This is a genomic window from Ideonella flava (genome assembly GCF_051857595.1).
Taxonomy (GTDB): domain Bacteria; phylum Pseudomonadota; class Gammaproteobacteria; order Burkholderiales; family Burkholderiaceae_C; genus Ideonella.
Genome location: NZ_JBPZHD010000016.1, coordinates 1 through 113,720 on the forward strand (window position 1 = coordinate 1; position 113,720 = coordinate 113,720).

At 69.9% G+C, this 113,720-nt stretch carries 90 protein-coding genes, 1 pseudogene and 2 riboswitches (1 of these 93 running past the window's edge); of the genes and pseudogenes, 37 read left to right on the forward strand and 54 right to left on the reverse strand.

The window, feature by feature from the left end; all coding sequences use genetic code 11:
- Window positions 1–143: 143 nt before the first annotated feature.
- On the reverse strand, window positions 144–539 hold the full coding sequence (locus ACS5PM_RS28820) for a hypothetical protein (RefSeq protein WP_439391398.1): 396 nt from the start codon (window positions 537–539) through the stop codon (window positions 144–146).
- Window positions 540–656: 117 nt separating this feature from the next.
- Here ACS5PM_RS28820 and ACS5PM_RS28825 point away from each other — a divergent pair, with 117 nt between their 5' ends.
- The 5 genes from ACS5PM_RS28825 (at window position 657) to ACS5PM_RS28845 (ending at window position 8,209) form a co-directional block, all read left to right on the forward strand.
- Window positions 657–1,292: a putative 2OG-Fe(II) oxygenase gene (locus tag ACS5PM_RS28825; protein ID WP_439391399.1), complete on the forward strand. Its 636-nt coding sequence runs from the start codon at window positions 657–659 to the stop codon at window positions 1,290–1,292.
- The gene (locus ACS5PM_RS28830) at window positions 1,285–3,885 is read left to right on the forward strand and encodes a fused MFS/spermidine synthase (RefSeq protein ID WP_439391400.1); all 2,601 of its coding nucleotides are present in this window, start codon (window positions 1,285–1,287) and stop codon (window positions 3,883–3,885) included. The genes ACS5PM_RS28825 and ACS5PM_RS28830 overlap by 8 nt, the downstream gene beginning before the upstream one ends.
- Window positions 3,886–4,022: 137 nt before the next feature.
- Window positions 4,023–6,299, forward strand: coding sequence for a hypothetical protein (locus ACS5PM_RS28835; RefSeq protein WP_439391402.1), 2,277 nt, complete (start codon window positions 4,023–4,025; stop codon window positions 6,297–6,299).
- Between the two features lie 84 nt (window positions 6,300–6,383).
- Window positions 6,384–7,247, forward strand: a complete 864-nt coding sequence (locus tag ACS5PM_RS28840; RefSeq protein ID WP_439391403.1) for a peptidylprolyl isomerase — start codon at window positions 6,384–6,386, stop codon at window positions 7,245–7,247.
- A complete protein-coding gene (locus ACS5PM_RS28845; protein WP_439391405.1) occupies window positions 7,244–8,209 on the forward strand; it encodes a HupE/UreJ family protein in 966 nt (321 codons plus the stop codon). The genes ACS5PM_RS28840 and ACS5PM_RS28845 overlap by 4 nt, the downstream gene beginning before the upstream one ends.
- Window positions 8,210–8,217: 8 nt before the next feature.
- Here ACS5PM_RS28845 and ACS5PM_RS28850 read toward each other — a convergent pair whose 3' ends face one another.
- The 4 genes from ACS5PM_RS28850 to ACS5PM_RS28865 all read right to left on the reverse strand — a co-directional run bounded on the left by ACS5PM_RS28850 (window position 8,218) and on the right by ACS5PM_RS28865 (window position 11,947).
- On the reverse strand, window positions 8,218–8,685 hold the full coding sequence (locus ACS5PM_RS28850) for a cupin domain-containing protein (RefSeq protein ID WP_439391406.1): 468 nt from the start codon (window positions 8,683–8,685) through the stop codon (window positions 8,218–8,220).
- Window positions 8,686–8,737: 52 nt separating this feature from the next.
- The gene (locus ACS5PM_RS28855; protein ID WP_439391407.1) at window positions 8,738–9,472 is read right to left on the reverse strand and encodes an urease accessory protein; all 735 of its coding nucleotides are present in this window, start codon (window positions 9,470–9,472) and stop codon (window positions 8,738–8,740) included.
- Between the two features lie 46 nt (window positions 9,473–9,518).
- A complete protein-coding gene (locus ACS5PM_RS28860) occupies window positions 9,519–10,889 on the reverse strand; it encodes a M28 family metallopeptidase (protein ID WP_439391408.1) in 1,371 nt (456 codons plus the stop codon).
- Window positions 10,890–10,984: 95 nt separating this feature from the next.
- Window positions 10,985–11,947 (reverse strand): Bug family tripartite tricarboxylate transporter substrate binding protein, encoded by a 963-nt coding sequence (locus ACS5PM_RS28865; protein WP_439391410.1) that lies wholly within the window; start codon window positions 11,945–11,947, stop codon window positions 10,985–10,987.
- Window positions 11,948–12,217: 270 nt separating this feature from the next.
- Between ACS5PM_RS28865 and ACS5PM_RS28870 the strand changes: the two genes are divergently transcribed.
- The 4 genes from ACS5PM_RS28870 to ACS5PM_RS28885 all read left to right on the forward strand — a co-directional run bounded on the left by ACS5PM_RS28870 (window position 12,218) and on the right by ACS5PM_RS28885 (window position 24,469).
- Entirely contained in the window at window positions 12,218–12,811 is a 594-nt protein-coding gene (locus tag ACS5PM_RS28870; protein ID WP_439391411.1) for an alpha-ketoglutarate-dependent dioxygenase AlkB, read from the forward strand.
- 102 nt (window positions 12,812–12,913) lie between these two features.
- A complete protein-coding gene (locus ACS5PM_RS28875; protein ID WP_439391412.1) occupies window positions 12,914–18,943 on the forward strand; it encodes an alpha-2-macroglobulin family protein in 6,030 nt (2,009 codons plus the stop codon).
- A gap of 73 nt (window positions 18,944–19,016) precedes the next feature.
- Window positions 19,017–21,467, forward strand: coding sequence for a penicillin-binding protein 1C (gene pbpC / locus ACS5PM_RS28880; protein ID WP_439391413.1), 2,451 nt, complete (start codon window positions 19,017–19,019; stop codon window positions 21,465–21,467).
- A 173-nt stretch (window positions 21,468–21,640) separates the two neighbouring features.
- Window positions 21,641–24,469, forward strand: coding sequence for a hypothetical protein (locus ACS5PM_RS28885; RefSeq protein ID WP_439391414.1), 2,829 nt, complete (start codon window positions 21,641–21,643; stop codon window positions 24,467–24,469).
- Window positions 24,470–24,604: 135 nt separating this feature from the next.
- On the opposite strand, the gene ACS5PM_RS28890 is transcribed toward ACS5PM_RS28885, so the two are convergent.
- The 5 genes from ACS5PM_RS28890 to ACS5PM_RS28910 form a co-directional block, all read right to left on the reverse strand.
- Window positions 24,605–25,738: an acyl-CoA dehydrogenase family protein gene (locus tag ACS5PM_RS28890; protein WP_439391415.1), complete on the reverse strand. Its 1,134-nt coding sequence runs from the start codon at window positions 25,736–25,738 to the stop codon at window positions 24,605–24,607.
- 101 nt (window positions 25,739–25,839) lie between these two features.
- Entirely contained in the window at window positions 25,840–27,042 is a 1,203-nt protein-coding gene (locus tag ACS5PM_RS28895; RefSeq protein ID WP_439391416.1) for an acyl-CoA dehydrogenase family protein, read from the reverse strand.
- 81 nt (window positions 27,043–27,123) lie between these two features.
- The gene (locus ACS5PM_RS28900; RefSeq protein ID WP_439391417.1) at window positions 27,124–27,606 is read right to left on the reverse strand and encodes a hypothetical protein; all 483 of its coding nucleotides are present in this window, start codon (window positions 27,604–27,606) and stop codon (window positions 27,124–27,126) included.
- A 14-nt stretch (window positions 27,607–27,620) separates the two neighbouring features.
- Entirely contained in the window at window positions 27,621–28,289 is a 669-nt protein-coding gene (locus ACS5PM_RS28905; protein ID WP_439391418.1) for a retropepsin-like aspartic protease family protein, read from the reverse strand.
- 13 nt (window positions 28,290–28,302) lie between these two features.
- Window positions 28,303–28,803, reverse strand: a complete 501-nt coding sequence (locus tag ACS5PM_RS28910; RefSeq protein ID WP_439391419.1) for a YajQ family cyclic di-GMP-binding protein — start codon at window positions 28,801–28,803, stop codon at window positions 28,303–28,305.
- 68 nt (window positions 28,804–28,871) lie between these two features.
- Here ACS5PM_RS28910 and murB point away from each other — a divergent pair, with 68 nt between their 5' ends.
- On the forward strand, window positions 28,872–29,888 hold the full coding sequence (murB, locus tag ACS5PM_RS28915) for a UDP-N-acetylmuramate dehydrogenase (protein ID WP_439391601.1): 1,017 nt from the start codon (window positions 28,872–28,874) through the stop codon (window positions 29,886–29,888).
- Window positions 29,889–30,016: 128 nt separating this feature from the next.
- On the opposite strand, the gene ACS5PM_RS28920 is transcribed toward murB, so the two are convergent.
- Both ACS5PM_RS28920 and ACS5PM_RS28925 read right to left on the reverse strand, forming a co-directional pair.
- Complete coding sequence (locus ACS5PM_RS28920) at window positions 30,017–32,347, reverse strand: ATP-binding protein (RefSeq protein ID WP_439391420.1); 2,331 nt, start codon at window positions 32,345–32,347, stop codon at window positions 30,017–30,019.
- Entirely contained in the window at window positions 32,344–32,877 is a 534-nt protein-coding gene (locus tag ACS5PM_RS28925) for a putative pterin-binding protein (protein ID WP_439391421.1), read from the reverse strand. Before ACS5PM_RS28925 ends, ACS5PM_RS28920 begins: the two co-directional genes overlap by 4 nt.
- A 155-nt stretch (window positions 32,878–33,032) precedes the next feature.
- Here ACS5PM_RS28925 and ACS5PM_RS28930 point away from each other — a divergent pair, with 155 nt between their 5' ends.
- Both ACS5PM_RS28930 and ACS5PM_RS28935 read left to right on the forward strand, forming a co-directional pair.
- Window positions 33,033–34,727, forward strand: a complete 1,695-nt coding sequence (locus tag ACS5PM_RS28930) for a long-chain fatty acid--CoA ligase (protein WP_439391422.1) — start codon at window positions 33,033–33,035, stop codon at window positions 34,725–34,727.
- Between the two features lie 81 nt (window positions 34,728–34,808).
- On the forward strand, window positions 34,809–36,170 hold the full coding sequence (locus tag ACS5PM_RS28935; protein WP_439391424.1) for a hypothetical protein: 1,362 nt from the start codon (window positions 34,809–34,811) through the stop codon (window positions 36,168–36,170).
- Here the strand turns inward: ACS5PM_RS28935 and ACS5PM_RS28940 are convergent.
- From ACS5PM_RS28940 to ACS5PM_RS28965, 6 genes are all read right to left on the reverse strand, one after another.
- Complete coding sequence (locus ACS5PM_RS28940; protein ID WP_439391602.1) at window positions 36,167–37,081, reverse strand: glutaminase; 915 nt, start codon at window positions 37,079–37,081, stop codon at window positions 36,167–36,169. The genes ACS5PM_RS28935 and ACS5PM_RS28940 overlap by 4 nt on opposite strands.
- Window positions 37,082–37,095: 14 nt before the next feature.
- Window positions 37,096–39,186, reverse strand: coding sequence for a prolyl oligopeptidase family serine peptidase (locus tag ACS5PM_RS28945; protein ID WP_439391604.1), 2,091 nt, complete (start codon window positions 39,184–39,186; stop codon window positions 37,096–37,098).
- Window positions 39,187–39,366: 180 nt separating this feature from the next.
- The gene (locus ACS5PM_RS28950; protein ID WP_439391426.1) at window positions 39,367–39,933 is read right to left on the reverse strand and encodes a YaeQ family protein; all 567 of its coding nucleotides are present in this window, start codon (window positions 39,931–39,933) and stop codon (window positions 39,367–39,369) included.
- Window positions 39,934–39,984: 51 nt separating this feature from the next.
- The gene (locus ACS5PM_RS28955; RefSeq protein WP_439391427.1) at window positions 39,985–40,578 is read right to left on the reverse strand and encodes a GNAT family N-acetyltransferase; all 594 of its coding nucleotides are present in this window, start codon (window positions 40,576–40,578) and stop codon (window positions 39,985–39,987) included.
- Complete coding sequence (locus tag ACS5PM_RS28960) at window positions 40,575–41,105, reverse strand: SRPBCC family protein (RefSeq protein ID WP_439391428.1); 531 nt, start codon at window positions 41,103–41,105, stop codon at window positions 40,575–40,577. The genes ACS5PM_RS28955 and ACS5PM_RS28960 overlap by 4 nt, the downstream gene beginning before the upstream one ends.
- Before the next feature lie 31 nt (window positions 41,106–41,136).
- Window positions 41,137–42,480, reverse strand: a complete 1,344-nt coding sequence (locus ACS5PM_RS28965) for an MFS transporter (RefSeq protein ID WP_439391429.1) — start codon at window positions 42,478–42,480, stop codon at window positions 41,137–41,139.
- A gap of 117 nt (window positions 42,481–42,597) precedes the next feature.
- Here ACS5PM_RS28965 and cyoA point away from each other — a divergent pair, with 117 nt between their 5' ends.
- The 8 genes from cyoA (at window position 42,598) to ACS5PM_RS29005 (ending at window position 51,591) form a co-directional block, all read left to right on the forward strand.
- Window positions 42,598–43,644: a ubiquinol oxidase subunit II gene (cyoA, locus tag ACS5PM_RS28970; protein WP_439391430.1), complete on the forward strand. Its 1,047-nt coding sequence runs from the start codon at window positions 42,598–42,600 to the stop codon at window positions 43,642–43,644.
- A gap of 16 nt (window positions 43,645–43,660) precedes the next feature.
- The gene (cyoB, locus tag ACS5PM_RS28975) at window positions 43,661–45,655 is read left to right on the forward strand and encodes a cytochrome o ubiquinol oxidase subunit I (RefSeq protein ID WP_439391431.1); all 1,995 of its coding nucleotides are present in this window, start codon (window positions 43,661–43,663) and stop codon (window positions 45,653–45,655) included.
- Window positions 45,656–45,679: 24 nt separating this feature from the next.
- Complete coding sequence (gene cyoC / locus ACS5PM_RS28980; RefSeq protein ID WP_439391432.1) at window positions 45,680–46,306, forward strand: cytochrome o ubiquinol oxidase subunit III; 627 nt, start codon at window positions 45,680–45,682, stop codon at window positions 46,304–46,306.
- Complete coding sequence (gene cyoD / locus ACS5PM_RS28985) at window positions 46,303–46,689, forward strand: cytochrome o ubiquinol oxidase subunit IV (protein WP_439391434.1); 387 nt, start codon at window positions 46,303–46,305, stop codon at window positions 46,687–46,689. The genes cyoC and cyoD overlap by 4 nt, the downstream gene beginning before the upstream one ends.
- 20 nt (window positions 46,690–46,709) lie before the next feature.
- Window positions 46,710–47,537 (forward strand): SURF1 family protein, encoded by an 828-nt coding sequence (locus ACS5PM_RS28990; RefSeq protein WP_439391435.1) that lies wholly within the window; start codon window positions 46,710–46,712, stop codon window positions 47,535–47,537.
- A 13-nt stretch (window positions 47,538–47,550) separates the two neighbouring features.
- Window positions 47,551–48,855 (forward strand): ATP-binding protein, encoded by a 1,305-nt coding sequence (locus ACS5PM_RS28995; protein ID WP_439391606.1) that lies wholly within the window; start codon window positions 47,551–47,553, stop codon window positions 48,853–48,855.
- Window positions 48,852–49,412 (forward strand): response regulator transcription factor, encoded by a 561-nt coding sequence (locus ACS5PM_RS29000; RefSeq protein ID WP_439391437.1) that lies wholly within the window; start codon window positions 48,852–48,854, stop codon window positions 49,410–49,412. Before ACS5PM_RS28995 ends, ACS5PM_RS29000 begins: the two co-directional genes overlap by 4 nt.
- A gap of 109 nt (window positions 49,413–49,521) precedes the next feature.
- Window positions 49,522–51,591: a M3 family metallopeptidase gene (locus tag ACS5PM_RS29005; protein ID WP_439391438.1), complete on the forward strand. Its 2,070-nt coding sequence runs from the start codon at window positions 49,522–49,524 to the stop codon at window positions 51,589–51,591.
- Here the strand turns inward: ACS5PM_RS29005 and ACS5PM_RS29010 are convergent.
- The gene (locus ACS5PM_RS29010) at window positions 51,507–53,090 is read right to left on the reverse strand and encodes a DEAD/DEAH box helicase (RefSeq protein ID WP_439391439.1); all 1,584 of its coding nucleotides are present in this window, start codon (window positions 53,088–53,090) and stop codon (window positions 51,507–51,509) included. The genes ACS5PM_RS29005 and ACS5PM_RS29010 overlap by 85 nt on opposite strands.
- A gap of 436 nt (window positions 53,091–53,526) precedes the next feature.
- Between ACS5PM_RS29010 and ACS5PM_RS29015 the strand changes: the two genes are divergently transcribed.
- Window positions 53,527–55,749: a TonB-dependent receptor plug domain-containing protein gene (locus ACS5PM_RS29015; protein WP_439391440.1), complete on the forward strand. Its 2,223-nt coding sequence runs from the start codon at window positions 53,527–53,529 to the stop codon at window positions 55,747–55,749.
- Here ACS5PM_RS29015 and ACS5PM_RS29020 read toward each other — a convergent pair.
- Window positions 55,715–55,948 (reverse strand): RNA-binding S4 domain-containing protein, encoded by a 234-nt coding sequence (locus ACS5PM_RS29020; protein ID WP_439391442.1) that lies wholly within the window; start codon window positions 55,946–55,948, stop codon window positions 55,715–55,717. The two genes, ACS5PM_RS29015 and ACS5PM_RS29020, sit on opposite strands and share 35 nt — an antisense overlap.
- A gap of 342 nt (window positions 55,949–56,290) precedes the next feature.
- On the opposite strand from ACS5PM_RS29020, the gene rsgA reads away from it, so the two are divergent.
- Window positions 56,291–57,367: a ribosome small subunit-dependent GTPase A gene (gene rsgA / locus ACS5PM_RS29025; RefSeq protein ID WP_439391443.1), complete on the forward strand. Its 1,077-nt coding sequence runs from the start codon at window positions 56,291–56,293 to the stop codon at window positions 57,365–57,367.
- Between the two features lie 6 nt (window positions 57,368–57,373).
- Here the strand turns inward: rsgA and ACS5PM_RS29030 are convergent, their stop codons facing one another.
- The 5 genes from ACS5PM_RS29030 to ACS5PM_RS29050 all read right to left on the reverse strand — a co-directional run bounded on the left by ACS5PM_RS29030 (window position 57,374) and on the right by ACS5PM_RS29050 (window position 62,751).
- Entirely contained in the window at window positions 57,374–57,922 is a 549-nt protein-coding gene (locus ACS5PM_RS29030) for a peroxiredoxin (RefSeq protein WP_439391445.1), read from the reverse strand.
- A gap of 31 nt (window positions 57,923–57,953) precedes the next feature.
- Window positions 57,954–58,418 carry a YybH family protein gene (locus tag ACS5PM_RS29035; RefSeq protein ID WP_439391447.1) on the reverse strand — a complete coding sequence of 155 codons (465 nt, stop codon included), beginning with the start codon at window positions 58,416–58,418 and terminating at the stop codon, window positions 57,954–57,956.
- Window positions 58,419–58,485: 67 nt separating this feature from the next.
- Complete coding sequence (locus ACS5PM_RS29040; protein ID WP_439391448.1) at window positions 58,486–59,679, reverse strand: hypothetical protein; 1,194 nt, start codon at window positions 59,677–59,679, stop codon at window positions 58,486–58,488.
- Window positions 59,676–60,572, reverse strand: a complete 897-nt coding sequence (locus tag ACS5PM_RS29045; RefSeq protein ID WP_439391450.1) for a hypothetical protein — start codon at window positions 60,570–60,572, stop codon at window positions 59,676–59,678. Before ACS5PM_RS29045 ends, ACS5PM_RS29040 begins: the two co-directional genes overlap by 4 nt.
- 118 nt (window positions 60,573–60,690) lie before the next feature.
- Window positions 60,691–62,751, reverse strand: coding sequence for a S9 family peptidase (locus ACS5PM_RS29050; protein ID WP_439391451.1), 2,061 nt, complete (start codon window positions 62,749–62,751; stop codon window positions 60,691–60,693).
- A 124-nt stretch (window positions 62,752–62,875) separates the two neighbouring features.
- Here ACS5PM_RS29050 and ACS5PM_RS29055 point away from each other — a divergent pair, with 124 nt between their 5' ends.
- The 4 genes from ACS5PM_RS29055 (at window position 62,876) to ACS5PM_RS29070 (ending at window position 67,679) form a co-directional block, all read left to right on the forward strand.
- A complete protein-coding gene (locus ACS5PM_RS29055) occupies window positions 62,876–63,781 on the forward strand; it encodes a DUF808 domain-containing protein (protein WP_439391452.1) in 906 nt (301 codons plus the stop codon).
- Between the two features lie 127 nt (window positions 63,782–63,908).
- A complete protein-coding gene (locus tag ACS5PM_RS29060) occupies window positions 63,909–64,142 on the forward strand; it encodes a hypothetical protein (protein WP_439391453.1) in 234 nt (77 codons plus the stop codon).
- 126 nt (window positions 64,143–64,268) lie between these two features.
- A complete protein-coding gene (locus ACS5PM_RS29065; RefSeq protein ID WP_439391454.1) occupies window positions 64,269–65,222 on the forward strand; it encodes a tRNA-dihydrouridine synthase in 954 nt (317 codons plus the stop codon).
- A gap of 183 nt (window positions 65,223–65,405) precedes the next feature.
- A complete protein-coding gene (locus tag ACS5PM_RS29070) occupies window positions 65,406–67,679 on the forward strand; it encodes a putative bifunctional diguanylate cyclase/phosphodiesterase (RefSeq protein ID WP_439391456.1) in 2,274 nt (757 codons plus the stop codon).
- Window positions 67,680–67,727: 48 nt separating this feature from the next.
- On the opposite strand, the gene ACS5PM_RS29075 is transcribed toward ACS5PM_RS29070, so the two are convergent.
- The 12 genes and pseudogenes from ACS5PM_RS29075 to ACS5PM_RS29130 all read right to left on the reverse strand — a co-directional run bounded on the left by ACS5PM_RS29075 (window position 67,728) and on the right by ACS5PM_RS29130 (window position 81,269).
- Entirely contained in the window at window positions 67,728–68,144 is a 417-nt protein-coding gene (locus ACS5PM_RS29075; protein WP_439391458.1) for a GlcG/HbpS family heme-binding protein, read from the reverse strand.
- Window positions 68,145–68,255: 111 nt separating this feature from the next.
- Window positions 68,256–69,104, reverse strand: a complete 849-nt coding sequence (locus ACS5PM_RS29080) for an alpha/beta fold hydrolase (RefSeq protein ID WP_439391460.1) — start codon at window positions 69,102–69,104, stop codon at window positions 68,256–68,258.
- Window positions 69,105–69,167: 63 nt separating this feature from the next.
- Entirely contained in the window at window positions 69,168–69,962 is a 795-nt protein-coding gene (locus ACS5PM_RS29085) for a ParA family protein (RefSeq protein ID WP_439391462.1), read from the reverse strand.
- A gap of 110 nt (window positions 69,963–70,072) precedes the next feature.
- Window positions 70,073–70,522, reverse strand: coding sequence for a universal stress protein (locus tag ACS5PM_RS29090; RefSeq protein WP_439391464.1), 450 nt, complete (start codon window positions 70,520–70,522; stop codon window positions 70,073–70,075).
- A gap of 121 nt (window positions 70,523–70,643) precedes the next feature.
- Window positions 70,644–72,611, reverse strand: a complete 1,968-nt coding sequence (locus tag ACS5PM_RS29095; protein WP_439391466.1) for a serine hydrolase — start codon at window positions 72,609–72,611, stop codon at window positions 70,644–70,646.
- A 268-nt stretch (window positions 72,612–72,879) separates the two neighbouring features.
- Window positions 72,880–75,765 carry a serine/threonine-protein kinase gene (locus ACS5PM_RS29100; RefSeq protein ID WP_439391467.1) on the reverse strand — a complete coding sequence of 962 codons (2,886 nt, stop codon included), beginning with the start codon at window positions 75,763–75,765 and terminating at the stop codon, window positions 72,880–72,882.
- 8 nt (window positions 75,766–75,773) lie between these two features.
- Window positions 75,774–76,301 (reverse strand): ECF-type sigma factor, encoded by a 528-nt coding sequence (locus ACS5PM_RS29105; RefSeq protein WP_439391469.1) that lies wholly within the window; start codon window positions 76,299–76,301, stop codon window positions 75,774–75,776.
- Window positions 76,302–76,344: 43 nt separating this feature from the next.
- Entirely contained in the window at window positions 76,345–77,487 is a 1,143-nt protein-coding gene (locus tag ACS5PM_RS29110; RefSeq protein ID WP_439391470.1) for an ABC transporter permease, read from the reverse strand.
- A gap of 70 nt (window positions 77,488–77,557) precedes the next feature.
- A pseudogene (locus ACS5PM_RS29115) lies at window positions 77,558–78,229 on the reverse strand (ABC transporter ATP-binding protein); the annotation flags it as partial.
- 1 nt (window position 78,230) lies between these two features.
- Window positions 78,231–79,205, reverse strand: coding sequence for an HlyD family secretion protein (locus tag ACS5PM_RS29120; RefSeq protein WP_439391471.1), 975 nt, complete (start codon window positions 79,203–79,205; stop codon window positions 78,231–78,233).
- A complete protein-coding gene (locus ACS5PM_RS29125; protein ID WP_439391472.1) occupies window positions 79,202–79,864 on the reverse strand; it encodes a TetR/AcrR family transcriptional regulator in 663 nt (220 codons plus the stop codon). Before ACS5PM_RS29125 ends, ACS5PM_RS29120 begins: the two co-directional genes overlap by 4 nt.
- Before the next feature lie 373 nt (window positions 79,865–80,237).
- Window positions 80,238–81,269, reverse strand: a complete 1,032-nt coding sequence (locus ACS5PM_RS29130; RefSeq protein ID WP_439391474.1) for an AI-2E family transporter — start codon at window positions 81,267–81,269, stop codon at window positions 80,238–80,240.
- A 186-nt stretch (window positions 81,270–81,455) separates the two neighbouring features.
- A riboswitch (SAM riboswitch) is annotated at window positions 81,456–81,531 on the forward strand.
- Window positions 81,532–81,583: 52 nt separating this feature from the next.
- Here ACS5PM_RS29130 and metX point away from each other — a divergent pair.
- Complete coding sequence (gene metX, locus ACS5PM_RS29135; RefSeq protein WP_439391475.1) at window positions 81,584–82,714, forward strand: homoserine O-succinyltransferase MetX; 1,131 nt, start codon at window positions 81,584–81,586, stop codon at window positions 82,712–82,714.
- Between the two features lie 204 nt (window positions 82,715–82,918).
- Window positions 82,919–83,503 (forward strand): methionine biosynthesis protein MetW, encoded by a 585-nt coding sequence (metW, locus tag ACS5PM_RS29140; RefSeq protein WP_439391476.1) that lies wholly within the window; start codon window positions 82,919–82,921, stop codon window positions 83,501–83,503.
- A 23-nt stretch (window positions 83,504–83,526) separates the two neighbouring features.
- On the opposite strand, the gene ACS5PM_RS29145 is transcribed toward metW, so the two are convergent.
- The gene (locus tag ACS5PM_RS29145; RefSeq protein WP_439391477.1) at window positions 83,527–84,360 is read right to left on the reverse strand and encodes an enoyl-CoA hydratase-related protein; all 834 of its coding nucleotides are present in this window, start codon (window positions 84,358–84,360) and stop codon (window positions 83,527–83,529) included.
- Window positions 84,361–84,505: 145 nt separating this feature from the next.
- Between ACS5PM_RS29145 and ACS5PM_RS29150 the strand changes: the two genes are divergently transcribed.
- Window positions 84,506–85,357 carry an alpha/beta hydrolase gene (locus ACS5PM_RS29150; protein ID WP_439391479.1) on the forward strand — a complete coding sequence of 284 codons (852 nt, stop codon included), beginning with the start codon at window positions 84,506–84,508 and terminating at the stop codon, window positions 85,355–85,357.
- A 96-nt stretch (window positions 85,358–85,453) separates the two neighbouring features.
- On the opposite strand, the gene ACS5PM_RS29155 is transcribed toward ACS5PM_RS29150, so the two are convergent.
- The gene (locus ACS5PM_RS29155) at window positions 85,454–86,974 is read right to left on the reverse strand and encodes a CoA-acylating methylmalonate-semialdehyde dehydrogenase (protein ID WP_439391480.1); all 1,521 of its coding nucleotides are present in this window, start codon (window positions 86,972–86,974) and stop codon (window positions 85,454–85,456) included.
- 107 nt (window positions 86,975–87,081) lie between these two features.
- On the opposite strand from ACS5PM_RS29155, the gene ACS5PM_RS29160 reads away from it, so the two are divergent.
- From ACS5PM_RS29160 to ACS5PM_RS29170, 3 genes are all read left to right on the forward strand, one after another.
- Window positions 87,082–88,026, forward strand: a complete 945-nt coding sequence (locus ACS5PM_RS29160; protein WP_439391481.1) for a LysR family transcriptional regulator — start codon at window positions 87,082–87,084, stop codon at window positions 88,024–88,026.
- A gap of 80 nt (window positions 88,027–88,106) precedes the next feature.
- Window positions 88,107–89,699: a methyl-accepting chemotaxis protein gene (locus tag ACS5PM_RS29165; RefSeq protein WP_439391482.1), complete on the forward strand. Its 1,593-nt coding sequence runs from the start codon at window positions 88,107–88,109 to the stop codon at window positions 89,697–89,699.
- 335 nt (window positions 89,700–90,034) lie between these two features.
- Entirely contained in the window at window positions 90,035–90,709 is a 675-nt protein-coding gene (locus ACS5PM_RS29170; RefSeq protein WP_439391484.1) for a YecA/YgfB family protein, read from the forward strand.
- A gap of 5 nt (window positions 90,710–90,714) precedes the next feature.
- Here ACS5PM_RS29170 and ACS5PM_RS29175 read toward each other — a convergent pair whose 3' ends face one another.
- Entirely contained in the window at window positions 90,715–91,452 is a 738-nt protein-coding gene (locus tag ACS5PM_RS29175) for a transporter substrate-binding domain-containing protein (protein WP_439391486.1), read from the reverse strand.
- A 168-nt stretch (window positions 91,453–91,620) separates the two neighbouring features.
- Here ACS5PM_RS29175 and ACS5PM_RS29180 point away from each other — a divergent pair, with 168 nt between their 5' ends.
- Window positions 91,621–93,510, forward strand: coding sequence for an ATP-binding protein (locus ACS5PM_RS29180; RefSeq protein WP_439391488.1), 1,890 nt, complete (start codon window positions 91,621–91,623; stop codon window positions 93,508–93,510).
- Between the two features lie 3 nt (window positions 93,511–93,513).
- On the opposite strand, the gene ACS5PM_RS29185 is transcribed toward ACS5PM_RS29180, so the two are convergent.
- Both ACS5PM_RS29185 and ACS5PM_RS29190 read right to left on the reverse strand, forming a co-directional pair.
- Complete coding sequence (locus ACS5PM_RS29185; RefSeq protein WP_439391489.1) at window positions 93,514–94,800, reverse strand: Hsp70 family protein; 1,287 nt, start codon at window positions 94,798–94,800, stop codon at window positions 93,514–93,516.
- Between the two features lie 167 nt (window positions 94,801–94,967).
- Complete coding sequence (locus ACS5PM_RS29190) at window positions 94,968–96,293, reverse strand: D-amino acid dehydrogenase (RefSeq protein ID WP_439391491.1); 1,326 nt, start codon at window positions 96,291–96,293, stop codon at window positions 94,968–94,970.
- 207 nt (window positions 96,294–96,500) lie between these two features.
- Here ACS5PM_RS29190 and ACS5PM_RS29195 point away from each other — a divergent pair, with 207 nt between their 5' ends.
- Window positions 96,501–96,713, forward strand: coding sequence for a hypothetical protein (locus tag ACS5PM_RS29195; RefSeq protein ID WP_439391493.1), 213 nt, complete (start codon window positions 96,501–96,503; stop codon window positions 96,711–96,713).
- A gap of 50 nt (window positions 96,714–96,763) precedes the next feature.
- On the opposite strand, the gene ACS5PM_RS29200 is transcribed toward ACS5PM_RS29195, so the two are convergent.
- The 5 genes from ACS5PM_RS29200 to ACS5PM_RS29220 form a co-directional block, all read right to left on the reverse strand.
- On the reverse strand, window positions 96,764–97,186 hold the full coding sequence (locus ACS5PM_RS29200) for a universal stress protein (RefSeq protein ID WP_439391494.1): 423 nt from the start codon (window positions 97,184–97,186) through the stop codon (window positions 96,764–96,766).
- A 70-nt stretch (window positions 97,187–97,256) separates the two neighbouring features.
- The gene (locus tag ACS5PM_RS29205) at window positions 97,257–98,090 is read right to left on the reverse strand and encodes a metallophosphoesterase (RefSeq protein WP_439391496.1); all 834 of its coding nucleotides are present in this window, start codon (window positions 98,088–98,090) and stop codon (window positions 97,257–97,259) included.
- Window positions 98,050–101,166, reverse strand: a complete 3,117-nt coding sequence (locus ACS5PM_RS29210; protein WP_439391497.1) for an efflux RND transporter permease subunit — start codon at window positions 101,164–101,166, stop codon at window positions 98,050–98,052. The genes ACS5PM_RS29205 and ACS5PM_RS29210 overlap by 41 nt, the downstream gene beginning before the upstream one ends.
- Window positions 101,163–102,266 carry an efflux RND transporter periplasmic adaptor subunit gene (locus ACS5PM_RS29215; RefSeq protein ID WP_439391498.1) on the reverse strand — a complete coding sequence of 368 codons (1,104 nt, stop codon included), beginning with the start codon at window positions 102,264–102,266 and terminating at the stop codon, window positions 101,163–101,165. Before ACS5PM_RS29215 ends, ACS5PM_RS29210 begins: the two co-directional genes overlap by 4 nt.
- A gap of 11 nt (window positions 102,267–102,277) precedes the next feature.
- Window positions 102,278–103,729, reverse strand: coding sequence for an efflux transporter outer membrane subunit (locus ACS5PM_RS29220; protein WP_439391499.1), 1,452 nt, complete (start codon window positions 103,727–103,729; stop codon window positions 102,278–102,280).
- Window positions 103,730–103,858: 129 nt separating this feature from the next.
- Here ACS5PM_RS29220 and ACS5PM_RS29225 point away from each other — a divergent pair, with 129 nt between their 5' ends.
- Together ACS5PM_RS29225 and ACS5PM_RS29230 are read left to right on the forward strand one after the other, a co-directional pair.
- Window positions 103,859–104,557 (forward strand): response regulator, encoded by a 699-nt coding sequence (locus ACS5PM_RS29225; protein WP_439391500.1) that lies wholly within the window; start codon window positions 103,859–103,861, stop codon window positions 104,555–104,557.
- Between the two features lies 1 nt (window position 104,558).
- On the forward strand, window positions 104,559–105,617 hold the full coding sequence (locus tag ACS5PM_RS29230; RefSeq protein WP_439391501.1) for a HAMP domain-containing sensor histidine kinase: 1,059 nt from the start codon (window positions 104,559–104,561) through the stop codon (window positions 105,615–105,617).
- Window positions 105,618–105,642: 25 nt separating this feature from the next.
- Here ACS5PM_RS29230 and ACS5PM_RS29235 read toward each other — a convergent pair whose 3' ends face one another.
- Window positions 105,643–106,554 (reverse strand): alpha/beta fold hydrolase, encoded by a 912-nt coding sequence (locus tag ACS5PM_RS29235; RefSeq protein WP_439391502.1) that lies wholly within the window; start codon window positions 106,552–106,554, stop codon window positions 105,643–105,645.
- Window positions 106,555–106,638: 84 nt separating this feature from the next.
- Window positions 106,639–106,795, forward strand: a riboswitch (FMN riboswitch).
- Between the two features lie 83 nt (window positions 106,796–106,878).
- Between ACS5PM_RS29235 and ACS5PM_RS29240 the strand changes: the two genes are divergently transcribed.
- Window positions 106,879–107,388: a 6,7-dimethyl-8-ribityllumazine synthase gene (locus ACS5PM_RS29240; RefSeq protein WP_439391503.1), complete on the forward strand. Its 510-nt coding sequence runs from the start codon at window positions 106,879–106,881 to the stop codon at window positions 107,386–107,388.
- A gap of 63 nt (window positions 107,389–107,451) precedes the next feature.
- On the opposite strand, the gene ACS5PM_RS29245 is transcribed toward ACS5PM_RS29240, so the two are convergent.
- The 6 genes from ACS5PM_RS29245 to ACS5PM_RS29270 all read right to left on the reverse strand — a co-directional run.
- On the reverse strand, window positions 107,452–107,865 hold the full coding sequence (locus ACS5PM_RS29245) for a hypothetical protein (protein ID WP_439391504.1): 414 nt from the start codon (window positions 107,863–107,865) through the stop codon (window positions 107,452–107,454).
- 160 nt (window positions 107,866–108,025) lie between these two features.
- Window positions 108,026–109,198: an ABC transporter permease gene (locus ACS5PM_RS29250; RefSeq protein ID WP_439391506.1), complete on the reverse strand. Its 1,173-nt coding sequence runs from the start codon at window positions 109,196–109,198 to the stop codon at window positions 108,026–108,028.
- Window positions 109,199–109,201: 3 nt separating this feature from the next.
- On the reverse strand, window positions 109,202–110,359 hold the full coding sequence (locus ACS5PM_RS29255; RefSeq protein WP_439391507.1) for an ABC transporter permease: 1,158 nt from the start codon (window positions 110,357–110,359) through the stop codon (window positions 109,202–109,204).
- A 29-nt stretch (window positions 110,360–110,388) separates the two neighbouring features.
- Entirely contained in the window at window positions 110,389–112,647 is a 2,259-nt protein-coding gene (locus ACS5PM_RS29260) for a winged helix-turn-helix domain-containing protein (RefSeq protein ID WP_439391509.1), read from the reverse strand.
- Window positions 112,648–112,833: 186 nt separating this feature from the next.
- Window positions 112,834–113,412, reverse strand: coding sequence for a YceI family protein (locus tag ACS5PM_RS29265; protein ID WP_439391608.1), 579 nt, complete (start codon window positions 113,410–113,412; stop codon window positions 112,834–112,836).
- Window positions 113,413–113,522: 110 nt separating this feature from the next.
- Window positions 113,523–113,720 carry the 3' end of an alpha/beta hydrolase family protein gene (locus tag ACS5PM_RS29270; protein ID WP_439391510.1) on the reverse strand. 594 nt of this gene lie beyond the right edge of the window, so the window shows 198 of its 792 coding nt (coding positions 595–792); its start codon lies beyond the right edge, outside the window; its stop codon occupies window positions 113,523–113,525.

The window sequence follows — 113,720 nt, forward strand, 5'->3', positions numbered from 1 at the left end:
TTGCGTCGCGTTCATTGCCGACCTCCTTCACGCTAGATGGAAGACCACGGAACGCCCGTTTTAGACCAACGGGCATACCGATGCAGGCGGTCCTCCCCCATAGCATCTCGGGGGGCAGCCCCCTGGCAAGGGGGCGTGGGGGCCTACTTCTCCAGCCTGTAGCCCTCGTACTGGGCGTGGCTCCAGCGCAGGTCCACGGTGATGAGGTGCTTGCCGGGCGAGAGCCCTCGCACCGGCAGGTGGCACAGCAGGCTGACGTTGCCGTCCTCGCCCATCAGCTCCGGCTTGCTGCCCGCGCCGCAAGCGCTGTCGGCCCCATCGGCTTGCACCTTGAGCGAGGCCATCGTGTCGTCGTGGCCGCCGCTGAACAGCGCGACGAACCGCGGCGGTGCGCCATCCGCGCCTGCCACGACCGTGCACTCGAAGCGGCGCTCGTCGCCGAAGAGCTTGTGCTCCTGGCAGCTGGGCGCTTCCTGGGCCTGGGCGGCGGTGACAGCGCACAGCGCCAGCAACAACGAGCGGGCGCGGATCGACGGCATCCTGGTGACATCCTCGGGTGAGTTGAGACGCAGCCGCCGATGGTGCCGCGCCTGCATGTCAGGCGTTTGAAACCCGGCGGTCATCAGCATGTCGCAAAGCCTTGTCACGCTCTCGTCATGCAAACGGCGGCTCCCGAGGTCTTCGGCCTGTTCCCTGTTCCGGTCATGCGCTGCCCGGGGGTATTCGATGCCCGGCTCGTGGCCGGCCTGGTGGAGCACTTCAGCGCCCAGGCGGCGCAGGAGAACAGCTCCTCGGGGAATCTCTCCCACACCCGCATGCTCAAGCCTTCGGACAGCCCCCTGCTGGTCGAAGCGGCCGCACGGCTGACCGAGAGGCTGGCGGATTTCGGCGTGCTGCTGTTCGGCGAGCGGCTGGGCTGGTCGGTCAAGGAGATGTGGGTCAACGTGCTGGACACCGGTGGCCGCCAGGCCATGCACAACCACGCCAACAGCTTCATCTCGGGCGTGGCCTACCTGACGCCTTCGCACCCGCAGTCGCAGACCGTGTTCATGAAGTCCCCGGGCGGAACGGACTTCTGCTTTCGCAACGACCACGCCGGTTCCACGCCGGGCGAGTTCTGCGCCGACAAGTGGATCAGCCCGGCACCGAATCCCGGCGACCTGCTGCTGTTCCCCAGCTACCTGATGCATGCCGTGCCGCCCAACCAGGGCGAGCGGCGCATCACATTGGCCATGAACGCCATCCCGGTGCGGCTGGACTCCTGGGGCTACGGCATCGGCTTCAGTGGCTGAGGGCCACGGCAACGCGGCGCTGCGCCGCCTGGCCCTGGGCCTGATGGCGGCCACAGGCTTCGCCGGCCTGGGCTACCAGATCGTCTGGACGCAGCAGTTCGCCCTCTGGCTGGGCCATGAGGCCGCGGCGGTGATGGCGGTGGTGGCGGCCTTCTTCGGCGGGCTGGCCCTGGGATCGTGGCTGCTGGCGGGGCGCATCGAGCGCAGCCCGCGGCCGGGCTGGTGGTACGCGGGCTGCGAGGCCGTGATCGGCCTGTGGGGCCTGGCGCTGAGCGCCCTCATGCCGGCCCTGGGCGGCGGGCTGCAGTCGCTGACCACCCTTCAAGCCGCCGGCGCGCAGCTCTGGGCCGTGGCCTTCGTCGGCTGCCTGGTGCTGCTGCTGCCGGCCACGGTGGCCATGGGGGCCAGCCTGCCGGCGATGCAGCGTGTGCTGTCCTTGCAGGCCGGAGAGACACCCGATGGACGCTGCTGGGCCGGCCTGTACGCCGCGAACACCGCCGGCGCCGTTGCCGGCGCCCTGGGTGCTGCCCTGGTGCTGGTACCGGCGTGGGGCCTGGCGCGCTCGGCCATGGCCTGCGCAGCGCTGAACCTCGGGGCCGCCCTGCTGGCCTGGCAGTGGTACGGACGTGCCTTCGATTTGCCGGCGGCAGTCGCCCGCGAAGGGAACGCACGCGGCCCGCTCGCCATGCTGTTCGCCACGGGCCTGCTAGGCATAGGCTACGAGTTGCTGGTGGTGCGGGTGCTGAGCCAGGTCACCGAGGACACGGTCTACACCTTTGCCCTGCTGCTGGCGGTCTACCTGGCCGGCAGCGCCGCGGGCGCTCAAGCCTACCGGCGCTGGTCGCCGGCCGCCATGGACGACAGCGGGCAGCGCACGACCCGGCGCCTGGGCGGCGCGCTGGCCTTGGCGTGCCTCCTGGGAGCGTCCAGCCTGTGGGCCGCGGAGGCTTTGCGCGACGGCGTGACGAGCGCCCTGCTGGGCGTGGCGGACCCCATGAGCGCCGCCGTGACGGCCGAGGCGGTGCTGGCCGTGGCGGCATTCGCTCCGGCCACGGTCGTCATGGGCGCCCTGTTCAGCCATTTGTGTCGATGCGCGATGGCGCAGGGCGCCACGAGCGGGCGCTGCCTGGCTGTCAACACGCTGGGCGGTGCCTTGGCGTCACCGCTGATCGGCGTGCTGCTGCTGCCCGCCGTCGGGGCCAAGGCCGGCCTGCTGCTGCTGGCCTGCGGCTACGCGGCCCTGGGTTGGCGGAGCCCGCGATCGCCCTGGGCCTGGGCACCGCTGACAGGCGCTGCGCTGGCCGCCGTGCTCGCGCCGGCGCTGGTCTTCATCCAGCAGCCCGAAGGCGGGCGCCTGGCCGCCTACCGAGAGGGCGTGTCGTCGGCGGTCAGCGTGGTGGAGGATGCCGAGGGCGTCTCGCGGCTGTACATCAACAACCGCCAGCAGGAGGGCAGCAGTGCGAGCTGGCGTGTCGACGGCCGCCAGGCGCTGCTGCCGTTGCTGCTGCATCCGGCGCCGCGGCATGCGCTCTTCCTTGGGTTGGGCACCGGCGTCACGGCGGCCACGGCGACGCTGGATCCGGCGGTCAACGTGCAGGCGGTGGAGTTGCTGCCGGAGGTGGTCGAGTTGTCGTCCCTGTTCACGGCGGCACTCGCCGATCAAGGCGTCGAGCTGCAGCGACTGCGCGTGCACGCGGCCGATGCGCGCCGCTTCGTGCGCCTCAGCCCGGAACACTTCGACCTCATCGTGGCGGACAACTTCCATCCGGCGCGCAGCGGCTCCGGCTCGCTCTACACCGTCGAGCATTTCCAGGCGGTGCGGGCGCGCCTGGCCGATGGGGGACTGTTCTGCCAGTGGCTGCCGCTGCACCAGCTGGACCTGCCGACGCTGGCCAGCATCGTGGCCTCGTTCCAGTCGGTGTTCCCGCAGGCTCGCGCCGTGCTCGCGAGCAACAGCCTGTCCACTCCGGTGCTGGGCCTGGTCGGCGGCACCGGGACCTTGAGCTGGCAGCCCGGGCAGTTGCAGCGGCGTCTCGCGCAGGTGCCCCAGGCCGCCGCCTTCGGTTTCGAGGATCCGCTTGCGCTGCTGGGCAGCTTCGTCGCCGGCCCTTCCTCGCTGCGCCAGTGGGCCGCCGGCGCGCCTTTGAACACCGATGATCGCCCCGTCGTGGCCTATCGCGCGCCGCGCGCCACCTACGCGCCGCAGGGCCCGCCGGTGGATCGCCTCGTGGCCTGGCTGGGGCAGCTCGATCCGCAGACCGACTCGCTGGTCGATCGCGACGGCGACCAGGCTTGGTCGTCGCGGCTGGCGGCCTACGTGAAGGCACGTCGCCACTTCATCGCCGCCGGTCGTGGCGTCCCGCCGCTCGCCGACCCGCAGGCCATGCTGGCCCGGATCCGCGACCCGCTGATGAACGTGCTGCGCGAGAGCCCGGACTTCCGCCCGGCGTACGACCCGCTGTGGCGCCTGGCCACGGTGGTCGCGGCCCGGGATCCTCATGCCGCGCGTGCCGTGCTGACCGAGTTGATCCGCTTGCAGACCGCCCGGACCGAGGCGGCCAGCCAGTTGGATGCGCTGGGCGTGCCGCCTTGAATCCTTCACAGAGCGGTCACGACCGCTTCCTACAGTGCCGTCGGTCCCTGCGCCGCATCCGCGCCGGGTCGCTCGGCCAGCGCCGTGCGCGGCCCGCGAGCGCCAGCAACACCCGACACCCTGAGGAGTAGCAAGTCATGAAGCTGAGTTTCAAGAAGCGTCCGATCGCGCTCGCGGTGGCCGCCACCTTCGGCGCCATCGGCGTCGCCTCGGCCCCCACCGCGGCATCGGCCGCCGGCGAAGGCAAGTACGTGGCCGGCGACTTCCACAACCACACCACCTGCTCCGACGGCGCGATCTCGATGCAGAAGCTGGTGAAGAAGGCCACCGACAAGACCGACACGCCGTGGGGCCTGGACTGGTTCGTGCAAGCCGGCCATGGCGGCAACGGCAGCCGCAACTGCACGCTGACCGAAGACGCATCGCTCGACACGCCGGCCTATCCCTACATCGCCGGCAAGGGCCCGACGACCAGCTGGTCCGACAGCATAGGCGCGGCGGCCATCAAGGGCGATGGCGGCGGCGTCGGCGGCAGCGGCAACATGTGGCGCTGGCAGTCCATCCAGGAATATCAGTACCCGCTGATCGAGTACCTCTCGGCCTACAAGAACCTGCCGCTGTTCATCGGCCTGGAGTCGGTCGTGGCCGGCCATGAACACGGCTCGATGTCCGTCATCACCGGCCAGGTGCCCAAGGTCAAGGATTCGAAGCTGCCCGACAGTCCGGGCTACAAGGCCAAGGGCAACGCCAATGCGCTGGCGCAATGGTCGTACTGCTTCGATCGCGGCGACACCGACACCAGCCGCGGCAACGTGACCGGCACCAACGTCGGCAACAACTGGGATTGCTCGGTCGCCGGCAGCCAGAACGCCGCCGACCCGCTGTGGAACGCCACGGCGCACAAGCTGATGATCAGCGGCAGCGGCGTGGGCAGCGGCGTCGGCACCAAGGGCCATTACAAGACCGTGGAAGCGCTGAAGTGGATGGCGCAGAACCACCGCAACGGCAGCTACTACGTGCCCGCCCACCTGGAGCGGCCCGGCCCGTTCAGCCCGGACGGCAACTTCGGCTACAACGTCGAGCACCTGCGCGACTTCAACAACGCCGCGCCCAACACCGCCTTCGGCTTCGAGACCCAGCCCGGCCACGGCGCGGCCAACAACCGCGGCGAATACCAGGTGCTGCGCAACACCTTCCCGGATGGCAGCAAGGTCGACTCCGTCGGCGGCACCACCTACGGCGGCACGGGCGTCTACGGCGCCGTCGTCGGCGGCGTGTGGGATTCGCTGCTGGGCGAGGGCCGCAACTGGTGGTTCTTCGCCAGCTCCGACTGGCACAACCGCGGCGGCTTCGGGCCGGACGATCGTCGCTCGTCGCAGGATTTCTACCCCGGCGAGTACCAGCGCACCTACGTGCTGTCCGACACCAGGATGAAGCCGCAGAACATCGTCGATGGCCTGCGCAGCGGCAATGCCTACGCAAGCTCCGGCCAGCTGATCGACCGCCTGGCCTTCGTGGCTTGTGCCTCCTACCCCGGCGCGGCGCGCAGCAGCAAGTCGGTCGAGGCGATGGCGGTGGAAGCCGCCACCAACGGCGCCACGGTCAAGCACGCCGGCTGCGCCACGATGGGCCAGAAGCTTTCCGTGGTGCCGGGCGCCGAGATCGTCGTCGCGGTGGCCCTGCGCGATCCGGCCGGCAGCAACCACGCGCCGTACTCGTTCCCCAATCCTTCACTGCTGCAGGTCGGCATCAACCGGCCGGTCAACCAGCCGGTGCTCGACCACGTCGACCTGATCCGCGGCCTGGTCAGCGGCCTGCGCTCGCCAGGCGCCTCCGACTATGCCGGCGAATGGCCGCGCAACACCGACTGGTTGCGCACGGACGGCACCACCACCGGTTTGACGGCCGTGCCCGCCGCGGCCAAGAACACCACCGCCGCGATCCTGCGCAGCTTCAACGGCACGGGCGTCAACCGCTGGACCCAGGTGAGCTCGCCGGTGGATGGCAGCGCGTTCCTGAAGATGTCGTACCGCATCCCCGCGGTCACGGCTTCGCAGTACGTGCGACTGCGTGGCAGCAACATGCCGGCGGCCGTGCCCTTCGAGACCGACGCCAGCGGCAACCCGCTGTCGGACCTGTTCACCAACGCCAACGACCCGTCCAAGCTGATGATCCCCTGCACGACCGTGGGCACCAACGTGCCCGCCAACGGCGACGTGTGGACGCAGGACAAGGGGGCCATCGACGGCTGCCCCAACCACCTGGCGGTCGTCAACGGCCAGAAGATGGTGAGCTACGACGTGGCGGCCTGGTCGGACCTCTGGTTCTACAGCAACCCGATCTACGTCGAGGTGTCGGGGGCCGCTCGCGTGGCCGGTGTCGGCGCCGCCGCGACGGTGGCTGCCGCGAGGTGATGCCATCGACCTGACCGCTGTGGTCTGACATCACGGCGCCGCGCGGCAACGCGCGGCGCTCTTGTCTTTTCCGGAAGTCCCGACATGACCCTTTCCATTCCGTCCGCCCACGCCGCAACCCCTGATGTCTCCGCGGCCCGATCGCGTGCCACGGCCTGGTGGCGCGAGCCTCTGCTGCATTTCGCCATCCTCGGCGCGGCCCTGTTCGGCATCGACCACTTCATGGCGCTGCGCACCGACGATCCGCACCTGATCGTCATCCCGGCGGAGGTCGACGAGCAGGCGCGCCAGCTCTTCAAGGGCTCGCGCGGGCGAGAGCCGAACGGCGAGGAGCTGGCGGCGCTGCGCAAGACCTGGCTGGACAACGAGGTGCTCTACCGCGAGGGCCTGGCGCTGCAGCTCGACAAGGGCGACTCCGCCATCCGCGAGCGCGTCATCTTCAAGGCCCTGAGCACCGTCGACGCCAACACCCGGCTGCCGGACCACGACGACAAGCTGCTGAAGGAGTGGTTCGAAGCGCACCGGGTGAAGTACGACGAGCCGGCACGCTACGACTTCCAGGAGGCGGTGCTCGCCGGCGATGCGGCGGAGGCGACCGTGCGCGCCTTCGTCGCCAAGCTCAACAGCGGCACCTCCGGCGACGCCGAGGCCGGCCTGCGCGTCTACAAGGCCCGGCCTCAGCCTACGCTGGCGCAGAGCTTCGGCCCGGAATTCGCCTCGCTGCTCGAGCGCGCGACGCCCGGCCAGTGGCAGGCGATGCCCACCCGCGACGGCTGGCGCGCGATCCGCGTGGAGGCGGTGACGCCGCCCAGGCGCGTGACCTTCGAGGACGTCCACGGCCCCGTGCTGCAGGACTGGACCGACGCCACTCTGGCCGAGCAGCGTAGTGCCGCGGTCCAGGACCTGGCGCGCAAGTACACGGTGCGCAACGGGGTGGCGGCGCAATGACCGGCCGCGTTCGCAAGGCGCTCGCGGTCGTCCTGGCGGCCTGGCTCGGCCTGTGCGGCATGCCCGCCGGTGCCCACGAACTGAGCATGGCCGAGATGCAGGTGCGCGAGGTCGCACCCGGCCAGTTCCTGACGCAATGGACGGCCAGCGAGAAGCGCGCTGCCTCCGAGGTGCTCCACCCGAATTGGCCGCAGGGCTGCGCCAGCGAGGGCGAGATGCTCCGGTGCGGCGAGGGCGGCCTGAAGGGCACGCTGAGCGTCGAAGGCGTCGGACGGGATTACTCGGCGGCGATGGTCAAGGTGTTCTGGCTCGATGGCCAAAGCCGCGTCTACACGCTGACCGCGGGCCAGCCCTCGGTGCAGCTCTACGGCTCGGCGGAGGATGAGCGTGGCATGGGTGAAATCGCGCGGGCCTACACGGTCCTGGGCGTGGAGCACATCCTCGGCGGCATCGACCACCTGCTGTTCGTCATGGGGCTGCTGTTCCTGGTGGGCTTCAACCGCCGGCTGCTGTGGACCATCACCGCCTTCACCCTGGCGCACAGTCTGACCCTGGCTGCCAGCGCGCTGGGCTGGCTCACGCTGCGATCGGCGCCGGTCGAGGCGTGCATCGCCCTTTCCATCGTGCTGGTGGCGGGCGAGGCGCTGCACTCACGCCAGACGCTGGGCCGGCGCTGGCCGGCGCTGGTGGCATTCCTCTTCGGCCTGGTCCATGGCCTGGGCTTCGCCGGCGCCCTGCGGGAGATCGGCCTGCCGCAGCAGCACCTGCTGGTCGCGTTGGCCACCTTCAACGTGGGCGTCGAGGTCGGCCAGCTGATGGCGGTCGCGGCGGCCTGGTTGCTGTATCGACTATGGCTGCGCTGGCCGGTGTGGGTGCATGCCCGCACGGCAGTGCTGTACGGCATCGGCTCCGTGGCGGCCTATTGGTCCTTGCTGCGGATGGCGGCGATCGTCGTTCGCTGACCCTGCGATCAGCCTTGCGGGTGCGTTGGGTCTATCCAGCGCACGTTCTCGGGCGGCTCGGCGGGCTCGATGTCGAGGTTGACGGCGATGGCCTGGCCGTCGCTGCGCACCAGCACGCACTCCAGCACCTCGGTCGGGCTGGCGTTGATCTCCTGGTGCGGAACGAAGGGTGGCACGTAGATGAAGTCGCCCGGGCCGGCCTCGGCGGTGAACTCGAGCCGCTCGCCCCAGCGCATCCGTGCCCGTCCCTTGACCACGTAGATCACGCTCTCCAGCGGCCCGTGATGGTGCGCGCCGGTCTTGGCGTTGGGGTGGATGTGCACCGTGCCGGCCCACAGCTTCTGGGCGCCGACGCGGGCGAAGGTGATGGCCGCGGCGCGGTCCATGCCGGGCGTCTGCGCGGTGTTCGGATCCAGCTGGTCGTGCGGGATGACGCGCACGCCGTCGTGCTTCCAGGCGGGGGTGTCGTGCGGCATGTCGGCCTCCGGAACGCAACAGTCGATCCGGCGATTCTGCGCCGCCAGCCTGCTAGGCGCCGAGCAGCCGCGGCAGCCAGCCGATCTCGCCGACCATGGCGGCCCCGAGGCCGATGCTGCCCAGGCTGACGGCGATCTGCAGCACGTGGTGCACGGCCTGGAGGTGGCGCGCCGACGCCCGCAAGGGCAGGGCGACCGCCACCGAGAGCAGGGCCATGCCGCCGATGGAGCCCAGCCCGAACAGGGCGATATAGCCCAGGCCCAGCGCCACGCCGGGCGCGGCCTGCAGGCTCAGCAGCACCAGCGCAGCGGAGCCGGCCAGGCCGTGCATCACGCCGACGAGCAGGGCGCGGAAAGGCCACGGCGGCGCGTGGGCATGGCGGTGGGTCGACGCGGCATGCGAGCCTTCGCCTCGGTGGCTGTGGGCGTGGAAGTGGCGCAAGGCCGGCGCGTCCGGCCGCGGATGCTCGTGCAGGTGGAAGTGGATGCGCTCGCGCCTGAGCCGGCGCAGCACGTCGATGCCGAGCGCCACGAGCATCAGGCCCACGGCCGTTTCCAGCACGTCGGCCCAGGCGGGCGAGACGGCCTGCCCCAGCACCAGCATCGCGCCGGCGAAGATCAGCAGCGTCAGCGTGTGCCCCACGCCCCAGGCCACGCCCTGGCGCAGGGCCTGTCCCAGCGTGGTGCTGCGCGTGGCCAGCGTGGCCACGGCGGCGAGGTGATCGGCCTCGGTCGCGTGCTGCAGGCCGAGCAGCAGGCCGATGAGGAGGACGGACAGGGCGGTCATGGGCGGGGCGTGAAGCAAGGGCTGTACCGCGCGGATGCCTCCAGCATCAGAACGCCCCCGGATCGCCCGGGAACACCACCGGTGACTCGTCGCCCTGCGCCGAGATCGACGAGACGCCGAAGAACCAGTCGTCGATCACCACGTTCTTCAAGCTCAGCTTCAGGGGCGCGGTGCCCTCGGCGGCCGGCAGGTCCCGGTGATGGCGCCACTGCGGATCGGTGGTGCCGCGCCACCACACGCGGTAGCCGGCGGCGCCGGGCACCGGCTGCCAGTGGAGCGTCGTGTCCGGGCTCACCGCGCCTTCGATCGTCACGCCCTTGGGCGGCGCCGGGGCTCGCGCCAACGAGGCCAGCGTGACGACGTTCAGCCGCGTCACCTGGGCCAGGTAGTCGAAGTCGACGAACTCGATGGTGTCGCCGTAGCGCACGCCGTTCTCGACCCTCAGGTCCTGGTGCTGGTGGGTGTAGTCCTCGTGTGCCTCGGTCACGCGCACGGCGGGATAGCCGAGTTCGAGGAAGGCCACCTGGTCGCCGCCGCGGCCGTAGCGGTCGGTGCGGTAGACCATCTGCACTTCGAGGTTGGTGAGATGCGCCTCGGCCAGGCGCGCCATGTAGCGCCCGAGGTTGCGCGAGGGCGAATCCAGTTCGCCGCCGTTGTAGCGCCGCCTGGCGGCCTGGGCCGGTGTCTCGGTGGCCTTGGTGCCTTCGGAGAAGACGCGGACGGTGGAGTTGTCATGCACGCCGTCCTGGCCGTGGCTGTTGCCGATGATGTCGTTGTTCAGGTCGGCCTCGACATCCCAGCCCTGGGCCTTGGCGTATTCGGCCAGCACCTTGCCGCCGTACAGCCCCTGCTCCTCGCCGGAGAGCGCCGCATAGACGATGGTGGCGGCGAAGCGCTGCGTCGAAAGCACGCGCGCCGCCTCGATCACGGCGGCCACGCCCGAGGCATCGTCGTTCGCGCCCGGGGCGTCGGCGGTGGCGTTCATCACATCCGACACGCGCGAGTCGAGGTGGCCGGTGATGAGGACGACCCGGTTCGGGTCGCCGGCCCCGCGCTGGATGGCCACGATGTCCATCACCTCGGTCGGCTGGGGGATGCGCGTGCCGGTCACCACCTGCGAAGGCGTCACCACCTGCAGGCAGCCGCCGCACTGCGACGAGATCTCGCCAAATCGCCGCTGCACCCAGCGCCGGGCGGCGCCTATGCCGCGTGTCTCGGACACCGTGTCGGACAGGGTGTGCCGCGTGCCGAAGCCGACGAGCGTGGTGATGGAGGCGCGCAGCTCGGCCGGGCTGACGGTCGTCGCCAGTTCGCGCAGCGGGAGCGGGCGAGCGGCAGGTTCGGCGGCCGCCGCCGGCATGGCGACGAAGGCGACGGCCAGGCAGCCGGCGGTAAGCAGGGGATATCGGATCGGCACGGGCGTTCCTCTTGACGCCGCACGAGTGGGCGGCGACCGAGTCTAGGGCCAGTGAGCCGACCGCCACGAGCGGAGCGTCGAGGAGCAGCGGTGCGCTACTGCTGCGGGATCTTCGCGTCGGCGATGGCCTGCTTCCATCGCAGGATTTCGGAGCCGAGCAACTGGCCCAGCTCGGCCGGGGTGCTGGCCTGCGCGCGCACGCCGAGCGACTGCAGGCGCTGCTGGACGTCGGGCTTGCCCAAGGCCTCGCGGATGGCCGCATTCAAGGTCTCGACCACGCGCGGCGGCGTGCCGGCCGGGGCGGCCAGCGCGTTCCACGACGCCACGTTGTACTTGGGCACGCCCGAAGCCTGCACGGTCGGCACGTTGGGCAGGCCGGCGAAGGGGCGGTCCGACGTGACGGCCAGCGCCCGCAGCCCCCGGGGCCCCGGCGCCAGGTGCGCCATCATCGGACCGAGCACCTCGAAGCCCACGTCCACCTGGCCTGCCATCAAGGCCGTCCGCAATGCGGAAGTGCCGTTGTAGGGCACCACGAGGGCATCGATGCCGGCGGAGGTCTTGAACAGCTCGGCGGCCAGGTTCTGCGTGCTGCCCACTGCGATGGTGCCTATCGTCAGCTGGCCGGGCTGGGCCTTGGCACGGGCCACCAGGTCCTGCACGTTCTTCAGCGGCGAGCGGTCCGCGACGAACAGCGCGAGGTCGAAGAAGCCGAGCGTGCCGATGGGGGCGAAATCCTTCACCGGGTCGTAGGGCAGCTTCTTGAACAGGCCGGCACTCACCGGATTGGCATTGCTCATCAGCAGCAGCGTGTAGCCATCCGGCGTGGCCTTGGCGACGGCGGCCGACCCGACGACCGCGCCGGCGCTGGGCCGGTTCTCGATCACGATCGGCTGCTTCAGCGAGGCCGCCATCGCCTGGCCCACCGTGCGGGCCGTGATGTCGGCCACGCCGCCGGGCCCGAACGGCACGATGACGGTGATGGGCTTGGACGGGTACGCCGGCTGCGCCGAAGCGCCGAAACACAGGGGCAGCAGCGCGAGGGTCAGAAGGAGTCTCATGGGGGCGGGTGGAGGTGGTGATCGATCCGGAGGCGTCGGCATGCGCGAGCCCCGGCGGCACTGCCCGGCTCCCGGACCAGCGCTTGAATTCTGTGGGTGCCGGCACCCTCACGCAAGACATGGCAGGCGCTAGCTGGTATGCAGGCACAACATGGCTCTGGATCCGGTGTCCATCCTGCCGGTGATCCTCGATCGGGTGGGCGCCGGCATCGGGTACACGGCAGTCGTCCAGGGGTCGTTCCCGCGGCACGCCCATTGCTGTCCCGGGCCATGGACCAGCTGGCCTTGTTCGGTGACGCAGCTTCGGCCGACGCTGCCGCGCTGCCCGAAGGAGCGGTGTACGAGCCGGACTTCCTGGACGCTGCACAGGAGCAGCAGCTGATCGACGTGATCCGTTCGCTGCCGCTCGCCCACGCCACCTACAAGTCCTACACGGCCCGCCGCAGGGTGCTGAGCTTCGGCGGCTCCTTCGACTACGACGCCAACCGGCTGCGCCCCGGCGAGCCGCTGATCGAGTCACTGCATCCCTTGCGAGCACGCGTGGCCGCCTGGATGGGCGTGGAGCCCGAAGCCCTGGCCCACGTGCTGGTGGCCGAGTACCAGCCCGGCACTCCGCTGGGCTGGCACCGCGACGTGCCGGATTTCGAGGACGTCGCCGGCGTGTCGCTGGGCGCGGACGCGGTGCTGCGCTTTCGACCCTGGCCGCCCACGAATCCGAAGCGCGCGAACGTGCTGAAACTGCTCGCGCAACGACGTTCGATCTACGCCTTGCGGGGGCCCGCACGATGGGCCTGGCAGCACAGCGTGGCTCCGGTGGCCGAGTGGCGCTGGTCGATCACCTTGCGCACCTTGCGTCGTCCCTGAAGGCCTTCATGTCTGGCCCGACACCGTCGCATCCGGGCGACGGATGTTCCATTCAACATCGGCGTCAGACTGGACATAATGCCAGCCCTCAAGGGAGAGAGCATGCTGGCGAAGATCAACGAGAAGCTCGGCGAGGGCCTGGCGCGTGTCGTGTGGCTGATGCGGCGCGCCGCGGGGTATCTGGCGCCCTGGCTGAAGAAGGCCCTCGGCGAGTGGTCGCCTCCCGCATGGGTTCGATTCGTGAGCCGGGGCTTCCAGAAGACCGGAGCGGTGCTGCAGGCGAACGCACTGCTCGCCGCCCTCTGCGTCACGCTCGCTGGCCTGGCCCTGTGGCAGGGCCCGCATGTCGCCCAGCGCTGGCGCGCCTGGGCACCGGCTTGGATGAACGTCGGCCTGCTGGAGGACGACCTGGGCGCGGCGAAGGTGACGGCCAGCGTCGTGCCGCCGGGGGTGCCCGATTACGCCAATGGCGGTGGGCCACCGCCGCTGGTCGTGCATTTCAGCGCGCCGGCGGCGCCTCCCCTGAGGATAGGCAAGGAGGCGGCCGACGTCGGCCTGTCGCCCGAGATCGCCGGCCGCTGGCTATGGGTGGACGCCACCACCCTGCGCTTCGAGCCCAAGGGGGCCTGGCCCATCGGCGAGCCCTACGAGTTGACCATCGGGCGAAAGGCGCTGGCCCCTCACGTCGTGATGCCGGAGCGGCGCTTCGGCTTCACGGCGGCAGGCTTCACGGCCAGCGCGGGGCCGGCCGAGTTCTACCAGGACCCGGTGCAGCCCGGCGTTCGCCGGGTGGTCATGACGATCGACTTCAACCACCCGGTCGATCCGCGCAGCTTCGAGTCGCGCGTCCACCTGGACGACGGCAGCGAGCGCAAGTTCAGCGTCGGCTACGACAAGTTCAAGCTGCAGGCAACCATCCAGTCCGAGCCCTTGCCCATCCCGGCGCAGACGGTGGCGATGAAGGTGACGATAGACAAGGGCGTGACGGCCCAGCGCGGCGGCGCCCCGACGCCTGAGCCGCTCATCAAGTCGGTCGACGTGCCCGGCCTGTACAGCCTGGCGATCAGCGAGGTCAGCGCCTCCATCGTCAGCAACGACGCCGGCGACCCGGAGCACGTGCTGCACGTCAACGCCAGCATGGCCGTGCACGAGCGGGAGTTCGGCCGCGCCGTGCAGGCCTGGATGCTGCCGGTGTCGGACACCGAAGGCGGCGAGCCTTTCGCCTGGAGCGACCCGGCCGAGGCGACGCCCGCAGTCCTCAAGCGTGCCAAGGCCTTGAAGCTGGAGGCCATCGCCAACGAGCGCGAGGTGAGCGAAGGCGCGGCCTTCCGCATGCCGCAGGCCGAAGGCGGGCGATTCATCTTCGTGCGCGTGACCAAGGGCCTGAAGTCCCCGGGCGGCTATCTGCTGGCGGCCGATCGCGGCGAGATCCTGCAGGTCAAGACCTTCGCGCCGGAGCTGTCCATCATGAGCCGCGGTTCGCTGCTGGCGCTGTCGGGCGAGAAGAAGCTGCCGCTGCTGGTGCGCGACCTGCCCGGCGTGTCGGTCGACATTGCCCGCGTGCTGCCGCAGCAGTTGCACCTTCTGGTCAGCCAGGCCGAGGGCGACTTCAGCCATCCGCGCTTCTACGGCCGCCTCGGCGAAGATCACCTCGCCGAGCATTTCGAACGCAAGATCCCGCTGCAGCTCAAGCCCGGCAAGTCGCACTACGAGACGGTGGACTTCGCCGACTACCTGCAGGCCGGGGGAGACCGCCGCGGCGTCTTCCTGCTGAAGGTTCAGGGCTACAACCCGGCGGACAAGCCGGCGGCCCAGGCCGGCGGCGACGCGGGCGACCCGTCAGCCACGGAGGGCGAGGGTGCGGAAGGCGAGGGCGGCTATTGCTGCGAAGGCGCCGAGGGCCAGCAGATCGACGCGACGCAGGTCCAGGACCAGCGCCTGGTCATCGTGACCGACCTGGGCCTGATCGCCAAGCGCGCGGCCGACGGCACGCGAGAGGTCTTCGTCCAGTCCATCGCGACCGGTGCGCCGGTGGCCGGTGCCCGCATCGAAGCCTGGGGTCGCAACGGCCTGGTGCTGGCCAGCACCAACACCGATGCCACCGGCCGCGCCACGCTGGGCAACCTCAACGCCTTCACGCGAGAGAAGACGCCGGTGTTGCTGCTGGCCCGCAAGGACGGCGACCTGAGCTTCCTGCCCATGGGCGGAGGCGCGTCCCTGGGCCGCGGCGACCGCACGCTCGAGATGTCCCGCTTCGACGTGGGCGGCCTGCGCACCAGCGGCCTGCCCAACCAGATGACGGCCTACCTCTTCAGCGACCGCGGCATCTACCGGCCGGGTGACACCTTCCACGTCGGCATCGTGGTGAAGGCCGCCAACTGGGCGACACCGCTGAAAGATCTCCCCGTCGATGCGGAGGTGGTCGACGCCCGCGGTCTCACGGTACGGCGAGAGACGCTTCGTCTGGGCCCCTCCGGCACGGCAGAGCTCAGCCACGCCACGCAGGAGAGTTCGCCCACCGGCAACTACAGCATCACGCTGAGCCTGCCGCGGCAAAGCGCCCCCAACGCGCCCGACGTCCCGCCGATGGTCATCGGCTCGACGACGGTCAAGGTGCAGGAGTTCCTGCCGGACCGAACGCGGGTCACGGCCCGGCTGTCTTCCGAAGTGGCCGAGGGCTGGGTCAGGCCGGACGATCTGAAGCTCAAGGTCGACGTGCAGAACCTGTTCGGCACGCCGGCACAGAACCGCCGCATCGAAAGCCGCCTCACGCTGACACCGGCCTGGCCGCACTTCCGCAGCCACCCGGACTTCAGCTTCTACGACGCGTCCACCAACCGCCGGCCGCAGGTCGACGACCTGGGCACCGCGCAGACCGACGACAAGGGGCAGGCGGAGGTCGACCTGCGGCTGTCGAGATTCGAGGCCGCGACCTACCAGGCTCACGTGCTGGTCAAGGCCTTCGAGCCCGAGGGCGGCCGCAGCGTCGCGGCGGAGGCGCAGAGCCTGGTCAGCGACCAGCCGTACCTCGTCGGCGTCAAGGCGCCGGATTCGCTGGGCTATATCAACCGCAACGCCACGCGCGAGCTGCAGCTGATCGCCATCGATCCGCAGGCCCGCAAGATGGCCGTCAACGGCCTGAAGCTGGTGCGGGTCGAGCACAAGGTGCTGTCGGTGCTGGTCAAGCAGAACAACGGCCTGTACCGCTACGAGTCGCGCGCCAAGGACGTGACGCTGGAAGAGCAGGCGCTCAACCTGCCGGCGGCCGGCGCCAAGGTGGCGCTGAACACCGCCACGCCCGGCAACTTCGCGCTCGAGGTCCGCAATGCCGAAGGCCTGGTGCTCAACCGCGTGCAGTACGCGGTGGCCGGGGCGGCCAACCTCAGCCGCTCGATGGACCGGAACGCAGAACTGCAGATCCGCCTGAACAAGAAGAGCTACGAGCCGGGCGAGGAGATCGAGCTCGCCATCCAGGCGCCCTACACCGGGGCGGGCCTGGTCACCATCGAGCGCGACAAGGTCTACGCCCACGCGTGGTTCAAGGCGGACAAGACCGCCAGCGTGCAGCGCATCACCCTGCCGAAAGACTTCGAGGGCAACGGCTACGTGAACGTGCAGTTCGTGCGCGATCCGTCGTCGGACGAGATCTACACCAGCCCCCTGAGCTATGGCGCCGTGCCCTTTGTCACCGGGCTCGATCGCCGTACGGCCCGCATCAGGCTGGATGCGCCGGCGCTGGTCAAGCCGGGCGAGACGTTGAAGATGACGCTGCACAGCGACAAGCCCGCCCGGGCCTACGTCTTCGCCGTCGACGAGGGCATCCTGCAGGTTGCGCGATACACCACGCCGGATCCGCTGAAGCACTTCTTCCAGAAGCGCGCGCTGGAGGTCAGCACCCTGCAGACGCTGGACCTGGTGCTGCCCGAGTTCCGCAAGCTCATGCAGGCGGCGGCACCCGGGGGCGACGGCGAGGGCGAGGCGGGCAAGCACCTGAACCCGTTCAAGCGCAAGCGCGACAAGCCGGTGGCGTTCTGGTCCGGGCTGGTCGATGTGAACGGCGACAGGGAGTTCAGCTACGCGGTGCCGGACAGCTTCAACGGTGCCGTGCGGGTCATGGCCGTCGTCGTGAGCGACGAGGCGGTCGCGGCGGCCAGCACCACGAGCACGGTCCGGGGCGACATCGTGCTGCTACCCACGGTGCCCACCTCGCTGGCACCCGGCGACACGGTGGACATCGGCATCGGCGTGTCCAACAACATCGCCGGCTCGGGCAATCAAGCGCCCATCCGCCTCGCGCTCGCGGTCAACAACGGCCTGGAGGTGGTGGGCGAGGCCACGCAGTCCCTGAAGGTGAACGAGAAGGGCGAGGCGAGCACCGTGTTCCACCTGAGGGCGAAGCCCGGCGCGCAGGCGGTGCTCGGGTCGGCCAGCGTGGTGTTCACGGCCACCCATGCCAAGGCGAGCGCCAGGCTGTCGACCGACCTGAGCGTGCGCCCGGCCTCGGCCTTCGTGACGCTGCTGCAAAGCGGCACGGCGGTCGGCGCCGGCGAGCTCAAGTCGCAGCTGGACGCGTACCCCGAGTTCGCGCGCAGCGAGCTATCGGTGTCGGCCACGCCCTGGGCCTTTGCCTCCGGCCTCATCCGCTACCTGGAGAGCTACCCCCACGGCTGCACCGAGCAGATCAGCAGCCAGACGCTGCCGGCGGTGGTGCTGGCCGGCCAGCCGGAGCTGGCACGCGAGCTGGCGAAGACCCGTCAAGGCCAGGGCGCGGCCGAGTTCGACCCGCGCGCAACATTGGCCCGCACGGTCACGCAGCTGCGCGCTCGCCAGGCGGCCGATGGTGGCCTCGCGATGTGGCCGGGCAGCTCCGCGGACGAATTCGCCACCGCGTATGGCTTGCAGTTGCTGCTGGAGGCCAGGGACAGGCAACTGCCGGTGCCGCCTGACCTGATCGCCAAGGCCAACACCTACCTGCAGTCGCGCCTGGCCGCGAACGACGTGGGCCTGTACGGCTGGCGCACCCACGCGCAGATGGCCTACCTGCTGACACGCCAGGGCATCCTCGTGCCGGCCGCGCTGGCCAACCTGCGCGAGTTCCAGCGCCAGCAGGCCCGCAAGGCGGGCGATTCCTGGGGCAGCGACATCGGCACGGCCTACCTGGCTGCCAGCTTCCAGCTGTTGAAGCAGGACGCTACGGCGAACGAGCTGATGCAGCCGGTGTGGGACGACTTCGTCCAGCGCGTGAAGGAACGCAAGTCGCGCAACAACTGGGACTACTACTACGACCCGCTGGTGCATGACAGCACGCTGATCCTGCTGGCAGCGCGTCACTTTCCCAAGCGCCTGGCGGCCCTGCCCACGGAAAGCTGGAACCGCCTCGCCACGATGATCGGCAACGGCTGGTACAGCACCCAGTCCTCGGCGGCCGTCATCCTGGCTGTGGATGCGTATGCCCGCGCCGCGGCGGGCTCCGCCAAGGGCCAGTTCGACGCGAGCGCCGTCGACAAGGCCGGCAAGATGGCAGCGCTGGCCATGACCGGGGAGCTGCGTGCCCTCAGACAGGGCTCGGTGCCTGCGGGCAGCGTCAAGCTCAGGCTGTCCAATCCGGGCGAGCTGCCGCTGTTCTACGGCTGGGCCGAAAGCGGCTACGACCGCAACCTGCCGGAGGCGGCCGTGACGCACGGGCTGGAAATCACGCAGACCATCCTCAACGAGAAGGGCGTGGCCATCAGCGAGGCGCGGATCGGCGAGGAGGTCACGGTGCGCGTGACCGTCCGCGCCGTGGACCGGGACGCCGCACGCCAGGTCGCCCTCGTCGACATCCTGCCCAGCGGGCTGGAGCCGGTGCTCCAGAGTGCCGGCAGCGACGACGCCGGTGACGACACGCCGCCGTGGATGCGCCGCATCGGCGGCAGCGGCAGCTGGCAACCGGACTACGTCGACGTGCGCGAGGACAGGGTGATCTTCTTCGGTGATGTCGGCACCGGCACGCGTGACATCACCTTCAAGGCACGCGCCACGAATATCGGCCAGTTCTCGCTGCCGGCGGCCTTCGGCGAGGCGATGTACGAGAGACGTGTCTACGGCCGCTCGGCTGCAGGCAAGTTCAGCGTGCTGCCCGTGGCCAAGTGAGCGACCTTCGGGCGAACCAGGCATGACGCACGGCGGGGCACCCAGGGCAGGATTCGCGTGGCTCCGCCACGCGGTGCTCTGCCTGGGACGCCACCGCCGCGCTGTCGTCGCCCTGGGCTTGCTCGTGTTGGGCCTGGTCGCCCTGCGCGTGGCGCCCCACGCGTCCTTGCGTGAGCGCGTGAGCCTGTCCACACCCCTGTACGACCGCCACGGCACGCTGCTTCGCCTCACCCTGGCCGACGACCAGCAGTACCGGCTGTGGACGCCGCTGGAGCGCATCGCGCCTGAAGTCATCGAAGCGACCTTGCTCTACGAAGACCGTTCCTTCTGGCTGCACCCGGGCGTGAACCCGGCGGCGCTCGTTCGCAGCGCGTGGCAGATGGCCAGAGGCGGCCGTCGGCAGGGCGGCTCGACGCTGACCATGCAGCTGGCGCGCCGGCTGCATGGCCTGGACAGCAGCTCCGCCACGGGCAAGCTCCAGCAGATCGCGGCGGCGATCTGGCTCGAGATGCGATACGGCAAGCGCGAGCTGCTCGAGGCCTACCTCAACACGGCGCCCTACGGCAGCAACATCGAAGGGGTCGGGGCGGCCAGCCTCGTCTACTTCCACCATGACGCCGCGCGCATCAGCCTGCCCGAAGCCCTCGCGCTGGCCGTCATCCCGCAGAACCCGGCGCAGCGCGTTGCCTCGCGCACGGCAATGGCCGCGACGGGGCCGACCACGATGGCCACGGCGGCCCCATCCATCGCGGGGGGCAACGCAGCGCTCGAAGCAGCACGGGGCCGGCTGTGGGCGGTCTGGGCGGCTGCGCACCCCGACGCCACGGGCGCCGGTGCGCCGTTGCCGCGAATGCCGGCGCTCAGCCGAGGACAACTGCCATTCGCCGCACCGCACCTGACCGACATGCTCATCGGGCAGGCCGCGCAAGGCACGGCCACGGACACCCTCGTGCGCGAGCCCGACGGCGCCATCCACACCACGCTCGACCTGCCCATGCAGCGCACCCTGGAGCGGGTGATGGCCGAGTACCTGAAGACCCGCGCCAACGTGGGCCTGCGCAACGCCAGCGCGCTGCTGCTGGATGCCTCCACGATGGAAGTGCGCGCCGTGGTCGGATCGGCCGACTACCGCAATGCCGACATAGCGGGCCAGGTCAACGGCACGCTCGGCAAGCGCTCGCCGGGGTCCACGCTCAAGCCCTTCATCTACGCGCTGGCGCTGGACCAGGGCCTGCTGCATCCGCGCACGCTGCTGAAGGACGCCCCGACCTCCTTCGGCCCCTTCACGCCCGAGAACTTCGATGGACAGTTCATCGGCCCGGTCCCGGCGCAGGATGCGCTCACCCGCAGCCGCAACGTGCCTGCGGTCGCCCTCGCGGCACGGCTGTCGCAGCCCAACCTCTACCAGTTCCTGCAGCTCAACCAGGTGAGCCGCCTCGCGAGCGAGGCGCATTACGGGCTGGCCCTGGTGCTCGGAGGAGGAGAGGTGACGCCCGAAGAACTGGCGCGCCTGTACGCGGTGCTGGCCAACGGTGGCGTCAGCCGGCCGCTGGCCTATACGCGTGCGCAGGCCAAAGCATCGCGTGAGGCGCCAGCCGCATCACCGCGCCTGATCAGCCCCGAAGCCGCCTTCATCACGCTGGACATGCTGCAGCAGACGCCGCGTCCGGACACCGGGGCACCGGCCCGGCCCGCCATCGCCTGGAAGACCGGCACCTCCTGGGCGTTCCGGGATGCCTGGACCGCGGGGGTGTTCGGGCGCCACGTCCTGGTGGTCTGGGTGGGGGACTTCGAAGGCGCCGGCAATCCGGCCTACATCGGGCTCGATGCCGCGGCGCCGCTGTTCCTGCGCATGGTCGATGCCTTGCGCGCGCAGCGGCTGGACCCGGGTGAGCTGCCTCCGTCTCGCCTGCCCGACCTGCGGCGGGTGGAGGTCTGCGCCAGCACCGGTGCCTTGCCGGACGCGCAGTGCCCGGCCCGCACCAGCACCTGGTTCATCGCCGGCAAGTCGCCCATCCAGACCCAGTCGTCTCAGCGGGCCGTCTGGGTGGATTCGCGCAGCGGCAAGGCCCTGTGCGGCCCTCAGGCCGCGAGCGCGCCGCACGCCCGGCAGGTGATCGTCGAGTCCTGGGGCAGCGACATGCAACGCCTGTTCAAGCAGGCAGGGCTGCCACGCCGGCAGGTGGCCGGGGCCTGCATGGATCAACCGCCGCCACCTGAAGTGGCGACTGGGGCGGCGATGGCGGCCGCTGCGCCTGGCGCCGAAGCTCCCAGCATCAGCTCGCCCTTGCGAGCCGTGCGCTACCTGCTGGACCCGCGCAAGCCCCAGCCGCTGCAGCTTCGCGCGGACGCCGCGATGGGCATGAAGACGCTTTACTGGTTCGCCGACGACAGCCTGCTGGGCCATTCGGCTCCGGGCGAATCCCTGCCCTGGCTGCCGCCGCGCGCCGGGGACTACCTGCTGCGGGTCGTGGACGAGCACGGCCGCGTCGACATCCGGCCGATCCGGGTGGAACTGCAGTGACCGGCGGCTGCTGCCCGGATCCCCAAGCCGGGACTTGACCCTGGCCCGGGTGCAGCGCCATGCTGCCGGCCGGATGTGCGTGCCACTCAGGAGCACCCCCCGGCCCACGACAGACCTCGTCCGCCCCGACGGGTTGAGTCAAGTGGCGGAGTCCCATTGACGCAGGAGGCCCCATGGCCAACGACAAGCTGCAGCTGGACGACAAGCTCCTTCAGGCCGCCCTGGGCTTCGTGCAGAACCCGGCCGATCCCTTGCCGGCTGTCCTGAAAGCCGTGGCGCCGGAGGGGCCGTGGGACAAGCTCGCACTGCGCATAGGCGCACTGCCTGGCCAGCCCGGCGCGGCGGAGATCGAGCTGCCCCTGCTCGACGAGGCGGCGATGGTCGATCGCGTGTCGTCCGCGGCCTCGGCGTGGCAATGGAGCGCCGGCGTCCAGGCCCGGGCTGCGGTGGCCATCGACCTGCTGGCGCCGGAAGAGGCCGCCGCGCTGCCGGCGGCGCCGGATGGCGGCCACAGCGTGCTCGCCTATTCGATCCACGCCTCCTTGGGTGGCCAGCTGCAAGGCAGCGTGCCGATCTCGGCCTGGGGCCAGGTCGGGGTGGGTGCGTCCGGCCGGCGGGACGTGGAGCTGCGCTGGTACGTTCAGGCCCCCGACGACCAGCGCGTGGTGCAGGCGCTGGCGGATGCCGCGCGGCGCTGGGCGCTGCCCTTCGATCTCCAGGCCCTGCTGCGCCTGGCGGGCGACACCGATTGGCGGGGCATGGAGCTGGCGCTGGACGGCCAGGCGCAGATCGAATGGAGTGCCGCCGCCGGCCGCTCGGTGGCCGGCTGGACGGTCGGCCTGGATGGCTCGAAGGCGGCCATCGGCCTGTCGGTAGGCGTGCAGGCCGGTGGCAGTTTCAGCCGCGACAGCCACTTCCGCCTCAGCGCCCTGCGGGAGCGGGATCCGACCCGTCCGGCCGACGGTGCCTTCGGCCTGCGGATCAAGCTGCACGACGAGAAGCTGTCGACGCGCAGCGCGAACTTCCGCCTGAGCGCAACGGCCGATTTCTCGGCAGTCACTGCCAGCGCCGAGCGCGCTTTGCGGGCCGCCTGGCCGGCGCTCGACAGCCCGTTGCTGGATCAGCTGGTGCAGCCCGGGACGGCGATCGCAGGCCAGATCCAGAAGCTGATCGACAGCCACCTGGACGGCGACCTCGCCGGCCTCGTCAGCACGTTGGTGGGCGGCACGCCGCCCGCCGGTCTGCGCGAGCAACTCGTCGGCAAGCTCACGTCCCCGCTGGTCGACGTGCTGGATCGCGCACTCGGCGACATCGCCGCGGGCCGAGCCCGGGTTGACCGGCTGGTGGCCGACTGGCTCGCGCGGCTGCTGGGGCCGTCCGCCTCGCTGACCACCGTGGATGACCGGATCACCGCCGCGGTGAACCAGGCCCTGGCGCAAGCCACCGAAGGGCTGAGCGGCGGCATCCAGAAGCTCGAGACAGCGATCACGGAGGCTGTGGGCAAGCCGATAGATGCGCTGCTGGACCGCCTCGGGGAATTCGGTCTCCAGCTCCAGAAGAGCCTGCAGGCGCTGGACGGCAACCCGGTGTCGGCCGCGATAGCCGATGCGCTGGACAAGTACTCCACGGCGCGAGACCGCTTGCTGGCCGCGCTCGGCGATGCGCAGAAGGCCAAGATCGACGCCGCCCTGGCGATCGAGCAACTGAGCCGGCATGGGTCCGAGGCCGTGGTGGAGCTGTGGTTGCGGGGCGGCGAGATGACCCCCGAGGCCGAGCGCCTGTACCACGCGATCTGCGCCGGGCGCCTGCGGGCCCTTCCAGAGCTGCTGGCCGCCGGCCGCACGGCCGGCGTCGTCCAGGACGCCAAGGGCTGGCTGCTGGCCAGTGCCGAGCGCACCCGGACCGAACGCGTCACGCTGAGCTTCTTCGGCCTGGCGTTCGAGAGCCGCACCAGCCTGCTGAGCGGCCTGAGCCTCAAGGCGGACCTGATCACCGGCAATCTCCTCGTGGCCACCGCCTCGGCCTCGGTCGAGACGGCGATCAGCAACCCCTGGAAGAACCGCTCGGCCCGGCTGGGCGTGGCGATCGCGTTCGAGCGAGACGAAGCCGGCCAGGGTCTGGTCGCGACCTCCCTCGACGGCGCCTTCACGGCACAGCACGAGAAGAGCAGCCGCCCGGTGGTGCAGGCCTTGCTGGACAACTACTGCGAAACCGTCGGCGCCCACCGCATCGATGCCGCGGCTCTGCTGGGGGCGCCGCCGGACAGCGACAAGGTCGCCTCTGCGCGGTTCTGGCGCGCCCTGACGCTCGCCGTCCCCATCGCCTTGAGCGCGGCCGAATGGCGGCTGTTCGCCGGCCTGGATCCGGCGCTGGTGCGCCAGACGGCGCTGCAGGCGACCCTGGATGCGGCGGACAGGCGCTACCGGCACGACAGCATCATCTCGTCCACCGCCCGAGGCGACCTGGCCCAGCTGGCGGCCGAGGTGCTCGACCGAAGGAAGCCCACCGACGCCGACATCGGCGACTACCTCGCCCTCTACCCGCACGCCTACATCAACGCCTTCAGCGCACCCGATGTGGCGCCGCGGGTCGGGCTGCAGATCGCCCAGGTCCTGGGCCCGCTCAGCCGTCCGACACGGCGCTTTCTCGCCTTCCAGCGCATCGCGGCGGTGGCGCGGGCGCCTTCGCTCCTGCGCGAGCTGGCCGCCGAGGCCGGGCGACTGCTGGCCGCACCGGATGCCGGCCGCGACCCGGTCGCCCTGCGCCGTCAACTCGAGCCCCTGCTGCTGAAGATGCAGCAGGCCCTGTCACCGGTCGCCGTGGTCAGCGAGACCTGGCTGGCCAAGGGCCTGGCCGGCGCCGACGACGAACCCATCGCCTGGCCCTTCACCTGCTTCCTGCTCACCATGGCCCGCCTCGTCGGCCGCCCCATCCCCCCCGCCTTCGTCCCGATCGCCCAGGTCGCCGACGGCCCCCCGCAACCCCTTCTACCCACCAGCTGACTGGCCTCCCCCTCTGCCTCTCCCCCAGGCGCTCCGCAGGAGCCGCCTCCTCCCAGGGCGTGCGCGGATCCGGCTCTGCCGGTCCGCTGCGCGAGCTCCCCTGGGGGGCAGCCCCCGGGAGGGGGCGTGGGGGCCCTAGTTCACTCCAGCCGTGTCCTGCATCCGCGCGCTGACCTCGCCCAGGTGGTGCAGCGTGTCGCCGAACTGCATCTCGATCATCGTCAGCCGCTTGAAGTAGTGGCTGGCGATGTATTCGTCGGTGACGCCGATGCCGCCGTGCAGCTGGATGCACTGCTGGCCGACGAAGCGGGCGGCGTTGCCGATCTGGACCTTGGCCTGGGCGATGGCCTGGCGGCGGCGAGGGGCCGGATCCTGCAGGCGCAGGGTGGCGTAGTAGCTCATGGAGCGGGCCAGCTCGAGCTGCATCTTCACGTCGGCGATGCGGTGGCGCAGGGCCTGGAAGCTCGCCAGCGTCTGGCCGAACTGCTTGCGCGTGTTCATGTAGTCGACCGTGATCGCGAGCAGCTTCTCCATTGCGCCGACGGCCTCGGCGCACACGGCTGCGATGCCGACGTCCACTCCGGCTTGCAGCGTGGCCAGACCGTCCTCGGTGACCAGCGTGGCCGGTGCGTCGGACAGCGTCAGCTCGGCAGCGCGGGCGCCGTCCTGGGTGGCGTAGCCGCGCAGCGTCACGCCAGCCCCTGCGCGCTCGACCAGGAACAGCGCGATGCCGGTGTCGTCGTCGTCCGCGCCGCCGACATCGGCGGGCACGATGAAGGCGTCGGCCTCGTCGCCGGCCGGCACCAGGCTCTTGACGCCGGACACGCGATACGACCCGTCGGCCTGCACTGCCGCGCGGGTGGACACCCGGTCGAGGTGGTATCGCGCCCCGCGCTCCTGGTGGGCCAGCACGACCAGCGCGGAGGCGTCGGCCATCTTCGGCAGCCACTCGGCCTGAAGTGCCTCGGGGGCGGCCTTCAGCAACGCCGGGGCCATCAGCGCGCCTTGTGCCAGCGGCGCGTTGACGAGGCCGCGGCCCAGCTCTTCCATCACCACCATCGCCTCGACGGGGCCGAAGCCCATGCCGCCGTGCTCGTCCGGCACCGCCAGCGCGGTCAGGCCGAGCCCCGCCAGCTCGCCGTAGACCTCGCGCGTGAAGCCGCCCGCCTTGGCGATCTGGTGGCGGCGCTCGAACGAGAAACCCTTGTCCACCCAGCGGGCCACGGCGTCGCGCAGCGAGACCTGGTCGTCGGAAAAGTCGAAATCCATAACGTTGCCTCTTGTCAATCTGGCTGGAGTCCCTTCCCGCCTGGAGGGAAGGGGCTGGGGAAGGGAGCGGAATGTTCAGCCCATGGCATGGCGGCTTGCCGCTATGCACCCAGCACGGTTTGAGAGACGATGTTTCGCTGCACCTCGTTGCTGCCGCCGTAGATGGTGGTCTTGCGGAAGTTGAAGAAGGTGCTGGCGAGCGGGGCACAGTGCGCCGCGCCGCCGGGCCAGGCGCCGCCCAGGGCCTGGTCGCCCTGCCAGCCGGCCTCCATCGCCTCGTGGATGTAGGGCCAGGCGAAGGGGCCGGCGGCCTGCATCATCAGCTCGGTGTAGCGCTGCTGGATCTCGCTGCCGCGGATCTTCAGCAGGCCGGCGACGTCCAGGCTGTGCTTGCCGCTGCGCTCGGCGCTGGCCACGCGCAGCACCATCATCTCCAGCGCGACGATGTCGACCTCGAGCAGCGCGATCTGGTCGCGAAAGCGCAGGTCGTCCCACACGCCCTCGGCCTTGGCGATGCGCTTCAATCGCTCCAGCTCGCGCTTGGCGCGGTTCACGTCGGCGATGTTGGTCCGCTCGTGGGCCAGCAGGTGCTTGGCGTAGGTCCAGCCCTTGTTCTCCTCGCCGACGAGGTTCTCGGCCGGCACCTCGACGTTGTCGAAGAAGACTTCGTTCACCTCGTGCTCGCCGTCGAGCATGATGATCGGCCGCACGGTGACGCCCGGGGATTTCATGTCGATCAGCAGGAAGCTGATGCCCGTCTGCGGCTTGCCTTCGGTCGAGGTGCGCACCAGGCAGAAGATCCACTCGCCGTACTGGCCGAGCGTGGTCCAGGTCTTCTGGCCGTTGACGATGTACTTGTCGCCCACGCGCTCGGCTCGGGTCTTGAGCGAGGCCAGGTCCGAGCCCGAGCCCGGCTCCGAGTAGCCCTGGCTCCACCACACCTCGCCGGAGGCGATGCCGGGCAGGAAGCGCTTGTGCTGCTCGGGAGAGCCGAAGGTCATGATGACCGGCGCCACCATCACCGGGCCGAAGGGCACGATGCGCGGCGCGCCGGCCATGGCGCACTCCTCCTCGAACAGGTGCTTCTGCACCGCGTTCCAGCCCGGGCCGCCGAACTGCCTGGGCCAGGCATAGCCCAGCCAGCCCTTGGCGCCTAGGATCTTCGCCCAGCCTTGCAGGTCGTCGCGGGTCAGCCGCAGGGAGGCAAAGACCTTGCGGCTCGTCTCGGCCGGCAGGTTGGCGCGCACCCAGTCGCGCACTTCATGGCGGAAGGACTGTTCCTCCGCGGTCAGGTTCAGATCCATGCGGACTTGTCTCCGGTTGAGGGATCAGTTCTAGCACGAGCGTGCTATTTCGCCTTGTCCCCCCGGTGACAGGCCCGGGGGCTACTCGATGCGCCGGACGCGCGCGGTGCGGTTGGACTGCTCGAACTCCAGGTAGAAGGCGCTCAACGCCCCCCGACGCACCGTCACCTTGGGATCCATCAGGTTCATCGCCGCGCTGCTGTCGTCGACCACCTGCCAGACCTGGCCGTTGGCCAGCTTGATCCGGTCGCGCGGCCCCCAGCCTTCGAAACGGCCGGGGATGTAGCTGCCGATCGAAGGCAGGGCCGCCTGGGTGGCCTGCGCGGCCTTCGCCTCGAAGCCGAAGGTGGCCGGGTCGTGCGGAATGGGGGCGGCGGGCGTCGCCGCCGACGTTGCTGCAGCACCGGTGGAAGGCAGGGGCAGGGCGTCGTAGCACGCCAGGCGCCGGGCCGGGTCGGCCATCGCGCGGCAGCCCTGCAGGCCACCACCGTCGTCGGCCGCGCTCGCACTGCGGGCCAGGGCCAGCAGGACGATGAAAACCGGCAAGGGACGCTTGTTTGCCATGTGACTCCCGGGGTTCAGGGCTTCTTGTCCAGCCGCATCATGTCGCCCTCTCGCCGCATGTTGAAGCGCGAGAGGTAGTTGTTGCCCAGCAGGATGTACGGCATCTCGGCCTGCACGACGCCGGCACTGAGGTTGTAGACCTCGACGTCGCCGATGCGCACCGAGTTGAGATTGACTTCGTACATCCCCACCGCCCCGCCGGCCGTGCTGGCCATGCCGCGGCGGCCGCCCTCGTACTTCAGGCCGAGGCGTTGAGCGTCGCCCAGACCCATGGCGATGGTGGTGGCGCCGGTGTCGACCATGAAGGCCGCGCTCTTGCCGTTGATGGTGCCGTTGGCGAAGAAGTGGCCACCGGTGCCCATGGGCAGCACGATGGTGCCACCGCCACCGCCGTCGTTGCCCCGCCCGGCCAGGCTGACCGGCGAGGCCCCCAGGCGCACGCTGAAAGGCTTTCCACCGATCAGCACGACCGCTTCGTCCGCGGCCAGCGAGCGCAAGGTGACGCCCTTGACCGTGGCGCCCACCGCCACCGTCTGCATCTGCCCATCGATCACGAGCAGCGCCTTGTTGGCGCCCAGCGTGCCAGACAGCTGGACGTTCTGCGCGCGGACGGGCAGGGCAGCCCAGGGCAGTGCCGTGACGCCGGCGAGGGTGGCAACGGCGCGGCGGCGGCTGGGCTGCATGGAGGGGTCTCGGTCAGTCGCGGAAGTTGTTGAACGAAAGCGGGACGTCCGTCACGTCCTTGCGCAGCAGGGCCATCGCGGCCTGCAGGTCGTCCTTCTTGGCGCCGGTGATGCGCACCGTGTCGCCCTGGATGGCGGCCTGGACCTTGAGCTTGCTCTGCTTGACGAGCTGCTGGATCTTCTTGGCCGTTTCGCTGTCGATGCCCGCCTTCACCGGGACGACCAGCTTGAGCTTGTCGCCGCCCAGCTTCTCGGGCTTGGCGGTGAGGTCGAGGAAGCGCACGTCCACATTGCGCTTGCTGAGCTTGGCCAGCAGCACGTCCTTGACCTGGCTCAGCTGGAAATCGCTGTCGGCGAACAGGGTCAAGGTCTTGTCCTTGCCCTTGTCGGCCAGCTCGATGCGGGCGTCGGAGCCCTTGAAATCGAAGCGGGTGCCTATCTCCTTGTTGGCCTGTTCGGTGGCGTTGCGCAGCTCCACCAGGTTGGGTTCGAGGACGGTATCGAAGGTCGGCATGGTGTGGTCGTCGGGCGCTGGCGAGAGGATCGATCAAAATTCTAGCCATGCAGGACCCTTCCGAGGCCATTGCCGTCGAACTCGACGCCCCCTTGCGCCAGCACAACACCTTCGGCTTGCCCGCCACCGCCAGGCAGCTGGTGCGGATCACCCACGAGGCGGACGTGCGCCGCGTGCTCGCGCACCCTCGCCTGGGCCGGGCGCCCAAGTTCGTGCTCGGCGGCGGCAGCAACGTCATCCTGACCCGCGACATGCCGGAGGTCGTGCTCAAGGTCGAGGTCGGCGGCGTGCGCCTGCTGGCCGAGCGCGACGACGCCTTCATCATCGAGGCCGGCGGCGGCGAGCGCTGGCACGACGTCGTCGCCTGGACGCTGGCCCACGGCTTTCACGGCCTCGAGAACATGGCGCTCATTCCCGGCACGGTGGGCGCCGCGCCGGTGCAGAACATCGGCGCGTACGGGCTGGAGCTCGCGGATCGCTTCGAATCGCTGGACACGGTCGACCTGGTCACCGGCCGCACCGTGACGCTCAACAAGGCCCAGTGCAAGTTCGGCTACCGGGACAGCCTGTTCAAGACGGCGCTCGCCGGCAAGAGCCTCATCACCCGCGTGCGCCTTCGGCTGCCCCGGCCGTGGATCCCCGTGCTCGGCTACCTGGACCTGGAGCGAAAGATGGCCGACACCGGCAACACGCATCCGGATGCACGCACCATCTTCGACTGGGTCTGCGCCATCCGGCGCGCCAAGCTGCCCGATCCGGCCGAGATCGGCAACGTGGGCAGCTTCTTCAAGAACCCGATGGTCAGCGCCGAGCAGTGCCGAGACATCATCACCCGCGATCCGCACGTCGTGCACTACCCCATGGCCGATGGCCAGTTCAAGCTGGCCGCCGGCTGGCTGATCGACGCCTGCGGCTGGAAGGGCAAGGCCATAGGCCACGCCGGCGTCTACGAAAAGCAGGCGCTGGTGCTGGTCAACAAGGGCGGGGCGATCGGCTCGGAGGTCGTCACGCTGGCGCGGGCCATCCAGGAGAGCGTCTACGGCCGCTTCGGCATCCGGCTGGAGCCGGAGCCGGTGATCGTCTGAGAGACTTTGACTCTCAGACGATCACCGGCAGCCTTCGGTCCGAGCCGTGCTCGGACCGAAGGCTCCGGTGGGAATGTTCGACTCCCCGAGCCCCCTCCAGGAAGGGATTGACGAGAGGCGCTGCCAACCTATCCCAGGAGTTCCAGCCGGCGGCAAAGGGTCTGGGTCTGGGTCCAGGCGCGGCTCAAGGCGGTGGAAGCGGCTTGCGCATCCGTGCTCGACCAGGGGCCTTCGTGGTGTTCGATGGCCTCGGCCTGGCTCGCCAGCAGGGCGCAGGCCAGGAGTTGCGCGGCGCCCTTGAAGCGGTGGGCGAGTTCCGGCAGGTTGGGCCCGTCCACGCGGGCCAGGCCCGCCTGCAACTGGGCAAAGGCCTGGCTGCTGTCGGCGAAGAAGTCGGCGAACAAGGGGCGCACGCCGGCCAGCTTGAGCAGGCCGCACAGGTCGCTCAGGCCCCGCAGGTCCAGGGGCTCCACGGGCCCGGCACGATCCGCCACCACCGGCGCAGTGGCGGGGGGATCGACGCGCTCGGCCAGGCGGCGCGTAGACAACCTTGGCGGTGCCCCCGCAGGTGCCGGACCCGGGCGACCGAACAGGTCCAGCAGCACGGCGTCCAGCGCGGGCGTCTGGAAAGGCTTGGTGAGATGGCCGTCGGCGCCGGCCTCGTGCATCCGCTCGCGCGTGGCGTCGAAGGCATCGGCCGTGACCGCGATGATCTTCACCGCGCCCAGCGGCGGCGGCTTGGCGCGCAATGCGCGCGTGGCGCTGAGGCCGTCGACCCCCGGCATGTGCACATCCATCAGGACGAGATCCGGTGCCCGGCGCTCCGCCTCGGCCAGCGCGGCGGCACCGTTGTCCGCGAAACGGACGCGATGGCCGGCACGCTCCAGCAGGGTGCCGAGGTACTGTCTGTTGACCGCGTGGTCCTCGGCAATCAGCACGTCCAGCGGGCGCGGCAGGTGCCGGTCGTCCGCAGGGGCGGCGACCGGTGTCTCTCGCAGCAGGTCATCGGGCAGCACCTCCAGCGGCACTTCCAGGCTGAAGGTGCTGCCCGCGCCAGGGCGGCTCTCGACCTGGATGTCGCCGCCCATCAGGCGCGCCAGGCCGCGGGAGATTTCCAGCCCCAGGCCGCTGCCCCCGTGGGCGCGGGTCACGCTCGCGTCGACCTGGACGAAGCGCTCGAACAGCAGCTTGCGGGTCGTCTCGTCGATGCCGATTCCGGTGTCGCGCACGCGAAGCGCGAGCCAGGCGCTGCCCGGCAGGGCATCGTCCTGCCTTTCGGTGGGTGAACAGGGTTCGACGACCAGGGCGACGTGACCGGTGTCGGTGAACTTGATGGCGTTGGACAGCAGGTTGAAAAGCACCTGCTTGATCCGCGTCGCGTCGGCCCGCACGATGCGCGGCGTGCCGGGCGCGACCCGCCACGTCAGCGACAACTGCCTCGCCTCGGCCGCCGGGGCCATGACCGTGTGGACGGCCTGCACCAGCGCCGGCAGGTCGACAGGGGCGACGTGCAGGGCCAGCCGGCCGCCCTCGAGCCGGGACACGTCGAGGATGTCGTTCAGCAGTGCCAGCAGGTGCTCGGTGGATTCGCGCGCGGTGCGCAGGGTGCGGCGCTGGGCCGCGTCGAGCGGGCTGTCGTCCAGCAGGCCCAGCATCCCCAGCACGCCGTTGAAGGGCGTTCGCAGCTCGTGGCTCATGTTCGCCAGGAAGACGCTCTTGCTCTGGTTGGCCACCTCGGCCGATGCACGGGCGGCATCCAGCCGGCCGGCGAGCTCGGCCAGCTCGGCCTGGCGGCGCGATGCGGCCCTCAGCTGCTGGACCAGCAACAGCGCGAAGCCCAGCGTCACCACGCTCTGCAGCAGGATCAGCGCGAAGCTGGTGTGCTGGTGTTCCCGCAGCGCGCGGTCGCGCTGGGCGCCGCGCCGGACGGTGAACTGGCTGGCCAGCAAGGCCAGCTCGTGGACCGGCACGACGAGTTCGTCGGCCTCGTTGCGCAGGGCGGCCAGCGCCTGCGGCGTGAGGGGCGCGAGGGCCTCGTCCGACAGCAGCGGGTCGGCGTGGCGGACGAACTGGTTGAGCATGTGCAGCGTCTGCAGGTGCTGCGGAGTACCGGGCAATTCGGCGTGCACCCGCTGGGGGTCGACCAGGGCGATGCGGCTGACGAAGATCTCGTAGCGCTCGCGCACCCGCGCCAGGGCCTGCGGCGGCACGAGCGGCGTGGTGGCCGGCAGCGCCTGCAGTGCATCCTGCAGCGCGTGGAACTCGGTCTCGAGCTGGAAGAAGCTCCAGGTGATGTTGTTGTCGGCGAGCAGCTCGGCCTGGTTGATCAAGCCGTCCAGCCGGGCCTGCAGCCAGATCGTGGCGGCGAAGACCAGCACCAGCACCGCGCCGACGAAGGCCAGCAGCTGTCTCCCGGCGAGGTCCCGCCAGCGCGACGGTGCGGTCTCGCCGGTCGTCACGGCTGGACGATCAGGCTGCGCAGCTGCCAGGCGGAACGGGCGTAGTAGCGCTCGGAGCGCAGGCGCGCGTCGCTGTCGAACGGGTAGACGACGAACAGCGGCCCCTTGTCGCGCACGCGCATGGGCTCGCCGCCGTGCAGGCGCGCGACGATCACGTCGAACTGCTGCGCGTCCTCGACCGGGATCTCGCAGCGGTAGTCGTTCAGGGCCACGGCCACCAGCGTGCGGCCGCTGGCGCCCGCTTCGGCGAGGACGTCGCGCAGCAGGGGGCCGGTGAAGGTCTGCTCGCCCTGGTGCCACGGCGTGTGGGTGACGACCTGGCGTTGAGGCAGGGCAGCCAGCATGTCCATGTCGAAATCGGCCCGCCCCGCGCCATTGGTGCGGGCCACCTGGCCGGTGATGGACAGCACCACCGCGTGGCGGGGGGCGGCCAGGGGCCTCGCGGCTGCGGCGATCGCGTTGCCCGACCAGCTCGCCAGTCCGGCCAGGCCTGCCAGGAAGGAGCGGCGCGTCGGCGGGGCAGCGGTCATGGCAAGGGCAGGCAAAGATGCGAATTTTAGGCGGGCCGCCCCGTGCTGCGCAGGGCCCTTGTCACGCAAGCGACAGGCGGCCCTCGGGTGGGCCCGGTGGCGTGCGGGCCGGCGCCGGGCTATACCGGCGCATCAGCCGACCACCCCTCGCCGCCATGATCCCTGCCCATCGCCCGCACCTGAAGCACTGGCCGCGTCGCCTGCCGCTGGAGCTGACCGTGCCCGAGACTTCATTGTGGTTCAACCTCGAGGTGTCGGCTGCCCGCTATCCGCACAAGCCTGTGACGTGGTTCCTCGGCCGCGCCATGACCTATGCCGAGCTGAAGGCCCAGGCCGAGGCCCTGGCCGGCTGGCTGCAGGCGCGGGGCGTGGGGCGGGGGGACCGCGTCGCGCTGTTCCTGCAGAACTGCCCGCAGTTCCTGATCGCCTTCTACGCCGTGATGCGGGCCGATGCGGTGGTCGTGCCGGTCAACCCCATGAACCGCGCCGAAGAGTTCGGGCACTACATCACCGACCCGGAGACGAAGGTGGTGATCTGCGCGGCCGACCTGGCCGGCATCGTCGCCGAGGCTGACGGCCGATTGCCGCCGCGCGAGCGCCTGAAGGCAATGCTGGTGACCCGCTATGCCGACATGCTGCCCGAAGCTTTCGCGCCCGAGCTGACGCCCCAGCCGGCGATCGAGCAGTGGCTGCGGGCCGACCCGCCACTGCCGCCGGGAGCCATCCGCTGGGCCGAGGCGCTGGGCGCCGGCCTGGAGCCCGCCGGCCCGCCCCAGGCCCGGCCGGACGACCTGGCGTTGCTGCCTTACACCTCGGGCACCACCGGTTTGCCCAAGGGCTGCGTCCACACCCACCGCACGCTCTTGCCCAACGCGGTCGGCGGAGCGCTGTGGGGCTACGCCAGTTCCGAATCGATCAGCCTGGCGGTGGTGCCGATGTTCCACATCACCGGGATGATGTATGGGGTGATCGGCTCGGTGATGTGCGGCCTGACGATGGTGCTGCTGCCGCGCTGGGACCGAGAGCTGGCCGGGCGGCTGATCTCGCACTACAGGGTCACGCACTGGACCTGCATCCCGACCATGATCATCGACCTGTTCGCGAGCCCGAACTACCGCCAGTTCGACCTCTCGAGCCTGGTCTACCTCTCCGGTGGCGGTGCCGCCATGCCTCAGGCCGTGGCCCAGCGACTGCTCGATGAATTCGGCCTCGCCTTCGCCGAGGGCTACGGCCTGACCGAGACGGCCGCGCCCAGCCACGCCAACCCGCCCGAGCGCGCGAAGCTGCAGTGCCTGGGCATGCCCATCTTCGGCGTCGATTCGATCGTCGTGGATCCCGAGACCCTCCAGGAGCTGCCGCCCGGCGAAGTGGGCGAGATCATCACCAGCGGTCCCATGGTGTTCCAGGGCTACTGGAAGCATCCCGAGGCCACCGAGGCGGCCTTCGTCGAAAAGGACGGCAGGCGCTACTTCCGCACCGGCGACCTGGGCCGCATGGACGAGGACGGCTACTTCTTCCTCACCGATCGCCTCAAGAGGATGATCAATGCGAGCGGCTACAAGGTCTGGCCCTCGGAGGTCGAGCTGCTGCTTTACGGCCACCCGGCCGTGGCCGAGGCCTGCGTCATCGCGGCCAGGGACGATTACCGCGGCGAGACGGTCAAGGCCGTGGTGGTGCTGCGCGCCGAAGCGAAGGGCCGGGTCAGCGAAGACGACGTGATCGCCTGGGCCCGCGAACACATGGCCGCCTACAAGGTGCCGCGCATCGTGCAGTTCGCCGACACGCTGCCCAAGTCCGGCTCCGGCAAGGTGATGTGGCGCTTGCTGCAGGAGGCGGAGAACAAGGCCTGATCCCCGCGGGCGAAACCTACAATTCGTCCCATCGAAGTCGGCCCACGCTGGCAGGGCCGCGGGATTCGGGGGGGAGAGAACATGGACTCGAGATTTCTGCGCGCGGCAGGGCGCGCGGTGGGCGCGCTCGTCGCGATGACCGTGGTGGGCGCCGGCCTGGCGGCTTGCGACGGGCCGATGCATCGGCCGCCGCCGATGGAATTGACAGTCACCTCGACCGACACGACGCAGGCCGTTCGCGGCGAGCAGGCGCACTTCTTGATCACGGTCATCAATCCCACTTCGCATGAGGTGAGGGATGTGGAATTCCTGCAGTCCGGCGACTGGGAAAACACGGAATACCGCGCAGCGACTTGCAGCGCCCAGGGCGGGGCCACCTGCCCCGACCTGGGACCGACAACGTGGACCACGCCATCGATGCCTGCGGGCAGCTCCCTCACGTTCGACGTGGCAGTCACCGTGAAATTCACCTCCGCGCCGGTCTTCGAGAACGTCTTCGGCGTCTACTCGGTCCACCGCTTTGGGGGAGTGAGCGCGACGGGCCATGGCACCGTCGTGGCCGATGCGCGCAGCGGCGATTACCGCATGTACTCGAGCGAGGGCACCCTCACGGCGGCGACCCTGGACTTCATGGCCGGCACCTTCGCGGCAGACGGCGTCCAGCAGACGTTCACCGGCATCGGCCTGCCGAACCTGTCGGGTGGCGGTGTCTTCGACGCACCGCCCGATCTGCTGATGGGCAGCTTCGACGCGGGTTCCGGTACGAAGCCCTTCGTGGCCGCACGCCGTTTCGTCGAGACCGTGGCCGCGCTCGACGGTCGCGGCTTCAGCGTCTTCAGCCGCGAGCTCGTTTCGGGCCAGTGGCAGACCAGCGTGCACTCGGCCTCGGTCGCGGCAGGGGTGCTGACGATCTGCGCCGACGCCGTTCCCTATGCTGCCGCCTCGTGTCCGGCGGCTTCACAACACCATCATTGGTTGTCCGTGGCCGGAGGCGTCTTCACCGCCGTGGACCTGGAGCACGGCGAAACCCTGACCTTCCAGGTGGCCATGTCCCAGTCGGCGCTCATCTTCCTGCGCGCCGGCTCGGACGCCGGGTTCACCGGCCTGCAGGTCGGCGTCCTCGTCAATGACGGCCCGACGGACAACGGGGCCTTCGGTGTCGGATCCGACGGCAGCTGGGGCTGGCTAAACCTGCTGGACGGCGAGTATTCCGTGGACTGGACGACCCCAGGCGGCGGCTCGTGGAGTGACAGCGCGACCCTCGCGCCGGTCACTGGCGCCGATCGCGGCCTGAGGCAAGGCCAGCGGTCCAGCGACGGTGCGATGCTGCTGCTGAGCGTCAACGCGCCCCTGGGCGTGGTGGTCGGCGCGCCGGGAAGCGTCGCCAGCGGCGAGATGCAGCTGTTCGAGCCCAGCATCGACTACTACGCGCAGCTTCGCTAGAACAGCGACTGCCCCGTCAACGTGGTGAAGCGCTCCAGCGCGTGGCTGCCGGCCAGCGAGTTGCCCGAGGGCTCGAGCTCGGGCGACCAGACGCAGACGCCGAGCCGGCCGGGGATGTGGCCGACGATGCCGCCGCCCACGCCGCTCTTGCAGGGGATGCCGACGCGGTAGGCGAAGTCGCCCGCCGCGTCGTAGGTGCCACAGGTCAGCATCAGGGCCGACAGGCGCTTGGCCGAGCTCTCGTCGACGATGCGCTCGCCGCTCCACGGGTTCACGCCGCCGTTGGCGAGGAAGGCCACCGCCCGGGCCAGGTCCACCGAATCCATGCGGATGGCGCAATGGCGGCAGTAGGCGTCCATCACGTCCTCGACCGGATTGGCGAGATTGCCGAAGCTGCGCATGAAGTGCGCCATCGCCCGGTTGCGAAAGCCGCTGGCCAGCTCGCTGCGGGCGACGCGGTCGTCGTACTGCAGCGTCGCGTTGCCCGACAGCCTCCGCACGAACTCCACCAGGGCTGTCTCCGGATTGACGAAGCGCGAGCAGAGCACGTCGGTGACCACGAGGGCGCCGGCGTTGATGAAAGGGTTGCGCGGCTTGCCCTGCTCGGTCTCCAGCTGCACCAGCGAGTTGAAGGCCGTGCCCGAGGGCTCGCGCCCGACGCGCTCCCACAGCGCATCGCCCACGCACTGGAAGGCCAGGGTGAGGGAGAACAGCTTGGACACCGACTGGATCGAGAAGGCGCTGCGCGCCTCGCCGCACGAATGCACCGTGCCATCCAGCGTCACCACCGCCATGCCGAACTGGTCGCCACGCACCTTGGCCAGCTCGGGGATGTAGCTGGCCACCTGGCCCTGGCCGAGCAAGGGGCGGACTTCGACGTGGATCTGGTCGAGGATGGCCTGGTAGTCCACGCGCTCTTGCAAGCCTAACGTCCGAGTTGCTGCCACAGGTACGCGAACTCCAGCGCCTGCCGGTCGGCGCGCTGGGCGTTGTCCGCGGCGGCGCCATGGCCGCCCTCGATGTTCTCGTAGTACAGCACCGGGTGGCCCTGCTCCATCAGCCGGGCGGTCATCTTGCGGGCGTGGGCCGGGTGGACCCGGTCGTCACGGGTGCTGGTGATGATCAGCGGCTTGGGGTACTTCACGCCCGCCTTGAGGTTCTGGTAGGGGCTGTACTGGGAGATCCAGGCCCATTCCTCGGGCAGGTCAGGGTTGCCGTACTCGGCCATCCAGCTCGCGCCGGCGAGCAGCTGGTTGAAGCGGCGCATGTCGAGCAGCGGCACCTGGCAGACCACGGCATTGAACAGGTCGGGTCGCTGCACCATCACCGCGCCCACCAGCAGGCCCCCGTTGCTGCCGCCCTCGATGCCGAGGTGGCGCGGGTCGGTCACCTTGGTAGCGACCAGGTCCTCGGCCACGGCGATGAAATCGTCGTAGCTCTTCTGCTTGTTCTGCTTGATCGCGGCCTGGTGCCAGGCCGGGCCGAACTCGCCGCCGCCGCGGATGTTGGCGACCACCGCCACGCCGCCCTTGGTGTACCAGCCGGTGCCCCAGGCGCCCGAGTAGAACGGGTTCATGGGCACCTCGAATCCGCCGTAGCCGTACAGCAGCGTCGGGTTGCTGCCGTCGGCCTTCGCGCCCTTGGGCCAGACGATGAAGTAGGGCACCCTGGTGCCGTCCTTCGACGTGGCGAAGCGCTGTTCCACGCGCATGCCGGTGGAGTCGAAGAAGGCCGGCCTGGACTTGAGCTTCTCGAGCGTGTCTGTCGCGGTGCTGCCCAGCGACAAGGTGTCGGGCGTGAGGAAGTCGGTGTAGCTCGCGAAGAAGTACTCCCCCATCGGGTCGTCGGCCATCTGGGGGTCGTGCAGGCCGGTGAGGTGCAAGGTGCCGGGGTAAGGCGCGGCGATGTCCTTCTTGCTCCAGCGGCCGTCCGCGCCGCGATGCCAGGCCTCGGCCCGGCCGGCGACGTTGTCCAGCACGTTCAGCAGCACCTGGCTGCGGGTGAAGGAGTAGCCGGACAGCGAGCGGGTGGGGGTCGGCGTGAAGAGAGCGGTGAGCTTGCGCTCGCCCTTCAGGTAGGCCGCGGCGTCCGCGACGAGCAGCGAGCCGCCGGGCCAGGTCTGGCCGCCGACGGTCCAGTCCTTGCGCAGCTCGAGCAGCACGTGCTCGCGCCAGAAGCCGAGTTGCGCGTCCAGCGGCTTGTCGATGGCGACCGCGCGATCGCCTTGCCAGAGCGCCACCTCGCTGGTGAAGAAGTCCGGCGAGCGGCCGAAGACGACGCGCTCGAAGCCGGGCGTGTGGTCCACGCTGGCGAAGGCGGAGACGTCGGCCTGCCTGGCCTCGTAGACGGTGACCGCCTCGGCCAGCGGCGTGCCTCGCTTCCAGCGCTTGATGACGCGCGGGTAGCCGGAGTCGGTGAGCGAGCCGGGGCCGAAATCGGTGCCGACGAAGACGGTGTTCTCGTCCAGCCAGTCCATCTCGCTCTTGGCTTCGGGCAGGTTGTAGCCGCCGGTCACGAAGGCGCGGGTGGCCAGGTCGAACTCACGCACCACGGTGGCGTCCGCGCCGCCGCGCGACAGCGAGATCAGGCAGCGGGTGGACTTGCCGCCCAGGCAGTTGGCGCTGGCCCAGACCCAGTTCTCCTTCTCGGTCTTGGCCAGGGCGTCCAGATCCAGCAGGATGTCCCAGGCCGGCTCGGCCTTGCGGTACTCGGCCAGCGTGGCGCGGCGCCACAGCCCACGCGGATGCTCCTCGTCGCGCCAGAAGTTGTAGAGCCAGTCGCCCCGGCGCGTGGCCGTCGGGATGCTCTGCTTGGAGTCCAGGATCTCCTTGAACTTCTTCCGGTTCGCTTCGAAGTCGGGATGAGCCTCCAGCACCGGGCGGGAGGCTGCGTTGCGCTCGCGCACCCACGTCAGGGCCCTTTCGCCCGTCACGTCCTCGAGCCAGAGGTAGGGATCGGCCGGGGCCGCGGTGGTGGCCGAAGGGGCGGCGTTGGCGGGGGCGGGAGTCTGGGCCATGGCGGGCAGGCTCGCGGCGCCGATCAGCGCGGCCACGAGCGAAGTGGTGAACAGGTGCGGGGTGGGCATGGTCGTACTGCGGGGCTGGGGTCGCGGTGGCGACGGAACGCCAGCCCCGGGGTACGGCGCCGGCGCGGAGCATCATAGGCGAGCCCCGGCCGGCGAATACCCGGCGAATCCTCAGCGCCGGACCTGGAGTTGCTTCAGGTAGCGCGGCTCCAGGGCCACCGAGTCGCGTCCGTTGCCGACCCAGAGGTGCCCCTCCTGCACGGTCACCTGCAGCTGCATGCTGCGCTCCGCCAGTGCCGCGAGGGCCTGGCTCTGGTCCGGGTCGACCTGCCATACCTCGAGGTTGGCCAGGCGGACCACCTTGTTCTCGATGCCGGCCCACCAGATCGGCGTCGAGCTGGCATAGGCCCACAGGCGTACCCGCTCGGCGCGGCCGCAGGCCTTGGCCAGGCGCCGTTCGTCCGGCTGGCCCACTTCGATCCACTGGACCAGCGCGCCGGTGAGGTCCTTCTGCCACAGGTCGGGCTCGTCGGGGTCCGACAGGCCGGCGGCGAACTCCAGCGCGCCGCGGTCGGTGTCGGGCGGCACGGACAGCGCGAAGGCCAGCAGCCGCATCATCATGCGCTCGTCGGTCTCTGAGGGGTGGCGGGCCAGCGTCAGCGAATGGTCCGCGTAGAGCGCGCGGTCCATGTCGGCGATCTGAAGCTGGGCCTTGAAGACGGTGGATTTCAGGGCCATGGCAAGAACATGCCCGCCGAGGATGGCGGGGGCCGGATGGTACCAACCCGCTCAGGCGAGCTTCAGGCGCACGACGGGCCGCTGCGGCTTGCGCCGCGCGACCTCCTCGAAGCCGGCGCGGTCGTACATCGACTTGGCGCCGAACCACATGGTGTCGTCGCCGGCGCGCCCGGGCTTGTCCATCGGGTAGGCCTCGAGCAGCTTCACGCCCTGCCGCCGGGCCCACGCCACCGCGGCGGCCAGCAGCTCGGTGGCCACCCCCTGGCCACGGTGCTCGGAAGGCACCACGAAGCAGATCACCGACCACACCGGCTGGTCATCGACCGGTTTCATCACCGGCGAGCGGGCCAGCTTGGCGTAATCCTGTCTCGGGCCCAGCGAAACCCAGCCGATGGGTGTGCGCCCGCGGTAGCCGATCAGGCCGATCGGCTTGCCGGCGTCCACGAGTGCCTTCATCGCTTCGCGCCGGGCCTGACGCAGCGTACGGCCCGGCGCCCGCTCCGGCGCGGTGCCACTCTCGCGGTAGTACATGCACCAGCAGTTGCGGGCCACTGAGCAGCCCCGGGCCTGGAAGATGGCCTCCAGGTCGGCGAAGCGCTCCGGCGTCAGCGGCCGGGCGACCAGCCGGGGCGCGGACGCGCTCAAGTCTTCTCGGCCAGCGCCTTGAGGTTGGCCAGGCCGGCGTCGAAGTCCTTGCCGACCATGCTGTCCATCGCCAGGCCGAACCAGCGGCCTATGGGGTTCTGGCCCATGTCGCCGTCCATGGTCCAGGTGACGCGGGTGGCGGCGCCCTCGGGCACGAAGCGCAGCGTGCCGGTGGACGTGCTGTCCATGTCGGGGAAGTACAGGTCGTAGGCGACCTGCCGGCCCGGCTCGGCGGAGGTGAGGGTCATCTTGCCGTCGCCTTCGCTCGCGCTCTTCCAGGCCCAGCCGGAGCCCGCGCCGGCCGCGGCGCCGAAATACTCGATCTGCATCGCGGGGTCGCGCCGGTTCCAGACCGTCCACTCCTTCCAGCGGCGTGGCTCGGCCACCAGCGCGTAAGGCTTGTCGGGCGGGGCGTTCACGACGACGCTGCGTTCGATGTGGAACTTCGGCGAAATGAGCAGGCCGCCGCCGAAGACGATGACGGCCAGCGCCACCACGACGATGCCGAGAATCTTCAGGTACTTCACGCGCGGCCTCCTTCGGCTCTCGAACGGCCGTTCAGTCCTTCACCGCAGCAGACAGTGCCCGGTTGACGCGCAGTGCCAACAGCGTGCATGCCGCCCCGGACAGCAGGTACAGGCTCACGGCGCCGAGGCCGAAGCGGGCCGACAGCCCCAGCGCCACCAGCGGCGCAAAGGCCGCGCCCACCAGCCAGGCCAGGTCCGCCGTCAGGGCTGCGCCGGTGTAACGCAGGTGCGGCAGGAAGTTGGAGGTCACCGAGCCGGCCGCCTGGCCATAGGACAGGCCCAGCAGCACGAAGCCGATGAGGATGAAGGCATCCTCGCCACCGACACCGCCGCCGAGCAGCCACGGTGCGATGAGGCTGAACGCACCGATCAGCACCGCCACGCCGCCGAGCGTGCTGCGGCGGCCGAAACGGTCGGCCAGCAGGCCGGACACCGGCATCGCCAGCGCCGCCAGCACTGCGCCGAACAGCTCGACCGACATGAACTGCCCGACCGATTGCTCTGAGTACAGCATGATCCAAGACAGGGGGAAAACGGTGACGAGGTGGAACAGCGCGTAGCTGGCCATCGCCGCGAAGCCGCCGATGACGATGTTGTGGCCTTGCTGCGAGACGAGTTCCCGCACGCTGCACGGATCCAGCTCATGCAGCTCGAGCTGGCGCTCGTACTCGTGCGTCACCACCAGGCGCAGGCGGGCGAACAGGGCGACCACGTTGATCGCGAAGGCGGCGAAGAAGGGATAGCGCCAGCCCCAGGTGAGGAAGTCCTCCGCTGGCAGGTTGCCCCACAGGTAGGAGAACAGGCTGCAGGCGACGATGAAGCCCAGCGGCGCTCCCAGCTGGCCCAGCATCGCGTACCAGCCGCGGCGCCGCTCCGGCGCGTTCAGCGCCAGCAGCGAGGGCAGGCCATCCCACGAGCCACCGAGTGCCAGGCCCTGTCCCACGCGGCACAGCGCCAGCAGGACGATGGCCAGCGTCCCGGCTTTCTCGAAGCCCGGCAGCAGCGCCATGCTCACGGTGGAACTGCCCAGCAGGAACAGCGCCACGGTCAGCTTGGTGCTGCGGCCGAAGGCCCGCTGGATCTTCATGCCGACCATCGTGCCCAGCGGCCGGACCACGAAGGCCAGGGCGAAGAGGGCGAAGGCGTAGAGCAGCCCTTCGAGCTTGCTTGCGAACGGAAAGAAGACCGAGGGGAAGACCAGCACCGAGGCGATGCCGAAGACGAAGAAGTCGAAGTACTCGGAGGCACGTCCGATCACCACGCCGACGGCGATATCGCCGGGCGCGACGCTGGCGGCGTCGTTCGGGTCGGAGGCGGGGGCGGGTTCGTGGATGGAGGTGGGGTGCAGGGGCAAGGCGGGTGTGGCAGAAGTCATGTCTTGGGCTGGACCTGGAGGGGCTGGGACAAATTGTCCAATCGTTGATTTGTATCAATCAGGATAGATTCCGGGCCGCCGCGCAACTATCGTTTTCCCGCGCGCTCGGTAACCCTGATGCGACTGACCCGCCTTATCCCCACCGCCGCCGCCCTGGCCGCCGCGGCACCCCTGCTGGCCGGCTGCGACACCGTGGTGATGAAGCCGCATGGCGACATTGCCGCCCAGCAGGCCCAGCTGATCGTCACTTCCACCTTGTTGATGCTGCTGATCATCGTACCGGTGATCGCGCTGACGCTTTTCTTTGCCTGGCGCTACCGCCAGTCGAACCAGGCGGCGACCTACACGCCCGACTGGGACCACTCGACCCGCCTGGAGCTGCTGATCTGGGGCGCCCCGCTGCTGATCATCATCGCCCTGGGCGCGATCACCTGGATCAGCACCCACCGCCTGGACCCGTACCGCGCGCTCGACCGCATCGACGCGAATCGGCCCGTCGCGGCCGGTACCAAGCCGCTGGTCGTCGAGGTGGTCGCCCTGGACTGGAAGTGGCTGTTCGTCTATCCGGAGCAGGGCATCGCGACGGTCAATGAGCTGGCCGCGCCGGTGGACCGGCCGATCGAGTTCCGCCTGACCTCGTCCAACGTGATGAACGCGTTCTACGTGCCGGCGATGGCGGGCATGGTGTACGCCATGCCTGGCATGCAGACCGAGCTGAACGCAGTGATCAACCGTCCCGGTCGCTACGACGGCCTGTCGGCCAACTACAGCGGCGCCGGCTTCTCGAACATGCGCTTCAGCTTCCTCGGCCTTTCGGACGCGGAGTTCGCGCAGTGGGTCGAATCCAACCGCGCCCAGGGCCAGGCGCTGGACCGCGCCGCGTATCTCAAGCTCGAGCAACCGAGCGAGCGCGAGCCGGTGCGACGCTACGCCAGCGTCGAGAAGGGCCTGTTCGGCGCCATCCTCAACCGCTGCGTCGAAGGCGACAAGATGTGCCTGCACCAGATGATGGCCATCGACGCCGCCGGCGGCACCGGCAAGGCCGGCGTGGCCGGGCTGATCCGCAAGCCCTGGCGCAACGCTGAAGGGCAGACCGAGCGCAGCGTCGTCGCTGCCTTGTGCACCCCGGCCAACCCTGGCGGCACCGCCACCGCGCAACCCTGACGGCCGCGAGATTCCCATGTCCACCGACCTGAACTCCCTGATCCTGGGCCGCCTCAGCCTCGAGGCCATCCCCTACCACGAGCCCATCCTCGTGGCGACCTTCGCCATGGTCGCGCTCGGCGGCCTGGCCATGCTGGCCGCACTGACCAAGTTCCGCCTCTGGGGCCCGCTGTGGCGCGACTGGGTCTGCAGCATCGACCACAAGAAGATCGGCATCATGTACATCGTGCTGGGCATCGTGATGCTGCTGCGCGGTTTCGCCGATGCGCTGATGATGCGGGCCCAGCAGGCGATCGCCTTCGGTGACTCGGCCGGCTTCCTGCCGCCGCACCACTACGACCAGGTCTTCACCGCCCACGGCGTGATCATGATCTTCTTCGTGGCGATGCCTTTCGTCACGGGTTTCATGAACTACGTGGTGCCGCTGCAGATCGGCGCGCGCGACGTGGCCTTCCCGTTCCTGAACAACTTCAGCTTCTGGATGACCGCCGGCGGCGCGGTGCTGGTGATGATCTCGCTGTTCATCGGCGAGTTCGCCAAGACCGGCTGGCTGGCCTATCCGCCGCTGTCGGGCCTGCTGCAGAGTCCCGATGTCGGGGTCGACTACTACCTGTGGTCACTGCAGGTGGCCGGCATAGGAACGACGCTGTCCGGCGTCAACCTGATAGCGACCATCATCAAGATGCGCGCGCCGGGCATGACGATGATGAAGATGCCGGTCTTCACCTGGACCTCGCTGTGCACCAACGTGCTCATCGTCGCCACCTTCCCGGTGCTGGCTGCCGCCCTCGCGCTGCTCACCGCCGACCGCTACCTCGGCACCGCGTTCTTCACGAACGACCTCGGCGGCAACGCCATGCTGTACGTGAACCTGATCTGGATCTGGGGCCACCCCGAGGTCTACATCCTGGTGCTGCCGGTGTTCGGCATCTTCTCGGAGGTGGTCTCCACCTTCTCGCGCAAGCGCCTGTTCGGCTATGCGTCGATGGTCTACGCGACCGTCGTGATCACCATCCTGTCGTACCTGGTGTGGCTGCACCACTTCTTCACGATGGGCTCGGGCGCGAGCGTGAACTCGTTCTTCGGCATCACGACGATGATCATCTCGATCCCGACCGGGGCGAAGATCTTCAACTGGCTGTTCACGATGTACCGCGGCCGGATCAAGTTCGACGTGCCGATGCTGTGGACGGTGGGCTTCATGGTCACCTTCACCATCGGCGGCATGACGGGTGTGCTGCTGGCGGTGCCGGCGGCCGACTTCGTGCTGCACAACAGCCTGTTCCTGATCGCGCACTTCCACAACGTGATCATCGGCGGCGTGGTGTTCGGCGTCTTCGCCGGCATCAACTACTGGTTCCCCAAGGCCTTCGGCTACCGGCTCGACGCCTTCTGGGGCAAGGTCTCGTTCTGGTGCTGGTTCATCGGCTTCTGGGTCGCCTTCACGCCGCTGTACGTGCTCGGCCTGATGGGCGTGACGCGGCGCATGAACCACTTCGACGACCCTTCGCTGCAGATCTGGTTCCAGATCGCCGCGGTCGGCGCGGGCATCGTCGCGCTGGGCATCGGTGCGTTCCTCATCCAGTTGGTGGTGAGCTTCTTCAAGCGCAAGGAGCTGCGCGACGTGACCGGCGACGTGTGGGAGGCCCGCACGCTGGAGTGGTCCACCGCCTCGCCGCCGCCGGACTACAACTTCGCCTTCACGCCCATCGTGCACGACAACGATGCCTGGTACGACATGAAGAAGCGCGGCCACCAGCGGCCGGTGGCGGGCTTCAAGCCCATCCACATGCCGAAGAACACGGGCGCGGGCTTTGTGATCGCGATGCTGGCCACGGCCACCGGGTTCGCGCTGATCTGGCACATGTGGCTGCCCGCCGCGCTGGGCTTCATCGCGACCATCGGCGCGACCATCGTCCACACCTTCAACTACAAGCGCGACTTCCACATCCCGGCCGACCAGGTGGCGCACACCGAGCAGGCGCGCACGCTTCAGCTCGCCGGCGCTTGAGACCGACTTCGCCCTGACAAGACCATGCTGAGTCCGATCCCCGTCACCGCCAACGGCACGCCGCCGGTCTTCTACGACGACGGCACGCACCACCCCGAGCAGGGCACGCTGCTCGGCTTCTGGCTGTACCTGATGAGCGACTGCCTGCTCTTCGCGGTGCTGTTCGCCGTCTACGCCGTGCTGGGCCGCTCCTACGCCGCCGGCCCCTCGGGCGCCGACCTGTTCGACCTGCCCATCGTCGCGGCCAACACCGCGCTGCTGCTGTTCTCGTCGATCACCTACGGCTTCGCGATGATCGGCATGCAGGCCGGCAAGAAGAAGCAGGTGCTGGCCTGGCTGGCCGTCACCGGGCTGCTGGGCCTGGGCTTCCTGTCGCTCGAGCTGACCGAGTTCGCGCACCTGATCCACGAAGGCGCGGGCCCGGGCCGCAGCGCCTTCCTGTCCTCCTTCTTCACGCTGGTCGGCACGCACGGCCTGCACGTCACCTTCGGCACCATCTGGCTGGTCACGCTGATGGTCCAGGTGAACAAGCTGGGGCTGATCAAGGAGAACAAGCGGCGACTCGTGTGCCTGTCGATGTTCTGGCACTTCCTGGACGTCGTGTGGATCGGCGTCTTCACTTTCGTCTATCTCATGGGAGTCCTGCCGTGAGCGCAGAACACCACGACTCGCACGATCACCACGACCACGACGACATCGGCTACCACGCCACCGTCAAGGGCTACGTGATCGGCTTCCTGCTGTCGGTCGCGCTGACCGCGATCCCGTTCTGGCTGGTGATGGGCCAGGTGCTGCCCACGCCCCGGATGACGGCCTTCGTCATCCTCGCCTTCGCGGCGGTGCAGATGGTGGTGCACATGGTGTACTTCCTGCACCTGAACGCCAAGGTCGAGGGCGGCTGGTCGCTGCTCGCGCTGGTCTTCACCGCGGCGCTCGTGCTCATCATGCTGTCCGGCTCGATCTGGGTCATGTACCACATGAACACCAACATGATGCCCACGGTCGACGCGCAGACCATGCGGAACATGCCCTGAAGGCGCGAGGCTCGCCTCGAATGGACACGCCGTACCGGCAATCCCGCTCCATGCGGGCCCTGGCCGCCATGTTCCTGGCGCTGGCCCTGGCCTGCGTGGGCTTCATGGCGCTGGGCGTGTGGCAGGTCGAGCGGCTTGCGTGGAAGCATGGCCTGATCGCGCGCGTCGAGCACCAGGTGAACGCGGCGCCTTCCGTGGCACCGGGCGCCTCGGTCTGGGCCGGCATCTCGCGCGAGACCGACGAGTACCGCCGGGTCCTCGTGCGCGGGGAGTTCGCCCATGACCGCGAGACGCTGGTCGCCGCGACCACGGCCCTGGGCAGCGGCTACTGGGTGCTGACACCGCTGCGCACGGAGCAGGGATTCTGGTTGCTGGTCAACCGCGGCTTCGTGCCGCCGGAAGCACGTGATCGTGCCCAACGGCGCATCGACGAGCCGGCCGGTGTGCAGGAGGTGACCGGCCTGCTGCGCCTGACCGAGCCCGGCGGCCGGCTCTGGCAGCACAACGCCCCGGAGGCTGGGCGCTGGTACTCGCGCGATGTGGCCGCCATCGCCGCGGCCCGTGAGCTGACGTCTTCTACGCCCGGCGTGCCGGTGGCCCCGTACTTCGTCGATGCGGTGGCGCAGCCCGGTGCGGCACCCGCCTGGCCGCGCGCCGGCCTGACCGTCCTGCACTTCAGCAACAATCACCGCGTCTACGCTGCCACCTGGTTCGCGCTGGCCGCCATGGCAGCTGCCGCGATCGGCTACCTCGTCGTCGACGAGCGGCGCCTGCGCAGGCTGGCCCAGGCCGGAGAGATCCCTGTCATCCACTCGACCGCTCGTCACCTCGCCGACCCCCGGCCCTGACGCGCCCGATCGCCTGCCTCCGGGCGACGTCGGCCGTGCGCCGGTCCAGGCGGCCGGCCGCAAGAACCTGCTGCAGCTGATCCAGCTGCGCTGGCTCGCCGTGGCCGGGCAGCTCGCCACCATCCTGATGGTGGAGTTCTTCCTCGGCGTCGACCTGCCGCTAGAGAAGATGCTGAGCCTGCTGGCGGTGCTGGCGCTGTTCAACTTCGCCAGCCGTCTTCGCACCCGGCTCGCGCTGCCGATCCACAACGGCGAGCTGTTTGCCGGCCTGATGGTGGACGTGGGCATGCTGACGGGCCAGCTCTACCTGGCCGGGGGCATCACCAATCCCTTCATCTACCTGTACCTGTTGCTCGTGGCGGTGGGCTCGGTGCTGCTGCGGCCGCGCTACATTTGGGCGCTGGTGGCGCTGACCAGCGGCTGCTTCGTCGTGCTCACGCAATGGCACCGGCCGCTGGCGATGGCCGAGCTGTCCAGCCCGGCGCTCACGCCCACCTACATAGGCGGGCTGTTGCTTTGTTACGTGCTCAATGCCTCCTTGCTGGTGATCTTCATCACCCGCATCGGCCACAACCTGCGCCAGCGTGACACCCGCCTGGCCGACCTGCGCCAGCGTGCCGCGGAGGAGGAGCACATCGTGCGAATGGGCTTGCTGGCCTCGGGCGCAGCGCATGAGCTGGGCACGCCGCTGGCCACGCTTTCGGTGATCCTCGGCGACTGGGCGCACATGGCGCCTTTCGCGGCCGAGCCGGAGCTGCGCGACGAGATCGAAGAGATGCAGCGACAGCTGCAACGCTGCAAGAGCATCGTCACGGGCATCCTGCTGTCGGCCGGCGAGGCGCGCGGCGAGGCCCCCCTGCACACCACGCTGCACCGCTTCCTGGACGACATGGTGGCCCAGTGGCAATCGACGCGGCCCTCGATCGACCTGGAATACCGGCGCGAAAACGTGCCCGACCTGCCCATCATCTCGGACTCGGCGCTTCGCCAGATGCTCGGCAACATCCTGGACAACGCGGCCGAGGCCGCCCCCGAGGCGCCCTTGATCCTGCTCGCCGAGTGCGGCGACGACCGCCTCGTGCTGCGCGTGCTGGACGAAGGGCCGGGCTTCCGGCCCGAGATGCTGGTGCAGTTCGGCAAGCCCTACCAGTCGAGCAAGGGCCGCCCGGGCGGCGGCCTGGGCCTGTTCCTGTCGGTCAACGTGGCCCGCACGCTGGGCGGGCGCATCGACGCCCGCAATCGCCCCTTCGGAGGCGCGGAGGTCAGTGTCTCGCTGCCGTTGGCCTCGCTGATGCCGCCAGAATGGTCGCGGCCATGAGCGTGGACGAAACCAACCCTGTCGGCTCCGAACGGCTGCTGCTGATCGTGGAGGACGACGATGCCTTCGCGCGCACGCTCGTCCGCTCGTTCGAGCGGCGCGGCTACGCGGTGCTGCGTGCCACCGGCCTGGAGGAGGTGGAGCAACTGCTGCAGCAACAAAGGCCCACCCATGCCGTCGTGGATCTCAAGCTCGCCGCCGGCGGCTCGGGCCTGGCCTGCGTGCAGCACCTGCACGAGCGGGAGCCGGACATGCAGATCGTCGTCCTGACCGGCTATGCCAGCATCGCCACCGCGGTGGAGGCCATCAAGCTCGGCGCCTGCCACTACCTCGCCAAGCCGGCCAACACCGACGACATCGAGGCGGCCTTCACGCGCGGCCAGGGCGATGCGCAGGTCGAGCTCACCGAGCGCACCACCAACATCAAGACGCTGGAGTGGGAGCGCATCCACGAGGTGCTGGCCGAGACCGGCTTCAACATCTCGGAGACGGCCAGGCGCCTGGGCATGCACCGCCGCACCCTGGCGCGCAAGCTCGAGAAGCAGCGGGTCAGGTAGGGCTTGTCAGCATTAAGGCGCGTCCCGATTGGGGAGAACGGCTAGACGGCCGGGAGCGGCCCGATGGCATCATGGCCCGGCCCCTCACTGCCTCGCCGCGCTGCCTCGCATGAGCTCCACCGACAACCCCCTGATCGCTCCCTGGACCGCTCCCTTCGGCCTGCCACCCTTCGAGCAGATCCGGCCCGAGCATTTCGCGCCGGCGCTGGAAGAGGCGATGCGCCAGCATCGCGCCGAACTCGACGCCATAGGTTCGCAAAGCGGGCCGCCGACCTTCGAGAACACCGTCGAGCCGCTGGACCGGGCCGGGGCACTGCTCTATCGGATCGACGCCGTCCTCGGCAACCTCACCGCCTCGCAGACCTCGCCGGCGCTGCAGGCGGTGCAGCGCGAGATGGCGGCGCCGCTGGCCGCGCACGATGCGGCGGCGAAGATGCACCCGGCGGTCTTCGCCAGGCTGGATGCGGTGCACGCGCATCGGGACGAGCTCGCGCTGGCGCCCGAGGCGCGCCGCCTGCTGGAGCGCCTGCACGACGACGCGGTGCGCACCGGGGCCCGCTTCTCGCCCCACGAGCAGGCGCGCTACTCGGCCATCGTCCAGCAGCTCGCGACCTTGACGACCCGCTTCGCGCAGAACGTGCTGGCCGATGAATCCAGCTTCCTGATGACGCTGGCGAGCGAATCGGAGCTGGCTGGGCTGCCGGGCTTCGTTCGGGCCGCCGCGCGCCAGGCGGCGATCGAGCGCGGCCTGCCCGAGGGCAGCCATGCGATCACGCTGAACCGTTCGCTGATCGTGCCCTTCCTGACCTTCTCCGAGCGGCGTGACCTGCGCGAGAAGGCCTGGCGCGCCTGGGTGGGCCGCGGCGAGTCGGGCGGCAAGACCGACAACCGGGCGCTCGCCCGCGAGATCCTGCAGTTGCGCCACCAGCAGGGAAGGGCCCATGGCTGTGCCTCGTATGCCGACTACGCCCTGGCCGACACCATGGCGGGCGAGCAGGGCGCGGTACGCACGTTGCTGACGGAGGTCTGGACGCGCGCTCTGCCTGCCGCCGAGCGCGAGCACCAGGCCCTCGTCGCCATGATGCGCAGCCACGGCATGCATGACTCCCTCCAGCCCTGGGACTGGCGCTACTGGTCCGAGAAGGTGAGGCAGGCGCGCTACGCCCTCGACGAGGCCGAGCTCAAGCCCTACCTGTCGCTGGACGCGATGGTGGCGGCGCTGTTCGACTGCGCCGGTCGCCTGTTCGGCGTGCGCTTCGAAGCGCGGCCGTGCATCAAGGCCTACCACCCGGACGTGAAGGCCTACGAGATGGTCGACGCTTCAGGCCGCAGTGCGGGCCTGTTCCTGCACGACAACTTCGCCCGCCAGAGCAAGCGCTCCGGGGCGTGGATGAGCGACTTCAACTACCAGTCGGCCAACCGCGGGGTGGACGCGCCCATCATCGTCAACAACAACAACTTCGCGAAGGCGGCGCCCGGCGAGCCGACGCTGCTGTCCTTCGACGATGCGCGCACGCTGTTCCACGAGTTCGGGCACGGCTTGCACGGGCTGCTGTCCAAGGTCACCTACCACCGGCTGGCCGGCACGCAGGTGCTGCGCGATTTCGTGGAGCTGCCTTCGCAGCTCTTCGAGCACTGGCTCGGCCAGCCCGAGGTGCTGGCCCGGCACGCGCGTCACTGGCAGACCGGCGAGGCCATCCCGCCCGAGCTGATCGAGCGGCTGCAGGCGGCTCAAAGGTGGGGCCAGGGCTACGAGACCGTCAGCTACCTGGGCAGTGCGCTGGTCGACCTGGCGCTGCACGCGCGTACCGACCCGCAAGGGCCGGACGACGTGAGTGCGTTCGAGCGTGAGGAACTGGCTCGCCTGGGCATGCCGCCGGCCATAGGCCCGCGGCACCGGCTGGTGCACTTCCAGCACCTTTTTGCCGGCTCGGCCTATGCCTGCGGCTACTACGTCTACCTGTGGGCAGAGGTGCTGGACGCCGATGCCTTCGGCGCCTTCGAAGAGGTGGGGGACCCGTTCGATGCGCAGGTGGCGGCGCGCCTGCACCGCCACATCTACGCGGTGGGCGACACGGTGCCGCCCCAGCAGGCTTACACCGACTTCCGCGGCCGCTTGCCGGCGTTGGAGCCGTTGTTGTCGAAGCGCGGCTTGCTCGAAGGCACGAACCTCGGCTGAGCCGGGCGCGACTCGCGCGGGCCGCCGCGGTGCTCGGCGCCGCCGCCATCGGCACGCACGAAGCCCGGGCGATCGCGATGCTCGAAGCGCGGGTGCTCGGCGCGCTGTTCGAAGCGCGGCTGTTCGCCGCGGTGCTCGAACGGGCTGCGGTCGGCCGGCGCACGGCGCTCGGCGCCGGCGTGATGATCCTGACGCGGGCCGCCTCGGTGGTTGTTGCCACCGAAGTAGTCACCGACTCGGCCGTAGCCCTGGCCGCCATGGCCCGGGCGGGGGCCGCCCTTGCCGCGCGGAGCGCCACCACGGGGCGGGCGCTGCTGCATGTCCGGCGCCGGACGGGTCGGCTCCAGGCCGGCCATGGTGGCCACCGGGATGGGCTGGGTCGTGTAGTGCTGGATGCGACGGATCATCGGCAGGTCGCGGCGCTCGGCCAGCGTGACGGCGCGGCCCGAGCGGCCCGCGCGGCCGGTGCGGCCGATGCGGTGCACGTAATCCTCGGCCTTGAGCGGCAGGCCGTAGTTGATGACGTGGCTGATGGTCGGCACGTCGATGCCGCGGGCGGCCACGTCGGTGGCCACCAGGATGCGCAGGTGGCGCGAGCGCAGGCCCTGCAGCACGCGGGTGCGCCGGCCCTGCGGCATGCCACCGTGCAGCGAGGCGACCTTGTGGCCCATCTCGTGCAGGCGGTCGGCCAGGCGGTCGGCATCGATCTGGGTGCTGGTGAAGACGACGGCCTGGTCCACGTCGCGCTCGGTCAGCAGGGCATCGAGCAGGGCGTGCTTGTGGTCGAGGTCATCGGCCCACATCAGCTGCTGCGCGATGTTCTCGTGCTTCTCGGTGTGGCCGGTGATCTCGATGCGCTCGACGTCGTCGCGCTGCAGGCGTTGCGCCAGGCGGCCGACTTCACCGGCAAAGGTGGCGCTGGCCATCAGCGTCTGGCGCTTGGCCGGCAGGGCCTGGGCGATGTGCTCTATGTCCTCGATGAAGCCCATGTCCAGCATGCGGTCGGCTTCGTCCAGCACCAGCATGTCGACGTTGTCGAGCACGGCCTTGCCGCTGCCGAGGTGATCGATCAGGCGGCCCGGCGTCGCGACGAGGATGTCCAGGTGGTTGCGCAGCGCGTTCAGCTGCGCGCCGTAGGGCACTCCGCCGACGATGCTGGTGACGGCCAGCCACTGCACGTGGCGGCCGTAGTCGGATGCGGCCTTGCAGACCTGCATGGCGAGTTCACGGGTGGGCACCAGCACGAGGATGCGCGGGCCGCGCACCTGGCCGCGCACCGGCTTGTTGGCCGGATCCTTGCGGGCCTCGAGGACACGCATCAGCGCGGGCAGCACGAAGGCCGCAGTCTTGCCGCTGCCGGTGTTGGAGCACACGCGCAGGTCCTTGCCGGACAGGGCCGCGGGGATGGCGCGGGCCTGCACCTCGGTCGGTTGTTCGTAGCCGGCGGATTGCAGCGCGCGCAGCAGAGCCTCGTCGAGGCCGAGCGATTCGAAAGTCATCAATGAAAGTCCTGTAGCCGGGCCCGGGAGGCTCGGCATGCGGTGGGGCAGAAAAACATCGCCGCCGACCGAGCCCGCGACCGCTTTCAAGGCGGTGCAGGCCTTCAAGGACTTCGCCTGCGCCGGCCGCGGCATCAAAGCCCGGAACCGGTCAGAACCAGCAGGATGAGGTCAGAGGGGATGAACGTACATGCGCCCGAGCTCTTGCCCGGCGCAATCCAGCATTCTATCGTAAACCCTAGGCGCCTGTCCACTGCCCATTTGCAGGGCGACGGGGCCGTGCACTGGGCATTTGTTCGGCAAATCCGTGCTGCCGCGGCCTGGGGAACGGCGCCCTGGCCCACAATCCTGCGCGCCCTGCTGCCCATCGATGTCAAAGCCTCGCCTGGCGTCCCGGGTGGACCACGCACAAGCGTCCGCCGAACCTCATCTCGCCATGCCCGCCCGCGGCCTCGTCCTCGTCGCCTGCCTGATGGCGGGGACGAATGCGTTCGCACAGAAGGCCGCCTCCGCGCCTTCACCGGCCGCCTCGGCCGCCGATCAGCAGCGTGTGGAGGTCAAAGGCGCACGCCAGACCGACACCGAGGAGCGCCGCCGGTCGACTGCCGCCAAGATCATCGTCGGGCGCGACGAGATCGAGCGCTTCGGCGACTCGACGCTGGGGGATCTGCTCAAGCGCCTGCCGGGCGTCACCCTGGGCGGCGCGCCGGGGCGCGGCGGCCAGATCCGCATGCGCGGCCTGGGCAGCGGCTACACCCAGATCCTGCTCGACGGTGAGCGGGTGCAGGGCGGGCTGTCGCTGGACTCCATAGACCCCGAGATGGTCGAGCGCATCGAGATCCAGCGCGGCCCCACGGCAGAGACGGGTGCGCGCGCGATTGCCGGCACCATCAACGTCATCACGCGCGAAGGCTTCCGCAAGCGCCTGAACGACCTCAAGCCCGCCGTGGCGATCGAGAACGGCAGCCTGGCGCCCAGCATCACCTGGACGCGCGACGACAAGCTGGGCGACGTGTCCTACAACTTCACGCTGGGCGCCTGGCGATGGAGCCGCGAAGACGAGAGCCTGACAACCACGAAGGCGGACGACTATGACATCGTCGAATCCAGTCGCTCGTCGAATCGCAGGAAAGGGTTGAACGCCAGCGCGCGGCTGCAATGGCCGCTGGGCGAAGGGGATTCGCTGACGCTGATGCCCATGCTGGTGTTTTCCGACGGCACCGGCTCCAGCCGCTCCGTGGCGGACTTCAGCGTTCCCGTCCCGAGCGGGCTCCAGGCCTACGACAGCAGCCGGAGTGACAACGACAGCCGTTTCCTGCTGGCCAGGTTGAACGGCATGTGGCGCCAACGGCTGGGCGAGGGCCGCATGGAGTGGCGGGGCGGCGTGGCGGCATCGCAGTCGCGCAGCCGATCGCTGCGCAGCGAATTCGATGACGACGACGGCCCCCTGCCGCCGCTGCGCGAGTCCAGCGACTCGCGCGAGCGCAACGGCCATCTGAACGCGAAGTACAGCCTCTCGCTGGCCGATGGCCACAGCCTGGTCACGGGGGCCGAGATGGATCTCGCCCGGCGCACGGAATCGGCCCGTGGCACCTTGCTGGATCCCTCCACGGACGGCCCGCTGATCGACTCCGGCACGGGCCAAGCCGTTTACGACAGCCGCGACGAACTCGCCGCCTCGACGCAGCGGTTCGCGCTCTATGCGCAGGACGAGTGGGACGTGACGCCTCAGTGGGCGGCCCACGCCGGCCTGCGCTGGGAGGGCATCACCACCGAGGGAGAGGCGGCCGCGACATCGGCCGATCGACGCAACGTGTCGAGCGTGTGGACGCCACTGCTGCACGCCGTCTGGAGGCCTGACCCGAAGAGCCGCGACCAGCTGCGCGTGAGCCTGACCCGCAGCTACCGCTCCCCTTCGCTGCAGAACCTTCTCGGGCGCTACAGCATCTCTTCGCGCTTCCCGGAAGGGCAGAACCTGGCCAGCAGCCCAGACCGGGCTGGCAATCCCGACCTGCGGCCTGAGCTGGCGACCGGCATCGACGTGGCCGTGGAGCGATACCTGCCCGGCGGCGGCCTGTTCAGCGTCAACGTCTTTCACCGGCGCATCACGGACCTGATGCGCACGCTGGTGACGCTGCAGGACGTGCCCGGCTTCGAGGATCAACGCTGGGTGGCGCGGCCACAGAACGTGGGCAAGGCCACGACGCAGGGCGTGGAGCTCGAGGCGCGCGCCCGATTGAACGAGTGGTTGGATGACGCGCCGGCGGTCGAGGTGCGGGCCAACCTCAGCCTTTTCCGCTCCTCGGTGGACAGCGTGCCCGGCCCGAACAACCGCCTGGACCAGCAGCCGCAGGGCACCGCCAACGTCGGGGCCGACTACCGCTGGACCGGCACGCCGCTGACCCTGGGCGGCAACTTCAACATCACGCCGGGCTACACCACGCGCCTGTCCGAGACGCAGTGGATCGTGCAGTCGCCCAAGCGCGTGCTCGATGCCTACGTGCTGTGGAGCATCAACCCCGGCATGCGACTGCGCGTGACGGCGAGCAACCTGCTGCACCAGGGCAACGAGACCGTGAGCATGGTCGAGGACGAGACCGCCGACACGCAGGGCCCGAGCTTCGTCAACTGGCGGGTGCAGCTGGAGCTGAAACTCTGACCGATGTGTCACCGAAGACGACGGCTTGGCCAGCGCGAATCTTCGCCGTCTTGCGCAACTCGATCTCGCCGTCGACCCGCACCTGCCCCTCGACGATGCACTGACGCGCCGTGCCCCCGCTCGGGGCGAGTCCCGTGGCCTTGAGAAGAGCGTCCAGGGCGATGAATTCGCCGCGCAGTTCGAAGTCGATGGTGGGCATGGTGGTCCGATTGTCGCGCCTGCCCATCGAGGGGTTGACAAGCGGCCGGCAGCGGTCGCACAGTGCGCCCCTTGCGCTGCAGCTCCCGCGGCGTACCCCCCACCAACCGCAAGGAGGCAGCGCCATGGATGAAGTCGTCACCACCCGCCTTGCGGTTCGCCGGCATCGCGCCTTCCGCTGATTCGCGCTCGCTGAGCGCCAGCCTCCCGGCTGCCTGACGCCGGGCGATCCGCACCCCACACCTCCTCGTGCCCTGGCTTTGCCAGGGTGGCCGCGTGCGTGCGCCGTTTTCCGGCTGCGCGGCGATGGCCTGTGTTTGCCTTCTGCGGATCACCCGTCACCATGTTCGACACGATCGATTTCCAAGCCCTGCGTCGCATCGGCCTCAGCCAGGCCCTCGTCGCGCAGATGTTCAACCTCCAGACCGAACCCGCTGACCGTCTGATGCGGGTCACCGAAGTTCAGCGTGACCGGCTGCGCCTGCACGATGGCGAGGCCGAGCACGTGGCGCAAGTCTGGCCCACGCTGCGGATCGCCTTGCAGATGCAGGGCGAGTCGCTGGTCGTCGGCGATTGGGTGGCCGCGCGCCGTGACGATTCGCTCGGCGACGTCTGCTGGGCGGCCGCGCGCGTGCCGCCCGTCAACCACCTGGTGCGCCGCGACAGCAGCGGCCTTCGCCAGGTCCTGGTGAGCAACGTCGACACCGCGCTGCTCGTCATGGGTTGCGGGCAGGATTTCAACCTGCGCCGACTCGACCGCTACCTCGCCCTCGTGCGTCTGGCCGGCGTCGCGCCGGTGGTGGTGCTCAGCAAGGCCGACCTGCTGATGGACGGCGGCGCCTCCCGTGCCGAAGCCGTGCGCCGCCACCTGAGCGGGCAGGTCGACGTGGTCGCGCTGAACGGCCAGGAGGCCGCCAGCGCCCAGGCCCTGTCACCGTGGCTTGCCGAGGGCCAGACGCTGGTGCTGCTGGGCTCGAGCGGGGCCGGCAAGAGCACGCTGACCAACACGCTGACCGGACTGGCCGCACAAGCCACCGGCGGCGTGCGAGGCGGCGACGAGCACGGCCGCCACACGACGACGACCCGCTCCATGCACCGTTGCGCCTCGGGCGCCTGCATCATCGACACGCCGGGCCTGCGCGGCCTGCAGGTGGATGCCGACGAGGCGCAGCTCGATGCGGTCTTCGACGACATCTCGAGCCTCGCGCCGATGTGCCGCTTCCGCGATTGCCATCACGAGGACGAGCCGGGATGCGCGGTGCGGTCGCGCGTGCCCGCCGGGCGGCTGCTGAGCTATCACAAGCTGCAGCGAGAGGCCCAGCGGCACGAGATGACGGTGCTGGACCGCCAGCGCCAGGCTGCCGAGTGGAAGGCCCGGGGCCGCTTCGCCAAGGCCGTCAGCCGGGCCAAGCGGGGATAGGAAGCCTCAGGGCTTGGCGCTGGCCTTCCACTCCTGCACGGCCTTCATCGCGGCACCCACGTGGCCGTCCGGATCCATGCTGGTGTAGGTGAGCAGGACCTTGCCCTGCGGGCTGATCACGTAGGAAATGCGGTTGGCCATGTCCGGCTTGATGGCCAGGCCGGCGTCGTACTGCTTGATCACCTTGGCGCCCGGATCGGCCGCGACGGCGAACTGGTTGCGGCAGGCTTCGACCGAGAACTTCTTCAGCGTCTCGATGTCGTCGTTGGACATGCCGATCACCGTGGCGCCCAGGGCGGCGAACTTCGGCGTGGCTTCGGCGAACTGGTGGGCCTCGACGGTGCAGCCGCTGGTGAAGGCCTTGGGATAGAAGTAGAGAACCACCGGGCCCTTCTTCAACGCATCGGCCAGCACGAAGTGGAAGGCCTGGCCGCCCAGGGCGGCATCGGCGTTGAAGTCGGGGGCCGCGGCGCCGACGGCCAGGGCGGCGTGGGCCGCGGGCAGCGCCAAGGCCAGGGCCAAGGCGGTGGCAAAGCGGGTGGACTTGCTGTTCATCGAGAGACCTCGCAGTGGGATGAAGCGCCGGTCAGGGCTTGGGGCATTCGCAGGCATCGTTGCCCATGTCCAGCACGATGCGCCAGACGCCCGGCGCCTCCTGGCGCCAGACCGAGTTGAAGCGGGCGACGAGCTTGCCGGAGGGGTCTCTTACCGGGCCGCTGCTCATGGCGAGCTGGCCGTTGGTCATGACGAGCACCTGGTCGGGCTCCCAGGAGAAGGGGGGCTGAGGGCCCTCGAAGAACTTCTTCCAGGCGGCGACCACGGCATCGGGTCCGCGCAATGGGGCCTTGCCACCCTGGAACACGGTCTCGCTGGACAGGAACTTCGAGAACGCGACCAGGTCGCGGTCGGCCATGGTCTTGGCGAAGGCGCGCTCGGTGTCCCAGACGGCCTGTCGCACGGGGTCGGACTCGGCCGTGCCGGAGGTCTGTGCCGCGACGGCGAAGGGGACGAGGGCGGTTCCAAGAAGCGCGGCGAAGCGGCGTGGGGGCATGGGGCACCTGTGGGGCGAAGTGCCCGTTTGTACCAGCAAGACCGGGGGCGGGTGACTGGGTTCCGCCTCAGGGGCCGACCTGCGCCAGGTGCTCCTCGGCCTCCTGCACGTCCTTGCCGTACTCGGCCAGGTAGCGGTTGCGCTCCTCGCTCGTCCATTCGGCGTCGGAGAACGCGGTCAGCGGGTAGCTGCGGGTGCGCCAGACCACGCCGGCGCGGCGCGGCATCAGCGCGCGGTCGGGGAAGGCGTCCGGCTTGAGCAGGAAGGCGTCGACGTCGCGCAACGCGAGCGGGAACTCCGGCTGGACGTCGCGCAGCAACTTGCCGAAGACCTGCAGCTTCAGCTGTTGCGGCCCTGTGCCCAGTTCCTCGTTGAAGCTGACCAGCGCGAACGGCCGGCCGTTCGCATCGTCGATGCGGCCACTGGCCACGTAGCGTCCGGCCTTGATCACCTGGACGGGCAGGTACAGGTTCAGGGAGCCGCCTTCCAGCGCTTCGCGCACCGCGCCCGCCCAGGCGGCCGGTGCCTCGGGCGAATAGATGATGTCGAAGTAGGCGTAGCCGGAGTGCTCACCGGATTGCAGCGCCAGCTCGACCCGGATCACGCCTTCGATGTCCCCGAGGCCCTGGGTGGTGGCGGGCTGCAGCCGCAGGCTCAACACGTTGTCGCCGGCTTTCGCATCGCCATTGCGGCCGTCATCGGTGAAGGCCACCGAGATCGGGGCCACGCGGGACGCGCCCACGCCCGTCGCGCCCTCGTGCACGATGGCCCGGGGCACCTCCAGGGGCAGGGTGCGGCCCTCGGCATCCACTGCGGCCACGGTGAACAGCACGCTCTCGCTGCCCTGCACGAAGACCCGCTGCTGGGTGGTGCGCAGGGTCAAACCTTCGACCACCGGCCCGCCCGGCTCGCGCAGCGGGCGCTCCTCGACGATGGGCTCGTTCGGCCGGACCTGGTCGGGGTGCTCGGCGATCGGCCGCGACTCGTGCGGATAGCGCGTCGCCTGGCGGTAGCTGTCGAGCGTGCGTTTCGCGCGATGCAGGCGCTGGCGCCAGAGCTCGCGCTCGGTGTCGCTCGCGTCCGCGGCCGCGCGGGCGGGATCCGCTGCGGAGGCGGACAGCGGCGGCGGTGCGAGCGGCGAAGCCGCCACCGGCCCGGGCTCCGCTGCAGGCCCAGGTTCCCCTGCCGGCCACAGCGCGAAGGCGAGCAGCACGCCCGCCACCGCTCCCGCGCCGGCCGTCAGCCAGCGGCGTCCGCTCACTTCGCGTTCGTCTCCATGTCGGCCCGCACCTTGCTCACGATGCCGGCCCAGTTGCCGTTGGTGTAGTGGTTGTAAGCCTGGCCGTCATCCCGGAAGGCCACCGAGTGGTAGCCCCACTTGGCCTTCCCGTTCTCGGTCTTGGCAGTGCCGAGCGTCAGGTTGTTGCAGAACCAGTCGCTGGGATTGCAGAACGAGGCTCCGCTGCTGCCGGAGACGCCGCCGCTCGAGTGGTAGGCGATGGCCTCGTCGTCCTGGCCCGGCAGCACGAACGAGTACAGCGCGCCGTTGGCGCCGGCGTACATGTTGAACCAGGTGGCGCGCGTGGAGCTGTGGTCGTACAGGGCGCGAGCGGTGGCGGTCTTCAGGTCGGACACCAGCGGCTCGCTGATGGCCCAGTCGCCGGCATCGGCCAGCTCCGAGCCGCCCGCCGCGCCGCCGGCCACGTCGACCCACTTGATGTTCCAGCCCGTCTGCGTGCCGCCGCTGTTGCCGCAGGTGCCGTCGCCGCCTGGGGTCGCGTTCTTTATGTAGCGCGTCGTGCCGCCGTACAGCGACAAGGCGTAGCCGATCTGCAGGTTGCCCGCGCTGTGCACGGCCACGTAGCACCAGTTGGTGCCGGTGCAATAGCAGTCCAGCGCGTTGCGGATCAGGTAGTTCTGGTCCGAGACGTGGTGGTAGCCGTCCCAGTTGACCGACTTCTTGTTGACCCCCGCGTTGACGCCGGACGGGCCCCAGTAGCTGAAGTCGGCGTAGTTGGCGATCTGGCCGCTGCCATTGCGGCCGTTGATCCACAACGAGTAGTTCGTCGCGTGGGCCACGGCGGCGACTCCGACAGCCGCCACGGCCGCCCACGACAGCAGCTTGCGTACCTTTCGTTCGTTCCGCTGGGCCATGGCTGTCTCCTGCCTGGTTGAAATAGCACGATCGTTCGAAAACGTGCCCGCACACTGTGCGACCAAGCAGGACAACAGACCAAGCGGGGAATCCCGGAAATCAGCCGATCGGGGATCCTCAGGGCAGCCTGAGGACGTTTTGCAGGAACAGCACGGTGGCGTAGAACTGGTAGTCGGCGTTCTCCTTGCGCTGGAAGCCGTGGCCCTCGTTCTCGGCCCGCAGGTACCACACGGGGGTGCCATTGGCGCGCGCCTTCTGCACGATCTGCTCGGCCTCCGTCCAGGGCACCCTCGGGTCGTTGCGACCCTGCACCACGAACAGCGGCTTGGTGATCTTCGAGGCGTTGGCCAGGGGCGAAATGCGCTCCAGGATCTCGCGCATCGCCGGATCGCGCTCGTCGCCGTACTCCACGCGCCGCAGGTCGCGCCGGTAGCTCTCGGTGTTGTTCAGGAAGGTGACGAAGTGCGAGATGCCGACGACGTCGATCGACCCCGCGATGCGGTCGGCGTAGTGCTCCGAAACCGCCAGGCTCATGTAGCCGCCGTAGCTGCCGCCGATGACCGCGATGCGGTTGGCGTCCAGGTTCGGTTGGGTGGCTATCCAGTCGAGGAGCGCGCCGATGTCCTTCACCGAGTCCTCGCGCTTCGGCCCGTTGTCGAGCTCGAGAAACGTCTTGCCATAGCCCGACGAGCCACGCACGTTGGGCTGGATCATCGCGATGCCCAGCTCCTCGACGAGGTAGTTGTAGCGGTTCAGGAAGCCGAACTGCGCCTGGCCCTCGGGGCCGCCATGGATGTTCACCAGCACGGGCCGCTTGCCCGTGAAGCGGGCCGGCGGCATCGTGAGCAGGCCTGAGATGGTGCGGCCGTCGAAGCTCTTCCAGCGCACCAGTTGCTGAGGTGAAAAGCGGGCGGGATCGACTCCCGGCGGGGCATAGGCCTTGGTCCATTGCTGCACGCTGCCACTGGCCGGATCGAGGCTGTAGATCTGGCTGGGGCCGGCCGAGCTGTTGAGCGCGAACGCCAGCTCGCCGCGCCGCTTGTCGAAACGCATGGTGCCCAGGTTGCCGGCCGGGATGGCCGGTGCGGGCAGCTCCTTGAGCGTCTTCGCATCGATCAGGTGCAGGCGACCCTGGCCGTCCTCGTTGAGGTTGAGCGCCGCGAGCCGGCCATCTTCCGACAGGCTGCCGCCGGCGACGTCCCAGGGGATGTGGGAGGTGACGCGGGTGAGGGCGCCGCTGGCGAGGTCCAGGCGGGCGAGTTCGTTGAATTCGCCGGCGCGGTCGCTGATGACGAACAGGCCGGCGTTGTCACGGGTGAAGCCGGCGGCGAGGTGGGTGGACTTGGGCTGCCCCGGCGCGGGCAGCAGCTGTCGACGCTGGCCGCTGGCGAGATCCAGCAGCCAGACCTGCGACTCGGTGGCCGAGACGTAGTTGGTCAGTGCAACCTGGCGGTTATCCCAGGAGATCGCCTGCGCCGCCCAGCCGCCACCGGGGAGCTCCGCCACCTGCCGGCGCGACGAGGGCTGCATCGGATCGATCAGCGACAGCGTGGTGACAACCGTGGCACGGGTGGCGCCCGCCGCGGTGCGGTCTATGGGCAGCGAGGTGTAGAGCAGCCGGCTGGGCTGGCCGGCCTCGTCGTGCAGCCAGGCCTCGAGGTTGTGGCGCTGGTCCGGGTCGGTCAGGAGCTGGGTCTGCCTGCCCGCCAGGTCCATGCGATAGAGCTGGCTCACCTCGTTGCCGCCGGTGGCGCGCTCGAAGACGATGTAGCGGCCGTCGCGGGGCTCGTACTGCCCGCTGGTCACGGGGTCCGCCGAGTCGGTCAGCTTCTCGGGCTCCGCCAGCGGCGAGCCGACGCGAAAGAGCTGCGGCGTGCTCTCGCCGGCGGCACGGTGAGCAATCAGCATCTCCCTTCGCGCGGGGTGCCAGTCGACGAAGACGTGGCCGCGGAAGTCGGTGTAGCGGTCGACGGCCTTCACCAGCGCCTTGTGCACCGGCGGGATGCCCTCGACGTGCAGGTTGGCGTTCGGAGCGACGGTTTCGTCCCCGGAGGGGCTGGAGGAGGGCGCCGAGGCACAGGCGGACAGCGCCAGGGCGACCACGCCGGCCGCCAGTTGCCGCCGGGCGGCCCGCAGGCGGCGTGGAGTTCGATTCGGATCGCAGATCGGTTTCGTCATCGGTGGGCTCGTGGCTTGCTTGGGGGATCTGCCGTCGCATGGGTGACGAGGCTGGTCGACTATAGCCAGCGCCTGCTTCGGCCTAACATCCCGCGCTTTCCCGCTCACCACGCCTGTCCCCTTCATGGCCGCTGCCAGCCTGCTTGCGCTTCTCGACGACATCGCCACCGTGCTCGACGACGTGGCGGTGCTGACCAAGGTCGCCGCGCGCAAGACGGCTGGCGTGCTGGGCGACGACCTGGCGCTGAATGCCCAGCAGGTGTCCGGCGTGCGGGCCGAGCGCGAGCTGCCCGTGGTCTGGGCCGTGGCCAAGGGTTCCTTGCTCAACAAAGCCATCCTGGTGCCCGCGGCGCTGGTGATCAGTGCCCTGGCGCCCTGGCTGATCACGCCCTTGCTGATGATCGGCGGGGCTTACCTGTGCTTCGAGGGCGCCGAGAAGCTGATCCATCGCCTGTTGCACGGCAGCGCAGAGGACGACCAGGAGCACGCCGAGCTGACCGAGGCCCTGGTGGCAGGCAGTGAACAGCTGGTGGCCTTCGAGAAGGACAAGATCAAGGGCGCGGTGCGCACCGATTTCGTGCTCTCCGCCGAGATCATCGCCATCACGCTGGGCAGCGTCGCCGGCGCGACGCTCACCACCCAGGCGGGCGTGCTGGCGCTGGTGGCGGTGGTGATGACGCTGGGCGTCTATGGCCTGGTGGCCGCGATCGTCAAGCTCGACGATGCCGGGCTGTACCTGAGCCGGCGCGCCGGAGCGGCCTCGCGAGGCCTCGGAGCGCTGCTGCTGGTGTCCGCACCTTGGCTGATGCGCACGCTGGCAGTGCTCGGGACGGCGGCCATGTTCCTCGTCGGCGGCAGCATCCTGGCCCACGGATTGCCAGTACTGCATCAAACCGCAGCGTTGGCTTCGCAGGCCCCGCTGCTGGGATGGGCGCTAGACGGCGCGGTCGGCCTCCTGGCCGGAGCGTTGCTGGTCGCGGTGATGAAGATGGCAGGCGCATGGCGCCGCCGCTTGTCGGATAAACGCTGACAAGGCTTCACGCCAGCCACCGACAGTGCGGATCGAAATCCACCCGCTGTCAACCGCCCACCCGCTGCCTAGAGTTAAGGCCATACACAGGGTGGGATTGCCCGGTGGGCCGAGGATGGAGATTGAAATGGAAATCTGTCTTGAAGCCGCACAGCCGTCGTCAGCGCGACAGTGCTACTCCCTTCGCTTCCAGTCGCTGTTCAACCAGGGACGAGCGATGGAGTTTCCCTGCGATGCGCAAGGTCACGTCGACCTCGATGCCCTGAGCGAACGGGCTCGCGAAAACTACCTCTACGCCCGGGCCGTGATCGGCTTCGAGTTCGCCCAACCCGCGGTCACTCTCTCCTACAACACGCACTGAGTCCCCGCCGGGCGTTCCGCAGGAGGCCCGCTTCCTGGGCGTGCGCGGACCGCCTGTGACGGTCCGGCGGCGCGGGCTCCCGGACGCCGCCGCGGAAGGGGCAAGGGGGCAGACTATCCTGTCGCCATGCGACTGCTCCTGGCCCCGATGGAGGGCCTTCTCGATCACCATCTGCGAGACATCCTGACGCGCGTTGGCGGCATAGACCGCTGCGTCAGCGAGTTCATCCGCGTGACGGACACGCTGCTGCCCGAACGCGTCTTCTTCCGCATCATTCCCGAGTTGGCCCAGGGGGGCTGCACCCGTTCCGGCGTGCCGGTGCGAGGGCAGCTGCTGGGCTCGGATCCGGCATGTCTTGCCGACAATGCCGCGCGGCTGGCGTCGCTGGGGCCGACCGGCGTGGATCTGAACTTCGGCTGCCCGGCCAAGATCGTCAATCGCCATGGCGGCGGTGCCTCGCTGCTGGACGATCCCGAGCTGCTCCATCGCATCATGGCCGCCGTCCGCCGCGCGGTGCCCGCCCACCTGCCGGTCTCCGCCAAGATGCGCCTGGGCACCGAGAGCGCGGCCCAGGCCGAGGATTGCGCCCTCGCGCTGGCGCAGGGCGGGGCCGACGAGATCGTCGTGCACGCCCGCACCCGCCGCGACGGCTACCGTCCGCCCGCCCATTGGGATCGCATAGCGGACTTGCGGGCGGTGGTGAGCGTGCCGCTGGTGGCCAATGGAGAGATCTGGACCATCGAGGACGCGCTGCGCTGCCGCGAGGTGAGCGGATGCACCGACCTGATGCTGGGCCGCGGCATCGTCGCCGACCCCGGCCTGGCGCTCGCACTGCGCGCCGCGGCAGGCGGGCCGCGGCCCGAGGCGTCCACGCTGGATTGGCCCGGGCTGCTGGGCCTGCTGCGCCTGTTCTGGCTGGGCCTGGAGCTCCACATCACGCCGCGCCATCGTGCGGGGCGCCTGAAGCAGTGGCTCAATTTCCTGCGCCGCCGCTACCCCGAGGCCGAGGGGGCCTACCAACGTTGGCGGACGTTGAACGATCCGGTGGCCATGCGCGAGGCGCTGTTCGAGGCGCGCTAGCAATCCTGTTCGCCTGGCGGAGACCGGCAGGCAGGGCATCCGGGAAGGCCCCAGGGCGGCGTGCTCCATCGACGCCTGCCCGGCGGATCTGCGGAGGATGTCCTTGATTTATCGCCTGCCCGGCCGATAGTCCGGCTGCGACGGCCCACCCGACGGGCCCATGGGCCTGGTCCCGAGTCAACCGTGTACCCGCTGCTCACCAATTCGCTGGTCAATGTCATCGTCGGGCTGGCCCTGATCGTGGCCTGGCGCCGCCACCGCGAGCAGGCCTTCCTGCGCGCGCTCGGCGCGGCCACGCTGATGCAGTCCGTCACGCCTGCAGGTTATGTGTGGTGGCACGCCACGTCCGGCTGGTGGCGGCTGATGCCGGGCACGTTGCTGGCGTTGGCGGCGGCGGGCTGCCTGCTGCTGCTGTCGGTCGGCGCGGCCGGATTGGCCGGGCGAACGATCAGCCGCCGGCAGCAAGCCGTCTTCCTGCTGGCCCTGCTGTCCGCCTATGGGGTGCTGGTCCCGTGGAGCCTGCAGGCGGCGCACGTGGTCACTGCCGTCCTGAACCTCGCCGTCGGCCTCCTGGCCGCCCGGTGGCTGTGGCAATTGCCCACTGCCGAACGCCTCAGCGCAGCGCTGCTCGTCCTGCTGGGCATCAACCAGTTCACCTTCATCCTGCTGCCGGAAGGCGGAGCCGAGGCGCAGGCCCGCATAGGCCTGGTGATGCGCGTCGGGCTTGGCCTGGCCTTGCTGTACGCGGCGCTGCGCCGCAGCAGCCAGTCGGCGCAGGCCATGCGCGACCAGTACCTGCGGATGATCGACAAGTCGCCGTTCGGCGTCATCGTGATCCAGGGCGAAAGAGTGCCCTACGCCAACCCGGCGGCGCACCGCATCTACGATCTGCCGCCCGGGCGCAGCTTTCCCCTCCCGTGGCGCAGCCGCCTGCTGGCCGAGGTCGACCGCCAGCGTGCGCTGGAGCGCCACCGGGCCACGCTGTCGGGACGGATAGAACAGTCGATGTGGGAGGGCCAGCGCGAGCGCCACGACGGGCGGCGCATGTTCCTGCGCTTTGCCTCCTGGCGCATCGACTGGGACGGCCAGCCCGCCGAACAGGTGATGGTCATCGACGACACCGAGCACCAGGACGCCACGCAGGCCTTGCTCTACCAGGCTACCCACGATGCGCTGACCGGTTTGCCGAATCGCAGTGCGCTGCTGGGCCGGCTGGGCACGCTCTGCGGCGAACGCTGCCCTTTCGTCCTGCTGCTGATGGACATGGACCGCTTCAAGCTCTTCAACGAGGCGCACGGCCCGTCGGTGGGCGACCAGGTGCTGCAGTCGCTCGCGCTGGCGTTGCGGGGCGCAGCGCCGCCACCGGCAGAGGTCATGCGGCTGGGCGAGGACGAATTCGCCCTGCTGCTGCCTCTTTCGGCCGGCCATGCGGATGCCGGCGTGGCCGCGTGGGCGCTCGCAGGGCAGGTGCGCGAGCGACTGAGCCAGCCGCTGGAGCTGGCCGAGCACAGGTTCTACGTCGACATGTCGATAGGCATGGCGCTGCACCCGGCGTCAGGGCAGGCGCCGGAGGGCCTGCTGCGTGCCGCCCAGGCGGCGATGCACGAGGCCAAGCGGCTACCCGGACTTTCGGTGCGCATGGCACACGAGGGCTTCGAGCGAGGCTCTGGCGCGTCGCTGCAGGCCGAGCAAGCCCTTCGGGCAGGCCTGCACAACGAGGAGTTCGTCCTGGTCTACCAGCCCAAGGTGGCGGCCCTGGACGGCCGGGTGACGGGCTTCGAGGCCCTGGTGCGGTGGCAGCGGCCGGGCGTCGGCCTGGTCAGCCCGGCCGATTTCATCCCGGCGGCGGAACGCACCGGGATGATCGGGGCACTCGGCTCGGTGATCCTGGACAAGGCCTGCGCCCAGATCGCGGCCTGGCTGGCCGAGGGCGAGCCGGTGGTGCCGGTGGCCGTGAACGTTTCGCCGCTGCAGTTGCTGGATCCGGACTTCGCCTCGGTCATCGCCCGTGCCATGGCCTGGCACCGCGTGCCGGCCTGGTCGCTGACGATAGAGATCACCGAGACCGCCGCGGCCACCCAACTGGACACCGCGCGAGAGCGCATCGCCGAGTTCGGCGCCCTGGACCTCAAGGTGGCGCTGGACGACTTCGGCGCCGGCGTGTCCTCTTTGAACATCCTGCGCAGCCTGCCGCTGCACACGGTGAAGATCGACCGCCTGCTGATCGATCCGCTGCCGGCCCCGGATGCGGTGGCGGTGGTGCGGGCGGTGTGCCAGCTGGCGAGGGCCCTCAAGCTGGGCGTCGTGGCCGAGGGCGTGGAGAGCCAGGCCCATGCCGAGGCCGCTTCGGCAGCGGGTTGCGACGAGCTGCAGGGTTACCACTTCAGCCGGCCACTGCCGCCTGCCGAGGCCATGGCATGGCTGCGCCATCGGCAGCCTGTAGAGGCGGGGAGCTAGAGGCGGGGAGCCCGGGGCGCCTCGACCGGGCGCCCCAGCCGGGAGACGTCAGCCCCCCGGGCCGACGACGGCGGCCACGCCGGCACGGGCCACCTGGGCATCCTCGGCCGACTTCACGCCGCTGACGCCGACGGCCCCGATCAGGAAGCCGCCGTCCATGATGGGCACGCCGCCTTCCAGCAGCCCCTCGAGCCCCGGCGCGCTGAGGAATGCCGTGCGCCCCTGGTTGATCATCTCCTCGTACATGCGCGATTCGCGCCGGCCCAGCGCCGACGTGCGGGCCTTGGCGGTGGCCATTTCCGCGCTCATGGTCGGCGCGCCGTCGAGCCGGTACAGGCCGAGCAGGTGGCCGCCGTCGTCCACGACGGCAATGGAGACTGCCCAGTGGTGGGTCCAGGCCAGGGCGCGCGCGGCTTCGAGGATCTTGACGACGTCGACGTGGTCGAGGCAGGGCTTCTGGTGCATGACAGTGCTTGAGTCGGAGGAAGTGGGGGAAGTCCCGGAGTATCGCCAACGCCGGTGGCGTGGCGAGGCAGGCCGGGTGCGGAGCTGAAAACAATCTTCACGGCAGCGCCTTCAGGCGAGGATGAAGCGCCGCAGGGCGGCGAAGGCCGCCTCGGGATCGTCCCGCCAGGCGCCATGGCCGCAGCCGGGATAGACCTGCAGCTCGGCCCGGCCGGCGGGCAGCGCCGCGAAGATGTCCTGGCTGTCGGCCGGCGGGCAGACCGGATCCTGCGCCCCTGCCATCACCAGCACCGGGCAGCGCGCTGCCGCCAGCCCCGGCAGCAGATCCATGCCCTGCATCTCGTGGACGATGAAGTGGCGCAGGATGTCCAACCGGTAAAGGGCCCGCAGGCGCCCGTCGGGGGTGGCCGGCGGGCGGGTGTTGTACAGCGGATGGACTTCGCGCAGGTAGGCCTCGGTGTTCGCCTCGGTGGGCTCGCGCCAGAAGGTCTCGGCCAGCGCCCTTGCCGAAGGGCCGCCCAGGCGCTCGAACACCGGCAGCTTGCGCTCCAGGTTGAAGCCCGCAGAGGTCGAGGACAGGATCACCTTGGCGGGGTGGCCCGGATGTCGGGCCAGGTAGCGCTGGGCCACGAAGCCGCCGAAAGATTGCCCGAGCACGATGGGCTTGACGATGCCGAGCGCGTCGCACAGCCGCACCACGTCGTCGGCCCAGGTGTCCAGCTTCCATTCGGCGGCGGGCCTGGGGTCGCTGCGGCCGTGGGCGCGGTGGTCGTAGGTGATGACCTGCACGATGTCGGCCAGCTGCGAGAAGGCCGGCTTGAATCCGGTGTGGTCGAAGCCCGGACCGCCGTGCAGCAGCAGCAGGGTAGGCTTTTCGCGCATCACGGGACCGTCGGGGACGAGGCCGAAGCCGTCGACATCGACGAACAGGCGAACGTCCGGAGCAATCTCGATGCGCATGGAAGACACCTCCTCGAAACGGCACGACGGCGGTGCCGGCCGGCAGCATAGCCGCCTGGGGGATCAGCCCCGGCGCTTGCGGCCCGCCGGGGCGCTGCTCAAGGTGCCGTGCAGGGCGACGAAGGCCTGGGTCAGCGGGTGGCGGGCATCCATGTGGATCATCGGCAGGGCGCGTTCGTGCGATTCCTTGACCTTCACGCTGGCGCCGAGGTACGGCTGGAGCACCGGCAGGCCCTCGTCGATCAGCTCCTGCACCGTGCGCTGGGGCAGGTTGGCGCGCGCCTGGAACTGGTTCACCACGATGCCGTCGACCTGGAGAGCCGGGTTGTGGTCGGACTGGATCTCCTGCACGTTCTCGAGCAGGGCGTACAGGGCACGGCGCGAGAAGTCGTCGCAGTCGAACGGTATGAGGCAGCCTTCGGCCGCAATCAGGGCGGAGCGGGTGTAGAAGTTCAGCGCGGGTGGCGTGTCGATCCAGATGTCGTCATAGCGGCCGTCCAGCGCAGCCAGCGCGTCGCGCAGCTTGTAGATCTTGTAGCGCGACTCGAGCTTGCCGTGCAGCTCTTCCAGCTCGGGCTGAGAGGGCAGCAGGTCCAGGCCTTCGAAAGGGGTCTCGACGATGTAGTCGTCGGTGGTGCGGGGGCGGACGCTGAACTTCAGCGTCTGGTCGAAGAAATCGGCCGCGCCGGCCTGGAGCTCGTCGGCGCCGGCGCCCAGCAGGTAGCGCGTCGAGTTGCCCTGGGGGTCGAGATCGACCACCAGCGTGCGCCGGCCTTCGCTGGCGCCGATCGCGGCGAGGTTGCAGGTGATCGTCGACTTGCCGACGCCGCCCTTCTGGTTGAAAACGACACGACGCATGCGCAACTCCCGGGCACGATGAAGCGATGCCCGATTGTGCACTGCAGCATCCGGTTTGGCCCGGGCGCCGGCCCGAGCGACGCTGCGCTGCGTCAAAAAGGCTCGGAGCCTCAGTCCTCGGTCGACCGCCAGACCAGCACAGGGATGTCGCTGTGCGCCAGCACGCGCTGCGTCTCGCTGCCGAGCAACAGGCTGGCGAGGCCGCGGCGGCCGTGCGAGGCCATCACGATCAGGTCGCAGTTCAGCCGCCGCGCCGTCTTGCAGATGGCGTCGTGCGGGTGGTCGTTGAGCTCGGCGACCGTGGCGCATTCGACCTTGGCCTCCTCGGCAGTGCGGCGCACGAAGTCGAGGTGGCGCTGGGCATGCACCTGCGCATCCTTCGCGAAGTGGTCGTGCGTCTCGTCGATCGCCGCGGCGCGGTAGCTCAGCAGGTGGAACTCCGGCATCGCATGGATGGCGGTCACCCGCGCCCCGTGCTGGCGAGCCAGCTCTATGCCCTGGAAGACGGCCCGTTCGGAGAAGCGGGAGCCGTCGGTCGGCAAAAGGATGTGCTTGAACATGGCGCACTCCTGAGCATGAGGGGAATCCGATCGTAGGCCTGCGGCCGGCAGGCTTCAAGCGAAAAAAGGCGCCCGGGGTTGCCGGGCGCCAGTCGGAGCAAGCGAGGAAAGCAGCCGTCGATCACCAGGTCTTCAGCGCCTCCCGGACCTCGTCGCGGTACAGCTCGTTCGCGGCGGTGCTGTAGGCGTTGGTGTAGGCGGTGTCGTCCGAGCAGCCCCAGCAGCTCACCGGCGTGTCGGAGATGAGGCGACCGAAGGAGTAGTCGCGGTAGGTCTGCCGGCCCGAGGTGTAGATCGGCAGGCGGATCAGGCCGGTGCCGGAGCGGATGATCACCTTGGTGCCGCAGCCGCCGTTGGCGTCAGGCAGGCAGGTGCCATAGCTGCCGCCCTTGCCCCAGGTGCGCACCAGCGAGCCGAACTGCGCCGCGATCGCCGACTTGCCCTGCTTGGCGGCCTCGTCGTTGATGATGGCCTGCAGCGCGGCGCTCGCGCCGACGGCCGGGTTGGCCGATTCCAGGAACTCGCTGCGGGCGTTGTTCGTGTTGGTCAGCAGCGTGTTGTTCCACACCCCTTCGTAAATGTGGGCCAGGTCGGCGGCGGTGGTGTCGTTGCGGCGGTTCGTCGGGTCGTACTTCTGGGTCTGCAGGTTCCAGTAGGCGCAACCGATGTTGTGGCGCAGCGTCGTGCCCGTCAGGCCGGAGGCCGCGGCGGTGGTGTTGAAGGGCGTGAAGGTGCCGCCGTAGCGCAGCACGGTGCCGCGGGTCGTGCGGTTGTCGGAGATCGACATCATCTGGTCCAGGCCGGTCTCGAAGTTGTAGTTGTTCATCTGGTTGGCCGCGACTTCCTTGGCCGGATCCGGACAGGCGTCCTTGCCGGCGTTCACGTCGTACTGGTAGTAGACGAAGGCGGAGTTCAGCGTGTCGTTGCCGGCCTCGACCTGCTTCATCGAATGCAGCAGGTGCAGCGACTTCAGCGAGCTCGCGGTCTCGGCGCGGCGGCCGCCGTTCAGGTCCACCTTGACGGGGCCGCTCACCTGCTTGAGGTACGACTCGAAGATGCCCTTGGTCGGGTTGCCGTTGGCGTCCAGGAAAGTCTTGCCCAGCAGGTCACGCATGCGGCGCGTCGAGGCGTTGGCGTTGTCGATGAACACCGCGTCGTAGCGGCGGGCGCCGTTGCCGTCGAGGTAGGTGGTGATGTCCACCGGGCGGGAGGCCACCTGCAGGCCGTAGTTGTTCAGGTCGGCCATCGAGGCGAAGCCGTACTGGTACCACCAGGCCGAGGCATCGGCGCCGGTGTTCTTGACCATCACGAAGTTGTAGCTGCCATCGGCCTGGCGCTCGAGCTTGACGATGCGGCCCTGGAACGAGCTCAGCTTGCTGGCGATGGAGGCCGGCGACTGGTTCAGCCACCACTGCCAGGTCTTGGCGTCGGTGCCGGTGTTGGCCACGAAGGCCGCGGTGTATTTCTTGACGCCACCTTCGGTGTAGCTGTCGATGTCGATCATGCGATGGCCGGTGTTGGCGATGTGCGTGCTGATCTGCGACGAGCTCACGCCCATCAGGTAGGTCCACGCACGGGCCGCGGAGCCGGTGTTCGACACCATCACCACCGCGAAGCGGATCTGGCCGCCGCCGGCGTCATAGGGCTCGACCTCGATCAGGCGGCCGTTGTTGGCGTTGACGTAGGAGCTCACTTGCGCAGCCGTCAGGCCGTAGTACCACCACCAGCCCGGCACCGCGTAGGCACCGCTGTTGGGGACCATGCGAACGGAGAAGCGCGGCTCGCCGTTGCTGACCGAGTAGACCTCGAGGTCGGTGAGGCGGGCGCCGTTCTGGTTGAGGTAGGTGCCGATCTGGGCGGCGGTGACGTTGGTGTAGGTCCACCAGCCGGTCGGGACGTTGACCGAATGGTCGTCGGTCGTGGCGTTGGCATCGAGTGCCTCGACGCCCATCATCTCCTGCTGCTGGCCGTCGGCGGCGAGGTCCATCTCGTCGGCATGCGCATGGCCTTGCGCCAGCATCCCGGCGGCGGCGGCGATGGCGGCCAGCATCAGCTTGGGACGGGACGGGGCAGTGAATCGGGTCTTCATGAAAAGTATCTCCAGGTCTCTTGGGTTGGAACAGTCAGGGGCAAGGAATTCGGTTGAAGGGGCCACGTTGTCGTGCCGCCCTACCTAGCAATTCGCACCCGTTCGCCTGGACCGGACAGCGCCTTCCCCCTACGTCTAGGCCCCCCCGATGGGGGAGGCCGGCCTCGAACGCGGTGATGGGCTGGGCCTCATCGCGTGGCTCGTGCCGGACGGCACCTTCAAGGCCATTCACCGCCTGTGCGGCGTGTCGGAAAGCTGACGAGAGAATTCAGAGGACCGCTGCGACCGGCCGCGGTGCCTCGGCTCCCGCGAGCTCGCGGTAGCGCACGCGGGCCTCGCGCTCGACGGCGTCCGCCTCGCCGGCCCGGCCGACGGCGCGCAGCCATTGCGCGCGGATGAGGGCCGCGAGGGGCTGCTCCGGATGGGGCCCGGCGTGGTGCTCCTGCAGCAGGCGTTCGGCGCCGGTCACGAGCGGCCCGGCCCGGTCGGGTTCGCCGGCGGCGAGCCAGGCAATGGCTTCGTTCAACTGGGCTCGGGCGATGCCGATCTGGCCCATGGCGCCGAAGGAGGCACCGGCTTCCCGCCAGATCCGGGCCGAGGCCTGGGCGGCTTCGGCGCCTTCCCGGGGATGGCCCGACGCGGTCAGGGCGGCTGCGCGAAGCATCAAAGATGCGGCGTGCCGGGTGTCCAGCTGGCCGGCGGCGGCCTCCTGCGCTATCACGTCGTCGAGCCAGCGCAGCGCCTCTTCAGGCTTGCCGTTCATCAGCAGGGCCGAGCCCAGCCGGCGAACGAAGCCCCGCCTCACGGACGCCGACAGGGTCGAGTTCGGCTTCTGCGCAATGCGGACCGACTCGCGCGCGGCGGCTTCGGCATCCGGCGCGCGGCCGATGCGGTTGAGCGCCATCACCTCGAACGACAGGTTCAGCGCGGTCTCGCTGTCCTCGGCGCCGTAGACATGGCGCGAGCGCTCGACGTTCTGCGCGAACACCTCGTCGGCGCGGCGGTAGCGGCCGCTGTCGAGGTAGGCCATGCCCAGCGTGCGGCTGGCCTGGACCGACGAGGTGTTGTGGGGGCCGGCCAGGCGATCCAGCTCGGCCACGGCGCGCTCCAGGGAGCGGATGGCCTCGGGGAACAGCCGCATCTGCCACTGGGTGTAGCCCACGTCGGCCCGCAGCGTCGCCCCACCCATGCCTTCGGTGCGCCAGTCCTTCTCGAGCAGCGGCTCGAGTTCCTTCAACGCGGCCCGGGCCTCCTCGTGACGGCCCTCGCTGGCCAGCGAAGTGGCGATGCGCACGCGCGTCAACGCCACTTCGAAGCTGTCCTTCCCGCGACGCGCGACGAGCTCCGGCAGCTCGGCCTGCAGGGCCTGGCGGCCCTCGGCGTAGCGGGTGAGGTCGAGCAGGTTGTCCGCTTCGGACAATCGCAAGGTCATGCGATCGTCGGCGCCGTCGCGGCCCAGCGCCTGCAGGATGGGCCGGGCCCGGGCCAGGGTGGCCAGCGAGGCCTCGTGCTGGCCGAGCGACTTCTGGACTTCGGCCTGGGTCAGCAAGGCGCGGGCGTGCTCGAGGCTTTCCTGGCCGTGGCTTCGGGCCATCGCCTCGCTGCGGGCCTCGGCCAGGGGCAGGGCGCGCTTGCCGTCCCCGAGCTTGAGATACAGGTCGACCAGCACGCCGCTGAGCGCCGCATGCATGTCGGGCTCATTGGTGAGCTTGTCCTGCAGGTCGCGCTCGCCGCGAGCCATCAGGTCTCTGACGGTGAGCTCGCGGCCCTGGGCCCGGGCCGGGTCCGCCTCATTGAACAGGCCGACGAGGAAGTCCTGCACGGCTCGCGTGCGAGCACTCTCGCGGCGGGCGACGGCGGCCTGGTCGAGGGCAACGGCCAGGCCGACCAGCAGGCCGCCGGTCGCCAGCGCCATGCCGGCCACCGGGAGCTTGTGCCGCTGCACGAACTTGGCGCTGCGGTAGGTCCAGCTGCCGGGATGAGCATGCACCGGCCGGTTGCGCAGCCAGCGCTTCAGGTCCTGCTTGAAGGCCTCGGCAGAGGGGTAGCGCTCGGCCGGGCTCTTGCGCAGCGCCATCAGCGCGATGTTGTCCAGGTCGCCGCGCAACTGGCGGCGAAGGACGGCCGGCCGCGAGGCGCGCTGGGCGGCGGCGCTCTCGGAGGTCGTCATGCGCGAAGGCTTGGTCGGCTGGGTGCCGAGGATCGCGTCCTCCAGCGCGCCGCGGGTGTCCCGCGGCAGCCGGTACGGTCGCTGGCCGGTGCACAGCTCGAAGAAGACGACACCGAGCGAATAGACGTCGGACGCCGTGCCTATCGGCTGGTGGGCGATCTGCTCGGGCGAGGCGTAGTCCGGCGTCAACGGGGCATGGGCCCCCTCGGTGCGGGCCGGGGCCGCCGTCGGATCGCCTTCGTCCAGCAGGGTGGCGATGCCGAAGTCGAGCAGGCGCACCTGGCCGTCCAGGGTGACGAAGATGTTCGATGGCTTGAGATCCCGGTGCACCACCAGCCGCGCGTGGGCGTACTGGATCGCCTCCAGCACCTGCAGGAACAGGTCGACCCGGGCGCGCAGGGGCAGCTGGCGCGAATCGCAGTAGGCGGTGATCGGCTGGCCTTCGACGTACTCGAGGGCGAGCCAGGGCTGGCCGTCCTCGGTGATGCCGGCGTCGTAGAGCCGGGCGATGTGCGGGTGCTCCAGGGTGGCGAGGATGTCGCGCTCGCGCTCGAAGCGGTGGGCCAGCGCCGGATCGTGCAGGACGGCGCTGTGTGGCAGCTTCAACGCCACGGCGCGTTGCAGGGTGCCATCCACGCGCTCGGCCAGCCAGACCGTGCCCATGCCGCCCTGGCCGAGTTGCCGCAGCAGGCAATAGGGCCCGACCTGGCGCATGCCGGGCTCGGCATCGGCGATTCGCGCCTCGGCCGCCTGGCCAGCCAGCTGCGGCAGTGCGTCCAGCACGCCGAGCAGGCCGGGTTCAAGGGGGTCGTCGCCGCTGGCCTCGCGCTCGTCTTCTTCGAGCAGGGCCTGCAAGCGCGGGCGCAGGGTGGCATCGACCGGGTCGAGCTCGGCCAGCCAGGCCGCGCGCTGCTCGAAGGGCAGGTCGAGAGCCTCGTCCAGCAACTCGGACAGGCGGGCCAGCTCGGCGCGGGCCAAGGTCATGGGCGCACCTACTGAAGCACGGCCTTGAGCAGCAGCCGTGCCTTCTGCCAGTCGCGTCGGACGGTCCGGTCGGTGACGCCCAGCGCCTGGGCGATGGAGATTTCGTCCAGCCCCGCGAAGCAGCGCATCTCGACGATGCGGGCCAGCCTGTCGTCGACCTGGGCCAGCTCCTCGATCGCGTCGTGGATGCGTACCACGTCGTCGTCTCGCACCGAGACGGACTCGGCGACGTCCGTGTTCAGGGTGACGTGCAGATGGTCGCCGCCGCGGCGCTCGGCGTGGCGTTGGCGCACGAAATCGATGACGACGAAGCGCATGACGCGGGCCGCGTAGGCCAGGAACTGGCCCTGGGTCATGCCGCCCAGGTCGCTCTGGTGCTGGAAGCGCAGGTAGGACTCGTGCACCAGCGCCGTGGTGTCGAGCATCGTGATGTTTTCGCTGCGCCGCAGGCGGGAGCTCGCCAGGCGGCGAAGGTCCTGGTACATCTGCCGGAAAAGTTCGTCGGCCGTGTCCGGCGCCGGGGCTTGCGGGTCCATGGGCGGGCAGTATGCCGTCAATGGACCGGCCCCTCCAATGCGGTCAATCCAGGGTCTGGCGATAGCGCTTGAGCGCGATGGCGCCGGCCGCCAGCAGAAAGGCCAGCATCGGCCACAGCTCGGGCAGCAGCTCCACCGCGCCGTTGCCCTTGAGCAGGATGCCCCGCACGATGCGCAGGAAGTGCGTCAGCGGCAGCACCTCGCCGAGGGCCTGCGCCCATTCCGGCATGCCGCGGAAGGGGAACATGAAGCCCGACAGCAGCATCGACGGCAGGAAGAAGAAGAACGTCATCTGCAGCGCCTGCAGCTGGTTCTTGGCGAGTGTCGAGAAGGTGAAACCGACGCCCAGATTGGCCAGCATGAAGACGCCGATCATGCCGACCAGCAGCAGGAAGCTGCCCTCCATCGGGATCTCGAACAGCAGCGCCGCCGCGCCCAGGATGACGCCGAGCTGGAGGTAGCCGATGACGATGTAGGGCAGGATCTTGCCCAGCATCACCTCGAACGGCCGCACGGGGGTGGCCAGCAGGTTCTCCATCGTCCCGCGCTCCCGTTCGCGCGTCATGGCCAGGCCGGTGAGCATCACCATCGTCATCGTGAGGATGGTGCCGATCAGGCCGGGCACGATGTTGTAGCGCGACAGGCCCTCTGGGTTGTAGCGGCGATGCACGCGCAGATCGATGGGCGGCGCGGCGGGGTTGCGGGCGGCCAGCGGGCCGGTGAGGTCGTGGGCGAGCGCGGTGGGCGCCAGCGAGGCGAGGGCGGCCAGCGCGTTGCTCGCGGCCGAAGGGTCGGTCGCGTCGACGCTCACCCGCAGGTCCGGGCGCTCGCCGCGCACGATCTGGCGGCTGAATCCCGGCGGGATGACGACCACGAACTGCACGTCGCCATGCTCGAGCATCTCGTCCGCTTCGGCTTCGCCTGTCGGCTGGGCGGCGATGCGGAAGTAGCCGGTGTTCTGCAGGCTGGCCGCGAAGCTGCGCGCCAGCGGGCCGGCGTCGGAGCTGACCAGGGCCGTGGGCAGGCCCTTGGGGTCGGTGTTGATGGCATAGCCGAAGAGCACCAGCTGCATGATGGGCACGCCGACCGCCATCGCGAAGGTCGGGCGGTCGCGCAGCATCTCCTGGAACTCCTTGAGGAACACCGCCAGCGTACGGGCCCAGGAGAAGCGCGAGCTCGCTGCCATGGCGTCAGCTCGTGAAGTTGTCTTGCGCCTGGCCGACGAGGCGCACGAACGCGTCCTCCAGGTCGCTCGCACCAGTGGAGGTGACGATCTCCGCCGCCGTCCCCCGCGCCAGCACCTTGCCGTAGGCGATGTAGACCAGCTCGTGGCAGCGCTCGGCCTCGTCCATGTAGTGGGTGGAGACCAGCACGGTGATGCCCTCTTCGGCCAGGCGATGGATCTCGTCCCAGAACTCGCGCCTCGCCTTGGGATCGACGCCGGCGGTGGGCTCGTCCAGCAGCAGCAGCCGAGGCTCATGCAGCAGGCAGGCCGCCAGGGCCAGGCGCTGCTTCCAGCCGCCCGACAGCGCGCCGGCCAGCTGCTCGGCGCGCGAGACCAGGCCCAGCCGCTGCAAGGCCGCATCCACCCGGCCGCGCCGGCCTGGCAGCTCGAACAGGCGGGCGATGAAATCGAGGTTCTGCCGGATCGACAGGTCCTCGTAGAGCCCGAACTTCTGCGTCATGTAGCCGACCTGGCGCTTGATGGCGAGCCCTTCGCGCTGGAGGTCCAGCCCCAGGCAGCGGCCTTCGCCGGCGTCGGGCGTGAGCAGGCCGCACAGCATGCGGATGGTGGTGGTCTTGCCGCTGCCGTTGGGGCCGAGGAAGCCGCAGATGCGACCGGCGGCGATCTGCAGCGAGACATCGTCGACCACGGCGCGCCCGCCGTAGCGCTTGGTCAGTCCGCGGACGTCTATGGCCAGATCCATCTCATGCTCCCGGCGACGGCTTGGCCACGGCGGGCCGCACGTCCAGCGGCTGCCCCGGGTGCAGCTTCACCGCGCCGGCGGTGTCCACGGGCAGGGCCTCGACGAGGAAGACGAGCTTGGCCCGCTGGGTGTTGGAGTAGATGACCGGCGGCGTGTACTCGGGCTGCGTGGCGATGCGGCTGATGCGCGCGGCGATCGGCGCGCCGCAGCCGTCGCAATGCAGGTTCACCGCCTGGCCGATCGCGATGCCGCCCAGCTCGGCCTCGGGCACGTAGAAGCGCGCCTTGCGCGCGGCCGGCGGCAGCAACGCGACCACCGGCTGGCCAGCGGGAACGTACTCGCCGGCGCGCCAGAAGGTGTCACTCACCTCGCCGGCGGCCGGGGCCGACTGGCGCGTCTGCTGCTCTCGCCAGGCCTGTTGGCGCTGCGCCTCGCGTGCTGCATCCACCTGCGCGACGGCGCCGGCGCGCTGGTCGATGCGGGCGGGCAGCATCGCGACCTGGAGGCTGGCCTGCAACTCGGCCACGCGGTCTCGCGCCTGGGCGCGGGCGGTCGTGGCGTCGTCGAGGCGGGACTGGCTGACGAAGTCCTGCGCCACCAGGGCCTGCTGGCGCCGCCACTCGGTCTCGGCGCGTGCGGCCTGCTCACGCGCCTGCGCCAGCTGGGCGCGGATGACGGCGGTCTCCTCGGTGCGGCGACCCTTGGCGGCATCGTCGGCCTGCGCCTGCGCGGCACGCAAACGCGCCTGGGCCTCGGCATGGGCAGCCTGTTCCGGGTTGGCGTCCAGCGTGAACAGCGGCGCGCCCGCGGCGACCTGCTGGCCCGCCTGCACGGAAAGGGACTTGAGCGTGCCGGCCACGGGCGAGGCCACGTAGACGTAGTCGCCCTCGGCGTAGCCGGACCAGCCGGTGCTCGGCTTGGGCTGGCAGCCGGCCGCCAGGGCTGCCGCGAGCAGCAACGCCAGGGGTGCTCTCATCGCTTGCTCCTCGTCTTTCGTGCGGGCGCGGCGACTTGTCCCGAAAGGGCCGCGAGGGCGAGCCGCACCCGCTGCTCTATCGCCTCGTCGCTCAGCACCTGTTCCTCGAGCTGGCGGCCGATGAACTGCGGCGCGACCTTCAGCGCCGCCACGCCCGGCGCCACCAGCAATGGCGACACCACGGCACCCATCACGAAGACGAAGCGCTGCATCGGCAGCGCGGCCGTGAGCGCGCCCTCGGCTTCGGCCTCGGCCATCAGCTTCAGCAGCAGGCCGAGATGCCGCGGCGCATTGGCGCGCACGAAGTCGTGCACGACCGTTTCACCGCTGGCCGCATCGATGGCCAGGCGGCCAGCCAGCGTTCGGTGGTCGCGCACGAACGTGCCCAGCGCCACCAACGCGTCATGCAGCCGCTCCATCGCAGGCCCTTGCCTGGCTGCGCCAGCGCTGAGCTGGGCAAAGAGTTCTTCGTACAGCTGCTGCAGCAGCGTCCGCAGGAACGCGGCCTTGCTGCCGAAGTGATAGTGGAACATCGCCGGATTCACGCCCGCATGCTCGGCCACGCGCCGCACCGAAAGTCCGGAGCAGCCGAGCTGGGGCAGCAGCGCCAGGCCACTGCGCAACAGGGCCTGGTCGATGCCTTGCGAAGGGCGGGGCATGCGCCATTATTGGTCGACTGACCAATAACGGGCAAGCCCCCCTTCAGCTGGGGTGCCTTGTTCGGGCGCGCGCAGCGCCGCCCCTACCAGGGCGTGCGCAGATCCGGCTCTGCCGGTCCGTTACGCGCCCCTCAGCAGGTGAGCCCCGCCTTCCGAGCGCGCGCAGCGCCGCTCCCTACCAGGGCGTGCGCGGATCCGGCTCTGCCGGTCCGTTACGCGCCCCTCAGCAGGTGAGCCCCGCCTTCCGAGCGCGCGCAGCGCCGCTCCCTACCAGGGCGTGCGCGGATCCGGCTCTGCCGGTCCGCTGCGCGAGCCCCCTCGGGGGGCAGGCCCCGGAAGGGGCCGTGGGGGCCCTACTTACGGGCCGTGGGGGTCAAACTTTCGCCCACAGTTGGACCAGGGTGAGTCCGATGGCGAGCATGGGCGGGCCGATGAAGATGCCGATGAAGCCGTAGGCGACGATGCCGCCGAACACGCCGAGCAGGATGAGCAGCAGCGGCAGGCTGCTGGCGCGGCTGATGAGGTAGGGCTTGATGAAGTTGTCGATGGAGCTGATGGCGAACAGGCCCCAGGCGACCATGAACAGGCCCCAGCCGACCGAGCCCTGCGCGAACAGCCAGATCGCCGCGCCGCCCCAGACCAGCGGCGGCCCCACCGGCACCATCGACAGCAGGAAGGTGGCCGCTGCCAGGGCCGGCGCGCCCGGAACGCCGGCCACGACGAAGCCGATCAGCGCCACGAGCGCCTGGGCCAGGGCGGTCCCGAAGATGCCGTGGACCACGCCGATCACCGTGCCGTTGATGGTGGCCAGCAGCGAGTCGCCCAGTTCGCCGGCCAGCTTGGCGAGGATGGTGCGCGCGGCCTGCACCAGCAGGTCGCCGTCGCGGTAGAAGAAGAAGGCGATGAAGGTCGCGAAGGTCAGCTGCAGAAGGCTGCCGCCGACTGCCTTGCCGGCGCCGAGCACCAGGATGCGCGCGGGCTCGAACAGGCTCTTCAGCAAGGTGGTGAACTCCTCCCGGCTCGCGGCGAGCTTGTGCCAGTACTCGTCGAGCGACTGGCCGACGAGCGGCAGCCCCTTCAGCCATTGGGGCGGCTGCAGCGGGCCCTGGTCCAGCAGGGCTCGTGCGCCGTCGACCATGTTTGCCACGTCGTCGGCCAGGCTCAGCGCCAGCAGCGCCGACGGCCCGATCACCAGCACGATCAGGCCCAGCGTCATCACCAGTGCCGCCAGGGCGGACCGGCCATGCAGCGCCACACGCAGGCGCCGGTAGAGCGGCCAGCTGGCGGTGCAGACCACCGCCGCGAAGAGGATGGCCGGCACGAAAGGGTGCAGGACCTGGTAGCAACCCACCACGACGGCAACGATCGCGGCCAGGCGGGCGTAGTGCTGGAGGCTGTGGTTCACGTGACGCCTGTCCTTGCTCGGGTGAAGCTTCGGGCGGGACTATGCCACCGAGGCATGAGGACCTCGGGCGCCGGCGAGACTCGCCGACGACAGCTTGCCCAACCAGCCGTGGGCCGGATGGACGGGTCGGCGGTCAGCCTGTACGTCGAGGCGACGGCCGGCCCCCGCAGCCCTGCTGGTAGACTCCCACCCCATAGCGCCGATTTGCTCCGGATTGCGGGCGCTCTAGAAATGCAGCTAAACAGGACCCGAAGAACCCGGTGTCCGCTTTGGCTTGCGGCACCGGTTTTTTTCGTTCTGGAGAGTCGAACTTCATGAGGTCCGTCGGCTTCGTCGCCCCGCAGACCATGCATTTCGCCGAGGCGCTGCCCCTGCAATGTGGTGCCAGCCTGTCGGCCTACGACCTGGTCTACGAGACCTACGGCACGCTCAACGCGGAGCGCAGCAATGCGGTGCTGGTGTGCCATGCGCTCAATGCCTCGCACCACGTGGCGGGCGAGTACATCGACCAGGCCGGCAGCACCGGCTGGTGGGACAACCTCGTGGGCCCCGGCAAGCCGCTGGACACCGAGCGCTTCTTCGTCATCGGCGTCAACAACCCCGGCTCCTGCTTCGGCTCCACCGGGCCCATGCACCTGAATCCCGCCACCGGCCGACCGTATGGCGCCGACTTCCCGGTGATGACGGTGGAGGACTGGGTCGACGCCCAGGCGCGGCTCGTCGAGCGGCTGGGCATCACCCGGCTGGCCGCGGTGCTGGGCGGCAGCCTCGGCGGCATGCAGGCCCTGGCGTGGACGCTGCGCTATCCCGAAAGGCTGCGCCACTGCATCGCGGTGGCGACCGCGCCCAACCTGTCGGCTCAGAACATCGCCTTCAACGAGGTGGCCCGGCGCGCGATCGTGACCGACCCGGATTTCCACGGCGGCCACTTCTACGCGCACGGCGCCGTGCCCAAGCGCGGCCTGCGCGTCGCCCGCATGATCGGCCACATCACCTACCTGTCGGATGATTCCATGGAGGCCAAGTTCGGCCGCGAGTTGCGCGAGGCCGAACTCGGCTACAGCACCCAGGACATCGAGTTCCAGATCGAGAGCTACCTTCGCCACCAGGGCGACAAGTTCAGCGAGTATTTCGACGCCAACACCTACCTGCTGATCACCCGGGCGCTCGACTACTTCGATCCGGCGCGTGCCCACGGGGGCGACCTCGCCGCGGCTTTCAAGGGGGCGAGCGACAAGAGCTTCCTGCTGGTGAGCTTCACCACCGACTGGCGGTTCTCGCCGGCGCGTTCGCGCGAGATCGTCAAGGCCCTCGTCGACAACCAGGCCGATGTCAGCTACGCGGAGATCGACGCGCCCCACGGCCATGACGCCTTCTTGCTCGACGATCCGCGCTACCACGCCCTGATGCGCGCCTACTTCGAGCGCGTGGCGCAAGGGAAGTGAAGACATGAGACATCCTGGGTCAACCCCCTGTTGGCGGGCCGAGCGCCGGGCCGCTCCCAAGCCGGCCCGCATCCCCCTGGGGGATCGGCCGACGTACTCGTCGGGCGAGGGGCTCCAATGGCGGGCCGAGCGCCGGGCCGCTCCCAAGCCGGCCCGCATCCCCCTGGGGGATCGGCCGACGTACCCGTCGGGCGAGGGGCACCAATGAGCGAGCGCAAGGATCTCGAAGTCATCGCCCGGCTCGTGCCGCCTGGCTCCCGCGTGCTGGACCTCGGCTGCGGCACCGGCGAGCTGCTGGCCTACCTGCGTTCCACGCGCCAGTGCACCGGCTACGGCGTGGAGCTGGACGATGCGAACGTGCTGGCCTGCGTGCAGCGCGGCGTCAAGGTCATCCAGCTCAATCTCGAAGAGGGCCTCAAGCTCTTCGACGACCGCAGCTTCGACGTGGTGCTGCAACTGGAGACGCTGCAGCACCTGAGGAACGCCGAGCACATGCTGCGCGAGACGGCCCGGGTCGGCCGCATCGGCATCGTGAGCTTCCCGAACTTCGCCCACTGGCCGAACCGCCTGGCCGTGACGCGCGGGCGCATGCCGGTCACCCGCGCCCTGCCTTACGAGTGGTACGACACGCCCAACATCCGCGTCGGCACCTACAAGGACTTCGAGGTGCTGGCGCGCAAGAACGGCCTGGACATCCTCGACAGCTTCGGCCTGCAGCACGGCCATGTGCGGCGCCGCTGGCCCAACCTCACGGCCAGCGTGGCCGTGTTCAAGTTCGAGCGCGGTTAGGAGAGAAGTTGCCGGACGCGGCTCTACTCGAGCGGCGCCAAAGGCTCGAAATCCGCGGGCTGCTTGCTCTTCCAGGCCTTGATGGCCTGGGCCATCTCGCCAGTGTCGAACAGGGCGCTTTGCAGCAGCGCCATCTGGGCCAGGGATTCGGACGTGCCGTGGTCGCGGGCGATGCCCAGCGCCAGCTTGCTGCCGGCGATCGCCAGCGGGCTCTTGGCCGCGATCTGGGCCGCCAGTTCATTGGCATGAATAGCCAGCGCTCCGGGATCGGGCAGCACGGCATTGACCAGGCCGATGGCCAGCGCGCGTTCGGCGTCCACCCTTTCTCCCGTGTAGGCCATCTGCCGGGCCACGCCCTGGGGCACGATCTTCGGCAGCCGTTGCAGGGAGCCGAGGTCGGCCACCATCCCGATGTGGATCTCCTGCACGGTGAAGAACGCGTCCGCGCTGCACAGCCGGATGTCGCAGGCGGCAGCCAGGTCCAGCCCGCCGCCGATGCAGCCGCCTTGCACCGCGCAGATGACCGGAAAGCGCGCTTCGTCGAGGGCATCGAAGCAGGCCATCAGCCGGCGCAGCCCCGTCTGGAAGGCCTGCCGACGGCGGGCCGTGGACACATCGAGCATCGGCAGGCCGCCGGCGAAGACCTCCAGCGACATGCCAGCCGAAAAATGCTTGCCGGTCGAATCGAGGATCAGGACCCGCGTGCGCCCCTCGTCGTCGAGCCGTCGGATCGCATCGCGCAGGGCCGGGAAGAAGCCCGGGTCCATGGTGTTCATGCGCTCGGGGCGGTTGAGGGTCAGGCGCGCGACGCCCGTCCCGGCGTCGAGGGCCAGATCGAAGTAACTCGGCGTTGACATGACGTGAAGACCTCCGGTTGGCAGCAGCCGCCTAGCCTAACGCGGTCTGCGAGCCGCTCCGTCACGGCGCTGACAACACATGCCGTGCGCATGGCAGGGAAGACCTTGTGGCTTCGGTGGCGGCGCGGCCTCTAGACTCGCGCCGATGAACGCCCTCATCCCGACCCAGGACGGCCTGGCGCTGCACGTTCGCAGCTGGAGCCCGGCCGCCGCGGCGCGAGGGCAGGTCCTCGTCGTGCATGGCCTGGGCGAGCACGGTGGGCGCTATGCGCACGTGGCGGCGGCCCTGCATGCCCACGGCTGGGAGGTGACGGCCTACGACCAGCGCGGCCATGGCCATTCGGCGGGCGCCCAGGGCGACATCGCCACCCCGGACAGCCTTCTGGCCGACCTGGCCCGCGTGATCGACGAGCTGCGCGAACACCGCGCCGGGCCGCTGGTGCTGCTCGGCCACAGCCTCGGCGGCCTGGTGGCCGCGCGCTTCGTGGCCGAGGGCCTGATGCCGCAGCCGGCGCCGTGGGCGAGGGAGGTCGAGGCCCTCGTGCTGTCCTCGCCGGCGCTGGATCCGGGCATGAGCCCGGTGCAGAAGGCGCTGTTGGCCGTGGTGCCGAAATTGCTGCCTCACTTGCGCGTGAACAACGGCCTGAAGCCGGAGTGGATCTCCAGCGACCTGGCGGTGGTCAGGGCGTATGTCGAGGACCCGCTGGTGCACGACCGGATCAGCGGGCTGCTCGGCCAGTTCATCGCCGAGGCCGGCTCCCTCGTGCAATCGGTGGCCGGCAGTTGGCGAGTGCCTACGCTGCTGATGTGGGCCGGCGCCGACCGCTGCGTTCGTCCTGAAGGGTCGGCCCGCTTCGCCGCCGCCTCCTCGCGAGAGGTGGTGACGGTGCGCGAATGGCCAGGCTTCGCCCACGAGATCTTCAATGAGCCGCAGAAGGAGGAGGTCCTCGGCGAGCTGGATGCCTGGCTGGACTGGCGGTTTCCGGCCGGGGTCTAGCCCAGGTCTAGCCCAGCGTCTGTCGGAGACCCGGCTTTTCCGGTCTGCTGCAAGTGCCTGCTTCGGGGGCAGCGAACGGAAGGCAGCGCGTGGACCTCATTTCGCCGTCGGCATCACGAACTCGGCGCCCTTGGCGATGCTGGCCGGCCAGCGCTGCATGACCGACTTCTGCTTCGTGTAGAAGCGCACGCCCTCTTCGCCATAGGCGTGCATGTCGCCGAAGAGGCTGCGCTTCCAGCCACCGAAGCCGTGCCAGGCCATGGGCACGGGGATGGGCACGTTGATGCCAACCATGCCCACCTGCACGCGGCGGCTGAACTCCCTGGCCACGTTGCCATCGCTGGTGAAGCAGGCCACGCCGTTGCCGAACTCGTGTTCGTTGACGAGCGCCAGCGCCTCGGCGAAATCCTTCACCCGCACGCAGGCCAGCACTGGGCCGAAGATCTCTTCCCGGTAGATGCGCATCCCGGGCGTCACGTGGTCGAACAGCGTGCCGCCGGTGAAGAAGCCGCTCTCGTGGCCGGGCACCTTCAGGCCGCGGCCGTCGACGACCAGCGTCGCGCCTTCTTCCACCCCCAGGCCGATGTAGCCCTCGATGCGCTTCTTCGCCTCGGCCGTGACGATGGGGCCCATCTCGGCGTCGAGCTCCATGCCGTTGCGCACCTTCAGCGCCTTGGCTCGCTCGGCCACCTTGGGCACGATCCTGTCGGCCACGTCACCCACCAGCACCGCCACCGAGATCGCCATGCAGCGCTCGCCGGCGGATCCGTAGGCCGCGCCCACGAGCGCGTCCACGGCCTGGTCGACGTCGGCATCCGGCATCACCACCATGTGGTTCTTGGCACCGCCCAGCGCCTGCACCCGCTTGCCGTGCTTCGCGCCGGTCTCGTAGATGTACTGGGCGATCGGCGTCGAGCCCACGAAGCTCACCGCCTTCACGTCCGGGTGCGTGAGCAGGGTGTCCACCGCCAGCTTGTCGCCTTGCACGACGTTGAAGACGCCGTCCGGCAGGCCGGCCTGCTTCAGCAGCTCGGCCATGAAGAGGCTGGGGGAAGGATCGCGCTCACTGGGCTTGAGCACGAAGGTGTTGCCGGTGGCCAGGGCCATGGGGAACATCCACAGCGGAACCATGCACGGGAAGTTGAACGGCGTGATGCCGGCCACCACGCCCAGCGGCTGGCGCAGCACCCAGTTGTCGATGCCGGTGCCGACCTGGTCGGTGAAATCGGTCTTCAACAGCTGCGGCGCGCCGCAGGCGAATTCCACGATCTCGATGCCGCGCGTGACCTCGCCCTGGGCGTCGGTGAAGACCTTGCCGTGCTCGGCGGTGATCATCGCGGCCAGTGTGTCGCGGTGCTGGTTCATCAGCCCGAGGAAGTTGTTCAGGATCCGGGCGCGGCGCAGCGGCGGCGTGTCGGCCCAGGCCGGGAAGGCGGCCTGCGCAGCGGCCACCGCGGCGTTCACCTCGGCTTCGCTGGCCAGCGCCACCTGGCGGGCCACCGCACCGGTGGCCGGGTTGTAGACGGGCTGGCGTCGGCCGGACGTGCCGGCGACCGGCTGGCCGCCGATGTGGTGGCTGATGTCGAGCGTGGAGGTGAAGGCTTCGGGGGCGCCCATGGCAGGTCCTTCGACAGAGGTGATCCGGTCAGTCTAGGCAGCAGCAAGCGCGCTGCCAATGCCGCGGTGCTGGATTCATTGTTCACGATGTCGAACAATCATGGGCCATGGCAAAGCACCAATCGACCCCGGCCGGCGCTCTTTGGTCGCCCATCCACGCGCTCACGGTGCTGGCAGAGGCGGGCAGCTTCACCGCGGCGGCCCAGCGCCTGAACCTCAGCAAGGCCGCCATGAGCCAGCGCGTGGCCGAGCTGGAGGCCGCGGCCGGGGTGCCGCTGGTCCAGCGAACCACCCGCAGCATGCAGCTCACCGATGCCGGCCGGCAGCTGGTGGCCTCCACCCAGGGCGCCTTCGCCACCATCGACCAGGCCTTCGCGCAGGTGCGCGACCTGGCGGCGATGCCCAGCGGCCGCCTGCGCGTGACAGCGCCCGTGGCCCTGGCCCGCCAGTGCATCGTGCCGCTGCTGCCCGGCTTCCTGCGGGCGCACCCCGCGCTGCAGATCGAGCTCGACCTTTCCGACCGCCTGCGTCCACTGGCGCAGGAAGGCTTCGACCTGGCCATCCGCCACACCAGCACGCCGCCTGACACTCACGTCGCCTGGATGCTGCGCGAGACCCGCAGCCTCCTGCTGGCGAGCCCGGCCTACCTGGCCAGGCACCCGGCGCCGCAGTCTCCGCTCGACCTGCGCGGACACGAGTGCCTGTTCTACCCGCGACCCGGCGACACCCCGGCCTGGAGCTTCGAGCGACAGGGCAGGGGCCCGGCCGAACGGGTCAGCGTGCCCCTCAAGGGGCCTTTTGCGGCCAACAACAGCGAGGTCCTGCGCGAGGCCGCCGTGGCCGGGCTCGGCATCACGCTGCTGCCCGATTTCAGCGCGGAGCCGGCGCTGGCGGCCGGGCAACTGGTCCCCTTGCTGCCCGGATGGAACGCGGTCGGGGCCTTCGGCACCCACCTGTGGGCAATCCGCCCCTATGCCGCCCAGGTGCCTCGGGGCGTGCGGGTCCTGGTCGACTGGATCTCTGCCGCGCTGGGCCCTCGGGCCAAACCCTGAACGGGTCCGCCTCGGCTCAAGTCGGGTGCTGCAGCAGCCGAAAACCAGGCCAGGCTGAACCGAAGCGAAGACAACCACCCATGACAGAAAGCTTCTCCCCCCTGAGGAACCTGACGCTGGCGCGACGGCTCGGGCTCGGCTTCGGCAGCCTGCTGCTGATGCTGCTCGTCGTCGCCGGCCTGTCGGCCAACCAGCTACGGGCGCAGGGCGCCCAGGTGCAGGACATCGTCGAGGTCAAGAACGAGAAGCTGGCGCTGGCCAACGGCATGCTCGAGAGCATCAACAGCATGGCCATCCTGGCGCGCACGGTGACGCTGCTCACCGACGTCAAGGCCATCGACGTCGAGATGAAGAGCCTGGCGGCGGCACGAGGGCGCTACGCCAAGGGAGAGCAGGCGCTGCTGGCGCTGATCGGATCGAGTGACGGCAGCGCGGAGGAAAACGCGTTGATGAAGGACATCGTGGAGGGTGGAAAGAAGACGATCCCGCTGATCGAGCGGGCTGCCAAGGAAGGCCAGTCAGGGGCGGGCGTCGAAGCGACGCTCACCCTGACCGAGTCCGTCCGTCCGGTGGAAGTCGTCTGGCGCCAGAAGGTGGCGCTGCTGATCGATGTGGTCCACCAGCAGAACAGCGAGGCGGCAGCGGCCGTACTCGCCTCGCAGAAGCGGGCGCTGGTGGTGGTCGGCGCACTCCTGGCCGGCGCGCTGGCCGTGGGTGTCCTGCTGGCTTGGCGCACCACGCGCAGCATCACGACGCAGGTGGCGCGGGCGGTCAAGGTGGCCGAACGCATCTCCGAGGGCGACCTGACCTCGACGCTCGAGATCCATTCCAACGACGAGATCGGCCGCCTGCTGCAGGCCATCCACAGCATGCAGGACCGGCTGCGCGCGCTGGTCGGCGACATCCGGCATTCGGCCGATTCGATCCAGACCGCGTCCACCGAGGTCGCGGTGGGCAACCAGGATCTTTCGCAGCGCACAGAGCAGACGGCGAGCAGCCTGCAGCAGGCCGCCTCGTCCATGACGCAGCTGACCAGCACGGTGAACCAGTCGGCCGAGGCGGCGTCGCAGGCCAACCAGATGGCGGGCTCGGCTTCCGCCGTGGCCCAGCGCGGCGGCGAGGTGGTGTCGCAGGTCGTCTCGACGATGAACGACATCAACCAGAGCTCGCGCAAGATCGCCGACATCATCGGCGTGATCGACGGCATCGCCTTCCAGACCAATATCCTGGCGCTCAATGCGGCGGTCGAGGCCGCCCGAGCCGGCGAGCAGGGACGCGGCTTCGCGGTGGTGGCGGGCGAGGTGCGCAGCCTGGCGCAACGCAGTGCCGAGGCCGCGAAGGAAATCAAGGGCCTGATCGGCTCCAGCGTCGACCGGGTCGAGGCCGGCAGCCGACTGGTGAGCGATGCGGGCAGCACGATGAACGAGATCGTCGCCAGCGTGCAGCGCGTGTCCGGGATCATCGGCGAGATCACCGCCGCCGCGGCCGAGCAGAGCGCCGGCATCGGGCAGGTCAGCGGCGCGGTGGGCCAGCTGGACCAGATGACGCAACAGAACGCGGCCCTGGTCGAGCAATCGGCCGCTGCGGCCGAGAGCCTCAAGGGCCAGGCCGCCCGCCTGGCGCAGCTGGTGAGCGTGTTCCGCCTGCAGCGCGACGCGACTTACGTCCATTGAAAAAAAACGACCCAACCCTTGCGGGCTGGGTCGGTGCAAGTCCTCAGAGAGGACGTCGTTGGGACGTTCGCCGCGATGGACCGCCGAACAGACGGGGCACCGTAGGCATGGGCGGACTCTAGGGGGGGGCCGTGGCGGCGCCCATCCCCTGATCGCGGGATGAAGCCCTCTGCGGTGACGTCCCCTCCACAAAAGATTCACCCGCTCACAGGTCGCCCCTTTCAGCCAGCCTAGAGTCAGCTCGATCTGGCAGGGCGCTGATCAACGGCGTGCACCTCAGCACAGGCGCATCACGTGAGCGACGTCACGAGCATCGCCCGGCGCACAATGGCGCGATGCCCAGCGTCCCCGCCCCCCTTCCCCCGTTGACCGAGGCCGACATGGCCGACCTCGAGCGCCTGCTCGAAGCCATTCCGGCCCCCGCCGAGCCCCTGGACGTGATGATGCTCGACGGCTACCTCTGCGGCGTGCTGCTGCAGCCGCGCGCGGTGCCCGAGGCACAGTGGTGGCGCCACGTGGTCGATGTCGATGGCCGCGAGGTTCAGGCGAGCGCCGACGATGCCTCGCTGCGTGCGCTGGTGCGCCGCCGGCATGCGGAGCTGGACGCGGCAATCCGCGAGCGACAGTGGTTTGACCCCTGGGTCTTCGAACTCGACGACGATGACGATCCGCTCGAGACCGTGATGCCGTGGGTGGCTGGCTTTGCCACCGCGATGGAGTTCTTCCCGGCCCTGCTGCGCAGCGACTCGCCGGACCTGGCCGAGCCTCTCGCGGTGCTGTACCGCAGCTTCGATGCCGAGGATCTGGAGGATGCCGACGAGCTGCTTGCCATCATCGAGCAACTCGAGCCGCCGGCCGACCTGGCCGAGGCGGTCGAGGCGCTCGTCAACAGCGTTCTGCTGCTGGCGGACGTGGCCCGCCCGCTGCCCAGTACCCGGCCGGCGCGTGCGCCTGCGGCCAAGGGCCGTCGCCCTGCGGGCGGCGCCAGGCCCGGCGGTCGCCGGCACTGACGGGCTCAAGGGCTCTCGATCTCGCGCATCGACTCGGCCCGGTAGCCTTCGATCAGCCCTTCGGCCTTCATCTGCTTGAGCACAGCCGCCAGGCGAGGCGCCAGCTCGGCGTGGCGCCTGTGCAGGTACGGATGCAGCGGGAAGGTCCCGATGTCGGCGACCCGCCGCAGGATGTTCACACCCTTGAACTCCGGCGAATGCTGGAGCGTCACGGCGGACAGGTCGGCCGTGCAGTGCACCTCGCTGCGGCCCAGGCGCAGCATGGAGAAGCCCTGTGCGTCCGAGCTCACGTCGATCAAGCGCTCAGGCGGCAGGAGCGGCTTGAGCGCGTTGGCGCAAATGGCCACGCCGCGCAGGTAGGTAGCGCGCCAGGAGGTCTCGGAAAGGGCGCCGAGCTGCGGCAGGCGCAACGTCGGGTTGGTGGTGAACAGCGCCCAGGTGATTTCGTAGACAGGCTCCTCGACCCGGATCAACTCGGGATGGTCGGCACCGTAGCCCGGCACCCGTGCGACCTCGCCATCGACTTGCCCCTGATCGGCCTCGGCACTCAGGCGCTGCAGCGGCATCACGCTGAAGGTGAGCGGCAGGTTCAATCGGCGGAAGGCCTCACGGTAAATGCGGCGTTGCAGGCGCCCCGCCAGCGTTTCCTCGGTCTGGCTGGTGCCCATCTCGAAGCCGGTCGCCAGCGGCGCCACCAGCGCCAGCGCCAACACCACTGCCCATGACCGCAGGCTCGGACTCATGGGCCAAGCATAAGCCCGCTGGCATACTGCCTCGAGCGCAGCTAACGGCGCGGGGGTGAACCGGCGATGAAGGCGGCAGATCGGATGGCCGGTCAGGGGACAGCGGGTGCTGTGACCGCTGAGCGCCGGCCTCTGCGCCGCCTCGGGCCGCGCTTGCTGGCGGTCATCGTGCTCGCCAGCACCTTCCTGGCGCTTCTGGCCACCGCCGTCCAGCTCTACCTCGATTACGCCCGCGACGTGAGCGAGCTCGACGAGCAGTTCCACCGGATCGAAGGCGCGTACGTGGCGAGCATCGCCAACAGCCTGTGGTCCATGGACAAGGCGCAGGTCGAGCTGCAGCTCGGCGGCCTGGCCCGTCTGCGCGATGTCAGCTTTGCTCGTGTGCAGGGCCAGGTGGGGGAGCATTTCGAGGTCGGCGAGCCGCCACCGGCCCATGCGAGCGTGCGCGATTTCCCGCTTCGCGCGCCGACCGCGCCGCATCGCACGATCGGCATGCTGACCGTCGGGGTCGACCTGGACAAGGTCTACCGCCGCCTGGCCGACCGGGCGCTGGTGATCCTGGCCACGCAGGCGATCAAGACCTTCTTCATCGCCTTGCTGATCCTGTTCATCGTGCGGCAGTGGGTGACGAGGCGCCTGGAGCGCATCGCCGCGCACGCCGGCGCGCTGACCACCAGCACGCTGGGCCAGCCCTTGAGGTTCGAGGAGCGGCCGGGTTCGGCGCCCGACGAGCTGGATGCGGTGGTCCGCGCGCTCAACGAGATGAGCAGCCGACTTTGCGCCGAGCTGGCGCGCCGCACCGAGGCCGAAGGCGAGCTGCGCCGGCACCGAGACCACCTGGAGCACCTGGTGGCGGAGCGCACCACCGAACTGCAGGAGGCCAAGGAGCGTGCCGAATCGGCCAGCCGGGCCAAGAGCGACTTTCTCTCGCGGATGAGCCACGAATTGCGTTCGCCATTGACCGCCATCCTCGGCTACGCGCAGCTGCTCAAGGTGGCGGACCCTTCCGGCAGGCCGCAGGATGCAGCCGCCATCAATGCCATCCGCGCCAGCGGCGAACACCTGCTGGGTCTCATCCTCGACCTGCTGGACCTGGCCAAGATCGAGGCCGGCAAGGTCGAGATGCTGCCTTCGCCGGTCGACGTGAGGGCGCTGGTGCAGTCGGTCGCCGACATCATGCGAGTCGAAGCCGAAGCCAAGCGGCTGGTGCTGGATGTCGACGCCGTGGACGGCCTGCCGCCGCTGCTGCTCGTCGACGGAAAGCGCCTGCGCCAGGTGCTGCTGAACCTGCTCGGCAACGCGGTGAAGTTCACCCCGTGGGGCCGCGTCGTGCTGAGACTTCGCCGCCTGCCGGTCGCGGGCGAGGACGAGGCGATGGTGCACTTGCGCTTCGAAGTCTGGGACACCGGGCCGGGCATAGCCCCGGCGGACCAGCGACGCATCTTCCAGCCCTTCGAGCAGGCGGGCGACGGCCCGCGGCGCGGCGGTGGCACCGGCCTCGGACTGGCCATCAGCCAGCAGCTGGTGCGGCTCATGGGTGGACGCGAGCTGCAGGTCGAGAGCCGGCCAGGGCAGGGCAGCGTGTTCCATTTCGAGCTGGTGCTCCCGGTGGCCCAGGCACCGAGCGCCTCGCCGTTGGCGGATGTCTGCGGGTACGCCGGCCCGCGCAAGCGGCTGCTCGTCGCCGACGATCTTCCGCTCAACCGGCAGTTCCTCGGCGCGCTGCTGCAGCCGCTGGGCTTCGGCATCGTCGAAGCGGCCGACGGAGAGCAGGCCCTGGCGAAGCTGGTCGACGAGCGGCCGGACCTGGTCCTGATGGACATGTCCATGCCAGGCTTGTCGGGGCTTGAAGCCACTCGGCGCATCCGCGGGTTGCCGCGAGGCGACGGCGTGCCCGTCATCGCCTTGACGGCACAAACCTCGCAGATGACGAGACAGGCCGCGCTGGCAGCGGGCGCGACGGCCTTCCTGCCCAAGCCGGTGCAGCGTGAGGAGCTGCTGTCGAAGATCGGCGAGTTGCTTGGCCTGGAGTGGATCCGGGCCACCGAACAGGGCTGAACTTCAGGCCGCGAAGACGCGCTGCGCGTGCAGCCCCAGCCCTTGCGCCACGCTGGCCAGCCGGTCGCCGCGAACGGTGTGGGCGCGGGCGTAGGGCGCGGCAATGCGGCGGGCCAGCGGTACCAGGCCGGTCGAGCCGCCGGTGAGATAGACCACGTCCACCTGATCCGGCGAAATGCCCGCGCGCCGAACGGTCTCGAGGCCGGCCTGCACGATGCGCTCGAGGTCTGCCTCGATGGCCGCGAGAGCCTGCGGCTCGGCGAGCGTGGTCTGCAGCCCGGGATCCAGCGCGTCGAGTGAGATCTGCGCCAGGCCACCGTCGGCGACGGTGATCTTGGCCTCTTCGGCCTGCGCCATCAGCGCATGGCCCAGGCGTTGCTCCACGATGGCGAGCAAGCGGGCGTGCAGTTCGGCGTCCGCATAGAAGCTGCGCATGCGCCGCAGCTCGGCCATCCGGGCCGGCGTGTAGACCGTGTTGATGAGGTGCCAGGTGGCGAGGTCGAAGTAGACCTTGCTGGGCACCTCCCGCTCGGCCGGGGCCGGGCCACGCGCCTTGTAGCCCGCCAGCGGCAGGATGGCGGAGAGCTCGACGTGGCGGTCGAAGTCGGTGCCGGCGATGTGCACGCCGTGGTTGGCCAGGATGTCGTCGGCGCGGTCGACGCGATGCCGCCGCTCGGGGCCCACGCGCACCAGCGAGAAGTCGGACGTGCCGCCGCCGATGTCGGCCACCAGCACGAGGTGCTCGTGCGTGACGCCGGCTTCGAAGTCGAGCGCAGCCGCGATGGGCTCGTACTGGAAGGCCAGTTCGCTGAAGCCGACGAGGCGGGCGGCCTGCTCCAGGGCGGCCTGGGCCTGGGCGTCGCGCGCCGGGTCGTCGTCGACGAAGTAGACCGGGCGGCCGAGCACGGCCTTGCTCAGGGGAGCGCCGGCCTGGGCTTCGGCAAGCGACTTCAGGTGGCGCAGATAGCCGGCGATGACGTCGAGGAAGCGCACCGAGCGGCCGCCGCCGACGTCGGTGCCCTGGTCGATGAGCGAAGAGCCGAGCACGCTCTTCATCGAGCGCATCAGCCGCCCGTCGTGGCCCTCGATGTAGGCGGCCAGTGCGGCCCGGCCGTAGAGCTGCTTCGGGTCCTCGTGCGGGGCGGCGCCTTCGAATGTGTAGAACACCGCCGTCGGCATGGTGCGCTGGCCGGCTTCGACCTTGACCAGCGCGACCCGGTCGTCATGATCGGGCAGCGCGATCGCGGAATTCGAGGTGCCGAAGTCGATGGCACAGTAGGCGGAAGACATGGCGGCGCAGCAGTGAAAAGGGCGGCGATTCTCCCACCGAATCCATGGCCCCCACGCCCCCTTCCGGGGGCTGCCCCCCAAGGGGGCTCGCGCAGCGGACCGGCAAAGCCGGATCCGCGCACGCCCTGGCAGGTGGCGGCTCCTGCGGAGCGCCAGAAGGGCGCAGGTCAGCGAACGGACGGTGCCAAGGAGATTTGCGGTCGGCGCGCGGGCAGCGCGTGGCCGCCGCAGAAGCCGAAGTTCAGCTGGGGCTGCTTGCCGCTCATCAGCTCGGCCAGGGCGCGGCCGGAGCCGGCGCCGTGCGTCCAGCCGAGCGTGCCGTGGCCGGCGTTGAGCCAGAGGTTGGCGACCTTGCCGCTGTGGCCGATGTAGGGGATGTTGGTCGGCGTGCTGGGGCGCAGGCCGGTCCAGTAGTTCGGCTCGCTCGCGTCCGCGACGCCGGGGAAGAGCTCTTCGTAGCGCTTGACGAGCGCGGCGCAGCGCACCTGCGCGTTGGCGCTGCCCAGGCCCTGGTCGTAGCCGGCCATCTCGGCGGTACCGGCGATGCGGATGCTGTCGCCCAGGCGCGAGATGGCGATCTTGCGGGTGTCGTCCAGCAGGCTGACCACGCTGGCGGCCTCGGGCCGCTTGAGCTTGAGCGTGGCGGAGTAGCCCTTGGCGGGATAGATGTCGAGGTCGACGCCGATCTGCCGCAGCAGCGGCGCGGTGAAGGAGCCCATCGCAGCCACGAACTGCTGGCCGCGCAGCGTGCGGCGCTCGCCGGTGCGCTGGCAGGCGACGTTGACGCCGCTGATCTCTCCGGCCACCAGGTCGAAGCCCAGGATGTCGTGTTCGTAGAGGAACTTCACGCCGCGCTCGCGGGCCTTTTGCGCCAGCTTCTGGGTGAAGACGCGGGCATCGCCGGATTCGTCGCTCGGCGTGAAGGTGCCGCCGTGGATGTTCGGGCCGAAGGAGGCGAGCGAGGGCTCGACCTTCAGCACCTCTTCGCGGCTCAGCACGCGGCGATCCACGCCGTGCTGGCGCATGATCTCGGCGCCTTGCGCGCCGGCCTCGAAGTCCTTCGCCGAGGAGAAGAAGTGCAGGATGCCGCGCTCGAGGCGGTTGTATTCGATGCCGGTGCGGTCGACCAGGTCCTTCAGCGAGGCGTGGCTGTAGGCGCCGAGCGCCACCAGCTGCTCGACGTTGCGGGCAAAGGCCGCGTCGCTGCACTGCAGGAGGAACTTCACGCCCCAGCGCCACTGGTAAGGGTCGAGCCGGGGGCGGAACAGCAGCGGGGAGTCGTCGCGCAGCAGCCACTTCAGGACCTTCAGCGGGGCGCCGGCGTTGGCCCAGGGCTCGCAGAAGCTGACCGAGATCTGCGCACCGTTGGCGAAGCTGGTCTCCAGGGCCGCATCGGGCTGTCGGTCCACGACGGTGACCTCGTGGCCCTCCTCGGCGAGGTACCAGGCGGTGGAGATGCCGATGATGCCGGCGCCGAGGACGATGACTTTCATGGTGCTTTGGCTTGTGAGGAGGGCGTTGGGCGCATTCTCGGCGCGCGGTCGTCATTTCTGAAGCATTTCTCATGAAATTCACTGTTCATAAGAAGTGCTAATGAACGGCCATAAGTGGCAACTGGCCCGCTTTACCCCTGTGAATGAAGGTAACGAAATTCAACAGGCAGCCGAAACTGCTAACACCTGACCGCCACGGAGGCCCCGATGTCGAACGCCGCTCAACCCAGCCTGTTGCGCCGACTGATGGGCGCGCGCGCGGTCGCGCTGCCCGAGGCCGATCCTGCGGACATGGGAACGGCCATAGGCCTGGATTTCTGTCTGGACGAGCCGCCCGTCGATGCCGCGACCGGAGCACTGGCGCAGGTCAGGCCCGGCTCAGCGCCGGCCGGCTGGTTGCGCCGGCTGTCGACGGGATAGTCCGAGGGACGTCAGCCTCCCGGCTGACGCCTTGATCGGGCCATTCGCGCTCAGCGAACCAGCAGCACCGGCGTGCTGCAGTGGGCCATCACCTTGGTCGCCACCGAACCCATGACCAGGTTGCCCAGCGTCCCGTGGCCGTGCGAGCCCATCACGAGCAGGTCGAACTTGCCCTTGCTCGCGACCGCGGCGATGTTGTCGGCGGCATGGCCGACCTTGGCCACGAAGTTCGCCTTGAGCTTCTGCTTGGCGAAGAAGGTGCGGATGGGCTTGAAGACCTTCTCGGCCTCGTCCTCGTAGTAGGAAGTCAGCACCGCCTTGTCCAGCGCCGCTGCCGCCCGCGGAGGCACCGCCATGACCGAATGAACCACCGTGTAGTCGTGGTGCTCGCCCAGCCATTCATCGTGAGCGGCGAGGTAGGCCAGCATGCGCTTGGTGTAGGAGCTTCCGTCCACGGCGACCAGGATCTTCATCGCATATCTCCTCGGTTGTTTCGATTCGAATCCAGTTTCGCACGGCACGATGGTGCGGCCTTGCCTTGCGTCAAGCGCTGCCCGGCACCTCGATCACCAGGGACGGGCGGAAGTCCTCCTGCTCGCCCTTGCTGGCATAGCCCAGCGGATTGGCCACCACCCGGCAGCGCTCGCCGTGGCCCGAGTGGTAGTCGCTCGCGCAATGGAGGTGGCCATGCAGCCACAGGTCGGCGTGGTCCAGAAGATCGTCCAGTGCATTGCAGAAGCCGGCGGTGCCCGGCGTCAGGCCGTAGCGTGGATCGGCACTGCGCAGGCTCGGGGCGTAGTGGGTCACCACCACGGTGGTTCCGCCAAAAGGCTCTGCGAGCGCGGCGCGCAGCCACTGCTGGCACTCCAGCGCGACCTCGCGCCATTGCTCGGCCAGCATCGGCTCGCCCTCGCGCGTGGCGGTGAAGCGGCGCAGGTAGAAGTTGGCCGCGCGATAGGCCTTCTCCAGCGCCTGCATCTGCTGCGTCATGGTGGACTGGCCCCGCGCCAGCGCCTCGAAATCCGTCCACAGCGTGGTGCCGATGAAGCGCACGCCATCGATCACCAGCACCTCGCGCTCGAGCCAGGTGATGCCCAGCCGTTCGCAAGTAGCGCGCAGCCGCGCGTGGGCCTCGTGGAACTCGAAGCCGTCGTACTCATGGTTGCCCGGCACATAGAGCACGCGCTGCCACGGCACGCCCGGCGCGCCGGGGGCGAATCGGGCGAGGCCGAACTCGTCGGCCTCGTTCAGGCGCGAGCCGGCCTGGTAGGAGCCGATGTCGCCGGCGAGCACCAGCGTGTCGGCTCTGGGCGCGGCGGGCAGCTGGAAACGGGGGTCACGCTCCAGATGGAGGTCGGAGGCCAGTTGAAGACGCATGGGGCCGATGATCGCCCAGATGACGTCGCCCGAGCATGCGGCGGCACCACAAGAGCAGGTCGTCGATGCAGGTGAACACCACCGGCACGAACAGCAGACTGAGCGCCGTCGAGGTGAGCAGGCCGCCGATCACCACGATGGCCATGGGCTGGCGGAAGCTCGGCTCCGCGCCCAGGCCCAGGGCGTTGGGCAGCATGCCGGCGCCCATCGCGATGGTGGTCATCACGATGGGCCGCGCGCGCTTGTGGCAGGCGTCCATCACCGCCTGCAAGCGGCTCATCCCGTGCTCGCGCCTGGCGACGATCGCGTACTCCACCAGCAGGATGGAGTTCTTGGTGACGATGCCCATCAGCATCAGCACGCCTATCACCACCGGCATAGAGAAGGGTTGCGACGTGACCCACAGCGCGGCGAAGGCGCCGCCGAGAGCCAGCGGCAGCGCGCACAGGATGGTGCCCGGCTGGAAAAAGTCATGGAACAGCAGCACCAGCACCGCGTAGATGCAGAAGACGCCTATCGCCATCGCGGTGCCGAAGCTCTGGAACAGCTCGCTCATGCGCTGCACCTCGCCCTGGTCCACGCGCCGCACGCCGGCGGGCAGGTTCTTCAGCGCCGGCAGCGCCATGGCTTCACGCTGGACTTCGCCCAGCGGCCGGCCGTTGAGTTCCACGCTCAAGGTGACGTTGCGAGAGCGGTCGAGGCGGTCGATCTGCGACGGGCCGCTGCCGATGGCGATGCCGGCCACCGAGGCCAGGTCCACGGTGCCGCTCGTGCCCTGCACGCGCAGTTGGCCGATCGCACTCAAGTCGTCGCGCACGGTGGGGTCCATCCGCACGCGGATCGCCACCTGGCGCTCGGGCAGGTTGAGCTTCGGCAGCGAGGTGGCGTAGTCGCCATAGGTCGCCAGCCTGACGGCATCCGACAGCGTCGCTGAAGTGACGCCCAGCGAGGCGGCGCGGGCGCTGTCCGGACGGACCTGGATCTCGGGCCGCTGCAGGGCGGCGCTGGAGGTGACGTTGCCTAGGCCCTTGAGCGTGCGCAGCTGGGCTTCGGCTTGCGCGGCGGCATTCGCCAGCGCCTGGGCGTCGTCACCCGCCAGCGTGATGCCCAGCGTGGTGCCGTTGCCGCCGTCGCCCACCGAGATGCGGGCGCCGGGCAGGGTGCGCAGCAGCTCGCGCATCCTGGCTTCGACCTGCGATTGGCCGAGATGGCGTTCTCCACGCGACAGCAGGTCGACGGTCAGCGTGGCGCTCGTCACGTCGGCCGTGCTGCTGGCCATCATGCCGCCGCCGCTGGTGGCCGTGCCGGCGGCGACGAACACGCTGCGCACCTCCGGCAAGGTGCGCAGCAGATCGGCCGCACGGCGGCTCGTCGCCACGGTCTGCTCCAGGGTGCTGCCCGGGGCCAGGCGGATCGTCACGCTGCTTTGCGCCTTGTCCTTGGCCGGCAGGAAGGCGGTGGGGATGAGGGGCAGCAGCGCCATGGCGAGCACCAGGAAGGCGACCGCTGCGCCGATCGCGGCCTTGCGGTGCCCGAGCAGGCGCTGCACCCAGCCGAGGTAGCGCGTCATGAGCGGCCCGTCGGCCGCCGCCGGGTGGCTGGACTTGGGCTTGAGGAGGTAGGCGGCCATCATCGGGGTCAGCAGCCGCGCCACCAGCAGCGAGGCCAGCACCGCCACCGAGGCGGTGACGCCGAACTGGCGAAAGAACAAGCCGGGGATGCCGCCCATGAAGGCCGTGGGCAGGAACACCGCCACCAGCGTGAAGGTGGTGGCGATCACCGCCAGGCCGATTTCGTCGGCTGCCTCCATCGCCGCCTGGAACGGCGTCTTGCCGATCAGCAGGTGGCGCTCGATGTTCTCGATCTCGACGATCGCATCGTCGACCAGCACGCCCACCACCAGCGAAAGCGAGAGCAGCGTGACGGTGTTGAGCGAATAGCCCGCGAGCGCCATGAAGCCGAAGGTCGGGATGATGGACAGGGGCAGCGCGGCGGCCGAGACCAGCGTCGCGCGCCAGTCGCGCAGGAACCACCACACCACCAGCACGGCCAGGATCGCGCCCTCGATCAACAGGTGCATCGAGCCTTCGTAGTTGTCCTCGATGGGCGCGACCGTGTTGCTGGCCTCGGAAATTTTCACCTGCGGATGAACTTGGGAGAAGCGCTGCAGCGCGGCACGCACGCCGTCGGTCACGCCCACGTCGGAGTAGCCGCGCGAACGCGTGACCTGGAAGCCGATCACCGGCTTGCCGTCACGCAGGGCCAGCGTGCTGCGCTCGGCGTGCGTGTCGGCGATGCGGGCGATCTGGTCGAGCCGGACGTAGCGCCCGTCGGCCAGGGGCACGGTGATGGCGCCGATCTCGGCCGCCGAGCCGACCGTCGCGATGGTGCGGGTGGATTGCTTCTGCCCGCCGATCTGGCCTTCGCCGCCGGAGCTTTCCTGCTGCACGGCCTTGAGCCGCGTGGAGACGTCCGAGGCGGTGACGCCCAGGCCGGCCATCAGGGTCGGGTCCAGGTCGACATGCACTTCGCGGTCCACGCCGCCCAGGCGGGCGACTTCGCCGACGCCCTTGACCGCGAGCAGCGCCTTGGTGACCTCGTTGTCGACGAACCAGGACAGGTCCTGCTCGTCCAGCGTGGAGGACTCGATGGTGTAGGTCACCAGCGCGCCGCCGGCGGTGGTGAGCTTGGACACCGTCGGCGAGGCCATGCTGGCCGGCAGGTCGGCTCGGGCGCTGTCGATCGCGTTGCGCAACTCGCTCAGCGCTGCTTCGGTGTCCTTGTCGATCTCGAAGCTGACGCTGATGCTGACCGCGCCGTCGGTGATGGTGGTGGTGACGTGGTCCAGCTTGCCGAGCGAGGCCAGCTTGTCCTCGATCTTGCGCGCGACCTCGGTCTCCAGCTGCGAAGGCGCCGCGCCCTCCAGCGAGGCGGCGATCCGGATCGTGGGCAGGTCCATGTCCGGAAAGTCCTGGATCTGCAGCTGGCGAAAGCCGATCAGGCCCAGCACCGTGAGCAGGATGAACACCAGCACCGCCGGCACCGGGTTGCGGATGGACCAGGAGGAGACGTTCATGACGCGCTCCCGACACTGGCGACCGTGACCCGTGCGCCATCGGACAGGAAGGCGCCGCCGCTCGCCACGACGCGCGCGCTGGCGTCCACGCCCGACAGCACCTCGATCCGGTCACCGTGGCGCCGGCCGGTGCTGACCGCACGGCTGGTCACCTGGCTGCCGCTGCCGACGAGGTAGACGTAGGCACGGCCGTCGCGCATGACGATGGCCGACTGCGGCAGCGTGAGGGCCGGCTGCGCGCCCAGCTCTATCGTGCCGTTGGCGAACATGCCGGCGCGAGCCGCTCCCGCGGGCAGGCTGACGTAGACGGTGGCGCGCCCGGTCGTCGCGGACAGCGTCGGTGCCACCAGCCGCACCTGGCCCGCCACCTGTTCGCCGCCGGGCAGCGTGAGCCGCGCGGACTGGCCGGTGTGCACGGTGGAGACCTGGCGCGCATCCAGCTCGGGCCGCCACTCGACCTTGCCTTGCCGCACCAGGCGGTACAGCTCGGTACCCGCGGCGACCACGTTGCCCAGCACGCCGGACTTCGACGAGACCACGCCGTCGTCCACCGCGACGATGCGCGTCTGCGAGAGCTTCAGGCGCGTGCTGTCCAGGTCGGCCCGGGCGGAATCGAGCGAGGCGCGCGAGGTGGCCTCGGCGATGCGGTACTCCTCCATCTTCTGGGCCGACAGGGCGCCGCTGCCGTCGACCATCCGGGCGCGCTGCAGGTTGGACATCGCCTGGTAGAGGTTGGCTTGCGCCTGGGCCACGGCGGCCTGCTGCTTGCGCAGGTCGGCCTGAAGGCTGTCGTCGGCCAGGCGGGCCAGCAACTGGCCCCGCTTGACGACCGCGCCCACGTCCACCAGCAACTCCGCGATGCGCAGGCCGCCGGTCTCGGGACTGACGATGATCTCCTGCCAGGGCGTGATGCTGCCGCTGGCCTGGACCGACTGCGGCCAGCTTTGCTGCTGCGGCACGATCACTTCGACGGTGAGCACGCTGGGCGCCGGGGCGGAGGCGTCGGTGTGGCCGGCGCCCGAGGCGCGCAGGCTCCAGGCCGCAGTGCCCAGGGCCAGCAGGACGGCGGCCGTGGCGGCGCCGATGCGGAGCTTGTTCATGATGAGGGTCGTCACAGGTTTCTCTTCGGAGGGATCGCCGGGGTATCGGCCTGCCAGCCGCCGCCCAGGGCCTTGTAGAGCGCGATCCAGTACTGGACGCGGTCGCGCTGCAGCGTGATGCGGGTGACCTCGGCCGAGAGGGCGGAGCGGCGCGCCTGCTCCAGCGTCAGCAGGCTTTCGCTGCCGGCGAGCCAGTTCGCCGCGACGGCGCGGAAGTAGTCGAGGTACTCGCGGGCCGCGCTGTCGGCCAGCTCGGCCCGGCGCGCGCTGCTGTCCAGGTTGACGAGGGCCTGTTCCACCTCTTTCACGACGGTGCGCACGCCCTGGCGATAGGACGCCAGCGCGCCGTCGTAGCCGGCCTGGGCGCCTTCCACGGCGGCCCGGCGCCGGCCGGCATCGAACAAGGGCAGCGAGAGGGATGGGCCGAACAACCAGCTGGTGGCGGGCGAAACGAGGCTGGTGGCAGAGACGGTGACCGAGCCGCCCAGCGACAGGCTCGGGTAGAGATCGGCCTGAGAGACGCCGATCTCCGCACTCGTTGCCGCCAGCTCGCGCTCCAGCGAAGCCAGGTCCGGACGCTGGCGCAGCACCTCGGTCGGCACGGCCTGCACCTCCAGCGCAGCCGGCTGCGGCACGCGGCCATGGCCGGCCCCCATCAACGAGCGCAGGGCCGGCTCCTCGGCGCCGGTCAGGTGGACCAGCGACTTCACCAGCAGCTCGCACTGCGCCTGCTGCTGCACGAGCGTGGCGCGTGCGCTGGCCAGGCTGGCGCGGGCGAGTGCGCCGTCCGAGGGCGCGGTGAAGCCGGCCTTCACTGAAGCGGCCGTGGCCTTCTCGGTGTCCGCATTGGAGGCCTGCTCGCGCTCGTAAGCGTCGGCCAGCAGTTCGCAGGCCCGGTACTGCACGTAGGTGTCGGCCACCTCTGCGGCCAGCGACACGCGGGCGTCGTGCCAGTCGGCCGTGCGGGCCTGCACGCGGGCCTGTGCGGCCTCGGTCTCGTGGTGCAGCTTGCCGAACAGGTCCAGCTCCCACGAGGCGTCCAGCCCGGCGCTTCGGCTGTTGCCGGTGGCGGTGCCCGTAGCCGTCTGCAGCTGGTTGCCGCGTGACACCGAGGCGCTGCCGTTCACGGCCGGCCAGGCGCTGGCGCCGGTGCTCTTCAGCGTGGCGCGCGCTTTCTGGATGCTGGCCCAGGCCGAGGCGAGGCTGGGGCTGCCGTCCTCGGCGAGCGCGACGAGGCGGGCGAGCACCGGATCGTCGAATTGCTGCCACCACTGCGCCAGCTGGCCGAGCTTGCCGGCGTGGGCCTGGTTCGTGGGCAGAGGTGCCTGCCAGGTTGCAGGGGCAGTGGGCTCGGGAGCCTTGTAGACGGGGCCGACGGCGCAGGCGGTGAGGGCCAGGGCGGCGGCCACCGCGAAGCAGGCGCGCAGCCTGGAGGAAGGGGATGAAGTGGAGCGTGCGTGCATGGCGTTTTGCGACTTGCATGCATGCTAGGAACGCCCCGCGTTGACCGCGGTTCAGGACGGTTAAGCAGGGTAAAACCGCGCCGGGAATACGCCCGGCGCGCCGGGGTTTGGCGTGATACTGCCGCCGCCATGACGAAGGTCCTTCTCGTCGACGACGACGTCGACCTCACCGCGATGCTTTCGCAGTACCTCGTGCGCGAAGGCTTCGAGGTGCAGTCGGTGCACGACGGCGAGGCCGGCGCGGCCGAGGCCACGCAGGGCGGCTACGCGATCGTGGTGCTCGACATCATGATGCCGCGCCTGTCCGGCATCGAGGCGCTGCGCCGCATCCGCGTGGCCAGCAGCGTGCCGGTGCTGATGCTTACCGCGCGCGGCGACAACATAGACCGCATCGTCGGCCTCGACATGGGCGCCGACGACTACGTGCCCAAGCCCTGCACGCCGGGCGAGCTGGTGGCGCGCATCCGCGCCATCCTTCGCCGCACCGAGGGCCGCGAGCCGGCGGGCGCCGCCAACGGTGTCTCACGCGTGCTGCAGGCCGGCGAGCTGATGCTCTGGCCCGGCAGCCGTCGCGCGATGTGGCGTGGCCGGCCGCTGGACCTGACGGGCACCGAGTTCAGCCTGCTCGAAGTGCTGGCCCGCCATGCGGGACAGCTGGTGAGCAAGCAGGACATTTCGCTGCAGGCCTACGGCCGCCCGCTGGCGCGCTTCGATCGCCGCATCGACGTGCACATCAGCAGCATCCGGCAGAAGCTCGGCCTGCGCAGCGATGGCCAGTCGTGGATCCAGAGCGTGCGCGGCCTGGGCTACCAGCTGCTGGACGACTGAGATGCTCCCGCGCCCCAGTCGCCTGTTCGGCAAGCTGCTGCTGGCCCTGTGGCTGAGCATGCTGCTGTCCATCCTGCTCACCGCGGCCTACCTGCACTTCATCGGCTTCAGGCCGCCGACGGGCGAAGACATGCCGACGGTCAGCGGCATTCCCGCGCCACCCCTGTTCATCGGCGGCCTGGCGTCGCTGATCACCAGCCTGGGGCTGGCCTGGTACCTCTCGCGACCGCTTCGCCACCTGCGCTGGGGCCTGCACCGCATGGCCGAAGGCCGTTTCGACACGCGGGTGCAGCCGCTGATCGGCCGCCGGCGCGACGAGATCGCCGACCTGGCCCACGACATCGACCGCATGGCCGCGCAGCTGCAGCAGCTCATCGACTCGCGCCGGCAGCTGCTGCACGACATCTCGCACGAGCTGCGCTCGCCGCTGACCCGCCTGCAGGCGGCCATCGGCCTGTTGCGGCAGGATCCTTCGCAGACGCAAGCGCTGCTGGATCGCATCGAGCGCGAGAGCGAGCGGCTCGATGCCCTGATCGAGGAGATGCTGACCCTGCACCGGCTGGCCGCTGCTTCGGGCCTGGCGCACGAGCGGGTCGACGTGATCGAGCTGCTGCAGGCCATCGCCGAAGACGCCGAGTTCGAGGCGCGGGCGACGGGCCGATCGGTCCGCATAGACGCCCCCGGCCGCTTCGTGGCGGAGGTCAACGGCGAACTGGTCTGCCGGGCCTTCGAGAACGTGGTTCGCAACGCGCTGAAGTTCAGCCCGCCGGGGACGGCCGTGGAGGTCGACGCCCGCGTCGGCGGCAATGGCTCCGAGCTCGTCACCACGGTGCGCGATCGCGGCCCCGGCGTGCCGCCCGAGATGCTTGAGGCCATCTTCGAGCCCTTCATCCGCGTGGAAGGCAGCGAAGCCACACGCGGCGTGGGCCTGGGCCTGGCGATCGCGCGGCGCGCGATGCTCGTTCACGGAGGTCAGATCAGCGCGGCCCTGCGACCCGGCGGTGGGCTGGAGGTGACGTTGAGGCTGAAGGCGGGGGTGAGGGAGGGTCAGGCGTCTTGACTGCGGTTCGCGACGCGTGCGGGCATCAGAGGCCTTCGGTCAGGAACGGAACGGCCTGGGCGAGCATGGCCTGCGGCGCTTCCTCGGGGATGTAATGGCCGCAGTCGAGCGCCTGGCCGCGCACGTCGGCGGCGACTTTCTGCCACTCGGCCAGCGGGTCGAAGCAGCGCTGCACGATGCCCTTGGCGCCCCACAGCACCTGCAGCGGCATGGCGAGCCTGCGGCCGGCGTCGCGGTCGGCCTGGTCGTGCTCGAGGTCGATGCCGGCGGCGGCGCGGTAGTCCTCGCACATCGCATGCGCGGCGCCGGGCTGTGACAGGCAACGGGTGTACTCCTCGAGGGCGCGAGCGTCGAACGGGCCCAGGCCCGCGTGGCGCGCCCCCATGAGTTCGCGGACGTAGGCGCCGGGGTCGGCCTCGATCAGGCGCTCGGGCAGCGGGGCGCGCTGGATGAGGAAGAACCAGTGCCAGTAGGCCCGGGCGAAGCCCTCGTTCGTCTGGCGGTACATCGCCAGCGTGGGCGCAATGTCCAGCAGCGTCAGCCGGCGCACCGCATCAGCGTGGTCGGCCGCGAGGCGGTGCGCCACGCGCGCGCCGCGGTCGTGCGCGAGCACCGCGAAGCGTTGGTGGCCCTGCGCCTGCATCACGCGCAGCATGTCGCGCGCCATGGTGCGCTTGCTGTAGTTCGAGTGGTCGGCGTGGCCGGCGGGCTTGGACGAATCGCCGTAGCCTCGCAAGTCGGCCAGCACGACGCTGAAGCGCTCGGCGAGACGCGCAGCCACGCGGTGCCAGATGACGTGCGTCTGCGGGTGGCCGTGCAGGACGAGCAACGGTGGGCCGTTGCCGCCGGTCAGTGCCTGGATCTCGACGCCCTCGTCAGTCGGGACGCGTCGGGCGCGAAAACCGGGAAAGAAGTCGCTCCTGCCGTCGGTGCTCATGGCGTCAGTCCTTGGTCGCTTCTGTGCGGAAGCCCGATCGTAGACCGAGGTCTACACTTGACCTCGGCGGCACACCCGTGCCGCCAGCGTTCTCAGGGCGGGGTGGAAGTCCCCACCGGCGGTGATGGCGGGGCAACCCGCACGAGCCCGCGAGCGCCTGTGCATCGCCTGGTGTGCAGGGTCAGCAGACCCGGTTTGATCCCGGGGCCGACGGTCACAGTCCGGATGAAAGAGAACTGCCGCGGCCGCACCGCTCGCACGTCGAGCGGTGCGCCGCGCGTTCACGCGCCCTGATTCTGGCCACCGTCTTTCCGAGGACACACCATGAATCAGTTCACTGCCTCCACCGCACCGGCCCCGCGCCGGACCCACCGCCTGGCGGCCATCAGCGCCGGCTGGCACCGCGAGATCGTGCTGCGCGCCCGCGATGCCTTCCTCGCCGAGCTGGCCCGCGAGGGCTGGCCGCCCGACCAGGTCGACAGCTTCGACGTGCCCGGCGTCTTCGAGATCCCCCTGCTTGCGCGCCGGCTCGCGCAGTCGGGCCGCTACGAGGCGGTCGTCGCCTTCGGCCTGATCGTCAACGGCGGCATCTACCGGCACGACTTCGTCTCGCGCTCGGTGATCGACGGCCTGATGCAGGCGCAGCTGGATAGCGGCGTGCCGGTGCTCTCGGCGGTGCTCACGCCGCACCACTTCCACGAGCATGACGAGCACCGCCGCTACTTCGGCGAGCACTTCGTGGTCAAGGGCACCGAGGCCGCACAGGCGGCGCTGCGGATCGTGGCGTTGCACCGCGATCTCGACACGCTGGAGCGGGTGGACGCCCTGGCGTGAGCCGCCGGCGCGAAGCGGCCGAGGCGCCGACCTGGCCGGCGACGTGGGGCGCTGTCGCCGCCTTCAGCCCTTGCGTCCCGCCGGATCCTGGGGCGGCAGCACAGGCACGCGGCGCTTGCGCACCCGCACGACCACCGGCGCGGCTGCCATGGCGGGCGTCTCGGTGACCGGCGGGGACGCATCGAGCTCGTTGGCCGAGCTTCGCGGCCGCGGGCGCGAGCCACCCGGCAGGACGCGAGCTGCGCGCAGCGCATGCTCGACCTTGGCGCTGTTCAGCGGGGTCCTCCAGTCGCCATTGATCTGCACGTAGCTGCCATCGGCCAGCCGGGCGAGGGCGCCGACCTGCGCCCCGCGGCTGACCGTGCCGAGGAGTTCCGTGTCCGGCTCGGCACTCGGCACGAAGGGCTGCCAGCCGCGGCCCAGGGTGATGCGAAGGCGGGCGGAGTTCGTGCTTTTCGCTCGTTGAGGCGAATTCATCGCGGATCGTGGCATGGCCGGAAGGTCAGATGGTGGTGGATTGGGTGCCGTCGTCCGATGAGGTCGGGCGGACGGCAGATGCCAGGATCGAAAGGCCTGATTTTCATCCCGCGGAGAGTGGGTGCTCCGAACAATCGCCGGAGCCGGGTGAAAGATGCCCTCAGGCCTCGCGCAGGCAATCCACGATCTTCAGGCGCGCGGCCCGCCAAGCGGGCACGAAGCCGCCGATGAGACCCATGAGCAGCGCGAACAGCAGGGTGTGCGCCGCGATCCCCGGCGTGAGCTTGAAGCGGAAGGCCAGCTCGGCGAAGGTCTGGAAGTTGGTGGTGGAGATGTCGACCGCCTGCATCAGGCTCGCGCCGGTCAGCCCGAGGATGCCACCCACGACGCTGAGCAGCAGGCTTTCACAGAGGAAGGCCAGCAGCACCGCGCTGCGCCGGAAGCCCAGGGCGCGCAGCGTGCCGATTTCGCCTGTGCGTTGGGCGACCGTGGCGAACATGGTGATCATGGCGCCCACGATGGCGCCTATCGAGAAGATGGCCGACAGCACCGTGCCCAGGATGCGGATGAACTTGGCGAGGCCCTCGCTCTGCTCCTCGTAGAACTGGATCTCGGGCTTGGCATCCACCTGCAGCCGCGGGTCGGCGGCGATCGCGTCCAGCGTGCGCTGCCGGCGCGCGCCATCGGCCAGGTGCAGGACCACCGTCGAGTACAGGCTGCGGCGGTAGGACTGCATCATCAGGTCGGCGTCGCCCCAGATCTCGGAGTCGAACGCCGTCTTCGCGGCATCGAAGGTGCCGACGATGGTCCAGTCGCGTCCGCCGAAGCGCAGCGTGTCGCCGAGGCGGCAACCCTCGAAGCCGGCGGTGACGGCGTGGCCGACGACGATCTCTGCCGTGCCCTGTCGGAACCAGCGACCTTCGGCCAGCTTCACCTGCGGCCGCAACGTGGGCCCGGCCGCGCCCATGCCGCGCATCGTCACGTTGCTCGGCTTGCCGGTGCCGAGCTTGGGCAGCGAGTTCAGCACCACCGTCTCCCGGGAGACCAGGCGCTCGCCGCTGCGCCCGGTGGCGATGCCGGGCAGCGACTCGAGGATGCTCGCCTGCACGCGGTCGACGCCGCTGTTGATCTCGGCGCCCGCGCCCTTGCGCAGCACGAGCAGGTTGTCCGGCTGGCCGGTGGCGACGAGCGTGGCGCGTATGCCTTCGCTCATCATCAGCACGGTGGCGAAGGTGTAGACGACCAGCGCCATTCCGGCCGCGGTGAGCAGCGTCGTGACCCGCCGCACCCACAGGTTGCGGGCGATGTAGCTGAAGGGCACGACGTTCAGCATGCGTCACCCGATATGACGAAGGCCCTGGACGATGTCGATGCGGCTCATGCGCCAGGCCGGCCAAGCCGCGGCCACCATCCCCACGATCGCCGCGGCGGCCACCTGCATCGCCACCGTGTGCGGGGCGATGCGGAAGACGGGCAGGAAGGAGCCCAGCGAGCCGGCAATGGCGCTGACCGCCGGGAAGGTGAGCGCCAGCCCGAGCGTGCCGCCGATCAGTGCGATCAGCAGGCTCTCGCCGAACAGCAGCCGCACCACGAAGCCGGGCGGGAAGCCGAGCGCCTTGAGCGTGGCGTACTCGGCCATGCGCTCGCGGGCCGTCATCGTCATGGTGTTGGCCATCACCACCATGATGATCACGATGATGATGTAGCTCACCGCCTCGATCGCGGCCAGGATGGCCTCGCTCATCGAGACGAAGCTCAGCTGGAAGGCGGCCTCGGTCTCCGTCAGCGTCTCGGCGGCGGAGTTTTTGAACAGGGCATCGACGCGCTGCGAGATCACCGCGGCGCCGTGCGGCTCGTCTATGCCCAGCACATAGACGCCGACGAAGTCCGCCCGGGCGCCGTACTTCCTGCGCAGGGTCTCGTTGATGTACTGCCAGTGGAAGAGCATCTGCGACTCGTCGGTCCTGGCCTCGGCGCCTTCCCAGATGCCGCGTAGGGTGAAGGTCCAGGTGCCGGAGTAGATGGTGCCGCGGATGGGGATCTGGTCGCCGATCTTCCAGCCGTAGGTGTTGGCCAGCTTGCGGCCCACGATGGCGCCCTGGCGGTCGCGCAGGAAGGCCTGCTTCTCGTCCTCCGTCAGCCGGTACTCGGGGTAGAGCTTGAGGTAGCTGGCCGGCTCCACTGCGAACTGCGGAAAGAAGTTGCGCTCGGTCTGGTAGACACCGCCGAACCAGTTGGCCCAGGAGATGGTCGTCACCCCGTCGACGGCCTTCAGGCGCTGGGCATGGCTCAGGGGCAGGGGGAAGGTCAGCGACACCGAACTGCGCGTGACGAGCCGGGTGCTGGAGCTGGCCGCGACGCCGGCATACCAGGCGTCCACCAGGGTGCGCAGCAGGCCGAAGGCGCAGACGGCCACGACGAGCCCGACGATGGTCAGGGCGGTCCGCAGGCGGTGCCGGAAGGCGTTGCGCAGCAGCAGCCGCAGCAGGAGCATGGCGGTGACCCTCGGGGGCCACGCCGCGCTCAGATCGAGGTGGGCAGGCGCGGCGTGAGCGGTGGTTCGATCTGGCCGGCGCCGGGGTCGGCAGCCGCGGCCGCATAGTAGCGGCCGAGCTCCGCCCAGTAGCCGGGCAGGGCATCACCGAGGCTGGCGGCGAGCTGGCGGTGTCGCCAGTCGGCTTCCGAGTGGCGCTGCTCGGCGCGGGCCAGGCGCGCCTGCAGTGCCTTGCCGACGGGATGCTCGTCGACCCAGCCGTTCAGGTCCTGGGTGAGCGTGTGGGCCGCGTCCGTATCGCCCGTCTCGGCCGCCAGCCAGGCCGCGTCCAGGCTGGCCAGCGCGCGCCACCAGCCCAGGGCGGCGCCCTCGCGGGCCTGCAGCAGCCGGGCCAGCGCTCCTGCGCGGTCACCGCGTGCCAGCGCCAGCTGGGCTTCGCAATGCAGGGTGGCCGTGCGCAGCTGCGCATCGCGCGCGAACCCGGCGCTGGCACGCATCTGCGCACAGGTGGCGGCGGCCTCGTCGAGGCGGCCGGCATGCACCTGGGCGCCGGCGAGCAGGGGGAGAACGAAGTGGTGGTCCAGCTCACGCCCCGAATGCTTGGTGTGCACGGCGGCGTCCTGCAGCCACAGCACGGCCTCGCTGTGCTGATCCCTGGCCATGGCGAGCTGGGCGCGGCCGACGAGGTGGTACATCGGGTTCTGCACCCGGTTGTCGGCGTGCGCCTCCTCGAGATCGCGCAGCACGCGCGCCAGGTGGTGGGGCTTGCGCAGCTGCCGGTACAGGCCGCACAGGCCCGAGGCGGCGACGACCGTGCTGATCCAGACGTTCATGCTGCGAGACAGCGACAGCGCCAGCTCGCCATGCTCCTCGGCCTCGCGGAACATGCCGAGCGCGCCGCTGGCTATCGAGAGATTGCACTCGGCGCGCGCCTGCCCCACCAGGATGCCGTGCCGGCGGTAAAGCTCCACCGCCTCGCTCGCGTGCGCCCAGGCCTTGCGCATGTCGCCGGTCTCGGCCTTGAGCACCAGCAGGGTCTGCAGCATGCGGATGCGGTCGAACACGTTGCCGGTCTGCGCGCACAGCGCGTCTGCCCGCTCGAGCATGGCCTCGGCGGTCGGCCAGTCGAGCTGGCTCAGCGCCAGCTCCGCCCGCAGCAGGCACAGGTTGAGGTGGTAGGCGGGCGACTGGATGCCCTCGGCGGCCTGCAGCACTTCGTCGATCTGCAGGCGGGCCTGGTCGTTCAGCCGGCGCTTGAGATAGGCCTGCGCCAGCTCGAGCCGGACCTCGGCCTCCTGGGCGCGGTTGCCCGTGGCACGGGCGGCGAGCACGAGCGCCGGACCGGCCTCGAAGGCCTGGCTGTCGTCCAGCGCCACCAGGACGCGCAGCCTCTCCACCCGGGCCAGCGCGTGGGCCGGCTCCATCTGCAGCACCGCATCGAGCAGGTTCAGCGCGACGTGCCACTTGTTCTCCGCCGCCGCCTGCATCGCGCGGCCCAGCGTCCAGTTGGCGACCGCGCTGGTGCCCTCCAGCGCATCGAGTGGCGCCGTGGGTCCGGCCTTCAGCGCGGCCTCCAGCCGGGCGGCCAGCGCCTGGCCCAGCTGGGGCAGGTCCGGGCCGGCGAGGTGCTGCTGATTGGTCCCGGTGGCCCCCGCCAGCGTCGCTTCGAGCTGGTAGGCGCCTTCGATGCCGGTGACCACCACCTGCACCACGTGCGTGGTGCCCAGCAGCCGGCCCAGGGCCTCGACGCGCTGGGCCAGCGTGGCCTCGGCGGGCACGGTGCGCAGCGCCGCGAGCACCGACGGGATGGTGGCCACCTCGAGGCGCCTGTGGGTGGCGAGGGCCTTTTGCACCAGCGACAGCAGGCCCAGTTCCACCCAATCGAGGTCCGGCTGGCCGGTCCGGTTCTCGAACGGCAGCAGCGCGATCGTCGGGTTTTCCGCCGCCGCAACAGCCGCCGCGGCCGGCGCGGCGCCCTCGACCTGGCCGACGAAGCGGTAGCCGACCCGGTGGGCGGTGCCTATCAGGGGCGCATCGGCGTCCTTGTCCTCGATGAGCTTGCGCAGCTTGAGCACGGCGCTGGCGATGACGCCGGGCGTCACGTCCTCGCCGGACCAGACCTCGTTGAGGAGTTCGTCCTTGGAAACGACGCGGTGGCGCTGGCGCAGCAGGTAGACCAGCAGATCGAACGGCCGCCGTTCGATCGGCCGCAACTCCTCGTCGACATGGAGCTCGCGCGAGGCGACCCGCAGTTCACAGCGGCCGAAGCGGAAGGTTTCTTGGCTCATCGACAAGGCGTCATGGGAATGCCGCGATTGTCCATGCGCCGCCCGCCGAATGCCGCGCCTGCCCTGGCAGCTTTGGCAAGGGCAATCCCTGAAAGGCGGGCAGATGCCTCAAGCCGGTGCGGCCTGGCCACTTTGCTGCAGGCGCCCGCGGCGCCTGCCGGGCGCCGGCCGGGCCGCGGGGAGGTTTCAGGAATCGGCCACGGCCTCCACCTGGATGCGCAGCAGCACGTTCATGTCGAAGCCGTAGTCCTTGCCCGCGTCCAGGCCGAATTCGTCGCGCCGGAAGCTGCCGACCGCATCGGCGCCGCAGACTTCGCGCTTGAGCATCGGATGGGGCATGCACTTGAAGGCGGCGATCTTCAGCGTCAAGGGCCGGGTCACGCCGTGCAGCGAGAGTTCGCCCACGGCCTGGCTCGGCCGGCCGTCGACGAAGGCCTGCAGCCGGCCCTGGAAGCGGGCCTGGGGGTGCTGGCTCACGTCGAAGAATTCCTTTCCCACGGCCCAGCGATCGAGGGCTGCCTGGCCGAAGGCGATGCTGGCCAGCTCCACGCTGACGTCCACCGTGCCGCTGCCGGCGGCCTTGTCGAGCGTCACCGTGCCGGCGCTGCGGTTCATCTTGCCGCGCCAGACCGACAGGCCGCCTAGGTGGTCCGCCTCGAAGCTGGGGTAGGTGTGGTCGGGGTCGATCCTGTAGCTCACCGGCGCGGCGCTGGCCGGATCGGCGGCGACGAGGGTGACTGACGAGAGCAGGGCGGTGGCGAGCACGGTGAAGACCGTGCCGAGGCGGGGCGTGGCGTGCATGGCGGGGCTCCTTGGGTGGATGGCGTTCATGTCCGGACGACGAAGAAGCCTCCCCGGAATCGACAGGCCGGCTTTCAGCCCCGCGCGAGCACCTGCGCGAACAGTCCCTGGGCCAGGGCGATCGACGGGCTGTCGCCGTCGCCGTGGCCCACGCCCGGCATCAGCTCGAAGGCCGGGCGGGCGCCGATCGCCCGCAGCGAGCGCTCCAGGGCCTGCAGGCGCGCGATGCGATGGGCGCCACGCCTGTCCTCGTCAGTTGGCCAGAAGCGGCT

Excerpts from the sequence above, each read along its gene's own strand:
- ACS5PM_RS28820 (WP_439391398.1), bottom strand. The coding sequence starts at position 539 with ATGCCGTCGATCCGCGCCCGCTCGTTGTTGCTGGCGCTGTGCGCTGTC.
- ACS5PM_RS28825 (WP_439391399.1), top strand. The coding sequence starts at position 657 with ATGCAAACGGCGGCTCCCGAGGTCTTCGGCCTGTTCCCTGTTCCGGTC.
- ACS5PM_RS28835 (WP_439391402.1), top strand. The coding sequence starts at position 4,023 with ATGAAGCTGAGTTTCAAGAAGCGTCCGATCGCGCTCGCGGTGGCCGCC.
- ACS5PM_RS28840 (WP_439391403.1), top strand. The coding sequence starts at position 6,384 with ATGACCCTTTCCATTCCGTCCGCCCACGCCGCAACCCCTGATGTCTCC.
- ACS5PM_RS28845 (WP_439391405.1), top strand. The coding sequence starts at position 7,244 with ATGACCGGCCGCGTTCGCAAGGCGCTCGCGGTCGTCCTGGCGGCCTGG.
- ACS5PM_RS28850 (WP_439391406.1), bottom strand. The coding sequence starts at position 8,685 with ATGCCGCACGACACCCCCGCCTGGAAGCACGACGGCGTGCGCGTCATC.
- ACS5PM_RS28855 (WP_439391407.1), bottom strand. The coding sequence starts at position 9,472 with ATGACCGCCCTGTCCGTCCTCCTCATCGGCCTGCTGCTCGGCCTGCAG.
- ACS5PM_RS28865 (WP_439391410.1), bottom strand. The coding sequence starts at position 11,947 with ATGAGACTCCTTCTGACCCTCGCGCTGCTGCCCCTGTGTTTCGGCGCT.
- ACS5PM_RS28870 (WP_439391411.1), top strand. The coding sequence starts at position 12,218 with ATGGACCAGCTGGCCTTGTTCGGTGACGCAGCTTCGGCCGACGCTGCC.
- ACS5PM_RS28875 (WP_439391412.1), top strand. The coding sequence starts at position 12,914 with ATGCTGGCGAAGATCAACGAGAAGCTCGGCGAGGGCCTGGCGCGTGTC.
- ACS5PM_RS28885 (WP_439391414.1), top strand. The coding sequence starts at position 21,641 with ATGGCCAACGACAAGCTGCAGCTGGACGACAAGCTCCTTCAGGCCGCC.
- ACS5PM_RS28890 (WP_439391415.1), bottom strand. The coding sequence starts at position 25,738 with ATGGATTTCGACTTTTCCGACGACCAGGTCTCGCTGCGCGACGCCGTG.
- ACS5PM_RS28895 (WP_439391416.1), bottom strand. The coding sequence starts at position 27,042 with ATGGATCTGAACCTGACCGCGGAGGAACAGTCCTTCCGCCATGAAGTG.
- ACS5PM_RS28900 (WP_439391417.1), bottom strand. The coding sequence starts at position 27,606 with ATGGCAAACAAGCGTCCCTTGCCGGTTTTCATCGTCCTGCTGGCCCTG.
- ACS5PM_RS28905 (WP_439391418.1), bottom strand. The coding sequence starts at position 28,289 with ATGCAGCCCAGCCGCCGCCGCGCCGTTGCCACCCTCGCCGGCGTCACG.
- ACS5PM_RS28910 (WP_439391419.1), bottom strand. The coding sequence starts at position 28,803 with ATGCCGACCTTCGATACCGTCCTCGAACCCAACCTGGTGGAGCTGCGC.
- ACS5PM_RS28925 (WP_439391421.1), bottom strand. The coding sequence starts at position 32,877 with ATGACCGCTGCCCCGCCGACGCGCCGCTCCTTCCTGGCAGGCCTGGCC.
- ACS5PM_RS28930 (WP_439391422.1), top strand. The coding sequence starts at position 33,033 with ATGATCCCTGCCCATCGCCCGCACCTGAAGCACTGGCCGCGTCGCCTG.
- ACS5PM_RS28935 (WP_439391424.1), top strand. The coding sequence starts at position 34,809 with ATGGACTCGAGATTTCTGCGCGCGGCAGGGCGCGCGGTGGGCGCGCTC.
- ACS5PM_RS28945 (WP_439391604.1), bottom strand. The coding sequence starts at position 39,186 with ATGGCCCAGACTCCCGCCCCCGCCAACGCCGCCCCTTCGGCCACCACC.
- ACS5PM_RS28950 (WP_439391426.1), bottom strand. The coding sequence starts at position 39,933 with ATGGCCCTGAAATCCACCGTCTTCAAGGCCCAGCTTCAGATCGCCGAC.
- ACS5PM_RS28965 (WP_439391429.1), bottom strand. The coding sequence starts at position 42,480 with ATGACTTCTGCCACACCCGCCTTGCCCCTGCACCCCACCTCCATCCAC.
- cyoA (WP_439391430.1), top strand. The coding sequence starts at position 42,598 with ATGCGACTGACCCGCCTTATCCCCACCGCCGCCGCCCTGGCCGCCGCG.
- cyoB (WP_439391431.1), top strand. The coding sequence starts at position 43,661 with ATGTCCACCGACCTGAACTCCCTGATCCTGGGCCGCCTCAGCCTCGAG.
- cyoC (WP_439391432.1), top strand. The coding sequence starts at position 45,680 with ATGCTGAGTCCGATCCCCGTCACCGCCAACGGCACGCCGCCGGTCTTC.
- ACS5PM_RS28990 (WP_439391435.1), top strand. The coding sequence starts at position 46,710 with ATGGACACGCCGTACCGGCAATCCCGCTCCATGCGGGCCCTGGCCGCC.
- ACS5PM_RS29000 (WP_439391437.1), top strand. The coding sequence starts at position 48,852 with ATGAGCGTGGACGAAACCAACCCTGTCGGCTCCGAACGGCTGCTGCTG.
- ACS5PM_RS29005 (WP_439391438.1), top strand. The coding sequence starts at position 49,522 with ATGAGCTCCACCGACAACCCCCTGATCGCTCCCTGGACCGCTCCCTTC.
- ACS5PM_RS29010 (WP_439391439.1), bottom strand. The coding sequence starts at position 53,090 with ATGACTTTCGAATCGCTCGGCCTCGACGAGGCTCTGCTGCGCGCGCTG.
- ACS5PM_RS29015 (WP_439391440.1), top strand. The coding sequence starts at position 53,527 with ATGCCCGCCCGCGGCCTCGTCCTCGTCGCCTGCCTGATGGCGGGGACG.
- ACS5PM_RS29020 (WP_439391442.1), bottom strand. The coding sequence starts at position 55,948 with ATGCCCACCATCGACTTCGAACTGCGCGGCGAATTCATCGCCCTGGAC.
- rsgA (WP_439391443.1), top strand. The coding sequence starts at position 56,291 with ATGTTCGACACGATCGATTTCCAAGCCCTGCGTCGCATCGGCCTCAGC.
- ACS5PM_RS29030 (WP_439391445.1), bottom strand. The coding sequence starts at position 57,922 with ATGAACAGCAAGTCCACCCGCTTTGCCACCGCCTTGGCCCTGGCCTTG.
- ACS5PM_RS29035 (WP_439391447.1), bottom strand. The coding sequence starts at position 58,418 with ATGCCCCCACGCCGCTTCGCCGCGCTTCTTGGAACCGCCCTCGTCCCC.
- ACS5PM_RS29045 (WP_439391450.1), bottom strand. The coding sequence starts at position 60,572 with ATGGCCCAGCGGAACGAACGAAAGGTACGCAAGCTGCTGTCGTGGGCG.
- ACS5PM_RS29050 (WP_439391451.1), bottom strand. The coding sequence starts at position 62,751 with ATGACGAAACCGATCTGCGATCCGAATCGAACTCCACGCCGCCTGCGG.
- ACS5PM_RS29055 (WP_439391452.1), top strand. The coding sequence starts at position 62,876 with ATGGCCGCTGCCAGCCTGCTTGCGCTTCTCGACGACATCGCCACCGTG.
- ACS5PM_RS29060 (WP_439391453.1), top strand. The coding sequence starts at position 63,909 with ATGGAAATCTGTCTTGAAGCCGCACAGCCGTCGTCAGCGCGACAGTGC.
- ACS5PM_RS29065 (WP_439391454.1), top strand. The coding sequence starts at position 64,269 with ATGCGACTGCTCCTGGCCCCGATGGAGGGCCTTCTCGATCACCATCTG.
- ACS5PM_RS29075 (WP_439391458.1), bottom strand. The coding sequence starts at position 68,144 with ATGCACCAGAAGCCCTGCCTCGACCACGTCGACGTCGTCAAGATCCTC.
- ACS5PM_RS29080 (WP_439391460.1), bottom strand. The coding sequence starts at position 69,104 with ATGCGCATCGAGATTGCTCCGGACGTTCGCCTGTTCGTCGATGTCGAC.
- ACS5PM_RS29085 (WP_439391462.1), bottom strand. The coding sequence starts at position 69,962 with ATGCGTCGTGTCGTTTTCAACCAGAAGGGCGGCGTCGGCAAGTCGACG.
- ACS5PM_RS29090 (WP_439391464.1), bottom strand. The coding sequence starts at position 70,522 with ATGTTCAAGCACATCCTTTTGCCGACCGACGGCTCCCGCTTCTCCGAA.
- ACS5PM_RS29095 (WP_439391466.1), bottom strand. The coding sequence starts at position 72,611 with ATGAAGACCCGATTCACTGCCCCGTCCCGTCCCAAGCTGATGCTGGCC.
- ACS5PM_RS29100 (WP_439391467.1), bottom strand. The coding sequence starts at position 75,765 with ATGACCTTGGCCCGCGCCGAGCTGGCCCGCCTGTCCGAGTTGCTGGAC.
- ACS5PM_RS29105 (WP_439391469.1), bottom strand. The coding sequence starts at position 76,301 with ATGGACCCGCAAGCCCCGGCGCCGGACACGGCCGACGAACTTTTCCGG.
- ACS5PM_RS29110 (WP_439391470.1), bottom strand. The coding sequence starts at position 77,487 with ATGGCAGCGAGCTCGCGCTTCTCCTGGGCCCGTACGCTGGCGGTGTTC.
- ACS5PM_RS29120 (WP_439391471.1), bottom strand. The coding sequence starts at position 79,205 with ATGAGAGCACCCCTGGCGTTGCTGCTCGCGGCAGCCCTGGCGGCCGGC.
- ACS5PM_RS29125 (WP_439391472.1), bottom strand. The coding sequence starts at position 79,864 with ATGCCCCGCCCTTCGCAAGGCATCGACCAGGCCCTGTTGCGCAGTGGC.
- metX (WP_439391475.1), top strand. The coding sequence starts at position 81,584 with ATGAGGTCCGTCGGCTTCGTCGCCCCGCAGACCATGCATTTCGCCGAG.
- metW (WP_439391476.1), top strand. The coding sequence starts at position 82,919 with ATGAGCGAGCGCAAGGATCTCGAAGTCATCGCCCGGCTCGTGCCGCCT.
- ACS5PM_RS29145 (WP_439391477.1), bottom strand. The coding sequence starts at position 84,360 with ATGTCAACGCCGAGTTACTTCGATCTGGCCCTCGACGCCGGGACGGGC.
- ACS5PM_RS29150 (WP_439391479.1), top strand. The coding sequence starts at position 84,506 with ATGAACGCCCTCATCCCGACCCAGGACGGCCTGGCGCTGCACGTTCGC.
- ACS5PM_RS29155 (WP_439391480.1), bottom strand. The coding sequence starts at position 86,974 with ATGGGCGCCCCCGAAGCCTTCACCTCCACGCTCGACATCAGCCACCAC.
- ACS5PM_RS29160 (WP_439391481.1), top strand. The coding sequence starts at position 87,082 with ATGGCAAAGCACCAATCGACCCCGGCCGGCGCTCTTTGGTCGCCCATC.
- ACS5PM_RS29165 (WP_439391482.1), top strand. The coding sequence starts at position 88,107 with ATGACAGAAAGCTTCTCCCCCCTGAGGAACCTGACGCTGGCGCGACGG.
- ACS5PM_RS29170 (WP_439391484.1), top strand. The coding sequence starts at position 90,035 with ATGCCCAGCGTCCCCGCCCCCCTTCCCCCGTTGACCGAGGCCGACATG.
- ACS5PM_RS29175 (WP_439391486.1), bottom strand. The coding sequence starts at position 91,452 with ATGAGTCCGAGCCTGCGGTCATGGGCAGTGGTGTTGGCGCTGGCGCTG.
- ACS5PM_RS29185 (WP_439391489.1), bottom strand. The coding sequence starts at position 94,800 with ATGTCTTCCGCCTACTGTGCCATCGACTTCGGCACCTCGAATTCCGCG.
- ACS5PM_RS29190 (WP_439391491.1), bottom strand. The coding sequence starts at position 96,293 with ATGAAAGTCATCGTCCTCGGCGCCGGCATCATCGGCATCTCCACCGCC.
- ACS5PM_RS29195 (WP_439391493.1), top strand. The coding sequence starts at position 96,501 with ATGTCGAACGCCGCTCAACCCAGCCTGTTGCGCCGACTGATGGGCGCG.
- ACS5PM_RS29200 (WP_439391494.1), bottom strand. The coding sequence starts at position 97,186 with ATGAAGATCCTGGTCGCCGTGGACGGAAGCTCCTACACCAAGCGCATG.
- ACS5PM_RS29205 (WP_439391496.1), bottom strand. The coding sequence starts at position 98,090 with ATGCGTCTTCAACTGGCCTCCGACCTCCATCTGGAGCGTGACCCCCGT.
- ACS5PM_RS29210 (WP_439391497.1), bottom strand. The coding sequence starts at position 101,166 with ATGAACGTCTCCTCCTGGTCCATCCGCAACCCGGTGCCGGCGGTGCTG.
- ACS5PM_RS29215 (WP_439391498.1), bottom strand. The coding sequence starts at position 102,266 with ATGAACAAGCTCCGCATCGGCGCCGCCACGGCCGCCGTCCTGCTGGCC.
- ACS5PM_RS29220 (WP_439391499.1), bottom strand. The coding sequence starts at position 103,729 with ATGCACGCACGCTCCACTTCATCCCCTTCCTCCAGGCTGCGCGCCTGC.
- ACS5PM_RS29225 (WP_439391500.1), top strand. The coding sequence starts at position 103,859 with ATGACGAAGGTCCTTCTCGTCGACGACGACGTCGACCTCACCGCGATG.
- ACS5PM_RS29230 (WP_439391501.1), top strand. The coding sequence starts at position 104,559 with ATGCTCCCGCGCCCCAGTCGCCTGTTCGGCAAGCTGCTGCTGGCCCTG.
- ACS5PM_RS29235 (WP_439391502.1), bottom strand. The coding sequence starts at position 106,554 with ATGAGCACCGACGGCAGGAGCGACTTCTTTCCCGGTTTTCGCGCCCGA.
- ACS5PM_RS29240 (WP_439391503.1), top strand. The coding sequence starts at position 106,879 with ATGAATCAGTTCACTGCCTCCACCGCACCGGCCCCGCGCCGGACCCAC.
- ACS5PM_RS29245 (WP_439391504.1), bottom strand. The coding sequence starts at position 107,865 with ATGAATTCGCCTCAACGAGCGAAAAGCACGAACTCCGCCCGCCTTCGC.
- ACS5PM_RS29250 (WP_439391506.1), bottom strand. The coding sequence starts at position 109,198 with ATGCTGAACGTCGTGCCCTTCAGCTACATCGCCCGCAACCTGTGGGTG.
- ACS5PM_RS29255 (WP_439391507.1), bottom strand. The coding sequence starts at position 110,359 with ATGCTCCTGCTGCGGCTGCTGCTGCGCAACGCCTTCCGGCACCGCCTG.
- ACS5PM_RS29260 (WP_439391509.1), bottom strand. The coding sequence starts at position 112,647 with ATGAGCCAAGAAACCTTCCGCTTCGGCCGCTGTGAACTGCGGGTCGCC.